Source organism: Brevibacillus laterosporus DSM 25, assembly GCF_002706795.1.
In the GTDB taxonomy this organism is placed as follows: domain Bacteria; phylum Bacillota; class Bacilli; order Brevibacillales; family Brevibacillaceae; genus Brevibacillus_B; species Brevibacillus_B laterosporus.
This window is the reverse complement of the sequence record NZ_CP017705.1, coordinates 3,543,282-3,658,624: the sequence shown is the minus strand read 5'-3', so window position 1 is coordinate 3,658,624 and position 115,343 is coordinate 3,543,282. Positions and strand designations below refer to the sequence as shown.

Below are 115,343 nucleotides of genomic sequence, written 5' to 3'. Positions count from 1 at the left end.
TTAATGGGTTGTAATGTTGTAAGGTAGCTCCTAAGCCTTCCATTTCAAGTGCGGTCCAGATAACAAACTGATGCATACCAGAAGATTGTTGGGACCAAATAGGGAAATTGTCTTTATACAGCGCAAAATCCTTTTGTAGTTGCTCTACAACTTGTTGGTCTTCAAAAAAGAGTACTGTTCCGTATCCATTACGGAAAGATTTCATTTTTTCTTCTGTTGGAGCAAAGTTGTTGTCGCCAACTACCTTACGCAAAGCTGCCTCCGTCAAATTCCATAATTTATCATGTTGTTCTCCTAATAGAAGCACGATGCGAGCTGTTTGCGAATTAAATGAAGACGGCGTATGTTTTAGAGCAAATTCAATTACTTCTTTGATTTTATCATCCGAAATGCTTACTTCTTTACTGATACCATAAATGGAACGTCTTCCTTCGACTGCTGCGTAAAAATCTTTTGCCATGATACTAGCCTCCCTGTTGTTAGAAAAAATATTGCTACTCAAAACTTTGCCCTACTGGGGTCAACTTATACCGATGCAACAGTAAAACGTTTGTTAACAAAATGCGGATTTTCAAGCTCATCAAGTACTGCAATCGCATAATCATCCATGCTAATTGAGCTTTCACCTTTTGCATTTACTAGTAAATTTTCCTCACCTTTTTGATAACGTCCTGTACGTTCACCTGGTTCAAACATAGCTGAAGGACTTAAGAAGGTCCATTGAGGTAGATTAGATTGCTTTAGAATCTCCAAATTTTTACCTTGGTTCGTTGCTGTAGCCAAATATTCTTTAGGGAATTCTGGGGTTTCATATAGTCGAACCGTTTTCGCTTCATCTACAAACAAGCTACCCGCTCCTCCAACTACAAATAGCTTTGTTTGCGGAGCATTTTTTAGCGCCTCAATCAAAATATTTCCTGCATCTACATGTAAATGTTCTTCTCCTGGTTTTGCACCAAAGGAATTTACAACAACATCAAATTTATTTAAATCCTGAGTAGTTAGGTCAAATACGTCTTTTTGTAGCACAGCTACCTTTTGATTTTGATCAAGCTTGGATGCATCGCGAACGATAGCTGTTACTTCATGCCCTCTTTGCACCGCTTCTTGCATGATCAATTTTCCTGCTCTTCCTGTTGCTCCAATAATAGCGATTTTCATATGAAAGGCCTCCTTAATTAGGAATCAATTGTAAAACACGGTAGCTCATTTGAATAAATCAGATCAGATCAAGTCATTGGACAACCGCTCTTCTTGTAACTATTTTAGTTACAACTTTCTTTTTTGTCAAATGTTTTTTTATAGATTGCCCAAAACTTGGTCAATTGTGCATCCAACCTAAAACACCGCTATCTTATGTTTAGGATTGTACGTAACAAAAAGGCGTGTAGACAAAGGAACCTCCTTGCTTACACGCCACGGTTTTATTTATCATTCTCTTTGCTGTTTTACTAGCTGTACAAACTCCTTGCATATCCCAAGCATCTGTTCGTCATGCATCCACATACGTTCAGGATGCCATTGGACTGCAATAGTAAGACCATCTTCGCTTTCGAATCCTTCTATGACACCATCAGGAGCCACAGCAGTCACATTATAACCAGTGGGTAATGTTTTAACAGCCTGATGATGAGAGCTATTCACCAAGACTGTTTCGGCATGTAATGCCCTCTTTAAAAAACCATCTGACACCTGAATGTAATGAGAGCCATATTGCTTAGAACCGATTTGCTGATGCTGCAACGCGTTCGGATACACACTCTCAATATCTTGTACTAAGGTACCTCCGATTGTTATTGCTATCATTTGAGCCCCTCGGCATACCCCAAGCATCGGCTTACGATTATCTAATAGAGTACGGATTAGCCGAAGCTCAGCTTGATCACGTTCATAGTCTACTTCTCCAAGCCGCTGATGAGGCGTTTCTCCATATAGATGAGGGGCAGGATCAACACCACCGGTCAATAGTACGGCGTCAACAGCCTCAAGTACCTCATCGATTGGATAGAAACCCTCGTGTAATAACGGCAAAAGAAGCGGTATTCCTCCGCTTCTAATAATACCTTCCACGTAACAATGACTAGCGTAGAAGAAATGATCCACTCGATTGTCTGAAACGTACATTTTGGAACTAGCGATTCCGATCACCGGACGCAAGCCTCTCGCTCCCTTTCTACTCGCGGCGGGCGTATTTGTAATCAACGAAGCCTAATGCGTCGATTACCACGCCTTTCACATCATCCTTTTGTAACCATTTATATGTGTAATAGTAGATCGGAGTGACTGGCATTTCATTCATGAGCATTGTGTCAGCCTGTTTTAATAACTCTTTACGTTTCTCCTGATTACCTTCTGCTGAAGATTTAGCTAGGAGCTCAGTATATGTTGGATTCGACCAACCAGATTTGTTGCTACCACCTTCTGCTTTAAACACTTCTAAGAAGTTAATTGGATCATTAAAATCACCAATCCAACTAGCACGTGCAATCTGGAAGGCACCTTCCTTCATTGCTTCACGCACTACCTTTAACTCCATATTTTTCAGTTTCACTTCTACATTCAAGGTTTTGCGCCATTGATCCTGAATAGCTTGAGCAAGTTTTGCATGCAACTCATCTGTATTATACAAAAGCTCTATTTCCGGCAATTTTGTCAGTTTCTCTTCTTTTAAGCCTTCTGCCAGCAATTGTTTAGCTTTTGAGATATTATTATCTGTAAAATAGCCACTTGGGTTCAACGACATCGATGGAGGTAAAATACCAAGTGCCGCTGTTCCACCTGTTTGCACAATATTATCAATCAGTTCTTGACGATTCATCGCGTAGGCAAATGCTTGACGTATTTTTTTATTGTTGAACGGAGCCTTTTTTGTGTTAAATACATACCAGTACGTTCCCGCTGTCGCTTGGGTATGCAATTTATCTTTCAATGCACCAATCGCATCAGATGGAATGTCTCCTAGTGGAGAACCAGACCAATCTAACTCGTTGTTATCATACATGCTCAATTCTGTCGTAGAGTCCTCAATCATGTTAAACTCTAACTTCTCCAATTTTACATTCTCTTTGTCCCAATAAGTAGGATTTTTTTCAAACGTAATCTTGGATTTATGTTGCCATTCTTTCATAATAAATGGACCGTTACCAACTAATGTGGACGCATCGTTTGCCCATTTTTCATTAGCTTCTACTACCTTCTGATTTACAGGATAGTAGGTCACAGAGGACAGTAACTCTAGGAAGAATGGTGTTGGATTTTCTAGCTTTACCTCCAGAGTTTTATCATCAAGTGCTTTTACTCCTACTTGATCTAGAGTTACCTCTTTAGCATTGGCTTTTTGTCCATTCTTAATATAATAAAGCTGGTAGGCATACTCAGAACCCGTTTTTGGATCTAAGACACGTTTCCAAGCGTATTCAAAATCCCTAGCAGTTACTGCATCACCATTTGACCATGTAGAGTTGCGCAACTTGAACGTGTAGGTTTTTAAATCGTCTGAGATAACGTAGCTCTCTGCAACTGATTCATGCAGCTTGCCATCCTCGCCCAAGCGAATCAGACCATCAAAAGCAGAACGAGCAACAGCCATAGAAATTGCGTCTTGTGCTAGACCTGGGTCAGCAGTTGGTGGTTCTGTCTTAATATTGAGGCGTAATTTCTGTTCCTTCGTCCCAGCATTTGCTGTCTTTTCAGGTTTAGAAGTTGAATCTGGACTGTTTGTACTAACTACACCACACCCAGTTAGTACAGAAGTTAGAAGTAGGATAGTACAGAGGGAACGGATGGGAAATCGCTTCATCGGCTTACACTCCTCATTTTTCAAAATAACAAAAAAACATTACGTTTCTTTCTTCACGGGGGTTCATGAGGAACAGCATCTTTACACTGGATAAGAAATTGATTTTTTGTATAATCATTCATATCATAAGAGTAATAATTTCTTGTCCTAATGCGCTTTATAGGCATTCCCCTCGATGAAAACTTTTTTCTATTATAGTGGATTCATTTATTCATGTATATACAAATGTAATCAAAGGGTGGTGTTATTTCAATGATAAAATCACTAGGAGCACAGATGCTGGAAGCGACGGAAACGGCTGGTGGCGAATGGGCAATATATATAGGATCTTTCTACAGGTGAATCTTTTATGCATAAAGAAAACCAACCTTTTTACGCTGCAAAACAAACCATTGCCAAGCTAGGAAAAATGGTCTTTGACCGATACAACGTGTAAAAGGTTCATCTTATTTCTACACAAAAAGACGACCGTATCAACACGGACGCCTTTTTTCTGTTCAGGATTTTTTTATACTTATGCTTGATGCTTCTACGGCTCCGCTATAAGTTTTTGTACTTCCTCTAGCAAATCTTCTACGCCTGGTCTGTCAAACTGAGAACTACCGATGTAGGCATAGCGGATCACATGTTCCTTGTCCAATAAATACGTACTAGGAACAGCAATTCGAAAAGAATCCCACTTAAAAGGAGTAAACACCTCATACGCTTTCATTACTTCACGAGTCGAGTCTGAAAGCAAGGGAAACGGCATATTGGTGCTATCTGCATACGGTATGAGATTTTGTAATTTTTGACCCGCAATAATAACGATAGGTACACCTAGTTTGTCAAAACGAGAACAGGCAGGCTGTAAGGCTTCCAACTGTTTACGACAATTTGGACACCAGGTTCCTCGAATAAACAAGAGTAACAAAGGCTTACCCGTATATTGATCTAACCGGATTATTCCCTTTGTTGATTCCAATTCAAAATCTGGAGCTCTATGCCCGATAGACAGTCCCTTTTTTCCCATATGATCTCCCCCCTCTACTCTCTTGAGCGGTTAGTCATTTGTTGCCACACTGTCCCACTTGCTTCTTCTCCACCCTCAATTCGCTCAATAGCTAACTTAATTTGCAAGCTAATTTCGAACTCGCTATCCTCTTCAGCCTGATGTAGCGCTGGCAAGGCTGATTCATCCCCCACCTCATATAAAAAACGAGCGGCACGCCAGCGAACCAACTTATTTGAATCACGCAAAGCTTCGATCATGGCTGGAATCGCTTTAGGATTTCCTAGGTCAGATAAGGTGTCACCAGATGTTCTCCTAACGGAAGCTGAAGCATCCCGCAAAGCTAGATACAATAAAGGGAGAACCTCTTCTGTTCCAATCATCCCCAAATAAACAACAGCCAAGCGACGTATAGAAGCTTTCTCATCCTCCAGCGCTTTGTTCATCAGTGGGAGGTCCTCTTCCGTTGGCTCCATTCGCTCTAAAACAGCATAACGTTTACGCCAATCAGGATCAGTAAGCATTTCTATTGTTACCTTTTGCGGTGGTTGCGGTTTTGGCGGCTCCTGCTGTCCTCCTTGAGCTAATGCTACTTGCAGCAGCGATTGTAATCGTGCTTCATCATAAGCAGCATCCAATTCCTGAGCCACTTCCTCACCGACTTCTTTCGCATTTCCATATCGTGCGCCCTGTTCAACCCACTGACGCTCTGTAATTAAGTTAGGGGAAGTAACTCCAGCCTGCATTGCCATTTTTGCAAACCGTTCAGGAAGTCCCGTGCGGGTTTCTTCTCCATTTGCAACAATTTTTACTTGCATAGGAATATCTCTAAACATTTGCACATATACTTGTAATTCTCCAAATGCAGGTGCTTCTTCCTGATTATCCGCCCAATCACTGCCGCTCATTTCTTCTGCACCCAATATCTCCTTAGCTTCCGCTAGTATTGGTTGCCAGGCTGCATTTGGCAATCGTTCCAACGCAATAAAGTCTACAACCTGAAAGACCCCTTTAACTCCTTCTATCCCTAACAGCTTTTGGATATACTGCGGGGCATGTCCTTTTGTCTTTTGAGTAAAATTATGTTGAACTCCATTCGGAAGCTGTTCATCTAACGTCAGCTTCATCGTATTGGGACTTGGTGTAGGTTCAATGGAGCGTATTTTCATTAGCTCAACTCCTTTTCGTAATAAGTAGCCTATCTCAAGTAAGCTTTGTATCCAGCGTTACCAGTATGCTTTTCGCTAGTATAGCATATGATAATCGAGCCAATAAAACTTCACTGACAGTTTAGAGCATCCCCGTTGCTTTCGAGTTTTCTTTTATGTAAAACAAAAATGGGTCACTTTCTCACCCATTTTTACTGTGGTTATTTTCCCTATTTAACTAGCAATTCGTATGTTACTTCTGTTACATATGATTCTGGCGTATCAGGAAGTGTCATTTTTCCACGTAACTGTAACTGATGAACTCCAATTCCTAATGGTTTTAGCATCAGCCAAAAACCATCGGTAGCTGCATTAGCCTTTTTACATGTACCAACAGGAACCTCTATGTCAAGAAGATTATCATAAGGTAGCTGGATAGGAAAAATTGGGGACGAAACACGATACACTTCTGTTTTGATTGGATACCCATCCAAAACAACATTTGCCTCTACAATATGGTCTGCTAAATATTTTGCACCACCGGATAAATCTAGAGGCATACCTGTTATTTTGGGTAAAAAAATGTCATTACTCACTGCACTACATACAGGGAAAAAGATCGGCTTTTTATGAGGAATCGTACATGTACGAACCGCTGGACGTCCACTGTAACTTCCAGCCAAAAACCAAACGGGTCTTTCGTGTTGTTTTATTTGATGCACTTCTGAATAGTCGCCAGTTAGGTCCAATAATGGATGAATAGCCTTTGGAATGGAAAAAGCCCATTGCCACCATTCTATCGCCCAATCACTATAGCTTTTATAAGCCGGCTGCGAAGTTGGAGGAAAGACCCGCGGGTCAACAATAAGTTCATGACTCATTGATTTCACCTCCTGTTTTATCTTATTTCAATGTACATGAAGCGAAACGGCTGATGGTCAGGTTCGATTGTCTTTTTTGCCTTTTTTCAAAAAACAAGTCGTATGTGGTATCCTTTTTCTTTTTTTAGAATAGAATAGTTCGTGCTGTTTTTAATCTCACATTTGAATATCTCTCTTTTATCATTCGTGTTATTTTTTCTAAATGTTCAAAAATAATTAACAATTACACCCTACCTTTTTCCTTATTTTGGATCATAATAGTAAGTAGAATACCTCTTGTATTTCCAAACTTTTTGAAACTTATTTGTTTCTGCATCGTATAAACAAGTAAGAATATAAATAGGAGTTGAAAGAGTGATGAGGACGTACACATTTTTGTTCGAAACAAAAACGAACAGATGGGAAGAACGAGTAGAAGCGAACAGCATGTTGGACGCCGCTCGCAAAGCAAAAGAATTGGCTATTGAAAAATCAAAAGCCCTGGCGACCAAAATTATGTTCTCTTTTTACCACGTTCGAGCAGTATAAGAAGCTATCTTCTTTGCAATAGATATGGCAGGTGATCCACAACATGTTGTCAACAGCATATGTCCAATGAAACGCTCCCTTTCATTTAGCAAGGGAGCATTTTGTTATATAAAAAGCAGGCATACCTCTCCAATCCTTAAAACACTTGTTCTAAGAGAACTCATTTTTTCATAGACTTTTCTATTTTGCCTTCTGATGGTATACTTTTAATAATTAGAAATTTATCTAAATATCAAATTATAGAGAGGGTGCCAGCTAAGAAATGGGATTAAACGTAACTTTTAAAGCCTTATCAGACCCAACTAGGCGCCAAATTCTTGATCTACTTCGGGAAAAAGACTTAACAGCCGGAGAGATAGCTGAGCATTTTAACATGACAAAACCAAGTATCTCACATCATCTCAATCTTTTAAAACAAGCGGATTTGATTCGGGATGAACGAATGGGTCAACACATCATGTATTCACTTCACACAACCGTTTTTCAAGATGTAATGAAATGGATATTACGTTTTTCAGAGGAGGAGCGTTAGGATGAAAAAACATTGGTTTTTTATATTGATTTTTAGCATCACCATTCTCATTAGCATCTGTAGTCTCCCTTATCTGCCCAACGAAGTAGCGATGCACTGGAACGCAAGCGGAGAAATAGACCGCTATAATTCTAAATGGTATGCTGTTGGTTTCGCACCGTTTTTAATGCTCCTACTCTATGTCATGATGAACGTGCTTCCCAAATTTGATCCACGTCAGGAAACATACACTAAGACAAAGAGTACATATCTAACCACTAGATATTTATTCATTGTATTTATGCTGGTCATGCATTGTATCGTTATCTTAACTGGTCTTGGATACAACTTAAACATCGGTCTGATTGTTAACATGCTGGTAGGCTTGTTGTTTGTCCTGATTGGCAATGTAATGCCTCGTATGCAACCATCGTATTTTGTTGGGATTAAGACTCCCTGGACGTTAGCTAGTGATGAAGTCTGGCGTAAAACACATTTTATCGGTGGTAGATTATTTGTTCTGGGAGGCATTCTTGTCATTGTAAGTATCTTTTTACCTCCCTTTATTCAAAGCTGGGCACTCTTAGTGATTCTAGTAGGAACGGTAGTCATCACATATTTCTTATCCTACCTGTACTACCGTCAGATCAAGCCATAGACACCTTATCACCTCAAACATAATTCCTCTCATTTTATGTATGTAAAAACCACCGTCCAGCTAGTAGACGGTGGTTTTTACATGGGAAATGATTTGTTTTTGCCCATTCCTTATTCATATAGTTTGTACCCACATTCTCCATCTTATCTATTTAAACAAACACTAAATGAAGCAAATCACCATAGGGAAATAACGCAACCTTTCTTAGCTAATCAAACTACACAGGATTGTAAATCAGAAATCGTTGTAATAGAGAATGCCACACTAATTCATGAATCTGCTTTCTCAAATATACTCAAGCTGGCAAGAGTTTGGAACAAGCTTTCTGATAGGAAGACAATTCTGGTGGGCACAGACAACTAGTGAGAGTGCTGAGAAAATGGCACGTTTTGTACGGAATTTGATCCTGCATCCAAACAGCCTATGGAATCGATTAGATTGGAATCTATCATTGACTAGCTAGGAACATCTCCACAATCTATCATAACCTCCCTCTCAAAAAGAAGAACTCTTTACAGTTGCGAAATAGACTACTTTTCTCTGATTAGAGATTTTAGGAAGTCTATTTCTTTTTTTGACTAACTGAGACTATTGTCAGGTTGTCCTGAACTTCAATATCGTTCTTTACCCTTTAGAATGTACAAAAAACCCGATGAATTTCTTCATCGGGTTTTTTATAAAGTATGGCGGAGGGAGAGGGATTCGAACCCCCGTGACGTTGCCGCCTAACGGTTTTCAAGACCGCCCCGTTATGACCACTTCGGTATCCCTCCGTGTAGTAAATGTTGGTAACAACCTCTCAACAAAAATTATTATACCTGATGTAAATTTATTTAGCAAGAGTGAAATAAAAATTTTTTTATTTTTTTTAAAGCCCTTGAAAAATCGATTATACACTTGATAATCACTCTCATTGAATGATGGTTCATTATATGATACCATCTACATTATACCAATCATCCAATATTTGGATGTGTTCTGTTGTTAGGTGGTAATACTCGCTATAAAATTAAATCAACCGACACGTCTTACACCTGCTCAACAAGTAACCGTTCCATTTGAACAACTACATTGAAGCAATTAAACAACAAGATGCAGATACCACGGAAGTAATTGCCTGCTCATATATGATTACGCTAAAGCAGGTCCTACAAGATGCTTGGGGAGGAGATGAGAAAAAATGAATACGCAACAATATAACCCGAATACCAGCCATACACATGAGTCCAAAATTCGCACAATCCTTACCGTGCTTGGAATTATTTTAATTGCTGCCAATCTCCGTGCTGCAATAACATCAGTTGGACCTCTGATTGGTGATATCCGCAATACCACAGGTCTTACTGGCACAGTTGCGGGAATGTTAACAACCCTACCTTTGATTGCTTTTGCAATATTATCTCCTGTTACACCAAAACTAGCACGTCGATTTGGTATGGAAAAAACTTTATTTATTGGTCTACTTGTACTTAGCCTGGGTATTATCTTACGTTATCTGCCTTCGACTATTTTGCTATTTGTTGGTACAGCATTGATTGGGTTAGCAATTGCAGTCGGCAACGTTTTGTTACCGAGCTTGATCAAACGTGATTTTGCTTATAACGTAGGAATTATGACCGGTGCCTATTCTCTATCAATGGGTATCTTTGCGGCACTAGCGTCCGGACTAAGTGTTCCGATTGCACATGGATTACAACTTGGGTGGAGGGGCTCTCTATTAAGTGTTGCCTCTCTGAGCCTTGTCGCTGCATTAATATGGATTCCTCAGCTTCAACACCCTCACCTTCCAAAAGAATCATCAATAAATAAGGTTACTGAAAAAAGCATTTGGCGTTGCCCTCTTGCCTGGCAAGTCACACTCTTTATGGGTCTGCAATCGTTAGCTTTTTATGTAAGCATTTCATGGTTACCAGCTATCTTATCTGATCGCGGTTATAGTGCGGAATCAGCAGGGTGGATTTTGTCTCTCATGCAATTTGTTAGTTTGCCGGTCAGCTTTCTTGTTCCAATGATTGCTGGTCGAAGTAAAAATCAAAGTGGACTTGCTGTTCTCATTTCTCTGTTTGGTATGATTGGCTTTGCTGGGCTCCTTATAGGCAATAACGCTTTGTTGTTTCTATGGATTATCTTTATTGGATTAGGTCAAGGGGGGAGTATCAGTCTGGCCCTCACCATGTTTGCTCTGCGTGCTCCTAATGTTATGGTATCAGCAGAGTTATCTGGTATGGCCCAGTCAATAGGTTATGCACTGGCAGCTTGTGGGCCTATTTTGTTTGGATTTTTACACGATGTCACGGATGATTGGAGTCTTCCTCTCATTGGGATTGTTGTGGTTATCTTACTACAGCTACTCGTGGGCCTAGGTGCAGGTAGAGCTGCTTATGTAACACAGCTAGATAAATCGGAGAAAACCAATCATTCCTCATAAATAGTCTCTGATATAGGGCAAACTTTCATTAGGCTTGCCCTATATCAAATTCAAATTACGTATTTAAACGAACCTCGATAGGTGCTTTTCTCCACTCTTTTTCCCTGTACGAGTCACTGTATTGATATAAAACAGTTATTTGTTACCATTTCACTTCTCACGCATAAAATGTATGACGCTTGATTAGAGGGTGATTTCTTTGTCTTATCACATTCGTGTTTCCATATCTAAGCTAACGTTATATTTATTCAATGGAAACCAACCCATTCGATCATTCCCCGTAGCTTTAGGTAAAATAGTTACCGCGACACCGTACGGGAATTTTACCATTGTTAGCAAAGTTCCCTATCCGAATTCTTACCCAGGCGGACCTTTAAGTGTGTTTGGCACATATTGGTTAGGCCTCAGCAAACCTCACTATGGAATTCACGGTACCAACAATCCAGCCTCCATCGGTAAATATGTATCACACGGTTGTATTCGTATGTATAATCGTGACGTAGAGGCTCTTGCTAAACTAGTGTCAATTGGAACACCCGTCAGTATTCGCAGAGTGTGATAATAAAGGCTATTTTGTTAAAAAAATGGAGCAAGGAGCCAGATTGTGCAATAGATACTTTTCGATTTTTCTGTTCCATCTATCCGCAAGGTGTGAAACAGAGTCTCTTCATTCTTCTTTCTTATCATAAGATTATGCTATCTAAAGTTTTTTTCTTTGCGGATATCTTGCTCTCTTTCCATAAATGTGTACGTTTTCCTTCGATATGAACATGCCTCATGAACCTTGTCCCATACTTTAGTCAGACAATTCGGACATCTGTACCTTTGACGTTTTACCTCTATTTTTCTTGGCTCTCCGTCTACAATATCGTCGAACACCTGAATGCGGGTTTCGGTTTTATGAAACTTTTGGTTCCTACAAACTGAGCATTTTTTAGGGGGTTCGGTGTAAACATTCATTAGTAACCACGCTCCTCATCGAAGTATATAATTGAAAGAAATTATATCCTATTTTATTTTAATCTACTACCTAAAGTAAATCTAACTGTAATTTCCATTGCGACATGGGAAATAACTTCATACGATCCAAATGTCTATTAAACTAAGTTATGAATCTGCTTACTCTATTTTTGATGTACTATACAAATGAAAAAGCACCCTGTAAGAGGTGCGATTACAATCATTAGTATCATTTGTGTATCTATGGATTATGTTTCAATAATAATTCCGTTTAATTTGAGATTCACTGGATTAGCAATTGTGTCTCCAACTGGGCAGGTCTGCTCCAAAAATTCTACGAATGATTCTACCCGTTCTTTTGGAGCATCCGTTTTGATATGAAATGTGTATCGGATCTCCGAATACCCACGCCGGACATCAGATTTATTCATGAAGCCATCCGTATCGAGATCCCCTTCTACCTCTACCCAAAAATCGTCAAGACGAATATTAAATTTTTTGGCATATACTCTAGCTACGATAGATTGGCAGGCACCTAATGCGGAAAGTACCACTTCTACAGGATTCATCCCGGTATCTGTCCCACCCAAGTTTTTCGGTTCATCAATCGTCATCTCAAAATTTCTGGAGCGGGCCTTGACGACCATTCCATCCTGCAAATGTGAAGTTGCTTTGAATGTTTGAACAGGCATTCTGAACACTTCCTTTTGTTAGATAAATGACTGAATAACTCAAATCATATCACTTTTCTCCAATTATCATAAGATGAAAATGTTGCGCTACTTCCCTGTTATTTACCCATCAGAATAAAGGGTATTACCAGCTGACAAAGCTTATCACAAATGTAATATTCGCAGATCCCCCTCTCGTACGATTTTATTATCTAGTGAGCCATGATTATTACTACTTTATCTATTTTTCTAATAATGTAATAAAAACATTAGGTGCAACTTCGATGTCTTTTACTTCTAAAAATCCAAACTTAGAATAGAGTTTTTTTGCTGGAATATTCTTTGCACCAGTACTAACAGTTACTTTCTTTCCTTTGACTACATTCTCAATTACATAGCCAACCAAGCTTCCGGCTACACCTTTTCGGAAATGATTGGGGTGAACAACTAGTCGACAGATATCTATATGATTTTGATCAGCCGTATAAGAAATAGCCCCCACCAATTCTTCCTCAATCATATAGCCTAGAAAGATTTCGTTACATGTACGAATGGTTTCAACTGTATCTTTTAACTGTGGAATTCCGTAAAAATTAATAATGTCTGCCTCTATTTCATATGCAGGAATTTGTACGTTAAGAATTTTTTGGGCTATTACCTCGTCACCTACATGAAGATTAGTAATCATATTACCACATCCCTTACCTTCTCTTACCTTTAAGTAAACCATCAATAAAAAAAGTTTCAATACTTGAACTTTTCTATGTATTCGTTCTAGGGATACAGGTAACAAAAATACGGAGCAATGATTCAATATTGGGGGAGTGTTCGATTGACGTCTTTCTTGTACTCCCCCACGATCAAATCATCTCCCGCCCTGCGTCTGTTTCGTTCGATAAAACTCATGAAACAGCTTCATCAGTGCTCGTTTTTCGATACGCGATACATATGAACGCGAAATCCCCAATTCGCGGGCAATTTCCCGCTGTGTTTTTTCCTTGTCTTGATCTAGGCCAAAACGCCCGATGATGACCTCTTTCTCACGTTCATCTAAAATATGAATATGCTGATAAATCTTGTTACTTTCCAGCTTTAATTGCACGGCATCTACTACCTCATCTGTTTCTGTACCCAGAACATCTATCAAGGTAATTTCATTCACCCTATGAGGTTATCTGTATGATCAAACTCCTTCTGTAGTATGCAGAACATTCGAATTATATGTATATTTCGATCACATATGATCTTCTACAGATATCCACTAAAATCCTCATTCGTTAGTATGAGTGTTCCTCTATTAATCAAGTTTTCTAATCAATCCTTCGATTACTCCACTTTATTCTTACAATTCCGCCTTGATTTTGGATTATTTACATATTTCTAGACATTCAAAATTTGTATTTTCATCTAATGGTACGAACCCTTTCAAAAATAGAAGACTCAACATATACTACATTAGCGCCAATAAACCCTATTATGGAAGTGGTGATTTATTTGCCCTTTAGTAACAAAGTTGTAAATGGCGATTTTGAAACGGGAACCCTGTTCCCGTGGAGTTTTACAAATGTATCCATTACTAATCTGCAGAGTCATACCGGTTTTTTTAGTGCAATATTATTTGGAGATACAGCTAATAGTTTATTGTTTCAAGCAATTCCTGTAACACCTGGAGATAGTTTTGAATTGTTTTTATCCATTGCAAAATTAGGGAATTTAGTAAGTCCTCAAGTAAATATTGCACTTCTCTATTTAGATGTAGCAACTATCCCTGTTGGTATTGGACTAAATCTCACAATTCCCGTAGGTCACCTTCCGGATAACACAGCTAATATTTGGACTACCATCTATGAAACAACTTCTGTTGTACCAGCGACGGCTACTCAAGCTTTACTTATAATTAATAAAATTTCTGCTCTATCTACTGCAGATATAGTTGTTGATGACATCGGAATATTACAGACTAGTGGAGGGGCGACGGGCGCTACCGGCGCTACTGGTGATACTGGTCCTACCGGGGCCACTGGCTCTACTGGTCCTACCGCCGACACTGGTCCTACCGGCGCTACTGGTGACACCGGCGCTACTGGTGATACTGGTCCTACCGGCGCTACTGGTGATACTGGTCCTACCGGGGCCACTGGTGACACTGGCGCTACTGGCGCTACTGGTGATACTGGTCCTACCGGCGACACTGGTCCTACCGGCGCTACTGGTGACACCGGCGCTACCGGCGACACTGGCGCTACTGGTGATACTGGTCCTACCGGGGCCACTGGTGACACTGGCGCTACTGGTGATACTGGTCCTACCGGCGACACTGGTCCTACCGGCGCTACCGGCGACACTGGTCCTACCGGCGCTACCGGCGACACTGGTCCTACCGGCGCTACCGGCGACACTGGTCCTACTGGGGCCACTGGTGACACTGGCGCTACTGGTGACACTGGCCCTACTGGCGCTACTGGTCCTACCGGGGCCACTGGTGACACTGGCGCTACTGGTGATACTGGTCCTACCGGCGCTACTGGTGACACTGGCGCTACTGGTCCTACCGGCGCTATCGGCGACACTGGTCCTACCGGCGCTACTGGTGATACGGGCGCTACTGGTCCTACCGGAAGCTTTTCAAATTTCCAGGTTTCTGAAAATACCCCCAACACTAGTGGTAGTTCCTCAATTGTATTAAGTAGCATCCCAACCACATTAAAAACAATCACTATAACGGGAAGTTCCGCTTCAAATCGTATCTGGTTAAATGGAGCTATTGGTTGGCAAAACGGACCAAGTAATCCAGTAGTCCAATTTCAAATACTGCGTGGTACAACGGTCATTTATAGTACTGGTGATCAAAGAACCGGAACAAACACGTTGGGTACCACGAGTATAAGTCATGTTGATTTGACCCCTGGTACCGGAAATGTTACGTACTCATTGACTGCCCATATTGTTGGTGGTGGTACTGCAACAATTATTGGGGGAATCACCTTTACTGGAGCTTTATTATAGTTACGTGTGCTTCCTAACAGCCACTCACTTATGGGGTGGCTGTTTCATTATCTAGTCATTTTCACAATTAAAATCACTGATTTAGTATGATTGAGTTTGGTACATCATGAGATGAGGTAATAAAAGAAATAAATTATAGCAATCAAATTATTTAATTTCTAAATTATTTTCCATACTTTTATAATGGGATGTACAAAGATGAACAGGGGGTTAAAATTTGAAACAACTAAAAGCAATTTTAGATAAGCATAAAATTGAGATGCTAGATGATTTAATCAAATGTATCCAAATACCAAGTATAAGTACCACTGGGTCATATGAAGAAGAGGTTCATTCTTGCGCTCAACATTTAACCCAGCATCTATGCCAAATTGGGTTTGAAAATGTACAGTTATTACAAAAGAATGGTCATCCAACAGTTTATGCTGATTGGCTTCATGCAAAAGGAAAGCCTATTGTACTCATTTATGGACATTACGATGTTCAACCGGTTGATCCCTTAGAAGAATGGCACTCCCATCCTTTTCAACCGGAAATAAGAGATAATTATCTTTATGGCAGAGGAGCTACAGATAATAAAGGACAGCTATTTATGCAACTAAAAGCATTAGAAGCACTTTTCCGTACTAACCAAACATTACCTATTAATGTAAAACTTTTAATTGAGGGTGAAGAAGAGATTGGGAGTACTACTATGCCGGAAATTCTTCAAGATTATTCTGAATTATTGGTAGCTGATCTAATTGTCATCTCAGATACTGCTATGTTAGAAGAGCAAGTTCCAGCAATTTGCTACGGTCTAAGAGGCATACTAGGTTTTGAACTAAGTGTGCAAGGTCCAAACAGAGATTTACATTCTGGTAGTATTTATGGAGGAACTGTACAGAATCCTATTCATGCTATAACTCAGCTATTAGGCTCTATGAGAGATGAAACAGGCTTTATTACAATCGAAGGCTTCTATGATCATATAGTGGAACTTTCTAAAGAGGAGCGGAGAAATTTTCAATCCCTTCCTTTTTCATCTGAACAACTCAAAGCAGACCTTCATGTATCAAATTTATTTGGTGAAGAAGGATTTACACCTTTAGAAAGAGTATGGGTAAGACCCACTCTAGAAGTCAACGGAATTAGTGGAGGCTATCAAGGAGAAGGCATAAAAACAATTATTCCAGCAAAAGCAACAGCAAAAATAACTTGTCGCATAGTCCCCAATCAGAATCCTCATGATTTAAAAGCATGCATCCAAAAACATATTGAGGCTAACACCCCGCCTGGAGTAAATATAGAAATCTACTGGGATAGTCATTCGAATCCTTACTTTATCTCACCCGACCACCCTTTGATCTTACAAGCCGCTCAATCATTAGAATATGTATTTCAAAAACCTGTACAGTTTATTCGTGCGGGAGGATCAATTCCAGCGGTAGAAATGCTGCACAATCAATTTCAAATACCTATTATCCTAGTTGGATTTAGTCATTCGTCTGCTAATGTCCATTCAGCAAATGAAAACTTGTCCCTACAGAGATTTGAGGATGGTATTCTAGCACTTTGCCATTACTACCTACAATTAGGCAATGACATCGGGGACTAATCTATGACATGCTCAGGTTGACTCTCCACCTTCCTCCCCAAAAAAATGCAGTAATGATTCAATATACGTAGCTACATACATAAGAGCCGAATCCTTCATTTGGGAAAGTTCGGCTCTTTACCTTGTAACCAATGATATTCGCATTGTCTTCATAACCATACACTTTCAATTGTTTTCCTTTCCTTATTTTACATCCGTCCCCGAAATGTAAGGTCTATGTAAGATAAATGAATGCTAAATCAATTTTTGTTTTTTCAGCAATGGATATTATTATTGGTTTCTGTTTCATATTATCCTCTTCAAGACATTCTGTTTTTTCCAGACCTAATAATACTTGAAAACATAAGCCTTCTATCTGCTGCTAACCTTCCCCTCTAGCCGTAAAAAAAAGAACGATCCCCACATCGTAAGGAATCGCCCCCTATAAGTTTACGTATGATTCTTCCCAAACAATTGGCGTTTATCTCAGCCTACCTTAGAAGTGATACTTTTAAGAGTTAAAAACTCCTATAAATCTTGTGATAGACGCACCATATCTACACACTGTATGCCATTTTCAAAAATCGGTTCGTCATAATGTCTTATAAAAAAATCTCTATCAATATGAGTCATTCTAAAACCACATTTTTGATAAAGCGCTAATTGAACAACGCTTGAATTACCAGTTCCAATTTCAATTGTTTTATATTTATTCTGTTTTGCACTTTCAATGGCATGTCGTACAAGTTGTTTTCCATATCCTTTTCCATGCTGTTCTTCTTCAACTGCTACATTTACCAGTTCTACTGTTTCTGGACGAGTAGGAATAAGCACATAAGTACCTATAACTCGTCCATCTTGTTCCATAACATAGCATTGACCTCTCGATACGTATTCCATCACAAGCATCTCAGATGGATCTGCTAACAACAGTAAATCCATCGGTAAATCCTCAGATTCATGTATCATTCTAATATTCATTTCTTCACCTATTTCCGAAAATTTTATATATTATCAAAAATTGCTTCTAAAAAATATTTTACATAGATTTCGTTACAAGTGAATCAAGAATTTTGCTAGCCATCAAAACATCCTCTTAAACAAGAATATGTGTTCCTATTTTTTGATTATAAGAAGATTATGCAACGAAAAATAACGACAAGAATACAAAAGCAAAAATGTATGATGACAATTTGATGGAAAAGTCTAGAAAAAAACCGACAAGTAGTCTATTGTTATACTGTTAATTGGATTTTTTTCTAAATCAAGCATTTGTTTGCAAGTGTTTTCCAAATGAACTAGGAGGACTATTATACTAAAAAAATAACAAGTTTAATGATGGTTTTTGCGCTAATTTGTAGCGTTTTTTCGGCAAGTAATTTAGTTTATAATGAAAAAAATTCGATAAGCTTTTCCTAAAGTTAACGATTTATTAGAAGAGCCTAGCGGTAAAGAGCTCTTAATGATGCGTATGACCTACTAAAAAATAAAATTACACCATACTAAGGATTAACTATGTTAGATATTATTATCTGCTTACTTATACTAGCCTCATGTATATATGCTTTATTTAAGGTGTGGGGAAATAAAAAAGCAAGAGGAATAGCAGTGATATTGTTGGCTATAACCATTCACATGGTTTATAAAGCAATAAAAACTTATCTTAGCCAATAAAATCTTTACTCTGAATTGCCTGATTAGAAAAAACTCAAGGGTTTTGTTATCTCCTCTATTTTTAAGGTTATGGTTACTTATTTATTCTGTACGACTTGACCACTAGCAACCCTAAGCTCATCTGCCAATTGCCCAATCCTAATAGCCTTATCCTTCATCCCCATCTGATTGTAAAAAGCCCATTGCCCTTGTAAATGGCTAATAATTTCGTTTGCTATTTCTGGTTTCACTATTAATTCCTCCTCGTCATATTTAGTTAGATCATATTTCTCAATCAAACCAATAAGCTTACCTGGATAACCTGGATCAGTGGCATATCCTCCTTTGTGGATTGCATGGCAAGCAGTCTTATAGTCAGCACCTAACACGCCATGATACCGTGTAGGCTTGTCCCTCGTACCGTTACGTATTAGTTTAGAATGATCTGCAATAGACTCTCCCCAGTTGTTGTAAGCTCGGAAATTAGCTGTGATGGTTGTCCATTGACCGTTATAATTCTCCTTTGTAGGCATGGCACAGACGCCTGCTGGACCTATTCCTTTTATACCAAACAAGTTATTCCCTTGCTTAGTTAGTTCACTCTCTCCCCAAGCCGATTCAAGGATTGCTTGAGCGATGGTAAGGGAAGCAGGTATCCTTGTTTTCTTCATGTCAGCTACTGCACTAGGTGCAATCTTATCTATAAAATCTTGTGGTTTCATTACTCCACATCTCCCTTCTGAAACTAATTTTTTACCCCTGAATAAATCCCCAATAGCAGCCGTTGCCCCAATATAAGCAATCTTGTAGCTTTCAAGTATATCTCCCCATACAGTAAAGCGTTGATTGTATTATAAGTTACTCCCATCACAACAATAGCGAGAGGAATGTAATCATCGGGTACCAATTCCGCGGTTTCAGCCATGCCCCTGACACCATTACTAGCAATCACTTCCGCAAACACTAAACCAATCTCGTAGCTCTGCAATTTTAATGAAGAAAATAGGAATAACCAAAATCTTTTTGAACATCACCTTTAAATAGGCGAAAGCATATCTTACCGTAGGTTTATTTATTTCAAAAAGAAGGTAGGTTTTTACATGGCTATTTCTTATATGGACTATACCTCACCATCGACTCAATTTACCTATGACTTGAACAACAATCCTATATTCAGAAAAGATTCCCGAAACTACATCAATGAGCTATCTATCATGCAATTAAATACATTAGGAAATGCCTCTTTACTGGACATCTTTCTTAGTATCAGCAATATTGTTGAACCACACTACCATCAAAATGCTTCAGAGCTTGTCTATTGCATTTCTGGTTCTGCTGTGGTGTCCTTAATTAATCCATTCACAAATGAACTCCTAAACTTTTCCATTACACCTGGTCAAGTAGCTAACGTACCTCAGGGATGGTGGCATTATGAAATAGCAACTGTGGATAATACTCATTTACTAGCTATCTTTGATGCCCCTATTCCAGAAACAATTTTTGGATCTGACATTTTAAGATTGACCCCGCCAAGTATACTTGCCCACACCTATTGTCTTAACGAAGCTAAAGTCAAAGATACACTTGCACCAATTCAAAGTACTGTTGTAATCGGCCCCCCTAAAAACTGTAACTTACGTCAGGCTCAAGGAAAAATGCAACAACAACAATACCAAAATCCCACCTATGCTTATCCTTATCAAGGTTATTATGCAGACTATGGACAACAACAGTCATATATCACAGAGCTTCCTCCCAAAGAAACATTATAAAAAGTTTCAACAGCTTCATGAACAATTAAGTCCTTATTAATTTCCGTTGGGAGGTCACTAAGGGCTATTCCTATTATCACTTCTCTTTTTAATAGGGAACCGTAGCCTACCATGAAAAAACACCTCTCCTATTGGAAAAGGCGCTACTTGGTTATTCTTCAGATCCAGTACAGTACGTTGTCGCTTTACTCCAGGTTGTATTTTACTTGGTACCTGAGTATAGGTTTTGTCACTTTCCAAGATCAAATATATATAAATAGTCGTAATAGCCATGATTGTTGATTCACACCCTTTCCTAAGGACTAACAGACAAAAGAAAAACGCCTCTAAAGCTCTTTTAATCAGCTTCATTGGCGTTCAATTGACTTTCAACTTTATCTCTAATTTGCTTAGACACCTGCTCCATTGTTTTATCACCGGATTTGATTAAGGAGCAGTAAATCTGAACCTTTGAATCCATCACGCATTACCTCTTGATTGTAATTGTAAAAATTGTTCATATAAGATCTGTTACGGCAATCTTGGTATCTGTATTCCTTTGTCAAACTTCAAGTTTTTTTGTACATGTCTGTGACTTTGAGTATTATATCCCGCTTTTCTTATTCAAGCTGGTCGACCTGGCCTCGAAATTTTTTCTTTCTCCAACTTGCAACACGCAGTTTTTCCAAATCAGTAGACTTTACGACGTCCAAACCAGCTAAATCCTTCTTACCTTAAGTACCACTATTAGTATGATTACATTCTTCTACTGGTTTAACTGCACTTCCTTCTTCATCTGTGCACCAGGACTGCGATTGAAAAGCCAAGAAAATAGCAATCCATCTATTTTCTTCTTCAAAATGAATTAATACTCCCCCATCTTGCCAAATACCATTCTCTTGAGAAAACTCGCCAACACTTCCTTGATTCATATGAATGTTATGCATCCCATTCCCTGGTCTGAAATGGAAGTATTCATCCTCTTCGTTTTCAGGACCAAATCGTTCTCCATAAACATAAATAATTGTCTGCTTCCTTTTTGCCTCCGAGAAATAGTGATCAACTTTTTCAAACAGATCATTATCTGGACCTGGTTCTACTGCACTAAGGGGAATCATATTTTTTGAAATTAGTATATTTCCTCTAATATAGTCAAGTGCAATATCATCACGATTATCCTGTGTGATAGGTGTATAACCAAATCTCAAATTAGGAAGTTTAGTAATTTCATGTGATTTAAAATCTTCACCTACATAATACAACACTTCTGATGGTCTCTTTTTTGATTTAATATTAATTGCAAGTCGATATTTTGTTCCTTCCTCATCATTAACAAGAACCTCAATGTGCCCTTTCCTTTTACCTAACTGAGACTCAACATTTTCAACAGCTTTACACTTCAGAACACCATAACCATGATCCAAAGGCATATTATTCATCTCCTCTATAGGTTCGATATTACATAAGTAATTATTTGATAATAAAACTATTTTATTCATAAACATTCCACTTAAAACAGGCTACTCGATAGATTAAGTAGGCTGTTTATTATTTATTTGTTAGTAGTCTAATATCCACGTACCTATCTTTCCTTGTTGATCAAAGAAAAAAGCACCAACGTGGGTGCTTTTGTCCAATCTATTATTTCTTTTTCACGTTACTACTATTTATTAATGTAACCCCTGTTGGTAAATCAACCGTAAAATCTTTTTCACTAAATGTAGGGTTGAAATCGACTTTGGTTACTATATACTCATTGGTTTGTTTGTTATTGTTCCAGTTACCAGTTGACTTTAGCTCGAAACCTGTTTCTTTATCAATCCACCAGTCTTTAAATGATACATTAGGTTTCTCATTTCCTACTCTTTCTATTTTTAAAGAAATATGATATACCGATCGATTGAGTAATGACTCTTCCACAACCTGAACGGTCTTTTTCGTACCAGGAGAAGTATACTTTTTTATTTATAATCCGAAAATCCAAATCTTTTTTAACTTTATTGATATTGGCTTATTTTGGTTTATTTCGGCAATCACCTGATCAATATGTAAGGTTTGTTTTTCCTTACTAGCCGCCGTATTATTCACTGTTTCTGCTAACACTGTGGAAAATGGAGATGTTGCTGATAGCATTAAAGCCATCATACCTACTACTGCTATTGCTTGCTTTTTCATAGGAAATGTCATCCTCTCTTTTATTATTCATTTATTTGATCCAGCATAAGAGATTTTGTGACAATAAATCTTTCATTTCTACCTCAATCAGACAAATGAATAAGCTACCCTATTGTCTACCCTATTGTCTACTCTTTTATCCCTCTACTTATAGGTGGCTTTTCCATCACAAAAAAGCCTATCCTTCAGAGTAGGTTCTTCATTCACTTTCTAAAATAAACCTTAGAGGCAATGAGACGTATCTGTTTACTAGTGTATCCTCTGCTCGCTATTCCTAGAGAAACCTTTGTAAGCTTGTACACCACGCCCAGAGTGGGCGATCATACCGAAACACCTTTGGCATGAAGGGATTTGATAATTGCCCATCCTGCATTGTGATAATCACGCAGCACTTTCTGCTTCTCCTCCTCAGTCATTGGAGGGGGAGCTACGATATACACAGTTGTTTGGCCATCTTGAATTGACATATCGTATTTCATTAGGTCATCACCCCTTGATCTATCTATATGAGGTGAAGTGGGTAGGACTACCCTATATGGTACTTATTGCTAAAACCATAGTTAAGGTTGTTTACTTAAAAACTCCATGAAAGAATTGAGGAAATCCCCAGAAAGGTCAGTTCCATTTGGTACTTTTATTTTGTCTGAAATAGAAACTATGCTTAAATTCAGTCCTTTTCCCGTGAAATTATAGGTATTAACCTCGGTATTGGGATACACATCACTATAATGATCTAAGATCCCATAATCTTCTTTTTGAGAGTTATAAAAATTTGGTGCATATCTAATTGCGTTTTTCCACTCATAAGCTTCGGTATTACTAGGCGTTAATCCCATTTGGATAATAATTCCTTCTTTTTCGTTTTTATAAACTAAGGTTTTATTATTTTCTTGAAACACATCATGCTGTTCGTCAGATTCCCCTACTAGAGTTGGAACCATAGTGGAAATTTTCCAATCTCCTGTAATTTCAACATAGCCTTCTGGTTTAAAATTATTTTTAATGTTCTCATACATATTGTTGAATTTATTACGATCAACAACCACTGAATTTTTTTTATCGTTACACGAAATTAATATCAATGAAAATGCAAGCATATAACAAGCTAAAAAAAAGTAATATACCCCTTTTTTTGCAAACATCTAATCACCTTCTAATATTTGTAATTTTTATATCCACTAAATATTACCATAATGTAATCAAGAGTCAAACTTAACTAATTTTATAAAACACTCCTTAATAAAAGAAAATTATACCGTTAGGGAATGCTCCATGATCTAAAAAAAGGGCTTCGTGGAACCGTCGCCAGTATCTACGTAAATCACTTACTTATTTAAGACTGGATACCCGGAATGAGATATCTATAGTAATAAACGGATAACTCAAATGACAAAATGTACCTTAGAAAGTCTAATTGACTAATAGTTACCATAGCTAAGAGAAATAAAGTAATAAAAAACTTTTTAACTCTTATCACATTACGTTATTTATAAACACCTATAATATGGGTATTATAAGAGTTAAGCTTGCATATAATTAAAAAAACCGCAGGTGCGGGAACACCTACGTTTTGTACAATAGGCTGGCTCAGGTCACGAAGTAAGATCGTCAAGCTTTTTCAGGCTCAATGGCGACCTTACTTTTTTGTCATTTTGACAAATAGTCCAATTAAAGCAATGCTGAATGTTCCGAATGCAAACATTATCATAGGTGCTTCGTATACGGACATGAGCATCCCCAGTTGCTACCGTGACATGGGGATGAGCCAAGATCGCCATTGAGAGAGCCGATTCTATTGTACCTAATCATTATAGCCTGAATATTTTTCCTATTCTCTGATTATTTGTTTGGGGGTATTGTATGGAACGCGTTGCTATATACCTACGCAAATCCCGAGCAGACCTAGAAGCAGAATCCCGAGGTGAAGGGGAAACCCTCGCAAAACACAAAAAAGCATTACTGAAGGTTGCAAAGCATTTGAATCTAAACATCATCAGAATACGAGAGGAAATCGTCTCTGGGGAAAGTCTCCTCTACCGCCCAGAAATGCAAGAGCTTTTAAAAGAAGTTGAAGCTCATCAATACGATGCTGTACTGGTGATGGATATGGATCGTCTGGGACGTGGTAATATGCAAGAGCAAGGACTGATTCTTGAGACATTCCGTCAATCTAAAACCAAAATCATTACCCCCCGAAAAACCTATGACCTAGAGGATGAATGGGACGAAGAATATAGCGAATTTGAAGCGTTTATGGCTCGAAAAGAGCTTAAAATCATTAATCGTCGGCTACAAGGTGGACGCATTCGCTCTATTGAAGATGGTAACTATATAGGCACACGCCCACCATATGGATATCTGATTGAAAAGAAGGGGAAAGAACGATACCTCATCCCTCATCCTGAGCAAGCACCTGTTGTGAAAATGATCTTCGAATGGTATGCACACGACGACTACCAACAACGACTGGGAACAAGTAATATCGCTAATCACCTAAACGAGCTTGGCTACCGAACCTATACAGAAAAACTTTGGACGGCTGCTTCAATTCTGGTAATTATAAAAAACGCTGTCTACATAGGTCGTGTACAATGGAAAAAAACAAGCTACAGAAAATCCACAGATGTAACTAAAAAAAGTGAAAAGAAACTCCGACCGCCAGAAGAATGGATTGATGCAAAGGGCAAGCATGAGCCTTTGGTTTCGGAAGAGTTATTTCATAAAGCCCAGGAAATTTTAAAGAAGAAATACCATGTCCCCTATCAATTAGTAAACGGTATTACGAACCCATTTGCTGGTGTTATCAAATGTGCTCTGTGCGGGTCATCTATGGTTTACCGTCCATATGGTGATAATGCGGCACATTTGAAATGCTATAACCAGCTTTGCAAAAATAAAAGTAGTCGTTTTGATTATGTGGAAAACGCCATAATAAAAAATTTGAAGAAATGGCTAAAACAATACAAAGCGAACTGGGATGCATATAAAGAGCCTGAAACAAGTACTAACTCCATCGAACTGAAGGAATTTGCACTAAAAAGCCTGACACGTGAAATAGAAGAATTAGAAAATCAAAAATCTAAGTTACATGACTTTTTGGAGCGCGGCATCTATGACGAAAAAACATATCAGGACAGATCACAAAACGTAGCAACACGCATAGATGCAACAAAAGCAGCTATTATAAAAGTAAAAGAAGAATTACGTGTGGAAATACAAAGAGACCAAGCACAGCATGACATAATTCCAAAGGTTGAAACTGTAATAGATCTGTATGAAAAAACAGATGACTCTGCCGAAAAGAATCATCTGATAAAATCAATCCTTGATAAAGTGATATATCGGAAGGAAAAGTATCAACGAAACGACCAGTTTGAAATAACCCTTCACCCTAAATTACCCCATTGACACTCCCCATGCCTAAAGGCAGGGGATTCTTGGGTAGTCACTCCTAACGGAGTGAAATTTACCAAGCTATCCCTGTGTGTCCCACAGTTCAGTTGGTTATGCCAACAATCGAAGTCCTTCTTGCTCGATATTGATGGCAGCGTTTTTGTCACGATCATGTTGTACGCCGCAGTTCGGGCATGTCCAATTACGCAAATTGAGATTCTTTACCTCTTTATTTTGGTATCCACAACCAGAACACAACTGCGAAGACGGAAATTGTTTCCCCACAACAGAAATTGTTCTTCCATACCAAGCTGCTTTGTATTCCAGCATGGTTCTGAATGCCGACCATGACGCATCTGCAATGCTTTTCGCAAGCTTGTGGTTCTTGATCATGTTTTCCACACGTAAGTCTTCCAAGCAGATCGTTTGATTTTCACGAATCAGTTGAGTTGACAGTTTATGTAGAAAATCGTTTCGTGTGTTCGAGATTCTTTCATGTAGACGAGCTACTTGTTTTCGTGATTTTTCTCGGTTTTGACCACCTTTTTTACGTCTGGACAGTTTCTGTTGCCAAGTAGCAAGCTTCTTTTCGTAGTAGCGAAGAGCCTTGGGATTGGCTATTTTCTCACCTGTCGAAAGAATGGCAAAGTCTTTGATGCCAAGATCAACTCCAACAGTCTTTTCTGCTTGTAATAGGGGCTGAATCTCTGTTTCGCACAAAACAGATACAAAGTATTTGCCAGAAGGATTTTTTCTAACTGTAGCCGAGAGAATGCGTCCTTCGACTTCTCTTGACTTCGCAAATGTAACCCATCCAAGTTTAGGTAGTTTGATGCGATCCCCTTCCACTTTGATGTTCATCTTGCATGTGTAGGATTGCTTTGGATTCTTCTTGCTCTTGAATTTAGGATATCCTTTCTTTTCCTTGTAAAACTTTTTATACGAAGAATCCAAATCTTTCAAAGTGGATTGCAGGGCAGTGGAATCTACTTCTTTCAGCCACTCTATCTCTTTTTTGAGTTGTGTGAGCAGGGCAGAGCAATCGTTGTAGTTGAGTGTTTTCTGTTCTTGTTCGTAAGCATCCTTTCGCTTCGCAAGAAAGTGATTGAATACAAAGCGAGTGCATCCGATAGTTTTGTTGATGAGTGTCGCTTGTTCTCTGTTTGGATACAAACGAAATTTGTAAGCTCTGTGCATGCTCAATCACTCCTTTCTTTTTGTGACTCAATGTATTGTTTAATCACATCCAGTTGAACAGTCCCAACTGTGGCAACAAAGTAAGAGTTTGTCCAAAGTGAGGGGAGTCTACTTTTGAGATGTCTAAATTCCATCCGCAAAACTCTGGATGTATAGCCCTTCAAATGTTTCACTATTCGGTGGATTCCGAATTGAGGATCGCATGTGATGAGCAAATGAACGTGATCGGGCATGATTTCCATCTCAACCACTTCAGCACGCAATTCCTGTGCTTTTTCAAGAAACAATTCCTTTAATCGAACATCTACTGGTTCAATCAAAACCTTTTTGCGATACTTTGGACAAAAGACAACGTGGTATTTACAATCAAATACGATATTGTGGTTACTTTCCACTGATCTACTCAAAGCCATCACCATGGCTAATTATACCACATGTCGTTAGATACATTTAGCATATCTAACGGCAATCAGTGAAAAAAGAACTCTTTTTTGTTTGCTCTTAGCACCCTCTTCTAAGGATGCAGAGCAAAGTGCCTTATATCCCCATAGCCTAAAGCAAGGGGTTTTACGGCACGGTTGATAAAAAAATGACACTTAGATGGATAACGTCTAAGTGTCATTTCATTTCCCTCTTTATCCATTCCAATCGGATCGTGCAGAGATACATCTTTTTTGGTTTTCTTCAGACTACGTAGGTGCATCAGGATTTCGATTTCAAAGTCATTAGTAATGCGTGGTTAGAATGTATAAATTTCTACGCTGTCATCGAATACCCTTACTTCACGAACGATGTGACGAATAATTTTCTGTTTGTCTTCAAAGGTAAGCTTCTCTCGTCTTTTATTCAGATAATATTCGACCGCTTCTCGAAATTGGCTCTGGCTGTACTTGGTTCTTTCCTGATGCTGAACAGATTCTTTTAGAACTGTTAGTTTCTTTGTTAATTCCTCTTCTCTTTCCCTCAGCTCACGAATAGATTGTCGAATCTCTTCCTGGGATATACACAGGTCTTGGGAAAATAAAGTAAGCAATCGTTTTTTTCCATACCTAGCCTTTACGATTTCCGTTTCGATTCTAGATATTTCAACTTCTTCCAATGAAATACTTCTATCCTCCTGCACCGCTTCACTTGCTGCTGCAATTTCATTTGGTTGGTCCAGCCAGGTCATAATTGTTCTCCATACCTCGTTCTCCAGATTCTCAGCTTTTATTTTTCTACCACAACCAGAATTTTTCGCACCTGAAAAGTTTTTTAGATCTGTATATTCAAGTATGGACTTCCCCCAGTTTTTTGCTCTTCTACCTGTCATCGTATTCTCGCAAATTCCGCAGCGTACTAACCCACTTAAAAGATACCGATTATTACTCTCCTTCGCCCATCTACGCCGTGATTCTTTCATTAATCGTTGTGCGTGTTCATACGTTTCTTTCTTTATAATCGCTGGGCAGGCGACTTGTATCCATTCCTCTTTCGGGCGTTCTCTCATTGGGACACGTTCCTCTGGAGCCTTATGCTTATTACCGAGCATTCCCTCCGTATTCCAACGATTTTGATAAAACTCACCGATATACGCTCGATTTTGAAGGATCTGTCGCACTACTTGCCGATGCCAGACATCAGCCCCACGTTTCGTCGGTATGTTTTTTTTTGTAAGGTAATGAGCAATTCCATTAATCCCCTTCACGAGATCGTTCGGTTTAGTAAACAAATCGAATATAAATCTCACAATTTGCGCTTCGTTTTCATTGACAATCATCTGTTCATGTTCTTTATCAAAGGCGTATCCATATACTTGAAAATCTCGCAATACTTTACCCTGCCGAGCTTTTTGTCTACGACCTCGGCTCATGCGTTCTGTTATTTTTGCTTTCTCAAATTCCGCGATTGCACCGCGCATGCTGTAAAACAGATTACCCTCGGGAGTTTTAGCATATTCACCATTAACAAAGACCAATTCCACACCGAGCTTATCTAGCTCATCTGTAATAATAAGTTGGTTCATAAGTTTACGCGAAAGTCGATCCGGGTCTAAGCATACGATTTTTTTAATGAGTCCAGTTCGCGCATCCTGACGCATTTTCATCAATGCAGGCCGATCGAGGAATTCACCTGAAATTCCTTCGTCCACATATTCTAAAACTTCATCCGTTTTTGCCTTTCTTCGGCATTCGGCTATCTGGTCTTTCAAGCTGAACCCCTTCCTTGCTTGCTCCTCCGTACTCACCCTCGCATATACTCCGACCATCTAACCTCTCCTTCCTGTATTTTTCTTCCAGATAAGCATAGCAGGATAGTCGTATCTCGATAGTAGATTCACCTTCAATCAATTTGATATGCATCTATGCATCCCCCCCATAGAGGTTATGCGGGTTCTGCTTGTCTGCTTTCGAAAAAATGATTTTTTGCCAGCAAACGGTTTCGTCATTCGGATATTTGAATATTAGAATTTAGAAAGGAAAGAATCATTATGTTTGTTTTAATGAAAAACGATATAACGAAAATAGATATAGAAAAAGAGATTATGAATTCTAATATTGAATATAATGTCATTGCTCATGATAAAGAGCTATTAGAAAGTAAGGATATTTTCGAAGAACACCTTGAGGCTCAAAAGCTACATCTTGAGCGATACCTGGAGTGTATTCAAATAGCTGTTCATACTACTAACAAAAAAGCATTACATTTCTGGACCTCTCTAGGCTATAGACATTATGATGAAAGAACTTACAAGGATAAAGTGTTTTATAGCTTGGAAAAAAATTTGGACTAGCCACTAGTATATAAGTGGAGGGATAGATGACTGTAAGCTCAATTAGGATACTCCCTCTAACTTTTTGCTCTTCTTCAATACTTTTCAATCCTAGCAGGTTTTTTATACTCTTTTACCTGTCGATACTTCTCATAATCACATAAACAAGCGCATTTCCATGAAGGTTCGTCCAATCACTTTTCACTATTTTTGCTTAGTATAGAGTATAAACGGATGGAGGTGGAGTGCATGTGTTGTTTCCGTAGACGTCGCTGTGGGTGCTTTAGACGCCGCCGTCGTTGTTGTCGTCGTCGCTTCTTCTGTTAGATCTAATCCGATACCGTCCAATATGCTACACGGGCGGTATCCTTTTTCATGATTCAAATGGAACACTAGGGTAATTTCGGTAGGTCATTAATTTGTTACATAAAGGGTGATTCACTGCTTTTTATGGAGGGAATTAAAGGAAAGGTTGTCAATATGAGAAGACTATGGCAGTATATAAGGATATAAGAAACTCCCTATATTTTTTGTGAAATTTCAAGTTCGTTACTATTTCTTCGGAGTTGTAAAACGGAAATTGAACATAATTCTTATATATTCAATTAGCATGAAACGGATGGAGGAAATGAATAATGTTAGATTTGCCAAATTGCCCAAAGTGTAATTCAGAATACACGTATCAAGATGGAAGTCTTTTTATTTGCCCTGAGTGTGCTCACGAGTGGTCTTTAGAATTAGAATCTGATAATAATGAGGATAAAAGAATTATCAAAGATGCAAATGGAAATGTCTTAAACGATGGAGATACTGTAACAGTAATCAAAGACCTTAAAGTAACAGGAAGCTCTTCAGTCGTAAAAATAGGTACAAAAGTAAAAAATATACGCTTGGTTGATGGCGATCATGATATTGATTGTAAAATTGATGGTTTTGGAGCTATGAAATTAAAATCTCAATTTGTTAAAAAGGCATAACGATCGTTTACTACAATTGCCGAATCGTTACCCCATACCTTATAAAAGCCGTGGGTGCTTTTGGCACCTACAACCGATACATAGCCTCTTCCACAAAGGAGAGCTCATTATTTTGGAAAGAAGTGACCGTAAGAGCTAGGAAGCTCAAAGACGGTTGCTTCTTTTTAGTAAACACAGTTTTAGCACATTAGCGCGATCAGCAGTGTCCATGCATGTAATACTGTTCTATTCTCACCCTTCATTCCTAATTGACTAATGACATTAGAATATCATTTTCAATGCATCTTGCTGCATAGGTAGCAAGTTTCGTACCTTTATTCACCTGGTAACTTTCAATGGCTTTAATTAGTCCGATGGTACCAATAGAGATCAAATCCTCGCTGTCCTCGCCGGTGTTTTCGAATTTTTTGACGATGTGCGCCACCAATCGCAAATTATGCTCAATTAATTTATTTCGAGCGATGGGGTCTCCCGTTGCCATTAATTTAAGATACTTCTCTTCTTCTACCTCAGGCAGCGGTTGTGGAAACGCATTGTTTTTCACGTACGCCACAAACATAACCAATTCCTTAAACAGTAGCGAAAGCGCCACGAAGACACTTGACAAGTCTGCCACCTCCCCTTCAGTCTGCTCCTCTCCCTATCCATATGTAGGCAATTGCCTATACGTGCCTGTACAGAGCGAAAACCAATAAAATCCTAAAATAAAATTAACAGCTCTTAAAATAGTAAGCTAAAGGCACGCTCATAACAAAAAATACCCGACTGTATCTTTATTATATGAATGTAAACTTAGCAATAAAAAAACCAGCTAATAAGCTGGCGAATACGAATGTAATCTATATGTTAGGAAAATCTAACAATTCCTAATGTATTTAAGAACACAAGAATAATTAAGAAAGGTAGCACATATCTCACCAGTATAAACCAAATCCCAAAGAAGCTTGTTGCCAGCTTGGAACCTCTAACGAATTCAGCTTGTAACAGCTCTCGTTTCATTTTCATAGAAACAAACAGAGAGATAAGCAGGGCTCCTAATGGTAACAACATATTACTAACTAGATAATCTGCTGCCTCGAAAATGCTTTTGCCAAAAATAAGTTTATCTGACCAAATCCCAAATGACAAACAGGATGGTATTCCTAGCACAAAGACTCCCATTCCTGCTATCCAAGAATAACGTCGACGTTTGCTTGGATCTTTTCGCGTAAGCGAAGCTACAGTAATCTCTAAAAGAGAAAAAGCAGATGTAATTGTGGCAAAAAAGAAGAGTGCCAAAAAACAAGCTAGAAAGAATCCCCCTAAAGGTATTTGGCTAAATACAGCAGGTAACACATGAAAAAGTAATCCCGGTCCTTGTGTTGGTGTAAATCCAAGTGCGAATACAGCTGGAAAAATCGCTAACCCTGCCAGCAAAGATATGAGCAAATTCAAACTTACGATCGAAACCGCTGATCGTGTCAAGCTTACCGATTTATCCAGATAGGACGTATAGGTAGCCATGGCAGATGCCCCAAGACTTAGTGCAAAAAATGATTGTCCCATCGCAGCCAAAATGGTGGAGGATTCAATTTTGCTCACATCTGGTTTTAAAAAGAAAACGATTCCTTCCCATGCGCCAGGTAACGTTAAAGCTCGCCCCATAAGTACGATAAACAAAACAAATAAAGCAGGAAACATATATTTATTGGCTTTTTCAATACCATTTTGGACGCCACGAGCAATGATGATGATAGTTAATACGATAAAAATAAATTGGGCGATCAACGCTATATAAGGCTCTGAAATGACTTGCCCAAATAACTGCTCGTAATTCATATTTGGATGGCTTAGATTTCCAGTCACCGCCATACCCAAATAAAGTAATATCCAGCCACCTACTACACTATAAAAGGAGAATAATAAAAAGCAGGTGATGACACCCATGATACCTAAGAAGTACCATTTCGTTCCTGGAGCTAATTCCCGATAAGCAGACACCGCTTCCTTGCCTGTACTACGACCAATAACAAATTCACAAAGTAACAGTGGTAAACCAATCAGTAGAGTAAAGAAGAGAAATAGTAAAAAGAAGATTCCTCCCCCACTTGTTCCTGCTACATATGGAAATTTCCAAATTGCTCCTAATCCGATAGCCGATCCTGCTGCTGCTAAAATAAATCCAATTCGCGATGTCCATTGTTCCGACTGATGACTCATACTATACTCCGCTCCTGACTTTTCTCTGCTACATTCTTTGGGACCTCTCTAAAATCCCCCTAAACTTTATATTATACCTGATTTTCTTCCAAATCCAAAGTACTTTACGAGTATACTTTCGTTTTTGAAAAGGAGATCATAATTATTATTTGTAAAAAAAAGACGACAGGATACTTCTCTGTCGTCTGTCGTCTTCCTCATGATTTCCAAACCATATTTACCTATCTGACTACTATGATTAGTTATCTAAAATCCTCTAGTCTTTTCCTGTTTAGAATTCTTCCCTATTTGTAAAAGTATAATAGGCTATATCCTTCTGACTGTTCCTATCCTTTTCTCACTTTAAAATGTTCAACTGCTGTCTGTAAATCTTTTGCGGTTCGATTCACTTCACTTGCAGAAGTAGCAACCTCTTCAATGGCAGCTAATTGTTGCTGAGAGGAAGATGCCACATTTTGTGTATATTGCGTAGCTCCCTGAGCAATTTGTGATAACTGCTCGATGGTTGCCGTGACCTCCTCTGTACTAGCTGACATCTCTTCAGAGGAAGCGGACACTTCTTCAATTTGGCCCGTAATGTTTTGAATGGAAGAAACAATTCTTTCAAAAGCTTGTCCGGCCTGTTCAACAGCTCCCACCGTTTCTACTACTTCTCTTTCTCCTTTCGTCATGGAATCCATTGCTTGTTGCGTACCTTCCTGAATACCTTGTACCAGCAATCTAATTTGATCCGATGATTCTTTTGATTGCTCAGCTAGTTTACGCACTTCATTGGCTACGACAGCAAAGCCTTTTCCATTTTCACCTGCACGTGCCGCTTCAATCGCTGCATTTAATGCAAGTAGATTGGTTTGATTAGAGATCGTAGTAATAGCACCCGTAATATGTCCAATTTCAGTAGAAACTTCATTTAAAATATTAATAACCACTACAGCTTCATTTACGGTCTGACTTAACGCTCTGATTTGTCCGATCGTATTTTGAATCACTATATTCCCTTGCTCAGCTTCTTTTGTTGCTTCTCCAGCTACCTCTGCTACTTGAGAAGCAGATTCCGCAATACGCTGAATTCCTGTTGCCATTTCTTCCATTGAACGTACACTTTCCAGAGCCCCTTGCATCTGGGTTTCTGAACCCGCTGCTACCTGTTGAATGTCTGCAGAAATTTGCGTCGTGGCTTGCGTTGTCTGTTCAGCGTGGACAAAGAGATTTTCTGAAGAATCAACCATACTTGCTGTTGTTCGATCAATCCCCTTCACAACCTCTTCAATGCTACATAACATCGTATTAAAGTTCTCTGCTAATACCCCTATCTCATCCTTAGAAGTTACTGGTACACGAACAGTGAGATCTCCTTGTGCAGTCTGTAAAGATAGGTCAGATACAGCTTTAATGCGTTTCAATGTGTGCCGAATGGCATAGATACTACCACCAAGTAAAAGACCGCCCATACATAAACTTATCAATACAGGAAATTGTAAGCTTTGCAAAAGATCTTTTTGCATCAGATCATAATCAAAGTTAATGGCTAGTACAGCTGAAACTTGATCGGAACGATTCTTAATTGTGGTAAATACCGTTAAAATCTCTCTGTCTTCAGTAATAAAGGTTTTTGAAATACTTTCTCCCTTGTCCAATGCTGTTTGATACGCAATAAGCTGTGATGGATTTAGGTCGATAACAGTATTAGGCTTAACGCCCGCCTCTACAAGCTTATCACTTGCTAAAATAACTTTAAGCTGACTCTTTTGATCTGTTTCAATAAGGTCTGGAGCAAATAGATATCCATCTGTTATATATTCCGCTTTTAGTGAATTATCCAACTTATTGGACAGACTTATAAAGACGTTGGTGTAACCCGAATAGGTGTTTGAATCGTCAGCAAGCAGACGTTTAACAGCATCTATTTCTGAAGATAATGTCTCAAGCTGGGTATCGACTGTTTTTGAAATCGCTGCAATTACTTGAATAAACATCTGTTTCTGACGATCGTACGACAAGACAATTGAAACCGAGGCAAATAAAAGAATGATGACGGAGATGAAAGCTATCGCACGAAACGAAAGGCTTCTGTGATTCAAATGGTATCGCCCCCCACAGTTTTCAGTGATTTGAACAGACTTATGCATTATCTATATCGTCAATATACACCAAAAAATTTAGGCCTAATTACTTACTAACTGTAAAAAAAACGGGATTATACCTTTTCACATAAAAGAACAGTGTATTTTTTCCTGTTATTCTTCTCTTTTTTTGTTTTTCAGCTATAGTCACTTGACCAATACACGTCCTCCCATCTTCTCACATATACTGGCAAGATAGTTAACACTTCCGTCATTTTTGGAAAGGAGGTCTTGGGATGTCAACCTTATATCTTACAGAAACCGCATGGTCCCAGATTCAAAGAGCGGTTGGAGAATATCCTGATTTGGAAACAGGTGGGGTTCTTTTAGGTTATCAGCAAGATGCTACTAGTTGGATTATTACATTTGCTAGTGAGCCTGGTCCTAATGCATTACGGATGGAACATTCCATTTTATTTGATGATCCTTATCTTCGCCGTATCATTAGGCGTAAAACACGACCAAATAGTAAAATACAGTACATTGGCGATTGGCACAGTCATACAATGCCGCGTCTTACGCCTAGTCGAACCGACAAAAATACGTTCGTTCAAAAAAGCAATAAAAATGAATATCGTTCCAATTCCCCTATCATGTTGATCGTCGGATATAACCGACAGGAACAGCTAATGGCTCGCGCTTACTTCTTAGACAGAGGAATTCGTTCTTTTTCTAAGATCGAAGTTCAAACGTCGCAAGCCGCTCGATAGCTAATTTAAATGCTTGAGTCGCTTTGCTCGCCGCTGATATCTGTTGGTTTTTAGCTACCACTACAATAGCGTATCGAGGACTATTAGCAGGAGCAAATCCAGCAAACCACTGATGCACCTTAGGCTCTCCTTTATATAAGACCTGTGCGGTTCCGCTTTTACCAGCGACAGATAACGGCAGGTCTTTCAAGGAGCTGCCCGTACCTTCTCGGACAACCTCTTGTAGAAAACGCGAAAGCTTTTGAGAAGTAACCTTGTCCACTCCTACCCCAGCTAGCTCATTCTCCGGAAACTCATAAAATCGACTTCCATTCCGGTATTCAATTTCTGAGACGAGGCGAGCTTCCTTTGCTTTACCACCTCTAGCAATCATAGCCATCATATTTGCTGTCTGTAGAGGAGAAACCTGTACATCGCGCTGACCAATCGCTGTCTGAATGAGAACACCCTCATCATTTGGCGATACTCCTTTAGCAAAAACTTGACCTTTCTCTTCTCCATCTAGCTGCTTAAAATTTTCCATTTTATACAATTGGTCAACCTGCCACCCAACTTGGTTGGTTAGCCCCATTTTCTCCGCTTGTTTCAAAATTCGTTCTCCACCTAAACGCTTGGCGATCTCAGCAAAAGTAATATTACATGACTCCGCAAAGGCTTCCAGCATAGTTAAGTGTCCATGACCTTCTTTTTTCCAGCAGGAGAATCCATATTTTCCATAGCTGCCTTCACAGGTAAAGGTTTCTCTAGGAGATACAACCCCATCCTCTAGTGCAGCGGCAGCTACGACTGTTTTATAAACCGATCCTGGTGAAATCTGAATTAATGCTTGATTTTTCCATTTTCCTTCTTCCACATTCACCTTCGTTGGGTCAAATTTTGGACGAGAAGCCATTGCCAGGATATCACTATTTTTCACATCAAGCACCACGACCGCCCCATCTTCTATTCCCGCCATATCCATTGCTTGTTCCATATATGATTGGATTTGGCGATCCACTGTTGTTTTCACGGTCAATGGATAAAAGGCATTATCCTCTATAGAAAATCTTGTATCCAATCCACTTAAGGGATTTCCTTGACCATCTACATAATAAGAGAGGATAGATGGTTGCATTCCTTGCAAAAAACGATCAAACGTTCGTTCTAGTCCAGAAGATCCAATCGGGGTATCGGCCATCATTTTTCCACTTCGTAAATCATCTGCATATAATTGCGCAATTCGCTCAGGATTTTGACTTACATACCCGATCACTTGTTTAGCAATACCTGTTGGAGCATAACGTTCCGTCATTGCTACGGATAAGATGCCTGGGATTTTTAAATCATTAATTTGCTTCATCTGTTTTTCATTTAATTCAATGATATTTCCAGCGAAGTCACGCAAAGGTGCCGGGTTTTTTCCTTTCTGAATCATTTTCATGATTTCAGACTCCCTACTTTGCACAATCTCCGCTACTTTTCTGATCTTCTCATTTACCTCTGTATTACCACGAGCCAATGGAAAAAGAATGAGTGCACTTTTTTCTACTCCCGTAAGCGGTTCTCCATGACGATCTGTGATTTCACCTCGTCCACTATTTAATGTAATGGCCTGCTGTCTTTGTTTAACCGCCGCTTTAACCAAATCAATATTATGAGGGGAAAAAGAATGGGCTGCTGCTACCTGAATCCACCAAAGCCTCACTAATAATCCCCCGAACAGTAAACTGATAATTAGTAGGATAAGGAAGCTTCTCCGCTTATTAAGCGCTTGCAGATCCATTTTCTTTCTCACCTCCTTCACTTTTTCTCCCCAGTATTTCCCTCCAGCCACCTTTTCAAACCAAAAAGACCCACACCATGTAAGCTGGTATGAGTCTTTTGTAATCATTTATTAGCTATGTCTATTCAAAAAAACATTGGTTCTTATCATGTAAGATGTTGTGTATTTTTGTGGAGAGCAGATCAAGTGCTACCTTGTTATAGCCACCCTCTGGAATAATGATATTTGCATAGCGCTTTGTGGGTTCGATAAATTGCAAATGCATGGGACGAACAACATTTAAGTACTGTTGAACAACACTGTCTAAACTGCGTCCGCGCTCCTCAATATCACGCTGAATACGCCTCACGATACGAACGTCGGCGTCTGTATCAACAAACACCTTAATATCCATCATGTCGCGAATACGTTGGTCTTCTAAGATCAACATACCTTCAAGGATAATAACATCGGCTGGCTGGACATTAACCGTCATTGCCGCTCTAGTATGCTCCTTAAAATCATATTGCGGTTTTTCGATTGCTCGATAGTTGAGTAGCTCATGGAGGTGTGTTAGCAATAGATCATTATCAAAAGCAAAAGGATGGTCGTAATTTGTTTTTACACGCTCATCCATTGTCATGTAGCTTTGATCCTTATAATAAGAATCCTGCTCAATCATCAAGACACTCTCGTCTTTAAACTGGCGGTATAATTCTCTTGCAACGGTGGTTTTACCGGACCCGCTTCCCCCGGCTACCCCAATCAGTACGGGGCGACCCATTCTATAGCTCCTTCCTCATCATGTCATAAGGTTTCACCGGTTGGTTTACCTTCATTTTGACCAATGACATTGGATGACGTGCTGCATCTAATGTTTCATCAGTGACATGGTGCCAAATTTGTTCTACTTGTTGTGCAAAGAATGTATCTGGTCCAAAGAATTCTACCTTCGAGCCCACTTTAAAGTGGTTGCGCACTTGAACAGTTGCAATACTTGTAGCAGGATCATAGTCCATAACCAATCCGGCAAAATCGTAAGGGATCGGATGATCTGGTTCACCAAAGATTTGTTCTTGTGTGCTTGGGCTTCCGTAAAAGAATCCAGTAGACAGCGTACGTGGCGCAGCCTTGTACACTTCGTCGATCCATTCTTGTTTGATCTTGAAGTTTTTCGGATTTTCAAAGTAAGAATCAATCGCCATGCGATAAGCACGAGAAACGGTTGCTACATAATGGATAGACTTCATCCGGCCTTCCACTTTTAGGGAATCGACACCAGCGTCAATCATATCTGCAATATATGGTAACATGCTTAAATCCTTAGGAGACATCGTATATTGCTCGTCTCCTTCAGCAAACAATGTCTTGGCACCGTTTTTCTCTGCCTCTTCGAAGTTAAATCCATCTTCAAATAGATCATATTTCCAACGACAGGATTGTGCACAACCTCCACGGTTAGAATCACGCATCGCCATATGATTAGACAATACACATCGACCGGAATAAGCAATACACATCGCGCCGTGAATAAACGCTTCAATTTCTACATCAACATGAGATTTTATATCATAAATTTCTTTCATGGAAACTTCACGTGCTAGAACGACACGAGAAATTCCTTCATCTTTCCAAAACTGAACGGAGCGCCAGTTCGTTGTAGAAGCCTGAGTGCTCAAATGCACTTCAATTTTTGGAGCCGCCTTCTTACATGCCTGAATCAATGCAGGGTCCGCTACAATAACAGCATCAATGCCAATATTTTGTAGTTCCTGATAATACTCCGCCATGCCACCTAAATCTTCGTTGTGGGCAATAATATTGGTCGCTACAAACACTTTAGCTCCGTGAGCATGGGCAAATTTAACCCCTTCACGCATTTCATCATAGGAGAAGTTATCAGCATTGGCACGCAAGCTGTATACTTGACCACCGATATATACGGCGTCTGCTCCATAACGAATTGCAAACTGTAATTTTTCTAGGTTACCTGCTGGAGCTAGTAACTCAGGCTTAGCAATCACCGATTTTAATCCTGTTTGATTTGGGGTTATAATCGTGCTCAAGATGATTCACCTCTCATTTCAATTTACGCAAGTCTTCTTTACCCGTTTATGCATGGTAAGGAATTGGTGGTTTATAATAAAATCCAGTGTTCAAAGGTCGATTTTTTGGTTGCAGGGCTTCGATTTTCTCAAGAAACTCAGCTGCTTTATCACGATATTGTTCTACATCAGATACGCACAAATCTAGAGCTTCACGATATAGCTTGGTCACTTCAATTAAATACTCAGAGGTATGCAGCAATCCTTCAATTTTCAAACTGTCCAATTCACCATTCACAAAATCCTCAAGACCATCAATCATACAGATATCTTCCGCACTGATAATATGAGTTCCATGGAGATCTTCATATACAGGATAGCTAATATTGCGGCGTTTTTCTTCCTTCACGTACATGCCGCGATCCATACTGGTATCTTCCTGTTCCATATCACGTCCCTGATGACCAAAATAAGCCGATACAAGATCACGTTTGGATTGGAAAATGCAAGTTGGACCATGTACTTGCGTTTGAATCTCGCATTTTGCTTCTTGTTGATTTTCAAGGGTCTCATCTATGGTCAATTCACGTGCCAATACAGCACGGCTTGCCCCTTTTTCTGCCCAATAATTAATTGTATCGTAACTTGTGGATAGCATTTCCATACTCCAGTGTAGCTTTAGCTTGGAAGCCACTTGTTTAGCAGCTACCAAAACAGCCGGATCACCAAATACTACAGCATCTGCTCCCACTGTTTCCAAACGAATGAGAAAATCGTCTAATCCATCTAATTCTTCATTGTGCAATAACGAATTTATATTGATGTACACCTTAGCACCCTTACTATGTGCCAAGCGAATCGCTTCGTCTATTTCTTCAACGGTAAAATCTCCTGCATTGCGTAGTCCATAGCGTGCTTCTCCAATGCTTAGAGCATCCGCACCAGCCTCAATTAACGGCAGAACATCAGCTAATTTTTTTACCGCAACCAATAGTTCAGGCTTTTTCACGCACTGCCCTCTCCTCTCGTCTGCTTTACACTAATCGCAATCCCATCCCCTATAGGTACAATGGATGTTTCTAGCTGGGGGTGTCCCATTAGATGCTTGTTAAATCCATCAATCTTCTCGACCATTTTCTTTTGACGTTTTCCTGCCGCTTGCGGATCAGTAACAAGACCACGGTATAAGACATTGTCCGTAATTACTAGACCCCCTTCTTTTAACAAAGGGAGGTATAATTGTAAAAAGGTGAGATATTGTCCCTTAGCAGCGTCAATAAACAAACAATCAAACTCATATGAATCTGCTAAACCCTTTGTCGCGTCGCCCTCTATCAGTTCAATTCGATCTTCTAGGCCAGCTTCTTTAAACGTAGCACGTGCGCGGGTGATTCGCTCTTCGTCTAGTTCCATTGTTACTATTTTTGCCGTAGGAGCAGCCTCAGCCAACCAGGTTGTTGAGTAACCAATGGCTGTACCTACTTCCAAGATGCTTTTGGGTCTTTTGATTAACAGTAAGGTACGTAAGAATTGTGCCCCAGTCAACTGAATGATAGGGATATTCTCTTCATGTGCCTCCTGCTCTAGTCGCGTTAATAGCGGGGAGCGCTGTGGAATAAGATCTTTTAAATAATTATCTATCGCAGGGTTCGTAATCATGTGGAAGGTCCCCCGTTCTCTTTCAACCAGATAGTATACATTTTGGTATAGAATCTGTCATAAGCTAATTCACAACCGTTCTATTATAACACATTTCACCAAAACAGCCACTATCGTTTTGTTACCAACTTCCTTGACTTTGAGCATTTTTAGAAACATGCTCTGCAAATGTCTTGGAGAAGTAATGCTCCTGTGTCCCGTCCTTTTTCGTCACAAAGAAGAAGTATTCGTTTTTTTGTGGATTCACGACCGACTCAAGCGACGCTCTACCAGGACTCGCAATCGGTCCAGGAGGCAGTCCCTCATGAATATAGGTGTTATATGGACTAGCTATCTTTAAATCTTCAAATGTAATGCGATCACGTTGCTTGCCTAAGACGAACTGTACAGTGGCACATGATTGTAATTTCCAGCTATCACGCATTCGATTATAAAAAATTCCAGCTACAATTGACCGTTCGTGGTCCACCACCACTTCACGTTCTACAATCGCAGCCAAATTAACCGCTTCATCTATTGTTAACTTGTGCTTCTTTATTTGTTCGGTCCATTCTGGCTTCCACTCTTTTTGAAACTGTCCCAGCATTTTGGCGATAATCTCATGCTCACTTGCTCCCTTACGAACCTCATAGGTTTCTGGAAACAAATATCCCTCTAACCGATATTTTCGCCCTTCTTTCTTGGGAATAGACGAGACAAACGGAAATTCAGAGAAATCTCCCTCGTTTATTTCATGTATAAAAATATCTTTCTCAATTAACCCTTTTTTAGCAAGCGCATCTGCAATCTGGCTTACGTTCCAGCCCTCTGGTATGGTAAAGCGAGCCACTTCTGCTTGAGTTCCTTCGCTCAACATATTGATCAATTGTTCGATGGTTACTTGTTGATCAATTTGATAGGTTCCTGCTTTCAGATCACCAGCTACTCCTTGATAGCGAACATAATACGAGAATAAATTGGCATTTTTAATAATACCATTCTTCTCTAGCAGTGTAGCTATTTGCTTGACGCTAGAACCTGGAGGGATATCTACTTCGGTAGTAGCTGTAATGGCATTTGGTTGCAACTGTTGATATACATAAGAGGTCCCCACGCCGCCTACTATTAGGACAAGCAATGTGAACCATAGCAAGCCTTTTACTATAAACCCACCGCTTCGTTTCTTTCGCGATCGGGATTGATTCCTTAGCAAATCCTGTCTTTCTTCACTATCTTTTGCCAAGCTCACACACTCCTCCTCACATTACATCGCCATTCATTATACAAAAAGATCGTATATCTTGCACGTTTTGATAACGATTCTTGTTGTTTGTCTATCCGTTTTTTCCATTATTTTTTATATCTTCAAAAACTCGCCTTACTAAATGGGCATGACAAAGAGTGTCATCATCCAACTGCTCAATCTCTGTTAAACGAAACCATCTTGCTTCTATGATTTTTGTTCCGTCTATCTGAATGCTACCTCCACTCACAGTCGCTGTAAAAACATTGCACACCACTTGTTCTCTCGTTGCATCTACAAATTGATAGATACCTGCTAGACCGATTAAATCTACTTGTAGAGCCGTTTTTTCAGATACTTCGCGCACAGCAGCATCCATAATTTTTTCTCCTGCTTGTACTACTCCTGATGGGATATTCCATAAACCTCCGCATTCTTTGCTTTCTTCTCGAATCAGTAAAAATTGATCTTCTTGTACTATTACCGTACTTACCATTTTCGTCGCCATAAGCTCCCTCTTCCATCCTTGATTTAAAAAAAGCATGAGCTACTGAAGAAAAGTCATCATCCTTGTGATGCCCTTTTCTCCAGTTGACCCATGCTCTGTTCTTCCTACGTGATCAAATACTAGCTCTCTTCGCTTTCCAATTCGTCGATCAATGTTTCAAAGGTAGCTTCTACAGCGTCCCATTCAGCATCGTCTTCAATAGGCTCAAGAATGTCGCTTCCATCATAACGCAAGAAGTGAACTTCATACTCTTCGTTATCTTCTTGATCAACTGGAACTAAAACTAGATAATTGCGATCTTCCACTTCTAGGATGTACATGATGCGGAAATCACGGGTAGCCGAATCGTCTTCCCCTTCCTCCACCAATGCGATCACGTCGCCTACTTCATAGTCATTTTTCATGTCTTCACTCATTGTTTTCACCTCGAATTAGCATCCAAATACCCCTGAAGGATGAGTACGGCTGCCATTTTATCAATCACTTTCTTTCGCTTTTGGCGACTCACATCAGCCGAGATTAACATTTTCTCCGCTGCCATCGTCGTCAATCGCTCATCCCAGAGATGAACGGGTAATCCTGTCCGCTCCTTCAGTTGCTCAGCAAAAGCTTGACAGTATTCACCCTTGGGGCCAATCGTGCCGTTCATATTCTTCGGCAGACCAACCACCAGTGCTTGTACTTGGTACGTCGCAATCCATTCTTCGATACGCCCAAAATCATTTTCTTTGGACGAGCGTCTAATCGTTTCGATTCCTTGAGCGGTCCAACCTAGCTCGTCGCTTACTGCGACGCCTATGGTCTTTTCACCCACATCCAATCCAAGTATTCGCATAATTATCTCCTATGAAGTTATGAACCTTTTGGTGACAAGTAAGCTTTCACCATTTCTTCAATTAGCTTGTCGCGTTCAATTTTACCAATTAAACTGCGAGCATTGTTATGGCGAGGAATAAATGCAGGATCTCCTGATAATAGATATCCTACAATCTGCGTAATTGGATTATAGCCTTTTTCTTGTAGAGCGCTATATACTTCTTCCAAAGTAGCACGTACTTCAGCTTCACTTGCTTCCTTTGGAGCGCTAAACTTCATGGTATTGTCCATAGACATAGCCTAACACCTCGCTTTATTTAAAAATGAGCCTATTATAAGCATAATGAGTAACTCATTTTTAGGGTTTATCCGAAAGGCAAAGGATTCACCCGCACAGCGAATGAATCCAGTTCACCTTGTTACTCTATATTGTAGACGTTTTACCTATTGATTTGCAACCGCTTGTCCTTCTACTACACTTGCAACAATAGAAAGTGCTTCGCCTAATTTAGCAGGTTCCTTCCCACCAGCCTGTGCCATATCAGGGCGACCACCACCGCCACCGCCACAACGGGTAGCGACTTCCTTGACAATTTTACCAGCATGGAATCCTTGGCCCATCAGGTCTTTGGTTACACCAGCTACAATGTTTACCTTATCGCCTTCTACAGAACCAAGTACAATAATTGCAGAGCCTAATTTATTTTTCAGCTCATCCACCATACCACGTAGGTTATCCATATCCGTTGCGGATACTTGAGTAGCCAAGAGTTTTACACCATTGATTTCTTGCACCTGATCCGTGAGAGTCCCTGCCTCAATATTACCCAATTTCGTACGTAGTGATTCAGCTTCGCGTTGTGTCTCTTTTAATTGAGCCAACACGCCCTCTACACGAGTAGGAGTCTCATGCAACTGTGGCGATTTGACCGCTTGTGCCACTTCTTTAAGTGTAGTTAACTGTTGATTTAAATATTGATAAGCACCGCGACCTGTCACTGCTTCAATACGGCGTGTACCGGCACCGATACCGCTCTCGCTCAAAATTTTAAATAGACCGATCTCAGCTGTGTTCCCTACATGGCAACCACCGCACAGCTCGATGCTATAGCCTTCAACATTAACTACACGCACAACGTCCCCATACTTCTCGCCGAATAGTGCCATCGCGCCCATTTCTTTTGCCTCAGCAATCTTCATGTTCGTAATGTTAACAGGTAAATTATTCCAAATTTGTTCATTCACGATTTGTTCGATACGTTCAAGCTCTTCTGCTGTAATGGAACTAATATGTGTAAAGTCAAAGCGAAGTCGCTCAGGAGATACCAAAGAACCTGCTTGATTTACATGTGTTCCTAGAACGTCTTTTAGAGCTTGATGCAACAAGTGCGTGGCTGTATGGTTTTTAATCGTAGCGTTACGTCCTTGTTGGTCTACCTCAGCCGCAACCTGAGCACCTACATGCAATGTACCCGCTTCAATTAGTACTTGATGTACATTTTGACCATGAGGCCCTTTTTGTACATCTAATACGCGTGCTTTCACAGTATCTGCAGTCAAAGTACCCTCGTCATTAATCTGCCCGCCACTCTCAGCGTAGAAAGGTGTGCGATCTAGGACCACTTGGCAGGTAACACCCTCTTGAGCTTCTTTTACAAGTTGATTATTAACAATAATGGCTTCTACCTTAGCATCCGCAAACAATGTTGTATAACCGATAAATTCACTTGCTACTGTTAATTCCGACAATGCTCCACCTTGCGTCTGCATGCTGTCTACATCTTGACGAGCAGCACGAGCGCGTTCACGTTGCTCTTCCATTGCTTGTTCGAAACCATCACGGTCAACAGAAAGACCATGCTCCATAGCAAAATCCTCTGTCAAGTCAATCGGGAAGCCATATGTGTCATACAACTTGAAGGTATCCGGACCACTTAGCTGGTTGCCACCAGATGCCTTTGTTGCTTTTACCATACCTTCTAAAATGGACAGACCTTCTTCCAATGTTTCATGGAAACGTTCTTCCTCAGCACGAATTACACGTTCGATAAAGTCACGTTTTTGTACCACTTCTGGGTAAAACACTCCCATCATATCGCCAACTGTTTTGGTCAGTGTGTACAAGAACGGCTTCTGAATGCCTAGCATTTTACCCATACGTACAGCACGGCGAAGCAGACGACGTAATACATAACCACGACCTTCATTAGATGGTAGGGCCCCATCGCCAATAGCAAAAGTAACCGTACGCACATGATCTGCAATTACTTTTAGCGCTACATCCAACTCATCATTGGTTTTATAAGACACACCTGAAATTTTGCTAGTCTGTTCGATTAGCGGGAACAACAGGTCTGTTTCATAGTTGTTATCTACATTTTGGATGACAGAAACCATGCGCTCCAAGCCCATACCTGTATCAATATTTTTCTTAGGTAATGGAGTATACGTACCATCAGGATTATGATTAAATTGGGAGAATACTAGATTCCATACTTCCAAATAACGTTCATTCTCTCCACCCGGATACAATTCTGGATCGCTTGGGTCATTACCAAATGATTCACCGCGATCATAGAAAATCTCAGTGTTCGGACCGCTCGGACCTTCTCCGATATCCCAGAAGTTACCCTCTAAACGAATGATACGCTCTTCTGGTACACCAATTTCTTTATTCCAAATCTCAAATGCTTCATCATCTTCAGGATGGATTGTAACAGACAATTTCTCTGGGTCAAAACCAATCCATTCAGGACTTGTCAAGAACTCCCACGCCCAATGAATGGATTCAACTTTGAAATAATCCCCAATGGAGAAATTTCCTAGCATTTCAAAGAAGGTATGATGACGCGCTGTACGTCCTACGTTTTCAATGTCGTTTGTACGAATGGATTTTTGTGCATTTGTTATGCGTGGGTTATCAGGAATAATTCGACCATCAAAATATTTCTTTAGCGTAGCTACCCCACTGTTAATCCACAACAAAGATGGGTCATCCACCGGTACCAAAGATGCACTTGGTTCAATACAATGTCCTTTACTCACAAAGAAATCCAAATACATTTGACGAACCTGATTACCTGTCAACTTCTTCATGCTGTTTGCCTCCTTTATTTTTCAACACGAGGTAATGACCTACTTCTGTTTATTTACTCGGCCCACCATCGTTTTTGTATGCAATTGCTGACTTCAGACAAATAAAAAAAGCCCTCATCCCCTCAGGGACGAGAGCTATTGTCTCGCGGTACCACCCTGCTTACAGAACTCTCATTCTTCACACACAAGAACCGTGCTTGACTACGAGAGAAACTGTCGCTTTCATGACCATAACGGGGTCCTGCCGCCGGTTTTTTCCGGTCTTCGGAGTAGCCTTCGGTTGTCCTTCTTTTGGAAGCTCTTTCAGCCGGGGAGCGTCCTCTCTTTGAAAAGGGTGCAACCTACTCGTTCCATCAACGATCTAGTCGCTATATAATTGGTTACATTGAATAACGTTTCAACGTCATTATAGTGTTTTTTTCTAAGTAATGTCAACTTTGAGTTCGAATCAAAATAATACGCTGAATAATCACTTTCAGTACTGCAAGTACAGGTATCGCCAGGATCATCCCGACCACTCCAGCTATCGCTTCTCCGGCAAGCAAAGCAAAAATAATCGTGAGGGGATGGAGATGGAGTGTTTTTCCTACAATATTTGGCGAAATGATATTACCCTCAATGATTTGTATTGCTAAGTTTATCCCTATAACAAACAAGGCTTGTTTTGTAGAAATCGTAAGGGCAATCAACAACGCCGGAACAGCCCCAATCAAGGGTCCAATAAAAGGAATAATGTTGGTCAAAGCCACAAAGCAAGCTAATACAAAAGGATAGGGCATCTTAATTGCCCAATATCCAATAAAAATCAGCACTCCTACTATAAGAGACACAACCATTTGTCCGTGAATATATTTTCCCAACGAATCATTAATATCTCGCAACGCTACTTGTGTTTGGCGGCGGAACTTACGAGGTACCCATAAAATAAGACCTCGATGAATTTCTTTCATATCTTTTAGTAGATAAAAAGCAATAAAAGGAACAACCGCATATCCCAACACCTTTCCAAGCGTTTTTTTTGCACCATCAACAAACGAAGAAATATCCCGCGACATTTTTTCCTGCGATTGAATGATAGCTCGATCTACACCATGCTGAACGCTATCTGGCAAAAAGTATTTATGAGCCTCCCACTCTTGCATCCATGTCTCGTACCAGTTTGTTAAACGTGGCAGATCGTCTGAGAGTTCTATCAGTTGTTTAGTAAAAACAGGAATAGCATTCATCACAGTAATGACCACTAGTAGTACAAACCCCAAATAAATCAAAAGGAGAGCGGTCAAGCGCGGTACCTTCCTTTTTTCTAAACTTGTAACAACAGGATGAAGTAGATAGGCAATAATTAGTCCCGCAATAAATGGAATGGTCACCTCTTCAATCAAAAAATATAGAGGTTTCAATGCAGGTCGAAGTAACACGAATAGATTGGCTATAATAAGCAATAAGATAATAGATACAGCAATATGATAAAAACGATAACGTTTTTGTTGTGGTGTTGGTTGTTTTGTCAGTTGCTCCATGGCATATCCCCCATATCTAAAAACTCCTTTTGGTAGGATGTGCGAAAAAGAGAGGAAAGATGCGGAAAAGCTAGTTATTTGAATCAAAAAAACAAAGCAACCTGTTCCACGAAGGGGAAACAGGTTGCTTTGTTTTTTCTATGGGTAAAAAAGTCTACCGCCACTTATCAAATGTGATTTCCAGATTGAATAGAAGATTAGCGTGCAAACGAACGCTTCAGAACACGACCTAGCCTTTGAATATCTCGCTGGGAAAATTTCATTTTTCCCCACCCACTAAAGAATTTTTGACTCCGCTTAGACCTCATCAAATATCCAATAGCAGCTACGATCCCACTCATGATCAAAGTTCGAAAAATTCCGCGTCTCATTAAGCAGCCTCCTTCAGATTCTCATGGGGTAAGATTGAAGTGTTACGCTTGTGCTCTTAGTTCTTGGTCATCCAGGAACAAGTCATTTAACGATTCCAAGGAACCGTCTTCTTCCACCTGATAAATAGAAGAAATCTGATCTCCAGACATGCTCATCTCAACATAGCAATTCCAGCAGTAGTACTGATTCGTTCCAATTTTACCAATATCTTTTGATGAACAATTGGGGCAAGTCATCATGCATAATAACCTCCTAAACGCTAATGCGCCTTAAATCCGGTGTGCATGGGGATAATAAGGTGTTCGTTTCCGATTGATACAGGCGACGTTGCAATAATCCGCTTGCGCCCTTCGGTAATATCGGCAATCCAACCGTCCGATAACTCGTACCCTACCATCCTTTCCCAGTCAACAGAAAAATAAACATCTTCCACTTTTCCCAGCCAAGCACCGGTCTTTGTTACAACTTGTTTTCCTTTTAGTGCATGTTCACCTGTAAATAGGCAGAACATTTGATTCGTATCTAGATGGCGCATTGAGGTCACAACATGCTTGTCCTCTACAATGATGAAATCGTCCCCGATTGTACCGATATGGTTGGAATTAATGTAGCGTCCCTGCTGGAACCAGCCTGCTTCTTGCAAAACCAGACCAATGACTTGCAAGTGAAGATCACAGAGGATATCTCGGACAATCCCAATTTCTTCGCCGCTGTTCATGGCCAAAACTGGTAAGCCTACTACGTCCAATGCTCTCTTCATGGGCATCTCCTCCCGTTATGTTAGTATTACAGTTGAGATGCCCTTGTATCCTACCTAAACTGTTCCACCTAAACCATACCTTCCTTTATCCGTACAAACGTAGCCGATCTTGTAAGTAGCTATAACGAATCCCTTCCTCGTCATTTTGCACCGCAATGCGAAAAGCATCTGGATCACCACACATTAGCAAAAATGACTTGCTACGTGTTACACCCGTGTAAATTAATTTTCTGCGTAACATTCGATAATAGTTACGTACTAAAGGTAAAATAACAATTGGAAATTCACTACCCTGTGATTTATGCACCGAGCAACAGTACGCCAGAGTAAGTTGGTGATATTGTGAACGGCGGTATACAACCTCTCGTCCTTCAAAGGACACCACCAATTGCTCTTCATTCTCCTCATTTTCTGTAGGACGAAAAATGGCAACAACTTCTCCCATGTCTCCGTTGAATACCTGTTCTTCTGCATTATTTACCAATTGAAGTACTTTGTCTTTTACCCGAAAAACCGTTTCACCAAATGTTACCTCTCGCTTCTGTTCCGAAGGCGGGTTGAACAAAAGCTGTAGCTCTTCATTGATGTGGTTAACACCGGCTACTCCTTTGTACACGGGGGCAAGAACCTGTATATCTTTTGCTGTATATCCTTTATTTACGGAACTGGAGCAGATTTGTTTCACAACATCAACAACATTTTGTGGCGAAGTTGTGAAAAATCTGCGATCTTGGGTTGGAGTAAGTAAATCTTGTGGTACTTTTCCCACTCGAATGTCATGAGCCAGTTGAATAATAGAAGATTCTTCTGCCTGCCGATAAATATCTGTCAACTGGACAACCGGGATCACATTTGACTCCAGCATATCAAACAAAACATTGCCTGGGCCTACAGAAGGCAATTGATCAGGGTCGCCTACCATTACAACATTTATGTCCTTAGGGAGACAGCGGAATAATTGGTTAGCTAACCAAACATCCACCATTGACATCTCATCAATAATAATCATTTTGCCCCGAACGGGATTATCTTGATCATGCTCAAAGCTCTCTCCCTTCCACCCAAGAAGACGATGGATCGTCATAGCTGGTAATCCTGTCGTCTCAGACATACGCTTTGCTGCCCTACCAGTAGGAGCTACCAATAAAATGGGAAAGGGATTATCTTGTGTGTCATATTTCTTCATGTCCAAACTAATTCCCTGCAAATTTGCAAAAACATGGCAAATTCCCCTAATGACTGTTGTTTTTCCCGTACCAGGCCCCCCAGTCAGTAGCATTAATCCTGAATCCATTGCTTTTTCTACTGCTTCTCGTTGTTTAGAAGCATAGCTAATCCCTAATTCTTCTTCCACTTTTCCGATAGCTTGGTAAAACTCAGAAGCAGGATAGCTATCAGGATTCTCTCTTGAAGCAAAATAATGAAGTCGTTTGGCCAGTCCAATCTCTGCAAAAAATAAGGATGGAAGGTAAACGCGCTCCTCTTCCCAATGCACTTTGTTATCCATTACTAATTGTTCAATAGATCTCTGCACATCTTCTACCTCAAAAACGTGCCCACCACATTCTGTTAATAGCGAAATAGCCCGCTCCATTAATTCTTCATGAGGAAAATAAACATGTCCCTCACTATAACCTGTTTCCTGCAAAACATACAGACACGCTGCCATCACTCGTTCCGGGGAAGATGCGGCAATTCCTGTCGACAGAGCGATTTCGTCTGCACGTTTAAAACCAATGCCCTGCACATCTTCAATGAGCTTATATGGAGTTTCTGTCAATACCGTCATTGTATTATGCTTATACGCTTGATAAATACGTAAAGCTAAATGGACACCAATCCCAAACTCGTATAAGAAGACCATGGTACGCTCTAATGATTGATGCTCTAGAACTGATTCATAGATCTGCTTAGCTCGTTTGGGAGAGATACCTGGAATGGCGGCCAGATCGTCAGGGTTTTCAGCAATGATGGTAAGTGCATCGACCCCTAAATGTTCCACTATCCGCTTTGCCAGCTTCTTACCAATTCCACTAAAAAGTCCACTTGCTAAATACTTTTCAATACCTGATTTTGTTTTTGGTGTTTCACGTTCGTAGCGTTCGGCTACATACTGCTTTCCATATTTCGGGTGATCTTTCCACTCACCATAAAATGTATAAGTTTCATCCTCGTGAGGACGCGGAAAATGCCCTACAACAATGACATCTTTATCTTTAATCGGTTCCGTTGTCTCTTCCACTTTAAAACGAATGATGGCATACCAGTTCTCTTCGTTATAAAATATTTCGTGTTTTACTTGTCCTCGAATGTAGGTCTCACGAAACAACGGGAGGGCCTGTTGTTGCACGGTAGTACGCCTCCTTTTCTAAAAAACCTTGACTTTGGAAAGACTTCTGGAGCCAACCAAAGCCTTAGTTGAACTTTTTTCAGATAAATTTTCTGTAAGTAACATCCATCGTAAAAAAAATTCCACTATCCGGTGTGATAGTGGATGTGTGCTACTTTTATTGTACTTTGAGGAAAAGGGTTTTGACAACTTGATTCGAACAAGCGTTCCAAACCTTTCACAACTAACTAAGACTTTAACAACAAGCACATTTATACTTTATTTTACTAAGCGCTTTACAATCTGCACAATTTTTTGAGCTGCTGCTATCACTTCTTCTTTTGTGTTGGTCATGCCAAAACTAAAGCGAATAGCTGAATCTGATCGCTCCTTGGACAAATTCATCGCTGTCAGCACATGAGATACCTCTAACGAGCCTGATGTACATGCAGAACCACTAGCTGCTGCAATACCCGCCAAATCTAGATTAAACAGCATCGTCTCAGTATTTACTCCTAGAAAGCTAACATTTAAAATATGGGGCAAAAATTGTTCATCATGACCATTTACCTCAAATGCAATACCTGCTTCACTAAAAGCCTGTAGCATAGCTTGGCGCATATCTAAGTATTTTTGGCGACGCTCTTCACGGTCGGAGCGTATGAGCTCGATTGCTTGAGCAAATCCAACAATACCAGCTAGATTTTCTGTTCCTGCCCGTCGCTTACGTTCTTGTGCTCCCCCGTGTAAGTATGGAGTAATTGTGATTTTACGTCCCATGCACAAAGCACCTACACCTTTTGGTCCATTGATTTTATGGGCAGATAAAGAAATCAGATCCACAGGTAGCTCATTTGCCTTGATGCGCAATAATCCAAAAGCTTGTACACAATCTGAATGGAACAGAATCCCTTGATCCTGCAAAAAGCTACCTATTTCTTGGATAGGTTGAATTGTCCCTACCTCATTGTTTCCATACATAATGGAGACTAAAATGGTATCAGGTCGTATTGCTTTTTTTATATCATCTAAGCTGACCATCCCCAATTCATCCACTGGTAAATAGGTTACTTCAAATCCCATTCGTTCGAGATGCTCACAAGCATGTAATACCGCATGATGCTCAATCTGAGTTGTAATGATATGCTTACCTTTTTGTTCATTAGCAAGCGCTCCACCGATCAATGCCATATTATCAGCTTCCGTACCACCGCTGGTAAAAATGATTTGACTGGGATCAGCCCCCAGAAAATCAGCAATTGTTTCCCGTGCTTTTTCCATTGCTTTGCGTGCTTCACGACCAAACCCATGAATACTGGATGGATTTCCATAAATCTCAGAGAAATATGGTTGCATGGCCAGTATCACTTGTGGATGAACAGGAGTCGTTGCTGCATTATCCAAATATACGTATGAGTTCATGTTCTAATCCCCTACTTTGTAATCTAACACTAAATGTAGAACATATAATTATCAGTGCGTCCGTCATCTTGATAATTGATGAGGTCCCGCAGCGTAGTGGAGTCAATTACAGACGTTATACTATCTCGAATGCGCAGCCATAGATAACGCTTTGCTGGGTCCTCTTCTTCTGCAAACTCTACAGGACTAATTGGACCTTCTAGCACTCGCAAAATATCTCCCGACGTAATATCGTCAGGTGATTTGGAGAGTACATAGCCACCATAAGCTCCTCGAATGCTTTTTACCAACCCTGCATTCCGCAGGGGAGCAATTAACTGCTCTAAATAATGCTCAGATAATTCATGGCGCTGAGCAATGCTTTTCAATGAAATAGGCCCGTCCCCATGACGGGTGGCTAGCTCCATCATAATAGTTAAGCCGTAGCGTCCCTTAGTCGAAATTTTCAACGTTAACAACTCTCCTCTATGTTTCACTGTACGTCTCTGACAAACTTCCCTGAAATTGTAGCACATGAGTCGCTTTCTTTTGGTCAAAATATGGTCAGGGAGGTGAGCTTATATGGCAACCAATAAGCGTTCCGAACGTGGACGAAACCATCCATCTGACGTTCTTTATGAAGTACCAGCAGGAACCATTGCTCACAAAGCAAGATTTGGTGCAAGCAAAACTAGCAAGCAACCAAATGAGAACGGAGATTTACCGAATAAACCGGGCGGAAATGTACGGACGTAAAAGCAACAAGAATGAACCGGTCTTCTATTGCCTTACTAAATACTAAAGCTTTGTACTTTCCCGACAAGATTCCTTTTATCATTATTTTTTTAAAAAATATTCATTCCTACAAGTACATGTTGCATGTAGAAACAAGAGTCACATGTATACTCTGTAAGAAACCCTTCTCGCATGCTATTACTTCGATCTCTCTTGTTCAGAGGGTCGAAGTTCTTCTTTTTATCCAAAACAAAGAAATTGATCACTACGCTCTAGTTGTTTTTTATTACGATAAATATAAACTTTTCCCAAAAGAATGTAAAGGCATCGGAATAATAGGGGTTAATTTCGAGATGCTTGACGCTTTTGAATTTCTGCCTCATATCCTATCTGTTTAGGTTGATAAAATTTCTCTTCTACACCTTCAGGCAAATACTGCTGTTTCACATAGCCTTCGGGATAATTATGGGGATATAGATACCCTTCCCCGTGACCTAATTTCGCAGCCCCTTTATAATGCCGATCCCGTAAGTGAACAGGTACAGGCTTATGCCCTTCTTTTTGTACATGCATAAGTGCTTGATTAATTCCCATATACGCTGCATTACTTTTCGGTGCAGTCGCAAGATACGTGGTGGCTTGCCCTAAGGAAATGCGCCCTTCCGGCATACCAATCAATTCCAACGCTTGAAAGCAAGCTACAGCTACGGATAACGCTTGAGGATCAGCATTACCGATATCTTCTGATGCGGAAATTATTAAGCGACGCGCTATAAATCGTGGATCTTCACCTGCATCAATCATCCGAGCTAACCAGTAAAGAGCACCATCTGGATCAGACCCTCTAATCGACTTTATAAAAGCAGAGATGGTATCGTAATGATTATCACCACTTTTATCGTAGCGAACAGCTCTACGCTGAATAGATTCTACTGCCACATCCAGTGTAATAACGATCTCTCCTGCTTCATTTAATGGTGTGGTCGTAGCTGCTAATTCCAGTGCATTTAATAAGCGACGAGCGTCCCCTTCTGCGTAGTGAATCAAATGTTCTCTCGCTTCTGGTTTGATTTGAACCCGTAATTCTCCAAGTCCTTCAAGCTCATCAGTTAATGCTCTATCAATAACTTGCCCTAAATCCTCATCTGTTAGGGATTGTAAGGAAAAAATTTGAGAACGTGAGAGCAAGGCTGCATTCACTTCGAAAAAGGGATTCTCCGTTGTTGCCCCAATCAAAATGACTGTTCCCTCTTCTACATAAGGTAGGAGCGCATCCTGTTGAGATTTATTAAAACGGTGGATCTCATCAATAAATAACGTAGTACGCTGATTATTCATTACCAAGCGATCTTTCGCTTCCTCAACGATCCGCCGAATGTCTGCTACCCCCGCAGTAACCGCATTTAATTCACTGAAATGGGATTTGGTTGTACGGGCTATGACTTTTGCTAAGGTTGTTTTTCCCGTGCCCGGAGGTCCGTAGAAAATTAAAGAAGAGATTTGGTCCGCTTCAATAGCTCTCCGAAGCAACGATCCTTTGGCTAGTATATGTTGTTGGCCAACTACTTCATCTAGGTTTTTTGGTCTCATTCGTGCCGCAAGCGGCTTGGTACGCCCTTTAGAATCTTCCTGTTCATGGGCGAAAGAAAATAAATCCATCCTTCTCAACCCCCAATCTGGTTTCTTCAACTATTTGCAACTATAATCTGTCTTTTGTTACCATAACCTTGAGATGTAATCATTCCTGTTCATTTTACTTAGAAAAACAAGTTACGCCAAGTTTTGGATGACAAACAATTTCGCTGGCTGATTGTTAGTAGAATCAAGTCATTATCTTGAATCCTATACAGCATGTATAGATCACAATTGAATACTAGCCATACCACGTTAACTTCCATTCCGTAAAGAAAGTAGCGCAGAAAAGCCCGTGGGCCTCTGCGCTATCCATTACATCATTGTTAGTCACTTTTTTGTAAAACACATCCTACTGTATAGGAATCCTATTTACTATCCTTTTTTCGGTACCCAACCAATTAAATCCTGGACCACCACACTAGCTAAAATCAAACCTGCCACAGATGGCACAAAGGCGTTACTTGCCGGCGGTTGTTTTACTTTGCGAATAGGGGAATCAGGATTTTGAACAATCTGTTCCCGTACATCCGTACGAATTGTTACAGGGATCTCTTTAGAATATACTACTTTAACACCCTTATAAATGCGTTGCTTCTTCAGCTCACGACGAATTACCTTGGCAATAGGATCATAACTGGTTTTAGAGATGTCCTCCACTTGAAAACGTGTTGGGTCCATCTTGTTAGCTGCCCCCATACTTGAGATGATCGGGATATTACGTTTCTTTGCTTCTAGAATCACATGAATTTTTGCAGACACTGTATCCATCGCATCAACAATATAATCTAGCTTATGCTCAAATAGACGTGGAGCTGTTTCATCGTCATAAAACATCTGGAGTGTCACTACCTCACACTCTGGATTAATAGAGTGGATACGCTCTTTCATTAGTTCCGTTTTTTGTTGACCAACCGTGTGTAGAGTAGCATGAATCTGTCTATTAATGTTTGTAATGTCTACGTCATCTTTATCAATCAGGATCAGTTTTCCTACACCAGTACGTGCTAGAGCTTCTACTGTAAAAGACCCTACCCCACCGACACCAAGCACAGCAACGGTACTGTTTCTCATTTTCTCCAAGCCCTCTGGACCAAATGCCAGTTCACAACGCGAGAATTGATGCAACATTTCACTAACAACCTTTCCTACATTCATCTATTTTGGTAAGTAACATTCTATCCATAAATTACATACTTTCCTGTCATAGATATATGACCTAGTAATCTTCTCAGATTTATACTTTTTATACAATCATAAAAATAGTGACATTCCGATTATACCTATCAATAGGCTTATATTCAATTCCTATTATTCCACTAGGACTCTAAGTAGATCGCGATCAGACATATGCTAGCATATTGAATTCTACAAAGCAAACAAAAAAACAGGTCCAACCAAAAGACGTTTTGCCTTGGTTGGACCCATTTACCCAAGTAATTTTACTTGTTGGTTACTTCTTCTTTTTTCTCTTCTTCAATAGTAGCGATAAATAGCTGTTTTAATTGATTCACATCTACTTCACTCGGTGCATTAACCATTAGGTCACTTGCGCTTGCTGTTTTAGGGAAAGCAATTACTTCACGTAAATTTGTACGTCCAGCAAGTAGCATTACCAAACGGTCTAGACCTAGAGCGATACCACCATGTGGAGGTGTACCATATTCAAACGCATCCATCAAGAAACCAAACTGCTCTTTTGCTTCTTCTTGACTAAATCCAAGGGCAGTAAACATTTTCTCTTGTACGTCGCGCTTGTAGATACGCATGGAGCCGCCGCCTAGTTCATAACCATTTAGAACCAAGTCGTAAGCTTGTGCGCGAATCGCACCTGGGTCTGTTTCAAATAGATGCAAATCTTCGTCTTTTGGACGAGTGAATGGATGGTGCAAAGCTACATAACGTTTAGCTTCTTCATCCCACTCCACTAATGGGAAATCTACTACCCATAAGAAAGCAAACTTACTGTGGTCAATTAAGCCTAATTCTGCACCTAGCTTGCTACGAAGAGCACCTAGAGAATCTGCTACTACTTTCGGTTTATCAGCTACGAACAACAAAAGATCGCCTTCTTCTACTAGCAAGCGTTCTTTTATTGCTGTTATTTCTTCTTCAGAGAAGAATTTAGCGATTGGCCCTTTAACTTCGCCATCTTTAAATGCAATCCACGCTAGACCTTTAGCTCCATAACGAGAAGCGAACTTGCCTAGATCATCAACATCTTTACGGGAATAATGTCCGCAGCCTTTTGCATTGATTGCTTTTACTTGCCCACCAGTCTCAACTGTGCTTGCAAACACTTTAAAACCGCTATCTTTTACAAGATCTGATACGTTGGTCAACTCCATACCAAAACGAATATCTGGTTTGTCAGAGCCAAAACGATCCATCGCTTCTGCATACGTTAAGCGTGGGAATGATGTCCCTACGTCTGTACCAACTGTTTGTTCAAATACATATTGAACCATTTCCTCCATCATCGGCAATAGCTGTTCCATTGGTATGAAGGATGTTTCAATGTCGATTTGAGTGAATTCTGGTTGACGGTCAGCGCGCAAGTCTTCGTCACGGAAACAACGTACGATTTGATAGTAACGCTCGAATCCTGAAACCATTAATAACTGTTTAAAAAGCTGAGGAGACTGCGGCAATGCATAGAATTCACCTGGGTGTACACGGGATGGTACCAGATAATCACGCGCTCCCTCTGGCGTGCTCTTCGTAAGCATTGGCGTTTCAATATCTAAGAAACCCTTTTGATCCAAGAAATCACGGAACGCTTTTGTCGCTTTTGAACGTAAGTAGAATGCTTTCTGCATTTCGGGACGACGAAGGTCCAAATAGCGATATTTTAGACGAACCTGCTCATCTACTTCAATCTCATCTTCAATTAAGAACGGAGGGGTTTTAGCGTCATTTAGGATGGTAATCTCCGTTGCAAGCATTTCGTATTCACCAGTTTTGATTTTCGGATTAACGGCTTCGGGTCCACGATGTACCAATTTACCTTTTACAGATAAAACATACTCGCTACGCACACGATCTGCTTTTTGCCATGCCTCTTTATTCACTTCTGGGTTAAACACCACTTGGCAAATTCCTGTACGATCACGCAGATCAATAAAGATAACGCCACCTAGGTCACGGCGCTTTTGAACCCAACCATTTAAAATAATCTCTTGCTCTACATGTTCTTTGGTTACTTCGCCACAATAGACAGTGCGCACATCAAATTTCATCGATGGTCCCTCCAATAGGTAAATGTTTCGTTCAATTGTTTTTCTTTATCCTTAACGTTTAGCCAAGAGCCAATCGCTTGCTTCTGCAAAACTAACTTCTTGCTGTTCTCCAGTCGCTAGTTCTTTTAGCATGACTACGCCTTTTTCCAGCTCTGATTCACCAATGATAGCAGCATACTTTGCTTCTACACGATCCGCTGCTTTTAATTGGCCCTTCATTTTACGACCTAAATAATCCATCTCTGCTTTAACACCTTTATTACGCAGATCATCTAGTAACTGGAATGCCTTCGTTTTCGCTGTTTCGGATTGCATGACGATGTAGGCATCTAGCCCTTTTTCTATTGGTAATTGAATATTTTGCGATTCTAGAGCCATTATCAAGCGCTCAATACTCATCGCAAAACCAATACCTGGCATATCTTCGCCGCCGATCTCTGCAACTAGCCCATTATAGCGCCCACCACCACACAATGTTTCAACCGCACCGATCTCTGCCATTTTAATTTCGAAAGCAGTCAGCGTGTAATAATCAAGACCACGTACCATACGCGGATTAATGTGGAATGGAATATGAATTGCGGTAAGGTATGCCTGTACCTCTTCAAAATGCTGTTTAGATTCATCGCTTAGATAATCTAAAATAGAAGGGGCATCTTTTGTAAGGGTTTGACATTTTTTATTTTTGCAATCCAGAACGCGTAAAGGATTCCGATCAATTCGGGATTGACAATCTTCACAAAGCTCATCTCGTACACCATTTAGAACCTCAAGCAATGCTCCACGGTGACGAGCACGATCTTCTAGAGTTCCTACACTGTTTATCTCTACGGACAAACCTGTAAGCCCTAATTCTTGATAGATACGCATCGCTACAGCAATTACTTCAGCATCAATTGCAGGATCTGCTGAGCCGATTGCTTCAACTCCGAATTGAACAAATTGGCGGAATCGACCTGCCTGTGGACGTTCATGCCGGAACATTGGTCCTAAGTAATATAACTTAGTAGGTTGATTAGGTACACCATACAGCTTTTTCTCCACGTAAGAGCGTACTACCCCTGCCGTACCTTCCGGACGTAAGGTGAAATCTCCTTCTCCACGGGATTCAACACTGTACATCTCTTTTTCCACTACATCCGTAGTCTCACCTACGCCTCGTCGGAACAGTTCTGTCTGCTCAAATATTGGCGTTCGAATTTCTTGGTAATTGTAGCGTGTGCAAAGGTCTCGCATCTTCCCTTCGATGTGCTGCCAAAGCTCCACCGTGCCCGGCATAATGTCTTGTGTACCACGTGGAATTTGGATTTTCGCCATGTGAGTCTCTCCTTTTTTGTTTTTTACGTGCTATATAAAAAATCCGTACAGGGGCAAGTCAGGAAAAATAATTGTTAGAAAACACAAAAAATCTCCCGTCCTTGACATGCCCAACTTACGTACATGTCAGGGACGAGAGATTATATTCTCCCGTGGTGCCACCCTGCTTGGATATATATGTAATCATATCCCACTTCATTCTCATCGTAACGCCGATGCCGCGCCTTACAGTTACTCGTAGCAACGCTATCTTTCACTGGGGTCTTCAGGGAGGTCATTCACCTAATCGTAATAGAGAAGCACTTTCAGCCACGATGCTTCCTCTCTAGCTATTCGTCTAAAGGTTACTTGGTCCCGTCATCAGATCAAAATATATTACAGATCATAGCAAAATCGAGAGTGAGCGTCAACTATACAATCACCTAATTATTTATCAGAGTAAAGCGTATCTAAATCTTGCAGTTTTTTCTCGATTAACTGCTGATACGTATCATTATATGTTTTAGGATCTTTTGGATTTGGCCAACGCGACAATATTCCGCTACCAGGCCTCATCAATTTGGAGACGGCTCCACAGCCTAAGCCAAGAACCGTTTGTACCTCCTCCATCATAACGATGTTATAGATAGAATCTTGATCTCGTAGCGCATAGCCAACATTTTCAAGATTACCTAAAATATTTTTTTGTCGGTAGAGATAGTATGGTACATACCCTTGTTTCTTCGCCCATTCTTCGGTCTCTTGCATCATGTTTAGTATCTCTTCACGACTGGCTACCTGATATTTATCTTTATTTTGCGTCATTTCCGATGCACGTTTAAACGAGAGAGTATGAACGGTTAGAGAAGTAGGCATAAGCTTTTCTACTTCCTGAAGTGAATGCTTCATTTCCTGCATCCCTTCATTTGGCAAACCTATGATCAAATCCATATTAATGTTGGTTACACCCATCTCCATGGCCAAATTATATTTATCCACTGTTTCCTCGACTGTATGGTGTCGACCAATCGCTTGCAAGGTTTCTTGCGTAAACGACTGCGGATTGATGCTGATGCGGTCAACCTTCCACTTTTTCATGATCTCAATTTTATCAGGAGTGATGGTATCTGGTCTTCCAGCTTCTACCGTTAGTTCACGTACTTTGTCCATATGAGGAAAATGCTTATAAAGTGTAACAAAAAGTGCGTCTAACTCGTCAGCAGTAATACTGGTAGGTGTACCTCCGCCAAAGTAAATGGAGGTGATTACCAAGTTCTGGCGGGTCAACCAATCACCTATTGAGCGAATCTCTTCATGTAAACCTGCCAAAAATGGATTTACATTCTGACGATGCACACCAATCGCATAAGCTGGAAACGTACAATATGCACATTTTGTTGGGCAGAATGGAATTCCAATGTAGACAGAGACTTCCCGATCTATTTGATATAAATCAGGAACAACATGTAGCTGACGATCCACTATCTCTTGTAAGAGCTGTAGTTTGTGAGGGCGAACCATGTAGTCTTCTCGTAATTGACGATGAGTCTCCTCGCGACTCAACCCAGATTGTAGCATCTTGTGCAATAATTTAGTCGGTCGAATACCGGTTAAAATGCCCCACCCCTGTTCCATTCCGGTATGACGCTCCAGTAAAGTTAATAGCGTATAGCTAATTGCTTGCTTCGCTGTTTTGCGCATACCTTTTTCGGAAAGCTCCTTATAGGGACGATCGTACTCAAATGTATGCTTTTGATCGGCAAACAAAAGATGTCCGGTAGCATGGACTCCATCGTCTTGCGACTCACAACAAAGCTCTATCTTACTATCACGATGGGAGCAATTTTCCCAGTCTTGTACATAATGAATTGCGGGATCTTCATAGAACAGTGCGGCAATAAAGCCGATTTCACGTTCGAACTGATGACCCACGCATTTAATTTGCAACATGTTCTTCACCTGCTTCTTTCGCAATCCTTCTCATCTTACCTTACCAACATAAGGTGGTCAATTTCAGAGAAGGAACCAACTGTTCTCATTAAAGGTGGACGGATTTAGAAAGCCGTTCGTTGCATAAGAACGATTTTGGCACGATACATGCGAAAAAGGGAGTACATGAGATTATTGGATCATTGGTTTTTGCTACATGAAGCTCTCAACCTAAACTAGCCTGATTCCTGAACACTTGAACAGCTTTTCGCCACTTTCTAGTGTTTAGCACGCCGACGTAGCTCTTGTACCTCGCGGATGCTGATATGAAACTCCTGTGACATTTCTACATCGTTTAAAATGGCTTCTTTTTGCAAGAAATCATGAAAATCAACAGAAAAAATTTGACGGTTTAATTCTTGAGCGAAACGTTCTTTATTGGATTGGCGCATGCTTAATCCCTCCTTGCACTATTGTTTCCGCATGGGAAGATTTGCATGCATCTCAAAAAAAATGTCGAAAGTTGCAGGAAAGTATACGACCTATGAAGAAGATTATTGTTTTATGGAAAAATTGATTTTCCGCACGTCGGAATAAATGAAAAACAGAAAGGATGGGACAAACGTGTTTTCTCGCAAGAAGATGATTATCGGGCTTGCAACGTGTCTCACTAGCTTGGTCGCCCCCTTCCAAATGGTCTGGGCAGCAAGCCAGGTGCAGGTAACAGCCGATAATTTAAACATTCGCTCTGGTCCAGGAACCAACTATCAACTCGTAAGTTCCGTGCCTAAGTCGACAAAACTAACCGTTATATCAAAAAAAGATAAATGGATACAGGTAAAATTACCGAATGGTAAGCAAGGCTGGGGAATAAATACATACCTTCAGGAGATTAAAGCAGCTCCTCAACCACCAAAGGTGATTTATTTAAAGAGTACGGTCGATATGTTGAACATTCGGACTGCACCCAATTCAGATGCTCAAATCATCCAAGTAATGGACAAGACAAAAAGCTACAAAATGATTAAAAAGGAAGGCATCTGGGCACAAATTCAGGTGTCTGACAAAGTAACCGGCTGGATTAACGCCAAGTTTGTGCAACATGCTACTCCGCCCGCTACGTCAGCACCCCTACCGGGAACAACAGCACCAGCAGTCACTACACCAGATCAGAGCAATCAGCCTGCTAATGTATTGCCACCTGTAGAGCCTACTGTGCAGCCTCCATCTACCAGTAGTATTAAAATCTCTGTAGTAACTAACGTGTATGCAGAACCTAATGTCGCAGCCATGATTATCGGGCAGTTAAGCGCAGGGGATCAGGTAAGTAAATATTCGGAGTCAAATGGGTGGGATCAAATCTTATACAATGGGACAACAGCTTGGATCGCCAATCCAACAGCTCCTAAAACTGGACAGATAACACCTCCTCCGACACAGCCGAATCCTGCTTCATCAAGCTCTACGGTGAAGGTAACTGCAAATAATGTAAACATTCGAAGTCAAGCTAATACAACAAGCCAAGTCCTTACCCAAGTAAATAACGGAGTGGTACTACCGGTATTGTCTCAAAGCAACAACTGGTTTCAGGTAAAAACGCCGGATGGGAAAACAGGCTGGATTGCCAGCTGGTTGGTTACTAAATCAACTGTTGCTCCTCCCACGCTTGGAGTAGTTGACCCAAATGAACATAAGAACCAAAACTCCCTTCAGCCCTCAGTACCTAGTAATCAATCAGAACTGAAAATCAAGGTATTAAACGAAGGCACAAATGTTCGTTCTGGCCCAGGCACCGAATACGAGCCCGTAGGTAATGTACAACCAGGAGAAAGCTATTCGGTAATCAAAACAGAAGGCGATTGGTATCAAATTCGCCTAAAAGATAATTCAACAGCCTATATTGCTAGCTGGGTTGTTCAAAAGGAATCAACAGATATAGCCAATCTGCCTCCTTTAACCGGTAATGAAGCACGAGGCAAATTGATTGTAGTAGATCCTGGACACGGTGGAACAGACAGTGGGGCTGTAGGGACGACATACAAGACGTTTGAAAAAGAAATTAACCTACAGGTTGCTCTAAAGCTAAAACAACGCCTAGAAGCTTCTGGAGCACGTGTAATTATGACTCGTTCCGATGATACAACTCTCACGTTGGAACAACGTGTTCAAGTTGCTGTACAAAACAATGCGGATATGTTTGTAAGTGTCCATCACAATACACATCCTAATGCAGCCACCAATGGGACCATCATTTTTTACTATCACAAAGGAAACTCGATGGAATTAGCCCAATTGACTCAAAAAGAGATCGTTTCAACGACTCAATATAAAGATTTAACATCCAGATTCGGCGATTTTCATGTCATTCGGGAAAATCCAAAACCCGCTATTCTTGCTGAAGTCGGCTTTATGACAAATCCACAAGAAGAAGCTAACTTACGTGATGATCAACATCAGCAAAATGCAGCTGAAGGGTTGTTCCGAGGCGTACTGCGTTACTTCCAGGTTTATCCAAATTAGTTTTTTCACACAAAAAAGCAGCTGGTCCGCCATGGACTAGCTGCTTTCTTTCTATGTGTGTAGCTTAATTAATCGGCTAGACCCTTTGTTTCATCTATCATTAACTTTCAACAATTAACGTTACAGGTCCATGATTATGAATCTGCACATCCATCATTGCACCAAAACGCCCCGTCTCTACTTGAAGCCCTTTACTTCGTAGCACCTCATTAAATTGGTCGTATAATGGTTCAGCAACTTCTGGACGGGCAGCCGCCATGAAGTTAGGGCGACGACCTTTTCGGCAATCCCCGTATAAAGTAAATTGGGAAATTGATAAAATTTGCCCTCCTGTTTCCTGGACAGAGTAATTCATTTTACCTTCCTCGTCTTCAAAAATCCGCAAATTCGCTACCTTATCTGCTACAAACTCCACGTCTTTTATTGTGTCCTCATGCGTAATACCAACTAGTAAAACCAGTCCTTGCTCAATTTTACCGACTACATCTCCATTTACGGACACACTTGATGCTTTTGCTTTTTGGACAACGACTCGCACTACTTATCACTCCGGTTCTATTGTTTTAAATTTATGTATGCATTCCTTGTTTATGAAAGAAAAGACAGCGTCCCCAAGGAACCACTGTCTGTCATTTAAAAATAAGGATATGTTAGGTATTTAGAATTCGACGAACAGAATAAATGTCTTTGATACGCTTGATTCGTTCTACCACTCGGTGTAGATGATCTATATTGTTAATACAGATTGTCATGTTGATAGTAGCCACCCGATTGCGATCCGCTTTGCCACTCACGGCAGCAATATTGGTTTTCGTCTCCCCAACTACATGTAACACGTCGTTTAACAAGCCTGTGCGATCATGGCCAGTAATTTCAATGTCTACATTGTAGTTTTGTCTCTGGTCACCTTCCCATTGTACAGGAATGAGTCGATCGCTTTCTTCTACCGTCACATTCGGGCAATCCTTGCGATGAATGGAGACTCCCCGTCCTCTCGTAATGAAGCCAATAATGTCATCCCCTGGAACCGGCGAACAACATCGGGAAATACGAGTCAACAAATTATCCACGCCTTCTACGCGGATGCCTGTGTCGCTTCGGGTTTGCTTCTGAGTAGGTGCATGAGACTTAAATTCTTGAATAGCTTGTTGTTGCTGTTGTTGTTGCTCTTCTCGATCTCTACGTATTTTTTCCGTCAGTCGATTTGCAACCTGTGCAGAAGTAAGCCCGCCATAACCGACAGCTGAGTACATATCTTCGTCAGATTGAAAATTAAACTTAGCTGCTGCCTCTTTTACATTCTCAGCAGTCATAGTCTCTTTTAAATCAAAGCCACGTGCTTTTACCTCAGCTTCAATCATTGATAGCCCTTTAGCAACGTTTTCTTCGCGCTTTTCTTTTTTAAACCATTGCTTGATCTTATTACGAGCATGGGCTGACTTCGCTATTTTCAGCCAATCTTGACTTGGGCCATATGAGTGCTTGGAAGTCAAGATTTCCATAATGTCACCTGTACGCAACGCAAAATCAAGCGGAACGATCTTTCCGTTCACTTTAGCTCCAATGGTTCGATTGCCGACAGCTGAATGTATGCGATAGGCAAAGTCCAAAGGAACCGAGCCTTTAGGAAGCTCCACCACATCACCCTTTGGTGTAAAGACAAACACCGTATCAGAAAACAGATCCTGCTTGAGCGATTCCATGAATTCTTGGGCATTCGGTGTCTCTTCTTGTCCACCTTGAATAATCTCACGGAGATTACCAATCTTCTCTTCAAAAGAGCCCTGCACTTCTCCTTTGCCCTCTTTATAGGCCCAGTGAGCAGCGATACCAATCTCAGCTGTACGATGCATCTCCCATGTACGAATTTGCACTTCCAATGGTTCACCCTTAGGACCGATTACAGTGGTATGCAGCGATTGATACATGTTGGCTTTTGGCATAGCAATATAATCTTTGAATCGTCCTGGCATAGGCTTCCACAAAGTGTGCACAATTCCAAGGACAGCGTAACAATCACGAATATCATTCACAATGATACGTAAAGCAAGCAGGTCATAGATTTCGTTAAACTGCTTATTTTGTGACACCATCTTTTTGTAGATGCTATAGATATGCTTAGGTCTACCAGCAATCTCTGCTTCAATATGCAGCTCATCTAACTTATCCGTAATCATTGCTTTTGCTTCTGAAATGTATTCCTCGCGCTCCGTCCGTTTCTTCTGCATGAGATTTACAATCCGATAATATTGCTGTGGATTCAAATAGCGAAGAGCCGTATCCTCTAGCTCCCACTTTACAAAAGCAATACCAAGGCGATGAGCCAGTGGTGCAAAGATTTCTAGCGTTTCATCCGATATTTCACGCTGCTTTTCTTCGGACATATGACGTAACGTACGCATATTATGCAAACGGTCCGCCAATTTAATTAAAATGACCCGAATATCTTGTGCCATGGCTACAAGCATTTTTCGATGGTTCTCTGCTAACTGCTCTTCTTTGGATTTGTATTTAATTTTTTCTAGCTTTGTGACTCCGTCTACCAGATGTGCTACCTCTGACCCGAATTCCTTACGTAAGTTGTCTAGCGTAATTTCGGTATCTTCCACAACATCATGGAGAAAACCGGCAGCAACAGTTACTGCATCCATGTGCATATCCGTCAAAATGCCTGCAACTGCAATCGGATGCATAATATAAGGCACCCCAGATTTACGCACTTGGCCCTCGTGAGCTTTGCGCGCTAAATCATAGGCACGCTCCAGCATAGTAACGTCCTCGTTTGACATATAGCTATTCGCTTTGCTTAAAATTTCCTCGATGCCCGTAGTCATATTTCCCTTCCTTAATCTTCACTCTGAAGATGAAAACCGTCTATCTTTCCCTTAAACGTATTACCTTTTATTATCTGGTATGAAAGGGAGAATGTAAAGGTAATAATCTTCCATTCTCTACTTAAAACTCACAAAATAGACACTTTCTTTTCGAGTTTCTCAGGCAAATCCACAAAAAACCTCTGCAAGCGAAAGGCTCACAGAGGTTTTTATACAAAATTTTAGTATGTGATTAAAGAAGAAACTGGGATGTCACCTAGTTTTTCACGACCATCGAGATAGCTCAATTCAATTAAGAATACAGCCCCTACTACGATTCCGCCTAATTGTTCAACAAGGTTGATTGATGTCTCGATCGTACCGCCTGTTGCAAGTAAGTCGTCAGCAATCAATACACGGTCACCAGGCTTGATTGCATCTTCATGCATTGCTAATGCATCACTGCCGTACTCTAGGCTATAATCAGCTTGAATAGCCTTGTAAGGTAATTTGTTTGCCTTGCGAATCGGAATAAATCCAACATTCATCGCATATGACAGCGGTGCTCCTACAACAAAACCACGCGCTTCCGGTCCTGCGATTACATCCACATTTAGGGTATCAGCAAATGTTTTTAGTTCATTGATTGCCGCTTTATATACAGGGCCATCTTTTAATAGGGTAGTAATATCTTTGAAACGAATCCCTGGTTGTGGGTAATCTGGAATCACGCGAATATAATCTTTAAAGTTCATTAAGGAATGCCTCCTACAAAAGAATAAAAACAAAGTAAGTTGGGTGCTCTTCTTCTAAGGCTGATGAAGCATATCCAAATATTTTCCAAGTCCATCATGATTAGAAAGGAGCAGTTCGGCGTGTAGCTCGGCTTCCTCGCGCCAGTCTTGGTATCGCGAAGAAGTATCTAAAGGCGCTTTAGCCGGTTCTGGATGCAATAGATACGCTTGCTCGCTATCTTCAATAAAACGGAGCTCTATAAAAATAGTAAGCATTCGCTCCACAATGGAACGCTTTAACTTCAATTTTTTAGCTAATGCATCAAGATGAGCCTTGTTGATTTTACCATATTGTCGAAAAATTTGATACAGCGCTTTAAAATCTTCTCGGCTCGGTACATGCAGCAATTCAAAAGCCTCATCCGCTTCTCCAAATAAGCAGTACACTGAATCCATTTCATGTAACGTAGCCATAGCTTGTCCCAAAGCAGATTTAGAAGAAGGAAGATCATATAAAACGATCGAGCGACATCCTTCTTTCCAGTCACCTTGTATCTCTCCCGCATTCGTTACATAAAGGAGTGACCTTTGTAGCAACTGTTGACTCGCAAGTAAAGAGTACAAACGTTGATGATTAGCTTCTTGGAATGTAATTGTAATCAATTCATCCGTAGCTATCTTATCCAGCCATTTTTTCTCTTTATCACGCGAGCCCCGCCAGTCAAAAATCTGTTTATGCTTTACCGCTACATCACGAAGCAAGAATTGAGGCTTTCGTAACCCATTCCATTCATTAATCTGCAATTCACCAAGCACTGAAAGCTTTGATGTTGGGGCTACGCGTTCCATAATTTGGGCAAAACCAAAGCCGATAGCATCTAGTTGCGATTTCTCCTGCGATAATACACATTTAAGATGTGTCTCATCCTTGCCAATTTTACGCATACCTTGATGCCCGACTTCTTCACAGACAAGCATTGGAGTAGGGTTACCCATGCCGAATGGAGCTAAAGCTTCCAGTTCTATAGCAAGATCTAGACTCATTTCATCAAAGGCCACTTCAAGATCTACTCTTGTTTTCGGAATGAAGTCTTCTGGTTGTAACCATTCTTGTGATATACGATGCAACGCCTTGCGAAGCAAATCTACATTCTCTACAGGCAATGTCATACCTGCTGCCATTGTGTGCCCACCATAATGTGGTAGAAGTTCCTTGCACGCTGTCAATGCCTCATACATGTCAAAGCCAGCAATGCTTCGAGCCGAGCCTTTAGCTGTGCCTTTTTCAGAATCGATACCAAGGACGATAGCAGGTCGATAGAATTTCTCTACTAAGCGAGAAGCGACAATACCAACAACTCCAACGTTCCATCCCTCTTTGGCTACGACCAGCACTCCATTTTGATCAGCAGGATATAACTGTTCTACCATTTCAATTGCTTCTTCTGCCATTGCTTGAACTAGCTCTTGGCGTTCACGGTTCAACTCATCGAGTACTTCCGCTTGCTCCTTCGCTTCCTGTACATCCTCTGACACGAGCAATTTGACCGCTGCTTCTGCTGTTTCTAGTCGTCCACCTGCATTGATACGCGGACCAATAGCAAAGCCTACATGTCCCGCAGTAATCTCTTTCTCCTGAAGGCCGCACACATCAAGTAAAGCTTGGATGCCTACATTGTGTGTTCGGTTTAATCGTTGCAATCCTAAGCTTGCTAATACCCTATTTTCATCGACTAAGGGTACAAGGTCAGCAATCGTTCCTATTGCTGCCAAATCGATTAAATCCATCGGAGGTTCTTTTAACAGGGCATGTGCCAGCTTAAAGGCAACACCAACCCCAGCCAGCATGTCAAATGGGTAGGAACAGCCCGGTTTTTTAGGATTCATTACCGCAAACGCATCAGGTAGAAGCTCAGGTGGTTCATGGTGATCCGTCACGATGATATCAAGCCCCAGCTGATTTCCATGCGCTACCTGCTCTACCGCACTAATACCAGTATCTACAGTCACGACAAGCCGAAAACCGCTGTAATAAATGTATGACAACGCTGTTTGGTTTAATCCGTATCCTTCTTTAAAACGATTCGGTATATAATAATCAAATGTGGCTCCCAATTTTCGTAACAAATGCACCATCAAAGCAGTGGAGCTAACTCCATCCGCATCATAGTCTCCATATATACAAATCGGTTCCTGGCGCTCAATCGCCTGTTGGATTCGATGCACGCTTTTGTCCATGCCATCCAATAAAAATGGATCATGTAGCTGTTCTGGACTCACATGCAAAAAGTCACGTGCCTTTTGTGACGTATCCATCCCTCTTTGAACGAGCAAACGTGCCAGCAGAGGTGATATCCCACACGCTTGGGCAATCTCTGCACTTATTGCTTCGTCATATGGGGTGAGTTGCCATCGCGATTTCGCTTGTAGCATGAGGCAGCCCTCCAATCCTCATCCATTATATAAAGAAATAGAGGGCATGCCAAGCATTCTTATAAACGCAAAACAGCGTATGTTTTAAGAAAATCATTTCACCAAGAAGTTTGGCTTGTGAAAAAAACCAATAATAACTGCATTATCTACGAGTCTGAGCGGATTCCTCATCCCATGACTTTCCTTTTTCATCATATGGATTAATGTGAACAAACACATTTCGAATATCCTGATGTTTCTCCATTAAGTCTCGTTTTACATTTTTCCCGATTCGATGCCCATCCTCTACAGTTATGTACGGGTCAACTGAAATCTTAATATCAACAATTTGATAGTGACCAGTTTCTCTAGCCCACAACTCATCAATTCGTAACACTCCCTCAACCTCCATAACTGTTTCACGCAACGGCAAGGCATCTTCTTCATGCAACACATGATCCATCGTTGAATGAATCGATTCCTTTAAAATATGGTAGGCCGTTTGTAATACAAGGAAGGATACAAAAATCCCAGCAATTGGATCAAGATACACGGTCCAAGCTACCCCCATTTTTTCCCCCAGGATAGCTCCACCAACACCAATTAACGCAGCAAACGAAGAATATACATCAGAGCGATGCTCCCAAGCATTCGCAATTAATGATTGGCTATTCAATTTCTTTCCTAAATGATACTTATATCGAAACATCCATTCTTTTATAGCCATCGAGCCTAATGCCGTCCATACCGCTAACATTCCGGGAGGCTCAAGCGGTTCATAAAGCGATTTATACGATGAATAAGCAATTTCAAAGCCCACAATAGCAAGTAAGATAGATACGATAATAGCTGAAATAGATTCTGCTTTTCCGTGCCCATACGGATGATCCTGATCAGGAGGTGCCTCCGCTGCGCGAAGCCCTATTAAAACAGCAACTGATCCAATTATATCAGATGCAGAATGAACAGCATCAGCTACCATCGCTCTCGAATCAGCTACCATGCCAACAAGTAATTTGACTAGTGCGAGCAACAGATTGCCAACAATACCTATCCATGCAGCAAACTGAGCCTTTGCCAAACGATTTTCCATCTGGTTTCCTCCTCTTGTATATATTGTATGTACTTTGAGAATGAAAAAAACCGCAGGGGACATCCCCCACGGTTTATTCTATCCAATTTAGTTCTCATTAGGAGTAGCTTTCAATGCTTTTTTCTTCATTTCACGTTCTTTCATGGATACCCAAATCTGTGCAGCGATAAAGATTGAGGAATACGTACCACTGATCAAACCGAAAATAAGAGCCAAGGAGAAGTTACGAATGCCTTCGCTACCAAAAATAGCAATCGCAGCAGCCGTAATGAACACGGTCAAAACAGTAAAGATAGAGCGGCGCATACTTTGCCACAAGCTCACGTTTACCATGTGCTCTAAGTCCTCAATGGTTTTTGTTTTCATTGTACGCATATTCTCACGGATACGGTCAAAGATAACAATCGTATCATTGATAGAATAACCCACGATCGTTAAAATCGCCGCAATAAACGTTAAATCAACTTCCAAACGGAACAAGGAGAACAACGCAATCGGGATAAAAGCATCATGTAAAATGGAGATAACGCAAGCAATCCCAAATAAGAATTGGAATCGAATGGCAATATAGACAACAATCCCGGCAGAAGCAACTAAAACAGCGATAATGGCTTTATTTACTAGCTCATTAGCAATCACAGGGTCAACCGTAGATTCCTGCTTCGTTACCTGATCACCGTATTTTGCTTTTACAGCGGCCTCAATCTCTTTTAATTTTTCTGGAGTGATGGTTTCTGTAAACGTTGTTGTTGCAAATTCTTTATTATTACCATACTTCGTTACATCTTTAAAATGAACATCAGGCATTACTTTTGTAATAATTTGTTGAACATCTGCTTCATTAAACTGTTTGTTAATAAATAGGTCCAAACGAGTACCTGCTGTGAAATCAACGCCTTTATTTAGACCAAACATTAGCATCGAAGCTAAACCTAGGACTAATAAGATACCTGAAAACCAATAGAATTTGTGTCGGTTTTTAACAATATCAAATTTAACAATATCTTTTTCCTTAGAGTTCACCGATTTCACTCTCCTTTACACCAAACCAGCGAGGCTTCTTAAACGCATTGGAACGAAGAAGCAACCATAGCAAAAAGCGAGAGCCAAACACGTTGGTAATCAAGCTTACAATAAGAGTCATTGCTAGGATAATCGCGAAACCTTGAATGGAGCTCGTCCCAAAGTAAAAGAGCACGACACACGCAATCAAGGTAGTAACATGTGAATCAATGATCGTAATCAATGAGCGACGTTCACCTGCACGGAAAGAAGACAGAATCGTTTTACCTGTCATAATTTCCTCTCGAATACGTTCATAGGTAATAATGTTAGCATCTACCGCCATACCTACGGCCAAAATAAAGCCGGCAATACCTGGTAACGTAAGCGTAGCATGCATCCATTGTAAAACTACTAAACATACGTAAATAAACGCTGTTAAAGTGATATTTGCAATCATACCAGGAACACGGTATACAAAAAGCATAAAGATAAAAATTAGTGCTCCACCGATATAGCCTGCGTTAATCGTCTTTTTCAAAGCAAGATCACCGAGGCTTGCTCCTACTGCCGTTACTTGCTTTTCAATTAATTTAGCTGGTAGTGAACCGGCATTTAACGTTTCTGCTAATTCACGTGCTTCTTCTTTTGTGTATTTACCCGTTATTTGCGCACTACCACCAGTAATAACCTGTTGAATCGTAGGATTTGTTAACAGGTTTTCATCTAAAAAGATGGCAACTGGTTTTCCTACATTGTTACGAGTTACTTCAGCAAACTTTTCCGGATTGGCAAACTTTAGAGTAACAAGCGGTTCGTTTAGCTCACCGTAGCCAACAGCTGCTCCACCAGGTGCTAGGTCTTGTCCACGCATCACAACTTCACCTGTCATGTCACGGAACGTCAATACGGCTGGTTTCCCGATCAATGTACGTAGCTTCTCAGGATCGGTAACCCCTGCTAATTTCACGCGTACGCGGTTAGGTTTCTCAATTGTTACCTCTGGTTCAGAAACCCCACCAATATTTACACGTTTTTCAATCATCTGAGCTGTTGCTGCAAGTAGTTCAGTGTTTGTTTTGTGTGTTGCATCAAGAGGTTCTACTTCATACAAAATTTCAAATCCGCCTCTTAAGTCAAGACCAAGTACGATATTACCCGCTACTTTTGTGGTAGTAGTGGCCATGAGCGTACCTAAGAGTCCGATCACCAGTAGGAAGAGAACAAATCTACTCCACTTTATCATCTAACATAATGCCCCTTTCCCAATGGATACCAAGCGTTCATACGCAAATATCCCAATTCAAAGAATCAATATGCCCATTATAGACTTGTAGAAAAATGCATGTCAAATTACCCCGTTATTTTTATACATATTAATCATTACATAGTTCATATATTTGCTAATTTTTAAGGAAAGGATATCGTTAACGAGACGATGTAGGGTGGGCCGTTCCTCTCCTTTGTAGGTTGATATGACACAATCCCATACCTCTTCAGGAGTAATGTTATCGTAGCCGAGAATCAAAAATTCCTCTGCTTTACTTTTACATAAAACTAACATTTCCTGATATTTTTCAACCTCGATAAAGCTCACCATATTCTCTCTATTTTCCATATTTCTACACCTCTTTACGTGACCTTAGTTGTTTTAAAATCTTTCTCCCACACATAAAATCTAGTCATGCCCTAGGTGGCACGTCCATATGGTAATAGTGTAGTCATTAAAGCTTACAGGTAAATGTTAAAGAGAAGGGGCTATCCCTATGAAAAAATCCTTTTTTTACGGTACCATGGTACTCATCGTAGCAGGCGCCATTACTAAGGTTCTCGGTTTCGCCCATCGCATTATTCTTTCCCGCTTGATTGGTGCAGAAGGTATGGGTCTGTATCAAATGATCGTCCCACTTCTCTACTTTCTGATTACCATTACTACATTTGGTCTGCCTGTTGCCATCGCTAAACAGGTTGCAGAAGCGGAAGCAGCCAAAGATCGCCAGCAGTCTAGAAGATTTTTATACTTGGCATTAGCTATTACAACTGGACTTAGCACGCTAGTCTCATTATTGTTAGCTGTTGGTGCTCGTTTTTTCACAGAATTGTTCTTTACGGACTCACGAACCCATTTGTTATTGCTGACAGCTTTACCTATCTTACCAATCGCTAGTATCTCGGCTGTCCTACGTGGTTATTTCCAGGGAAAACAAAATATGGTGCCAACAGCCCTCTCTCAATTAATTGAACAAGTAGTCCGTATTCTGATAGTGATAGGTATGACTATCACGCTTGCCCCTTACGGAATTCTTTTTGCTACCATTGGCGCAGTTGGTAGCATCTTATTGGGCGAGCTAGCTGGGCTTTTATACATGGTATGGAATTATAAAAAAAACAGGCGTGAACTGGGAGATCTGCTAAAGAGACCTGGATCACGAAGAGCATTGTTTCAAAAAAGCTCTCCAGCTATCAAGCAACTCTTACATGTATCCCTACCGGTCACGATGAGCCGCGTAGTAGGTTCTATTGCTTATGTGATGGAACCAATGCTTGTCCCCTATGCTCTCATACTAGCAGGGTATAAAACCATTCAGGCGACCTCCTTATATGGTCAATTTTCTGGAATGGCTGTTCCCCTGTTACTTTTCCCTACTTTTCTTACCTATTCGTTATCCATTTCAATGGTTCCTGCTGTAGCAGAAGCTGCTTTTGAGAAGAACAGCAGGCTAGTTCATCGCCGCATTTATCAAGCAATGCGGATCACGCTAGTCATTGGAGCTCCCTGTGCTGTTTTATTATATGTATTTGCCGAGCCTCTCTGTCAACTATTATACAAGCAAGCTGAGGTAGGATTATTATTAAAGCAATTAGCACCATTTTCCGTATTTTTGTTTTTCCAAGCTCCATTAGCTGCCGCTCTTCAGGGTTTAGATCAAGCACATGTTGTGTTCCGTAATACCCTGATTGGAACAATCGTCAAAATTGCATCGATGTTTCTACTGACATCTCGTCCTGAATTTGGAATTAATGGAGCGATCATTGCGCTAAATTTAAACATTACGTTAGTTACAATGCTCCATTTTGCTAGCCTTGTCAAAGGTATTGGTTTTACTATTCAGGTTGCCGAATTCGTAAAAATTGGCTTAGCTATGCTAGCTATCGGATATTGCAGTACGTATATGTCTGAGCACTGGTTCAAAGATACTGGTTTACTCCAAATGTTAATGATATGCTCTTCTGCTTCTATGTTTCTCTATATGATATTACTTGTTAGCATGAAGGTACTTGGTAAGCAAGATGTAGCACGCATTCCTTGGATTGGCGAGCAATTAAGCATGTTTTTCCCCCGCAGGTAATTATTTGCGGGGGTTTTGGGTTTTATTTACAAACAGCTTACCTTGTTCATCAATGCTACAAAACATAATCTCGTTCGCATGACGAATGCCTAGCTTTTTTAATTCCTGTTTGAGCCAAAACATATTTTTACCTATTTTATCCACAGCATCAACCTGCACTTCACCATCCATGATTAAGGGAATAGGAAAAACAACATTCAGGCCACGTGAGGATTTTTGAGGTTTCTTTTCTTGTAGACCTAAATCCTGCAAGGTAACAGGCGGCTTTTCTGGTTTCGTGAATACACTGACCTTTCCTGTCGTTTCCAATATGGCAAATTCAACATCAGCTAGGTTTTTTATATTTTCTTGACGTAAATGAATCAATAGGTCATCTAAGTTGAGTCGGTTTTTTTTCATCGCTTCTTCTCTTATTTCACCATTTGCAATCAAAACATCTGCTTCTCCGTTAACGAAATTCCTGATCTTTTTACTTTTCATAAACAAATACGCCATTCCAATTTCCAACAGCATAATAAGGATCATGGGCGAAAACATGTGCAGAAGTGGTTTATTAACCTGATCAATGGCAAGTACTGCCATTTCTGCCAGCATGATAGAAATAACAACATCAAACAAAGACATTTGCCCCAGTTCTCTTTTGCCCATCAGCCTCATGATGAGTAGGAGGAAAAAATAACTAAAGAGGGTACGCATAAGTATGGTTACTAGCTCCACGGTATAAGACCTCCCACATGTTCATCTACCTTATCTAGTAGTGTCCACGGGTACATCCTACCTTATGCGTCCCTCTCTTTTCCTTTCTGTTATAGCCATTTTTTCTTTTTAAAGACATAGAGCATCCATGACGTCAATAAAATCATTGAACCGAATGCGATGACAAACATGACAGGCTCTGCCTTATCCCCCATCCACCCAAAGGTGTTCATCCCAAAAATGCCTGTGATAAAGGTTAGTGGCAGAATCACAGTAGAAATAATGGTTAGGATACGTACTGTTTCGTTACTTCTGCCCGTAATAATCGTGTAATAAGTATCAAGTGCACCGTTTACTAAATCTCGAAATGTTTCTGTTGAGTCAACAATTCGTTCCAAGTGATCGGTTAAGTCAACATAGAACGGAACATTTTCCTCTGAGATGTCGAAGGAGTATCGACCGTTTACATTGGCAAAAATCCGCTTTTGTGGCAAGATCACTCGACGAATTAAAATCAATGTACGTTTTAACGCTAAGAATTCCTCCGTAATTTCTTCTGTTTGGTGCTCGTACATTTCATCCTCCAAATCATCAATACGAACACTTATACGGTCCATGATTGGAAAATATTCATCGGTAATCCCGTCAACAATTGCATACAACAAATAATCTGGTCCTCGATTTAAGAAGTAATTGCTTCGATGACATTGAGCTGCGATACGCCCAATCGTAATCATTGGTGATTTATGAATAGTAACAATGTAATTAGGACCAAGAAAAACATTAAGCTCTACTGTCGTAATCTCGGTGTCGCTTTCCTCATTATAACGTAATGCGTGAAAAACGAAAAAATAGTAGTCATCATATTTATCCACTTTCGCACGTGGGCTGACGTGCAAACAGTCCTCAATGGCCAATGGATGGAACTCAAAAATTTTCGCAATATAATGCAGTTCCTGATTCCCCACATCATACAGATCAATCCACAATAAATCCTCTGGAGATTTCAGCCATTTATCCTTAGTTGTTAAATCTACATCATGGATCATCTTTTGTTCGGAATGATTATAAAAATAGGTTTTTATCATCGGTATCCTCACCCCCGTCTTTTTCCCTTATCCATCATACGAAAATTCGCGACGATGTTCAATCAAGAGATGAATAAGCCTGTCAAGCCTCTCATATAGATGGTAGTAAGAAAGTGAATCATAAAGAGAGGATGGGATCGTGTTATGCGCAGTCATTCCGCCTCGGTGATGACGGGATTATTTCTAACGCTTGGCCTTGTCTTACTTGGTTCTATTTTTGCTGCATTACTTCTTTCCTTTACCAATGTAAAGGAAAGCTCACTACCCTACTTTAGCTATGTCATTAACATTTGTAGCTTGTTGATTGGCGGCTTTGTAACGGGGCGAAGATGCGGAGCAAGCGGCTGGTATTATGGAGGATTAACCGGTTTAGGCTATTTCTTTCTCGTCTTACTGATAGGGTTTTTAGGCTTTAATGCACCAATTAATCTTTCAACCTTATTGTATACTCTTTTTGCCTTTCTTATCGCAGGGATTGGTGGTGTTTTTGGTGTTAATACGTCCAATCGGCGATAACTTCGATCTGGTGAATTGCACAGGCTTGTTCTTTTGCAAAGGAAAAAGCTGTTAGCAATACGCTAACAGCTTTTTTGTGTTTATGATTTATTTCGTATCTTCTGCAGGTGCTTCCAATTCCTCTTTTTTCGTTTCCGCTACTTCTTTAGTAGGGTTAGAAACGGTAACAGAGTTTACTGCACCGCGGTCGAACGTCATGTGTACATTGTGTGAAACCTTCAAAATAAGTGTATCGTCAGTAATGTCTTGGATAGTGCCATGCAGTCCTCCAATTGTTACAACGCGATCCCCTTTTTTCATAGCTACCAACATAGCATTGCGCTCTTTATTACGTTTTTGTTGAGGGCGAATCAACAAAAAGTAAAAGATCACAAACATAATAATAATCGGCAACAATCCACCTAAACCTTGCATGGTTCATCCTCCTTAGTTCTTAGAAAGATCTATTTTCACCCAAACCATATTGGGCAAAAAACTGGTCCCTGAAATCTCCCAAACGATCTTCACGGATCGCTTGGCGCACTTTTTCCATCAATTTAATGAGGAAGTGCAGGTTGTGATGCGTAGTTAAACGTATACCAAAGGTCTCTTCAGCTTTGATCAAATGACGAATGTAAGCACGCGTATAATTTTTGCACGTGTAGCAATCGCAATTAGGGTCAAGTGGAGTAAAATCACGCGCAAATTTAGCATTGCGAACGACTAATCTTCCTTGGCTCGTCATGCATGTCCCATTTCGCGCTATACGAGTTGGTAACACACAGTCAAACATATCAATTCCACGAAGTGCACCCTCAATGAGAGCATCTGGAGAACCTACCCCCATTAAATAGCGAGGTTTATTATCCGGTAACAATGGAACTGTGTAATCTAGCACTTCATACATCAGCGGGAATGGTTCTCCTACGCTAAGTCCACCGATGGCATACCCTGGAAAATCCATCTGTACAAGATCACGTGCGCTTTGTTCCCGTAAATCCTGGAACATACCACCTTGTACAATCCCGAATAAAGCTTGATCGTCCTTACGCTCATGCGCATTCAAACAACGCTCTGCCCAACGGGTTGTTCTCTCCATCGATTTTTTCACATAATCGTACTCAGCTGGATACGGGGCACACTCATCAAAAGCCATCATGATATCGGCACCAAGTGCATTTTGAATTTGCATTGCCTCTTCAGGTCCAATAAACAGCTTTTCCCCATTTAAGTGAGAGCGAAAGGATACTCCCTCTTCTGTAATCTTACGTAAGTTGCTTAAACTAAATACCTGAAATCCACCACTATCTGTTAAAATAGCTCCGTTCCAGTTCATAAATTTATGCAAGCCACCTGCTTCTTTAACGATCTGGTGACCCGGACGCAAGAATAGATGATACGTATTACTCAAAATAATGTTAGCGCCCATCCCGCTGACTTCTTCTGGGGACATGGTTTTAACTGTGGCTTGAGTCCCAACCGGCATGAATGCTGGGGTTTCAAAAGTACCATGCGGGGTATGAACTCGTCCCAGTCGTGCGCCCGTCTGTTTGCACGTTTTAATTAATTCGTAGCGTACTGCCAAAGTATCTGCACTCCTCAATAACCAGATGTGAACACCATCTGTTTCTTAGCATGTTTTTCCTACGTCTTATCTATTATAAAAGGTCTTATCATGAATCACAAGAAAACGCATAAAAATTCTTTTATTTAATTAACATCGCATCTCCAAAGCTAAAGAAACGATACTTACGGACAATCGCATCCTGATAAGCACGAAGAACATTTTCACGTCCAGCCAAGGCACTAATAAGCATGACCAGGGTTGATTTAGGTAAATGGAAATTAGTAAGGAGCCCGTCAATAATCGCAAACTCATAACCAGGATACATAAAAATATCTGTCCAACCAGACTGAGCAACCAGCTTTCCACCATGTTCTTTTGCAATAGTCTCTAACGTTCTACAAGATGTAGTTCCAACAGCAATGACTCGCTTACCTGCTTCTTTTGCACTATTGATCAAATCAGCCATTTCCTGTGTTAATTGATAATGCTCCGCATGCATAACGTGCTCTTCAATTACATCTGCTTCTACAGGACGGAATGTTCCTAATCCAACGTGTAAAGTAACATAGGCTACTTTAATTCCTTTTTCCTGAAGCTGTTTCAAATAATCTTGCGTAAAATGTAAGCCCGCTGTCGGTGCTGCAGCAGATCCTAACTCTTTAGAGTAAACAGTCTGATACCGTTCTCGATCGTCTAATTGTTCATGAATATATGGTGGCAAAGGCATTGAACCTAATCGATCTAAAATCTCATAGAAAATTCCCTCGTAAGAAAATCGAACAATGCGGCCTCCTGTTGGTGTAATCTCCTCACAGACACAGCGAAGCATACCATCACCAAACTCTATCTCAGCTCCTACTTTAAATCGCTTCCCTGGACGTGCCAAGGTTTCCCAACGATCATCACCTAGCGATTTAAGTAACAGAATCTCAATTTTAGCCCCTGTCTCACTTTTTACGCCAATCAAACGGGCGGGCAACACGCGACTGTCGTTTACAACCAGCACGTCCCCCGCTTCTAAATACGTAATTAAATCCGTAAACTGCTGATGAGTTACTTCACCTGTTTGTTTATCAAGAACAAGCAAGCGAGACCCTGTGCGATCCTCTAGTGGATGCTGGGCAATCAACTCTTCTGGCAGATCAAAATCAAATAAAGTTACATCCACGTTTCTCTAATCTCCTTTTTCGCAATTCATTGCTGTTAGATATCCTACTAAGACTCCGAGGGCATTGGGAGTTGAAAATGCGTGTAACAAGCTGGTGTCGCAATACGTCCACGCGGTGTTCGCTGAATGAACCCAATTTGTAGCAAATAAGGCTCACATACATCTTCAATCGTTTGAGATTCTTCTCCAATGGTAGCTGCAATAGTATCCAATCCTACTGGTCCGCCTGCAAATTTTTCAATGATGGCAAGAAGTAATTTATGATCAATATGATCTAATCCGCAAGCATCCACTTGAAGCCTTACTAAAGCTTCATGTGCAATTTCTTGTGTAATAATCCCTTCACCCTGAACTTGAGCAAAATCCCGGACACGTTTTAATAAACGATTGGCGATACGCGGTGTACCTCGCGAACGTTTGGAAATTTCCAGGGCTCCACCTTCTTGCATACCGATCTGTAGTATGTCTGCTGCACGCGAAACAATGAAAGCTAATTCTTCAATTGTATAGAATTCTAAACGATTAACGACCCCAAATCGATCACGTAGTGGAGATGAAAGTAGTCCCGCACGCGTCGTAGCTCCTATCAATGTGAAGGGAGGTAGATCAAGGCGGACATTGCGAGCACTTGGCCCTTTTCCGATGATGATATCTAGAGCAAAATCCTCCATCGCTGGATACAAGACTTCTTCTACACTGCGATTGAGTCTATGTATCTCGTCAATAAACAGTACATCCCCTTCTTGTAGATTCGTAAGGATGGCAGCTAAATCACCTGGTCGTTCAATGGCTGGTCCAGAGGTTGTTTTTAAGTTAACACCTAGTTCATTAGCTATAATCTGGGATAAAGTTGTCTTTCCTAAACCTGGAGGTCCATATAATAGTACATGGTCCAACGCCTCTTTGCGCATTTTAGCAGCTTCGATAAAGACCTTTAAATTCTCCTTTACCTGCTTTTGCCCGATGTATTCGGATAAGAAGCGAGGACGCAAACTAAATTCGTTAGCATCTTCTTCCCACTGCATGTGGGTCGTAATAATCCGATTATCGTCCATCTTTTATCCCCTCATAAAGAGCGCAAGCCCCTGTTTAATCAATTGTTCTACACTGGCCCCAGCCTTCGCTGATTCCAACAATTTAGGACGAATCCCTTGAGTTTCGTTGTCTGAATAACCTAAAGCCATCAATGCCTGCATGGCTTCTTCTAACGCAGCCATGTCGGAATTTCCCTTCACCAATAAAGATTCTGGTGCAGACGTAACCAGCATAGATGGTGTAAATCCCTTCAACTTATCTTTCAAATCTAAGATCATGCGCTGAGCTGTCTTTTTCCCAATACCAGGAAACTTCGTTAAGTAGGTCACATTCTCTTGTTGAACAGCGGAGACAATTTGGTCAGGTGTAGCCCCAGCTAATATAGCCAAGGCTCCTTTTGGTCCGATGCCATTCACATCAAGTAATCGGCGATATAAATCACGTTCGTCTCTAGTTGCAAATCCATACAAATGAATCGCATCTTCACGTACATGGTAATGAGTAAATAAGCGGCAAGATTTCCCTTCATCTTTCACAAAATAATAAGGATTAGGACAAAAAACACGGTAACCTAGCCCACCTGCTTGCACTACAACGTATTCCGTATCTATATAAGAGACAATTCCCTCTACAAAATCAATCATTTCTTTGCACCTTCCGATATATCATAATACGTGCGGCTTTGAGCATGAGTAATCGCTACACCCAATGCGTCCGCTACGTCATCCGGTTTTGGTACTTCCTTTAACTTCAATAACATCCGTACCATTTCTTGAATTTGTTTTTTCTCAGCTCCACCGTAGCCAGTTACCGCTTGCTTGATTTGCATCGGTGTGTATTCAAAAACCGGGACTCCTTTTTGCTCAGCAGCTAAAATAATGACACCACGAGCCTGCCCTACAGTAAAAGCAGTAGTCACATTTCGATTAAAAAATAATTTTTCTATGCCCATTTCATCAGGCTGATACGTATCTAAAAGCTCGATGGTAGCATCATACACTTGGCGCAAGCGTAGGGGCACAGGTGTATGAGCTTCTGTCTGTATGCTACCATACTGCACAGGCTTTAAGGAACTTCCTTCTTTATCTATAAATCCAAACCCGACAATTGCAATCCCCGGGTCAATTCCAACTATCCGCATTACATTCTCTCCGCTTCTTCCTGTCTTCCTCTAACTGTAACACAAACCAGACAGATTGCGAACATGCATTTCCGTTGAAAGTTTGATAACCCAATCCGAAAAAACAATCGAACCCTAACATTTTTAAAACCATTTCTTCATCATTTTACGATTATTTTTCTCAAGTTTAATCTGTTGATTGATAAGGCCAACGCAAAGGCCAACACAGAAAAAGCCTGCTGAGATTTTCTCAACAGGCTTTCCTGCCTCGTTCAAAAACGTGGGACGGCCAATTAATGTTTGTTCATACCAAGTTCATCTGCTGCGTCATGTAGCATGTGAGCGTAATCGTCCACTTCATTCTGCATTTGCTTTTCGATATTATTTATTCTTCGATAATCCAATTTGTTATGACCTTGGTTAAGCTGAACATACAAGCGTTGGTGGAACTGGTCTTTGTAGCTTCCTCCAGGCATTGAAGACATACAAGAACTCCTCCTTCACATGGCCGTCCCCTACAGTATGCGATGTTAATGATTGTGGTATGTATCCCGATTTTACCTATTCCGTTCATTCGTAAAGGACGACAAGCTTTGAATGAAATGGATAACTGGAAGCATCCTATGGCTATAATCATTTGATTTGTTATCTCAAAGGGGGCTATGTTATGAAAAAGAAATCCTTTTCAAGTCTCTATTTTCTGCTAATCTGCTTTTGTTTGCTATTCTCCCCCTCCACTGTTTTTGGAAAACATCATGCGTACGTAAGAGAAACAGATAAACTCGCTCCCTTTGCTCCGGGTTCCTTGCCTCAGGGGGGTTGACCATCATTGTCAAAACTTCTGTAGATGCTACTTTCCAATCCAAACTGACAGTAACAGGTCGGGAAAAATGGGGACAACTAATTGAAGCTAGGCCACGCATTTCAAGCTCTGAACCGGAATTTATTCGAGCCATAATCTATACGGAGAAAAATCGTTATCTATATAGTGACGAGCAACGTCTATTTGAACAGGCTTCATTTCAAGAAGTACTATTAACGAACCCGTTACGTAAACACCTTGAAAAATGGGTTTCTTTAACAGAACAGAAGCATTATGGTACCTTATCTGGGTGGAATGAGGTGCAACGAAACTTTAAGCGTATGTCATACGGAACTGTCACAGATATTGAATCAGGTGAACAATTCCGTGTACAACGTCGTGCTGGTAGTGATCATGCCGACGTACAACCTTTAACGAAACAAGATACTTTCATTATGAAGAGGATATATCAAGGAAAATGGAGCTGGAAAAGGCGCGCCATTTTACTAACTATCAACGGACAGCATTACGCAGCTTCTATGCACGGGATGCCTCACGGTGGTGATGGAATTGCTGGAAATCAATTTAACGGGCATTTTTGTATTCATTTCCTAGGTAGCTCTACTCATAAGCGTCCCGAACCGGATGCTGGCCACCAATTTATGATTCGAAAAGCGGCTGGAACACTCTATTCTGCCTTGCGGGAGGCTAGTCCTCTCCAAATTATTGATTACTATCTCACTTGCTTGCGAGAAGAAGAGCCTCTTGCTTCTTTTTTGGTTGCTGGATCACCAAGCTCTCTGGCATCCATGAATGATCCAGTGTATGTTCGTGAACCGTTGCACCCACTTTTAGATAAGATGACAACAGAAGAGCAAACCAGCGATATGTTCTCGGTCACCATCCCTGTGCAACTCTCCTATACAGAAAAAGGGAAGAACTATCAAAGAGTCTGTTATTTTACGTTAGTTAGAGGCTCTCAATGGGATCGTTGGAGAATTGCTGAAATGGAGCTTGTTGGAGAGTAACAGGAAAACGGCCATTAAAAAGGATGTTCCAAAGCAAGCTTGCTTTTCGGAACATCCCTTTTTATCTTCTAAACCTGCAATTGTCGATTCACTTACGCAGACACTGTTTCTGAGGTTGTCTGAGAAGAGCTTTTAACTACCTTGTCATTTCGAGACAAGCAGATATTTAATACAATCGCAGTTAGCGAGCCTGTAACGATCCCGTTTTGCATAATCATCTTCGCCATACCTGGTAGCTGATCAAACATTTGTGGTACCACTGCGGAACCTAAACCTACCGCTATACTACAAGCTGCAATTAACAGATTTTCATTTTTGGATAGATCAACACTAGATAAAATATTAATACCTGATGCCACTACCATACCGAACATAGCGATCATAGCCCCACCTAGTACAGCATCAGGAATAACTGTTGTAAGTGCAGCCAATTTTGGTAGCATTCCCAATGCAACTAGGATTACACCGGCACCCATAATGGCTTCCCGCCCTTTGATACCCGTCAGGGAAAGCAAACCCACATTTTGTGAGAAAGCAGTATACGGAAAGGCGTTAAAAACGCCACCCATTGTAATGGCAAGACCTTCTGCACGTAAGCCCTTTACCACTGTTTTGGATTCAATCTTGGTGTCAGTTACTTTACCGACTGCAAAATAGACACCGGTAGATTCCACCATACTGATCATATTTACTATTATCATAGTTAGGATTGCCATTATATCAAAGCGAGGCGTACCGAAATAGAATGGTTGTACAATGCTAATCCAGGAAGCAGTCCACACATGTGAGAAATCAACCATGCCCAAGAAAAAGGCAATCATTGTGCCGGTCACAAGTCCAACCAATACGGCAATCGATCGGATAAATCCAGTAAAAAAGCGATTAAACAACAAGATTAATAGCAAGGTTACAAGAGCTAGAAGTAAATTAGTAGGTGAACCAAAAGAAGCATTCCCTTCCCCACCAGCCGCATTCTTCATCGCAACAGGAATTAAGGATAAACCAATGATAGTGACAACTGAGCCTGTAACCACCGTTGGAAAAAAGCGTAGCATTTTACCAAATAAAGGCGCAAACAAAAATACAAAAATACCAGATACAATAATAGCTCCATATGCGGTTGTTAAGCTGTTACCAGCTGAAAGTGACACGGCAATAATGGGTCCTACCGCTGTAAATGTACATCCCAGCATGACGGGAAGCCCCGATCCAATGTACCTCCCCCCATACACTTGAAGCAAGGTAGCAAGTCCACTAGTGAAGAGGTCCGCCGCGATTAGATATGCCATCTGTTGTGGCGTTAATCCTAATTCTTTACCGATAATGAGCGGAACAATAACAGCTCCCGCATACATCGCTAGAACCTGTTGAAAGCCCAAGGTAAAAATCTTTTGCTTGCTTAACATTGTGCTCTACCTCTCCCTTTTTGCCTTACGATTTGCATGCACCGATTTCCTCGATGAATTCAATACCTGTTTCAGGCGACATCGATTTGATTCGAGCTAACGAATGAATAGCAATCCCTCTGTCTTCCAGCAAACCTCGGCCTTCTTGGAAGCTTTTTTCTATGACAGCACCTACGCCTACTAACTCGGCACCAGCTTCTTTTACAATGTCGCATAACCCTACTAGAGCAGCTCCCGTAGCCAAGAAATCATCTACGATTAGTACACGCTCACCAGGCTTTAAATAGGCTTTAGCCACACTAATTTGGTATGTTTCTTTGCGTGTGAAAGAATGCACAGATGCCGTATACACATCATCCGATTGCGTAATTGCTTTTTTCTTTTTCGCATACACAAAAGGGACTTGTAGCGCAAAGCCCGTTGCCATTGCAAATTGGATCCCACTCGCCTCGATTGTTAAAACCTTCGTAATCTTTTCTTTAGCAAAGCGCTTTGCAAATTCTTCTCCGATCAGCATGGCTAATTTTGAATCCACCTGATGATTTAAAAAAGCATCTACCTTTAATACCGTATCAGACAATACGTTTCCATCCTGACAAATTCTTTCCTGTAATACCTTCATGAGTAGCTAAAAGCCCCTTTCCACATTTCAACAGAGTTAATTTAAAAAACAAAAAAACCCAAAAGGACAAGGCACTTGAATAACAACGTTCAAGTGAAACCTGTCCTTCTGGGTTTTTATCCCTTAGGTGTAGCTTTGTAATACATAACAAAGCTTGCATCGCTTGGACCAGTCCTTTTGTCAAAAAACGAGCGACAAAAACGGAACCCTAGATGCACTTTCACTCGTAGTCAGATGAGATTATCGGTCATCTGGTAGAAACTTATGGGCCATATCCCCAAGAATTATACGAGTCATTTGAAATTGAATAGGTACACTGTAACATACCCACTATTTTTCGACAAGCAGTAAACACATCTAGCTCTTCAACATATTTTCCCATTATAAAATAGGAAGCGATTTCATAGAATAGAATCGTTCACCTGCTCTTATCCTCGTAACATTCGAACAAATTGATATTCAACAAAAACAACCCGCTCTTCTGATATACCTGCATACAGAGAAGCTGGTTGTTTTTTGTTGATAGATAATTAGCGATCTTTTGATTACTGAGGTTCAATCTGTCGTTGAAATTCGCTAAAAGTAGATAAAATACTGTTATATTCAGCAAGATCATGTACACGAATACCTTTATATAAGTGTCCAATCTCTTCTTTAGAAAGGCTCGCTTTCATACTGTCCGTATTAATTCGATAGAAGGTTTGAATCACTTTCTGATAGTCTGGTAAACCTTCAAAAAAAGTTAAAAAACCGTCGGGAGACAAGCCAAAGTAACCATTTTCTTTACAAATAGGAGCAAGATCATTCTCTTCTTTATGCAACACAATATAATCTGGATGAACCGAGACCAGCTCCCATCCGGCATACGGTTTCAATATTTGCTCTAACGTATTTTCTCTTACTTCTTTTTTCTCCTCACCTTTTACTCCACATACGTACGTACGAGTTAAGACGACCTGTCTTGGCATGGAGAATACAGGGACGCTTTCTTCCCCTTTAATCTGAGATGATATCCTACTTTTATCTACTTGATTGGTAAGCTTCATTTCAAGACGTGAAGCCCAGAACCCCAGTACTAACCCTACTGTTAACATAAGAAACAACATTAGCCATTTCCACTTCAGTTTTGCTGGGCGCAATGATTTGAGCATAGCAGAAAAACCCCTTCAGATGGCGTTTTCTCCTATTATTCTCCATCTCTAACGAGTTTTATACAATTATAGATTACTGAATAAATACCGAACATTAGTACAAGATAGAAGATCATAATTCGTTATTTTTGTTAATGTAAGCGTTTTTTATGTTGTCCACTTCGCATTTTACTCGTGAAATCTTCGTAAATTTTGTGTTACTCCCCCCAAATTGTCTGTCGAAATTTAAAAACTTGTGATATGATCGAACTTGTCCAATTCTCAACATTTATAATATTTTAAGGGGGCTTTTCACTTGAAGAAGACACATCTAAACAGTGTGCTAGCTACCTCAATGGTGCTAAGTATGTTTGCTCTTCCTACAGCTCATGTAGGCGCAGAAGGAGAAAGCATTATTAAATTACGTTTAATGGAAACAACAGATATCCATACAAACGTAGTGAACTATGACTACTATAAGGATGCTCCAACTGACCAATTTGGTCTAGCTAAAACAGCTACCTTGATCAAAAACGCACGTGGTGAAGTTACGAACAGTGTTTTGTTTGACAATGGTGACTTGATTCAAGGAAATCCACTTGGCGATTTCATTCATGAAAAAGGATTGAAAGACGGAGAGGTTCATCCAATTTACAAAGCGATGAATCTACTTGATTATGAAGTAGGTAACATCGGTAACCATGAATTCAACTTTGGCCTTGACTATCTACAAGCTTCACTTAAAGGCGCAAAATTTCCATATGTAAATGCTAATATCTATATCGACGACAAAGATAACAATCCTGATAACGATAAAAACTACTTCACTCCTTACCACATCTTTGAAAAGAAGGTAAAAGATGAGAGCGGGAAAGAAGTTACAATTAAAATCGGTGCAATCGGATTTACTCCTCCACAAGTAACTGCTTGGGACAAGGGTCACTTAGAAGGTAAAGTAATTGCTAAAGATATCATTGAAACTGCAAAAAAATTCGTTCCACAAATGAAAAAAGAAGGCGCAGACATCATTGTTGCAATTCCTCACTCTGGATTTGAAAAGGCTCCAGCAAAAGGAAATGACGAAAATGCCGTTTACTACCTAAGTAAAGTAGAGGGCATTGATGCTATCCTGTTTGGTCATGCTCATAAGCTGTTCCCTAGCAAAGATTTTGATGGGATTGAAGGCGTTGACACAACAAAAGGTACTATCAATGGTGTTCCATCTGTTATGCCAGGCTTCTGGGGCGATCATCTAGGTGTTATCGACCTAACTCTTAAGCAAGTAGATGGAAAATGGCAAGTGATTGATTCTACAACCGAAGCACGTCCAATTTATGATGTTGCTACCAAAAAAGCTCTTGTAGAAGCTGACAAAGATATTCTTAATGCTGTAAAAGAAGACCATGAAGACACTTTGGGCTATGTTCGTGGACCGGTTGGGGAAACCAAAGCTTCCATCAACAGTTTCTTTGCATTAGTTAATGACGATCCATCTGTCCAAATCGTTTCAAATGCGCAAAGATGGTGGGCAGAAAAAGCAACACAAGGCACAGAATTCGAAGGAACTCCAATCTTGTCTGCAGCTGCACCATTTAAAGCAGGTGGACGTAACGGTGCTGAATACTATACAGACATCCAGTCTGGTACTATTGCTGTTAAAAACGTCTCAGATCTATATATCTATCCAAATACAATTAAAGCTGTTTTAATCGACGGTAGCCAAGTAAAAGAATGGTTGGAGCGTTCTGCTGGACAATTTAATCAGATCGATCCAAACAAAAAAGAAGAGCAAGCATTAGTTAATGATGCTTTCCCAACTTATAACTTTGATACGTTGGATGGAGTAGAGTATCAATTCGATCTGACTCAGCCTTCCCGTTACGATATCAAAGGTACTTTGGTTAATGAAAAGGCTAATCGCGTAATTAACCTACAATATAACGGTAAACCTATCGATCCTAAGCAAAAATTCATCGTGGTAACAAACAACTATCGTGCTTTCGGTGGTGGTAATTTCCCTGGCATCGACGGTTCTAATGTAATTATCGATTCCCCAGATGAAAATCGTGAAGTATTAATTAACTACATTAAAGCTCAAAAATCCTTTAATCCAACAGCTGATGGAAACTGGGGTTTTGCACCAATCAAAGGCGACGTAAAAGTAACGCTAACATCTTCTCCTAAAGCAAAAGAAGTTGCTGAAAAGCTTGGATACATCAAACATATTGGTGAAGGTGAAAACGGTTTTGCTAACTACAGCATTGACCTTTCTACAACAACTCAAAAAGTAGCTGAATCTGCGGATACTTCTAAAGAAGACGTGAAAAAAGAAGAGCCTAAGAAAGAAGATGCTTCTAAAGAAGAAGAAGTGAAGAAAGAAGAGCCTAAGAAGGAAGACGCTTCTAAAGAAGAAGAAGTGAAGAAAGAAGAGCCTAAGAAAGAAGACGCTTCTAAAGAAGAAGTGAAAAAAGAAGAACCTAAGAAGGAAGACGCTTCTAAAGAAGAAGAAGTGAAAAAAGAAGAACCTAAGAAGGAAGACGCTTCTAAAGAAGAAGTGAAAAAAGAAGAACCTAAGAAGGAAGACGCTTCTAAAGAAGAAGTGAAAAAAGAAGAACCTAAGAAGGAAGACGCTTCTAAAGAAGAAGTGAAAAAAGAAGAACCTAAGAAAAACTCAAATAAGCTGGTTGCTGTTCGCGCAACGGCTGAAGGCCTAGGCATTCAAGTAGCCTACGATAATAAAACAAGAAGCGTTACTTTGACTAAAGGTGATGCCAAACTTGTTTATGTACTTGGTGCTTCAGAAGTAATTGTTAATGGTAAAGCCGTAGAAACAAATTCTGACATCGTGAAAAACCGCCTATTCCTACCAGTTGGTCTTTTGGAGGAAACTTTCGGGGTAACAATTAAATAATTAGATTAAAAAAGAGAAAGGGACTCCCTTTCTCTTTTTTAATAAAGCCAAAAACGTCTATATTAGATCAAAAATAAAAGGAGAGAAAGATCCTCTCCTCCTACTCTATACGTATAAATTTCTCAAACATTGACTCCATCGTCTCAGTTGCCACTCTGAATGGACCGTATTGTTTATGTTCCTGAGTAATCTGCCAAATTGCTTCATGAACATATTCAGGATAATCGGTAATAACCCCATCAACCCCCATTTTTAAGAAGGTATAAATGGATTCATAGCTATTGGCAGTCCATACATAAACCGCTTTATTTAATGACTTGGCTTCTTTCAATACAGACTTGTTCAGCATGTATTCCTCCATTACGAAAAAATCACCTGGTAAGTCTTTTAACCCTGTTCGATTAGCAAATAATACAAACCCTACTTGTAAATTCGGATTGGTTCTCTTTACGTTATACACCACTGTATCATGCAAGGACTGAATAACACATTCCGTTTCAAATTTATTTTCTTTCAATATGCGTAGCAGGCTAGTGATAACATCCTTTTCCTGCTCGTACCCATGTAGTTTTACTTCTATGTTTAATTTTATTTTATTCTTAGCAAATTTGATGACTTCGTCTAATGTACTAATCTTTCCACTATATCTTCCTTGTTGCAGTGTGACTTCTCTTAATTCAGCTAATGTCATCTCATAAACATGTTTATTTATGCCTGCAAGCCGAGACAAATTAATATCATGTATAACAACGAGTTGTTTATCTTTCGTCTGTAAAATATCAATCTCTGCATAGTCAGCATGCGCGTCAATAGCTCCTTGTATGGCTTCCAGTGTATTTTCTACCCCTTTTTCCGTAGCACCTCGATGTGCCATGGTTATTGGTTTATGCTCGAAAGCAGGAAACACATACAAAAAGTTAACGACAGCTATAATAACCACACTCACGATAGCCATGTAGCTAATGAGTAATTTGTACTTATGTCTTTTTACAAATGTAGGATGTTTATCTGGGCAGACATGAGGATCATCCATTACTCGAATTTCTTCCTCACCAGCTTTACGAATATAAAACCAAGTCATAATGGATAGCATTAATGGTGTCAAAAAAATGGCAAAGATATAGATGAGATGTGTATATGCTATCGCTCCTAAAGCAGCCAAGTAGCTATTGCTTGTTGATGTAGAAAGTCGGTACAATAGTTCAGAAACCCCATCTACAGATAAAAACAATAAGAAAAGCCCCGCAATGGTAAAAAGGGCTACAATAACAATACGCCCTAAATTCTTTTTGACAATTTCCCCACTCTTTTTAGCCGCTCTCCAAAAGCTTTTCTCCTCAAGCACTATAATCGGTAAAGCAAACATCCAACGAATGTTAATACAAAATACTAATAAAAGCACACCGATATACAGATAAACACCATATTCCATTTTAAATAATTCGCCTGTGATAAAATTAGGGATAGCTAATGTCGGAAGTAAAGTGCTACTGACCCCTAACTTCATTAAAGGACGCAATAACAATAGATAGAGGGCAAAAACAGGCAAAGAAAAAGTAAAAAGTGCTTGCAATGGTGACAACGCCTTACGTAACACAAAACGTAAATGCACTTTCTGTTCTTTACCCGCGTAATAGATCAGTAGGATTAATACAGCAAATTCATAAAAAATGATCAAAACAGAAAATATCATCAACAGCACACTGGCTAATATTCCATACTCAGTAAGAAAAAAGTACAAGAGATTCTCATTTGCAGCATAGGTATACCCACTCTGTTGAATTAAGTTTTTCAAAACTACTGATAAGAATGGAATTACAATTATGATAGTAAATAAACGGTACATAATTTCAAACAACAAGATATTCCAAAAAGAATACTTCAACGTCTTCCAAGCGTATTTAAATAAATTCATCCAGTCTTCTCCTTACAACTCACCATCTTTATCTTTTATGTTAACCTCTATGATTGATCATTTCGATATGAAATCATGCTTATAATTATAGGATAAAATTTATTTATAAGTAAAGTTTTACTAGAATTGATAACTGCTTTAATGAAAACTACATGTTTTTCTTTCAGTGAAATCAGTAATTTTAGACTGCTAGAGCTATTTTCGTTCATAAATGATCATGAAGTGCCATTTTGAACAAAAAAGAGCGACCTGTGTCGCCCCTTTATTAAAAATAGCTTTCTTTAAAGAACCTTCTACGTTCACGTTTTAATTTTCGCTCCAGTTGCAATAGGTGCGTGACACTTTTTATTCGGTAGCCTGGGAGCTTATTATAGATACCTGTAATCTCACGCAAGGGATTATCTGGGTAACGGAGTAAATGATGAATAATTTGAATTTCATCATCAGATAGATGCTTAATCTTGTGATAAGATTCGATTGCCTGATGATAAACACGCTTATCGTACTCATGCAAAAACAGCATGCGACTTGCTATCTGAACTATATCTACAATCTGCATATCAGGAGCTACGGTATCTAGATCAATTAAGTAACAACTGCCCGATTCCTTAATTAAAAAGTTGTGACTAGCTACATCTCGATGGGCTAAGGTGCCATAATAATGGGCCTGCTCCATCTGTTGGCTAATTGGCATTTGATAAGCTACCTGTATTACTTCCTGACCTTCTCTCTTAATCTCTTTAGCCATGCTTTGAACCATAACTTCAAAACGATTTTGTGGACCACGTAAAGAAATTCGTTTTGAGATACGCTGAAATTGTTCCAGTCTCCTCTCCCATTTCTCTAAAAGAGGCGGTTTCCTAATTTCCATCTCGGACAAAAAAGGGGAAGTGGGAAATCCCTCCGCAGTTAGATGAAACCTCGCCAATGCAGTCGCTGATTTTTTAATATCTCCTACATTCGTATAAGTAGCATCTCTACCATTTATTTCCTTCATCACAGTGTAGAATCGTTCTCCAATCGGTTGCACTTTTTGTCCATAGGAGTTCGCTACGTATTTCACGGTATTATAAAAACCTTGTTCTTGTAGTACGTCAGCTAAATGTGTAACCCATAAGGCCTTCTCTTCTTCCACATACCCTTTGACAATCCATGCCCCTCGATCGGTGCGAACAGAAAAAACGCTCCGTTGTGGTTTAATTCCATATATTTGGCAGCGAAACGCTTTTTCTAACGCTTTCAAAAAGTTGGCATCCATTTCTACTGTTTACCTTCAGCAGGACGTAAACGAAGATTCTTCATGACCTTTATCCCATTTAGGCCACATTTCGGGACGCGGTAAACTGGGATTGGCAGGCATGTGATGGGTGTGATGTCCATACATATGTGAAGAAGAATGTGGGTATGGCTGGACTTGCGGGCATGGTTCGACCTGCGGGTACGGCTTCATTTGTGGGTATGGCGTAGCCTCCGGATACGGCTTCATTTGCGGATATGGTCGCATTTTGGGTGCCGGATATGGCCGGGGCATTGGAGTCACTGGATAAACAGGTGGATAAGGATGAATCGGTTGATGGTACCCTGGGTAAGGATGAGCAGGCTTATGTTCTGAAGTACAATCATACTCTCCCCATTTATAAGTATTGGAAGCACTACTTTCATGACATGAGTAGCTATCTTCTCCTTTTGGTCGATGATGCGGCTGACCGCTATGCTCCGTGCAGCTAGTGCTAGAAGGACTTGGACTCGTAGTCTGATCTGGGCAATGTGGGCTAGAAGTAGTTGAAGAATAGTCTGGATAACTTGGTTGAACATAAGGTGGGCAAGGTGGGCAAGCTGGGCAAGGTGGGCAAGGTGGGCAAGGTATTACAACTGGTGGATACATTGGAATGCATGTTGGTGGTGAAATAGGTACTTGATACATAGGTGGATGTGGTAATGGCATCGGTCTTTGTATTGGCGGCTGTATCGGTGGCAGTGGCTGTGGTTGTAACGGTGGCTGCGGCATCCTTCTTGGCATTTCTTTCTTTGGTGGGAACGGCATAGGCTTTGGTACAGGAACTGGTTTTGGTACAGGAATTGGTTTTGGTACAGGGATTGGCTTTGGTACAGGGACTGGTTTTGGTACAGGGATTGGTATTGGAATTGGAATTGGTCGCTTTGGCATCTCTTTTAAAGGTGGGATCGGTAATCTTCTCGGTCTTTCCTTAGGAGGAACTGGCATTACTGGTGGCTGTTCTTGTTTCGGTGCAGGTACAGGTGCAACAGGAGGTGGCACAATTTCTTCTGGCTGTGGTATAACTGGAGACTCCATCATCTCTGGTGATTCATAGGCTGGAGGTATCGGCATCTCCTTTCTTGGCACATGGGGTACTGGTCTTTCTTTCATCGGTCTTTCCTTTTCAGGTCTCTGTTCCATTCCTGGTCTTCTAGGCATACCAGTTGGAATTTTTACTTTCATACCAGGCATAATTTTATCCGGATTTTTTATTGTTGATTTATTTAGGTTCAATAGTTCCTGAAAGTCGACACCATATTTCTTAGCGATTTTCCACATGGTGTCCCCTTTTTGTACGATATGGATCTTCACAATTGCCTCTCCTCTCATACTTGAGTCCCTACCATGTTATGCGCCTCTAGGCGTTTTGCTCCTGTGCAATTTACCTCATAAAAAAACAGAGCCACGACAATATTCTGGCTCTGTCTCATTTATTTTTTGATTTTTCCCTTATTCGTATACTTTAACACCGTCTTCTTGGACATAACGACGGAATTCTTCCAATAATTGTTTCGTAACAGGACCCGGTTTTCCATCACGAATGATCCGTGCATCCACCTCAGATACTGAGATCACCTCTGCTGCTGTTCCTGTCAGGAATACTTCATCAGCGATATAGACATCATGACGAGTGAAAGGTTCTTCTTTAATCACATAACCTAGTTCCCTAGCGATATCCATAATCGCTTGACGTGTAATTCCATCCAATGCCCCTAAGTATGTAGGAGGAGTATAAATGACACCTTTTTTTACAAGAAAAATATTATCACCGGAACCTTCTGTTACATAGCCTTCACTATTAAGCATTAACGCTTCACTAACACCAGCCATGCTAGCTTCCATACGAACCATCACGTTGTTCAAATAGTTCAAGGATTTGATCTTTGGATTCAATGCGTCTGGTTTGTTTCGTCGTGTTGGAACTGTCACAATTTTTAATCCAGTCTCATATAATTCTTGCGGAAAGAGTCGCAGTTGTTCAACAATAATAACAATATTTGCCTTCTTACAGCTCCGAGGATCAAGACCTAAATCCCCATCGCCGCGCGAGATCACAAGACGTATATAGGCATCACGCAGTTCATTTTTTCTAACGGTTTCGACTACGGCATCCATCATTTCTTCAATCTTCATTGGAATAACGAGCATGATGGATAGTGCGGATTCATATAAACGTTCGATATGCTCTTGCAGGCGGAATACATTACCATTATAAACACGAATGCCTTCAAAAATTCCATCGCCATACAAGAAGCCATGATCATAGACAGAAATTTTCGCATTTTCTTTTTCTACAAATTTACCGTTTAAGTAGATCAACTGCTGCGTCATGCTACCTTCACCCTTTTTTCTAACGTTTTTGAATAGTATAAATCTACAAACAGCATAGCGTCAATTCTTTTCACCTATACCCCTATAGGCAAACACGGGATAGCTACCCAGCACACGAACCTGACACCCTAATGCTTCTATCTCCGCAAAAGCACCCGGCATTAAAACTGAATCCATACTCTGTACAATATCCAATACAAAATGATAGCTACCCAGACCTTTTTTCGTAGGCCGTGACTCAATGCGAGACAAATTCAATTTACGCCAGGCGAATGCTGCCAATACCTGATATAGTGCACCTGAATAATCTTCTGGTAATGTGACCAAAATAGTTGTTTTGTACTTATCAGATACAGGTAAATCTAACTGACTTTTTCCCAGTAACACAAATCTTGTAAAATTGTTAGCATAATCCTGAATGCTCTCTTGAGCGAAAGAAAGCGGATATATCTCAGTATTTAATCTCGTTCCTATAGCTGCCCATGGTTGGTCTGGTTGTTCACTTACCAGTTTAGCGGCCAAAGCCGTACTGTTGGTATATTCAATCTCTACGTGTGGCAAATATTTTTGTAGGAACAAGCGGCACTGAGCGATGGCATGCGAATGAGATAAAACCTTTGTAATCTGTTGTAGGGGTAGAGGTTCCGGCCTAATTGCCATTAACAAATGCTGTGTGATCGGCATAGCTAATTCCGCTAAAATAGGTAAGTTCTCCCCATGTATCAAGCCATCCATTGTTAAATTAACCGTTCCTTCAATAGAATTCTCAATGGGTACCACACCAAAATCGGTCTGATTAGTATAAACTGCTTCTAGCACATCAAGAATGCTTACGTATGGCTTAGTTGAAAGCTCCTCTTGAATTGGCAAATGACGTACTGCCTCCTCTGTAAATGTGCCAGATGGTCCTAAAAAAGCTAGCATTCTCCCCATTATACTCCATGCTCCCATCTGATGTTTTTCTAAGCATTATGCTGTATATACAGGGCTTGTGTCAATAATTACACCATTATCATCAGGAAGGAGCACCATGGTAGAATAGCTTAATTGATTCTTCAGCATGACTTGTTCAATAAACTGTACCAGTTTCTGCTCCACTTGATCATTTTCAAAAAAGCAGAGAATGGTTGGTCCTGCTCCTGACAAGGCCGCTCCTAGGGCACCATAATCTTTAGCTTTTTCCACAATCTCAGATAGACCAGGAACTAAAGCTGTACGATAAGGTTGATGTAAGCGATCCTGCATAGCAGTAGCTAATAAATCTAACCGGTCTTGAGCAAACGCAGCAATCAATAAACTTGCGCGTGAAATATTATAAACAGCATCTTCACGGGAATATTGATCAGGCAATGCTTTCCTTGCTTGATGAGTAGGTAATTCAAAATCAGGAATAACTACCAGTGTCTTCAACCGCTCAGGAACCGAAAATTTAGCATAGGGGACTTGCTCATCTTCATTATCTGGTAAAGCTGAAACGATTAGACCACCAAATTGCGAGGCACCTACATTATCTGGATGCCCTTCCCAACGGCTAGCTATCGTAAATAGCTGTTCATCCGTATACGGCTTACCTGCAAGGGTGTTTGCTGCTACCAAAGCTCCTACAACTGCTGCGGCACTACTGCCAAGCCCTCTAGTCAAGGGGACTTCCGTCTCTACTTCAATAGATAATTCAGGTGCAGGAAGCGAGGCCTTCTCAAATAAGAAGGCCGCCACTTTGTAAAGTAGATTGGTTTTATCTTGGGGCAAGCTAGCTAGTTCTGATCCCACTAATCGAATCGTAGTCTGGTCGGCAATGCTCATGGTTATGGTTGTGTAAAGTTGGAAAGCAAGACCGATTGTATCAAAACCAGCCCCCAGATTGGCTGTGCTAGCTGGTACTCTCACTGTTACTCTCTGCTTAGACATGTTGTTAGACACCTACTTTACTTTTTGATCAGTTCCATGACAGCTTCTCTTGTCGCAGGTACTTTCACTGGCTCATTAGCAATTGTCTTAATCGCAATGCTCGGATCTTTTAACCCGTGACCAGTTAAGACGCAAACAATACGGACTCCTTGTTCCAACTGTCCCATCCGACGTAACTTAATGATACCTGCAAAGGAAGCTGCGGAGGCTGGCTCACAGAAGATTCCCTCCTTTTTAGCTAAAAGCTGGTACGCTTCTAAAATTTCCTCGTCTGTCACGCTCTCTATGCGTCCATCTGATTCCTTCAATGCCTGTAAGGCTCCTTCTTTACTAGCAGGATTACCAATACGAATTGCTGTTGCAATCGTTTCAGGCTGTTCTACAGGATGACCTAAGACAAGTGGTGCTGATCCTGCTGCTTGAAAACCATACATTTTTGGCAGGGAGGTAATGTTTCCAGCACCTTTATATTCTTTAAATCCCTTCCAATAAGCTGTGATATTACCTGCATTTCCAACTGGGATTGCTAAAATATCGGGAGCTTCTCCTAAGCGATCACAAATTTCAAATGAAGCTGTTTTTTGCCCTTCAATTCTGTATGGATTTACCGAATTAACTAACGTAATTGGTTCTTCTTTTGTAATTTGTTGGACAATACGTAAAGCCTCATCAAAATTTCCATTAATTGAAATCACTTCTGCTCCATAAGCAATTGCTTGAGCCAATTTTCCAAGTGCAATGTTACCATCTGGAATTAATACAATACAACGTAATCCTGCACGAGCTGCATAAGCAGCAGCAGCAGCAGATGTATTACCGGTCGAGGCGCACATAATGGTACTGCTTCCCTCTTCCACTGCTTTGGCAACTGCCATCACCATGCCTCGGTCTTTAAAAGACCCGGTTGGATTTAACCCCTCATATTTAAAGTAGAGTTCAACTCCCCATTCTTCAGACAAGCGGGCTGCATGGACCAATGGTGTATTTCCTTCATGCAAGGTCAAAAGAGGTGTATTTTCTGATACGGGCAAAAATTCTTTATACTGTGCAATAATCCCTAGTCTATGCTTACTCATTATGAACAGCACCTGCTTCCTTATCTATGCCTTCCACTTGATAGTAACTTTTAATTTCGTTAATCACATCCATGCCCTCTAATGTTTGTAGTACGGATGCAACATTAAATTTGGAGGCAGTATGTGTAACCATTACAATTTCGGATTGGCCGCTATCTTGATACGGCTGCTGAATCACCTGATCTAAACTAACATCTTTCTCTGCTAAAAGGTTTGTAATTTGAGCAAGTACTCCGCGCTTATCTGCAACGATTAGACGCATAAAGTATTTCGAGAATTTCTTATCATCAGTCTTTAGTTTTTTCTCTTTATAGGGGGCCACTGTTCCACGTCCATTAACACCTAATTTCATATTTTTTACAACGGTGATCAGATCAGAAACAACTGCTGTCGCTGTTGGCATCTCACCAGCTCCAGGACCATAGAACATCGTTTCTCCCACCGCTTCACCATGTACATACACCGCATTAAACACGCCATTCACAGAAGCTAATGGGTGAGACTTATGAACCATTGTAGGTTGTACACTCACTTCAATCTCGTCATCATCGCGACGCGCAATACCAAGTAGCTTTACTTCGTAGCCTAATTTTTTACCGTAAGCAATATCCTCTTTACTAACTTTGCTAATTCCTCTTACCTGTACATCTTCTAAATTCATCGGAACACGGAAGCCTAGTGTAGAGAGGATGGCCATCTTTCTAGCAGCATCAAATCCTTCTACATCGGCAGTCGGATCAGACTCTGCATATCCAAGGGCTTGAGCTTCAGCCAAAACTTCCCGATACTCAGCCCCTTCTTTGCTCATTTTAGTCATGATATAGTTAGTCGTACCATTCACAATCCCCATCATTTTAGTGATTCTATCAGAGGAAAAACCTTCCACCAAAGCACGAAGAATAGGGATTCCTCCAGCAACACTCGCTTCATATAAAACATCGCATTTTTTTTCTTGTGCTTTATGCAGTAGCTCTGCTCCGTGCAACGCCATTAAGTCCTTATTTGCCGTTACTACATTTTTTCCTTGTGCAAGGGCCTTTAGCAGATAATCCTTTGTAGGCTGTATGCCACCAATCACCTCAACAATGACATCGATATCCGGGTCTGCTAATAGATCATCCGCATTGGTGGTAATTTTCGACTGATCGACTGCTACAGTTCGGGCTTTTTCTTTGTCTTGTACCAGAATCTTATGGATTTCAATACTCAGACCCGTTTGGTTAAACAAATCCTCCTGATGTGCATCCACAATCCGAACCACACCTGTTCCCACTGTTCCAAGTCCCATCAAACCTACTTTTACCTGCTTTTTATCCATGTTTACGCCTCCTTAGTTGTCCTCGATCTTATCCTCTACCCACGATCATCGCCTTGCGCACCCCATGTAACTTTTCAAGTAAATCTAAAAACTCCGTTGTTGGCATATGTAGCTGTGCCATATCCACTGACATCGCCACATTGGCAATCCCTTGTAATGGAATGGTTTGATTGATTGTCAGTACATTCCCGCCCTTTTCTGCCACGAATTGCAATACTTTCGATAAAATTCCAGAACGATGCTCGAGAGTAAGACTGACGGTCATAATTTTTTCACTCATCATAGCGTTGAAAGGGAAAATCGCATCTTTGTATTTATAAAAAGCGCTACGACTAAGCCCAACCCGTTCGACCGCTTCATTTACCGTATCGATTTCACCTGATTCCAACAATTTTTTAACTTCAATCGTCTTCGCGATCGATTCTGGGAGGATGTCCGCTCTAATTAAATAGAATTTTTCATCTCGTTTACTCATGTGTCCTCCTGAAAAATACAAGTGTTTTCTTATAAAGGACATTATACGCTGACTACGATACTCTGACAACCCCAAAAAGCGGATTACATGAAAGCTACTATCGACGCACACACTAGGCTGTGACAGCAAAATAGGCAAAAAGCCTATACTGTCCATGTTTTTCCAATCATATAGCATGTACCCCATCTTACTTTTAATGAAGGAGGTGTAACGAATGGGTGGACGCGGAAAGTCTGATAAATCTCAACGACGTAACCACAATGGTGTAGGAAAACCAGGATCTCTGGATCAATTCGGAAAAAAATTAGATGAGAAGCGCATGGCAGTCTCTCCAAATTATCAGATAGACAACGAGCGCGGGGGTTGATTGACGCTCACAAAACAAAAAGGCACCTCGTTTTAACATAACGAGGTGCCTTTATTAAGGTTTAAGATAACATCGTCTTGTGATAGGCGACTAACTCAGCATGCTGAGCAGGATCGACATCTGTGATAGAGAGCATAACAATTGTGATATTATTATCAAACCGTTTTTGAATTACTTTCGTCATGGCTACTACTTCCGTTTTCGTACGTGGAATTACAAACGAGAGATTAACAAAATCCCCCTTTGCCAAATAACCATCTGTTCCTACATGAAGCTCCTTTTCTGAGAAGCTTAGGAGTACTCCCTCTCCCAGCTCTTCATTTGGTTTAGCTCCCATTCGCTTGTAGGGAACATTAATAATAAAGTCAGGCTTAACCAATTGTTGTGCCTGATTTTCTCGATCACCAGACTGGTTATTCGTGAGAGCGGATGCTTCTTGCTTACTTCCCTTTAATTTCGCTAGGATAGCTTGACGATTAGCATCATGAGAACTTACAACAGAGGAAGAGGTTTGCCCTTTCTGCTGCTTCGATCCCTCAACTACTGATTCTATGCGTACAGGCAGTAGTCCCATAATAACAACCGGCCATGCGATTTTTTCTGTATATACCTCGTAGGCTCGATACTCCTGACCTTCATTGAAACGCACATGAAGAATACAACCCAAAAAAGTAGGATTCGCCTGATCTAAAATACAAGAGAGTAACAAATAGTCTCCCTTCTGATACTCTATCATAGCATCCTTTAGAGCAACGGATTCATTTTCACGTGATACGTGTACAATGGTACCGCGTACAAGCTGTTTGTCTTCCCCCATAGTCCCCATCTCATCACACTCACTTTTAACGAAAGTTTACTCTTGGAACTCAAATTCGAATTTACCAATCTGAACGGTATCTCCGTCTTTCGCACCACGCTCACGTAGGGCCTGATCAATTCCCATCGTGCGCATTAAACGTGAAAAACGCTGGATGGAGTCATAGCTGTTCAAGTTAGTCATCTTCGTTAATTTTTCAAGCTTGTCACCACTTACCACAAATATGTCATTCTCTCTTGTAATGACAAACGGTATGTCTTCAGGCTCTGCTTTAAACACAACTCTTTCTTCTACTTCTACTACTTCTTCTACTTCAAAACGGTCTGGAATCGTCTCAAGTAAATCACTAATAGCATACATGAGCTCTTGTACACCCTGACGAGTCGCGCCAGAAATCGGATATATTTTCGCATCTGGACATTTTTCACGGAAAGCCTGCAAATGCACTTCTGCATCTGGCAAATCCATTTTATTAGCCACAATAATTTGTGGTCTGTCTTCCATGCGGGCATTGTAATGTTTAAGTTCTTCGTTAATTTGAAGGTAATCCTCGTAAGGGTCACGTCCCTCAGTCGCTGCCATATCGATCACATGTACAATCAGCCTTGTACGCTCAACATGACGTAAAAACTGATGACCAAGCCCAATACCTTCATGAGCACCTTCAATAAGGCCCGGTAAATCAGCCATAACAAAGCTTTTTTCACCTAGGTCTACTACTCCTAGATTTGGAGCGATTGTTGTGAAATGATACGCAGCAATCTTAGGCTTTGCTGCTGTAACGGAAGATAGAAGCGTTGATTTTCCTACACTCGGATAACCAACTAAGCCTACATCCGCAATCAGCTTTAATTCCATACGAATATAGCGTTCTTGACCTGGTTCACCGTTCTCCGCAATCTCTGGAGCCGGATTAGAAGACGTGGCAAAACGAATATTACCTCGTCCGCCGCGGCCACCTTTGGCAATGATTGCACGTTGACCATGTTCAATAAGGTCAGCAATCACTTCTTGTGTATCATCATCGTACACAGTAGTACCTGGAGGAACACGAACAATCATATCCTCTGATCCAGCACCATGCATCCCTTTTGTTCTTCCGTGTTCACCACGTTTTGCTTTAAAATGTCGTTGGTAACGGAAATCAATAAGCGTACGTAAGCCTTCGTCCACGACAAAAACAACGTTCGCTCCCTTACCACCATCTCCACCCGCAGGACCTCCGAGTGCTACATACTTTTCGCGACGGAATGAAACTGCTCCATTACCGCCGTCTCCACCTTTTACATAAACTTTTACTTGATCGACGAACACGAAATTGCCACCTCTCTACATTTTGCAAGGAAAGCTCATTTCAGCAATCCAGCCTGTATCGGTATGTATTTGTTCACTTACGAGCTTGGCCATACCCTTGTGATCATGAATAAGCTTTTCCACTTCCCCTGCAACTAATGCAGAGACCTGACCTTCCAAGTCAAAGTTGGCAAATACCTCATTATCTGCGTGAAACAATGTCACCGCTAAGTGAGGATGCTCCACTTGTTCCGTATGCAAGTGATGCTGTAATAGCCCGATGCAAGTTGAAATCAAATAAAAAAAGCTATCGCTTTGCATCTCTAGCTTGGTCACATCTACCTGTGTTTTAACCTCTACTTCTACTATTATGTCTCTATTTAACGCATTAAACGTCAAAAAGAAAGCAGACAAACGCGAACAGTTTATGCGAGCAATCATACTTTCACGGTGAGCTTCCTCCGTCACTTTTTGTAGGTAAGCCTCCCCATCTTGGTAGCGTCCCAACTTCAAATAAGCATGGAGAACCTGGAGATGATTGAGCCAATCATGACGGTCCTGGTTTAAAATCCTCAATAACGTGTCCGCATGATCCGTTATAAACTTTTGTTCGTCCTTCATGTTTTCCCACCTGTCACTATATGGATTCCATCTTTTATTTTAACATAAGTACGAGTAGAGTAAAGGAGGATAGTGAGTAAAAAGAAAAACCCAGCGATTGGCTGGGTTTTAGCTTCTTGTCGTTATTACGCTTCAGCAACAACTGGTTCGATCACAACTTGTTTGCGATCGCGTCCCAGACGTTTGAAACGAACGATTCCGTCAGCTTTCGCGAACAAAGTATCGTCGCCGCCGATGCCTACGTTAGCACCTGGATAAATTTTTGTTCCGCGTTGGCGAACAAGAATGTTACCAGCTTTTACGAATTGGCCGTCGCCACGCTTTGTACCAAGGCGCTTAGCGATGGAGTCACGACCGTTCTTTGTAGAACCTACCCCTTTTTTGGATGCGAAGAATTGCAGGTCCATAGTGAATAGCATGTTCATCATGAGTGAGCACCCCCTTGCCATTTTGAATCTTGTACAGAAATATATGTTCCGTAGTTTTGGGAAATACCCAGTAGAGCAACCACTGTGCTTTCCGCCAGTAGTTGTTGCTTCTCTTCAAGAGTTGGATCATCCAAAGATGAAACCCGCCACTTTAAAAATCCGCCCTCTTCTGTGTTCATTTCCACATCCGGCTTCAAACCGAGCAAAAGATGTACCGCATTCAGGTTGCCTAAAATAATGGCCGATACAGCAGAACAAACAATGTCCTCCCCGTATTTACCAGCATTGGCATGCCCTGTCATAGCAATCTCTGCAATGCCCGTCTGAGATCGAATCACCTCGACCTTAACCATTACGCGTTGATCTTTTCGATAACAACTTTAGAGAATGGTTGACGGTGACCTTGCTTACGACGATAGTTTTTCTTTGCTTTGTACTTGTACACGATAACTTTCTCACCTTTACCGTGCTTTTCAACTTTCGCTGTTACAGTTGCACCAGCTACAGTTGGAGTACCCGCAGTTACTTTACCATCTTTGCTTACGAACAATACTTGATCAAAAGTAACTGTTTCGCCTTCAGAAGCAGTTAGTTTTTCGATGTAAAGGGTAGCACCCTCTTCAACTTTGTATTGTTTACCACCTGTTACGATAATTGCGTACATTCTATTGCACCTCCTATACTCAGACTCGCCTTATGCAGGTGTGGCTTTAAAAACCAACTTACTAAAACCTGATTCGCGCGGTTACAGTATGCTTCAAGGTACAAGCATAGCTGCATAACAATCAGAGAATATCATACCCAGCAGAAAAGGTCAAGAAAAACGTTTAGAATCAGCCTTTTTGCCAACATGTAAAATCTGATATTCACTTGGGTGCATGGTTTCACGTGAAATAAATTGAACCATGACACCCCATTCCTCCGCAAATTTCTCACGCCTTCCTTCCGCTTGAACATACTGATAAACATGAGGATGAAAAGCGGCTACAATAGCCTCTGCTTCCTGTGCTCGGATCAATGCCTTAGCCTCTCGAATAAAGCGTCCAGCTACTTCCTGTTCCGTTAAGATTCTCCCCTTACCACTACAAGTGATGCATGCTTTGGTTAGAATGGAGGATAGATTGTTTCTTACCTTTTTCCTTGTCATTTCCAATAGGCCTAATTGCGTAAAACCCATGACATAACTATTGGTTACGTCTTTTTCTAATTCTCTCTGTAAGGCTTCTTGTACAATCTGTTGGTTTTTCGCCTGCTTCATATCAATGAAATCAATAATGATAATGCCACCAATATCGCGAAGTCGTAGTTGTCTAGCAATCTCTTGGGCTGCTTCCACATTGGTTGCGGTGACGGTATCTTCTAGCTGCTGACCACTCTTACCCGTAAATTTCCCTGTATTAACATCGATAACGGTCATAGCTTCTGTCTGATCGATTACCAAGAAACCACCACTTTTCAGCCATACCTGCCTATACAGGGCTTTTTCAATTTCTTTATCGACACCATAGGAGTCTAACACAGAGGTTTTCCCTTGATAAAATTGAATTTTATTAAACATGGCTGGGTGAATAGCCTTTGCCTGTACTCTAAGCTCATGATACAACTCTGCGTCATCCACTACTATTTCTACCATCTGATCTTCAGAGCGATCTAATAAAATACGGCTCACTGCATTATCTGCTGATAAAAGAAGGGACGGCGTTTTTTTCTTTCCTGTTTCCTGAAGCGCCGTCTTCCACTTTGCACGCAGGAAATCAAGTTCTATTTGCAAATGCTCCAGGGAAGCCTCCTCGGCCATCGTTCTTACAATGATTCCTTCCCCCTCAGCCAAATTATCGGTTGCCCACACTCTTAGTCGTTCACGTTTTTTGGCATCTACAATTTTACGTGACAAAGAGATAAGCCCTGCAGATGGCAAATAAACCAGCATGCGCCCCGGCAAGCTGATTTCGGATGTAAGTCTTGGAGATTTACTCCCTATCGCTTCTTTGCTAATTTGGACAATTTTTTCTTCGCCTACTTGCACTAAAGTCCGAATATTAGGTTTGGCTGCCCCTCGGTTCTGTACTTTCCAGCCTGGGGGCAACGCCTCGTCAATATATAAAAACGCTTCCTGTTCTTCTCCGATATCTATAAAGGCAGCTTGCATGGCTGGTAAGACTTTTTTTACTCGCCCTCTATAAATACTGCCAACCGCTGCCATTTGTTTGTCTTGTTCCATTGTCAACTCAGCAAGTCGACCTGCTTCCATGACAGCAATACGTGTTTCTTCTATGTCACGGCTCACGATTATTTGTTGGAGAGCACGTTGTTGTTTTTTGTTCAACTAATTTTCCTCCTGGAGGTCTGTCCTATCACTCATTGTAGCGCATTTCTACTCGATTTGAAAAATAGTAGAACTGCTTGTAACATAACCCAAAACCGTCACAAGCTACAACAAGCTACTGATCCAGTCTCGCTGGCGCCGTTCAACTAGACAAGCATAGAGTACATTCTCCTCAGGTAGTACACCACCTTGTTTACCTGTTATATAAAACAAATGGTATTTACCTTTTTGTAGCTTATGGGTAGCTTCCCAAACAGATAGAGAAGATGGAACACGAACAGGCTCTATCCTGTCTAGTCTGGGTGCTCCCTGATATCTTTTATGTAAAAAACGAACAAACTGATAAGGAAAGCGCTTGTATGCTTGCCCATTGGTAAGAGCCAAATAGATCGCAACAGCAGTTAGATTAGCATGAAAGAACCAAACTCCGGCTCCCAGCAGTAAAATAGCAAATCCACAACTACTACTAAATGATAAGATCGCCGCTTTCCGATAAGAAATGAACGATGTTAATACCGCTTGCACAATGCGCCCACCATCTAAGGGCCACATCGGTAATAAATTAAACAAAGCAATCATCATATTACTTTTCATAAAAAAATGGGCCCAATGCTCCGACCAAATACCTAACCACCAAAATAGAAGAGAAAAAAAAATCATAACGATATTCATAAAAGGGCCCGCTAATGCTACTACAATCTCGTCTATAGCATCTGCTGAGGGGGATTCCTCCATAACTGCAACCCCACCAAAGGGTAACAATTGAATCTCTTTTACTTCCCATCCGAGTTCACGAGCCGCCGCTATATGACCAAGCTCATGAATAAGTACAATGATGAAAAGCGCAATCGTTTCTATAAAATAGCCAGCCATTACAGCTAGACCAATGACCAGCCAAAATAAAAGATGGATGCGGACACGAATACCGCCTGGCCAAAAGTCATTCAAATGAAATCACGTCCAATGGATTAATAAATTTCCCGTTTTGTTTCATCGCCATAAATAGGTAACGCGTGTTAATCTCTTGATCGGTAAAAGGTTTAGCAACTCCAACAAGGTCCTTTGTATTCACCCAGTCGTTTACAGATACATTTACCTTTTCAAGATTTCCATACCAAATCTCTCGACCATCGGTATACTGGATGATTACAGTGGTTCCATAGCCAGGTTTTTCCCCAACAGAAGTTACCCAGCCGGTATCCATATTGAGGACTTCTCCTTTATTCCCTAAATCAACAACTAATTTGGCACTTTTGGAATCATACTCCTTTGCTATTTTCCACTCCTTTGGCAAACTCCACTTACTTAGCTGATAGGCATTTGCTGGCACACTCTCCTTTTCTTTTTTATCAAAAAGAACCGGTAGCGCACTTGGTGAGTGACCTGTAACTTGTTCATACCATACCGCCACACCCTCAAAATTGAAATCGCGTGTCATCACTTCTCTTGATAAATCTCGCCATGTATTTGGAACACCAAATGGACTTTTTAATAAAACATACGCTATTCCAATAACCGCCAAAGAAAGATATATTTGCCTTTTAAAGTGATAACCCACCGGTTTGCTAGGGGGAGTCTCGTTTGTGAAATCAGTGCTTCTTGAATATTGATCCGGGATAAACACTCTTTCCAGCGGATCATGTAGATCATCAATGTGTGGCGGCATACTGTCGCGCGATTGTAAGAGAAGCTGTTCTTTTCTTTCCTGCCTTCTATCCTTTACCCGTTCTCTCTCATGAAACATGCATCCCACCCCCTTTTCAGGAGTATATGACTTGTCTACGTGGGATATGACAATGTAAAACAAAGCTGTACATCGATAACATAAATGTAAAAAAACAGCCCCTCAAAAGAGAGACTGCTTCTTTTTATACATATTTGATCTTACAGACGATTAACGTTAGCAGCTTGTGGTCCACGGCTACCTTGAACGATTTCAAACTCAACTTTTTGACCTTCTTCAAGAGTTTTGAAACCTTCAGTTTGGATAGCGCTGTAGTGTACGAATACATCTTCTCCGCCTTCAACTTGAATGAAACCAAAACCTTTTTCTGCGTTAAACCATTTTACAGTACCTTGTTGCATGGAAAAAACCTCCTAGAAATGGACTGACCCAGGTTAATGAGACATTGAAAAAACACCTATGCTACCTGTTTTCCATACTCGTATGGGGACAGGTAGCATAGGTGTTTTTTCAATGTCTCATTAACCTGGGTCAGTCCATTGTTTAATACGATTCAGGAGGTGCTTTTTCCTTGTCTCAATTTACTGGGTCACTTCAAAATGTTCGCCTTTTCAGACGATTAAAATATCTGTTAACCATCACTTAAAGCTTGTTTCAAGGAAAAAAGCCGTGCCCAACAGAGACTTGATCACATGGTGACGCTATCTCTGAAAAGCACGGCATATCATCCAATCCATCAAATCACTAGGTAAGTAAAATGGTTAACTTACCTTGAATATATCACACATTTATTGGTTTGTCACGATTTTTAACTTAATCGAAACTAAGTTTCTGCTTCCTCATCCCAATATTCAGCACTACACCTATTGTTAAGAAGTTGGTTAGAAGAGAACTTCCACCATAACTAATAAATGGTAAAGGCAAACCAGTAATTGGCATTAACTGAATGGTCATTCCAATATTTTCAAAGATTTGAAACGTGAGCATTCCAACCACACCTGATACCACATAAGCACCAAATGGATCATTACACTCCATAGCAATCCGAATCATTCGATAAACCAATACGAAAAACAAGATCATCATAATTCCTGCACCAATAAAACCCAGACGTTCTGCAATGACAGTAAAAATGAAATCACTCTCACCAACTGGTACCCACAACAAGCTAGCCTGTGTAGCTGTGTGTAAGCCTTTGCCCGTTAACTGTCCAGAGCCAATAGCAATAAGGGATTGTAAAAGCTGAAATCCTTGCCCTACTGGATCATGATATGGGTTTAACCAAGATTCAATACGAGCCCATTGGTAAGGTTTAATCAATTTAAAAAAGATATCTTCTTTATGATAAATATAAACATAGGAAACCAATCCTACTGCAAAAGCAGCAATCCCACTAAAGCTAATCATGTGCCGTACACGAATACCACCGACGATCAACATAGTTGCTAGTATGGAACAAAAGACTAAAGCTGTCCCCAGGTCTGGTTGTTTAAAAATCATGAGAAGCGGTACCCCTATGATCAAAAACACAGGCCACCATTCATAGAGATAATACGGCTTACCTAATTTTTCTTCACGCTTGGACATATAATGTGCTGTAGCTATTATCGTAAAAATTTTCATTGGTTCAGATGGTTGAAACAGAACGACACCCAGATTATACCAACTAGTAGCATTGTTAATCGCCTTCGTAAAAAATACACCGAAAAGTAAAACTAACCCTCCAGCGTACACGATATATGATAGTTGCCGAAACACACGATAGTCGATAATCAGTGTACAAAACAATACGCCAAAACCAATACCATACCACATAAGCTGCCGATTTGCTGTCGCCACTCCTGGGGCAGAGCCACTAATACCGAGATAACTAAACAAGCCGAGACCTAGGAGGATTAACAGAATCAACCAATCCAACTGTTTTATATATCGTTTTTCAAAATCCATCTTTTTCCCCCGTGCATGATAAGGTCTAGTATCTGTAAGTCTTATATTATTCTGAAATGCAAAGAAAAACTTGAAAACCAAACCTTTGGCACTAAGAACCTTCGTTGCACTTTGTTAAGATAAAATTTCCATAAGTTCGGATCAGTAAAAAAGAAACAGGAGTATACCCCTGTTCTCTGTTTCTCGACTAGTTTTCCTTATTTTAAGCCAAAAAACTTACGGAACTTATGAAAAACTCCTGGTTTATCCTGAAGTGGAAGTAAGGGAACTGATTCCCCTAACAAACGCCTTGCTACATTTCGATAAGCTAAGGAAGCGCGAGATTCATGATTCATAACTGCCGGCTCACCTGCATTTGCAGATTTAATGATATATTCATCATCAGGAATCACACCTAGTAAATCAATGGCAAGCAAATCCAGAATGTCTTCCACATCTAGCATATCACCATTTTTAACCATATGAGACCGTACCCGATTTATTACTAATTTAGGCATTCCTACATTTTCACGTTCGAGCAGACCTATGATGCGATCTGCGTCACGCACCGCTGCCTTTTCCGGAGTTGTCACAACAATAGCCTGATCAGCTCCCGCTACGGCGTTGCGGAAACCTTGTTCAATACCTGCTGGACAATCAATAATGACATAGTCAAAATCACGCTTCAATTGAGTGACGATATCTTCCATCTGGTCTGTTGTAATCGCCGATTTATCCTTGGTCTGTGCTGCTGGTAATAGCGACAACGTCTCAAAGCGCTTATCTTTAATTAAAGCCTGTTGCAAGCGACAACTACCTTCCGCTACATCAATCAGGTCGTAAATGATACGATTCTCCAGTCCCATGACTACATCCAGATTGCGCAAGCCAATATCTGTATCTACCATACACACCTTCTGGCCATTGAGAGCCAATGCGGTTCCTATATTAGCAGATGAGGTGGTTTTACCCACTCCACCTTTCCCTGAAGTAACAACTATTGCAATACCCACGTATGCTCCCTCTCCTTCATTCCGTACCGTTATGCTTTCTTCTCACCCAAATCTGAGCGTAAGCGATGCAAAAAGTTCATTTTAGCGACTACCATCCGATCCTCTTCCAAATAAGCAAACTCGGTAGTACCACTATAGTCCGACCATTCATCTCCCGGACGGCTGATTACTTCCGCAATTCTCAGCTGGGTAGGGTGTAAGCAAGCGGAGGCGATTACAGCATCTTTGTCGCCATTCGTTCCCGCTTGCGCTACGCCACGAAGATTACCTAACACGAAGATACTCCCCGTACTTCTAATTGTACCACCAGGATTAACATCACCCAGTAGCAAAATATCTCCGTCGTACTCTAATACCTGACCGGAACGAACCGTATTTGTTTGTACAATCAATCCGGGAGCTTTGGCTTCTTTGCATGCTTCTTCTTTAAGAATCACATCCGAGTCGATCATATGAATAACCAGATTACCCTTCAACCGAATAATCTGCGTTAACTCTTCCTGTTGCTCTGGAGTGCAATAACGTTTCCCAAGTTTTAACGTAATCCTGATGAGAGGACCACTGAAAAATTGTTGATGGCTGTGCTCGATTTTTTCACGTAAATCATCTAAAAGCTCCGAGAATGAGCACGTATCGTCCATAAAAAAGACAAGCCCATCTTTGGTTCCTTTGATGATTACTTTACTTTTGGCCGTATTCATGGAGATGTTTCACCTCGACCGTTACCATTCGCCATTTACACAACAAACTCCTGCCTCGCTGATAAAAAACTCAGCGAATTTATCTTAGAAAGCCTACTCTGTCGGCGTTACCGTGCTACTAAGTGGATACAAGGCATGATAGGCTTCCAGCAATTCACGTGCAATCTTATCTGAACCATGTCCTCCAGAATGAGGAACCACTACCACGAAGGAAATTTTAGGTTTTTCGTAAGGTGCATACCCAAGGATCAATGAGTTATCAGAAGTTGTTCCACCTGTTTGAGCAGTACCTGTTTTAGCAGCTACACTAAATGGTAAACCTGCCATTGCTGTCGCAGCGGTACCTCCAGGCTGAGTAACACGACGCATCCCTTCTTGAACCACCTTGAGGTAGCTTGGATTAATATTAATTTTATTTAAGACCTGTGGCTCTATAGTTGTAATTACATCGCCTGGCTTCTTAGGATCAATAGATCCTTTTCGAATTTCTTTAACCATATGCGGACGAATTCGATAACCGCCATTTGCAACTGTAGAGACATATTGAGCTAATTGGATAGGAGTAAAACTATCATACTGTCCAATTAGAGCATCGGCAATACGACCCATCTCAAATGTTGGAGCTGGCCAACCGGCTTTTTCACTTGGTAAATCAATTCCAGTTTTAACCCCTAGACCAAATTGCTGATTGTAAAAATTAATAACCTTAAAGGATTCACGATAGCTATTTCCTTTTGCTATTTCACGTTCCTTTAATCTCCATCCCATAGTATACATGTAGGTGTTATTAGATACAGCTATTGCTCGTCTGGCGTCAACTTGACCATGGCCACCTAGTTTCCAGTTCCGTTTCTTAACATCCCCAAATTGGAAATAACCAGGGTCAAAAATCGACTCATTGGGTGTTGTTAATTTTTCTTGTAAAGCCATCATAACCGAAATTGGTTTAACTGTAGAGGCTGGTGGATATACCCCTCTTGTAACGTTGTTAAGCTGTGCAGGGGCAACTACCTTTTCATAATTCTCATTGAATTGCTTTCGATTATAGTGGAGGTTTAAATCGTAATCAGGGTAGTTAGCCATGGCCAAAACCTCACCCGTATTAGGATTCATCACGACAGCAGAAGCAGCGTTCACTTTTCCTTTAGCAGAGCGTCTCATGTCATTGACATTCCGTTTGAGAATTTCTTCTAATTTACTTTGAAAGCGATAATCCAAGGAAAGGATCAAATCATTTCCAGGTATTGCTTCACGGGTTCTTCCTTTCACTACCGTCTCTGCATCCTTGTTTACCTGCACATCCATAATGCCATCTTTTCCACGCAAATCTTTCTCATAATATCTTTCTAATCCCTCGACTCCAATACGATCTGTCTTGGAATAACCCATCGCGAGATACTCATTGACCTGACTTGCATTGATTGGACTGATATAGCCAAGAATATGTGTGGCAAAGGCTCCATCCTCATCTTGTCTAATTTGACGAACAGGTTCAACAATTACATTAATACCAGGTAATTCACTTAAATTTTCATTGATTTTGGCTACTTCAATTTCAGTAGCGTTTTCCTTGATGCGACGAGGAATAAATTTAGGCATGCTATAATCTCGCATACTATTTAAGATGCTAATGCGATGCCACTGATATTGACGTTGTTCAGGGGTTAATGGTAATGCCACCTCCAAATCAAATCTAGCAGCATACTGAAGTAATTCCGCATCCGTTTTACTGCTCAGCTGACTAACAGAAGGCATCTTATTTAAGAGTGATTTTACTTCCTTTTGCAAAGATTCCTTTACTTTGTCTTCAAGAGCAATTGGATACGGTACGTTAGCTGTGATGATGTATTTTAATAATTGACTGTCATAAGCTGTCTTCGTATCCACGTTTTTGCCATCTACCTGAATCGTTGCTGGCAATTTTTTTTGTAAAGCCTCACGATCATTTTCATCGAAAGGGGAACGCACTGTAAGTCCTAAAGCAAAAGCTGTTTTTACTAAATCATAGTCCTTTATACCCTTTAATTGATCCGAATTAGGCAGAGCATTTATTTTTGGTGTTAATTGCTGAATGACCTTCTGAGATTGCTCAGGCTTTAGAGTGACTGGTAATGTTGTCTGTAATTCAGTTGCTTTTTTTATCAGCTCTTTATCAGTCCCTATCTTTTCATCCATTTGCAACAAGCCCGTCAGCTTTTCAGCTACTGCTTCTTCATTAATTTCCCGTTTTTGCTCAGAGGTATAAGTAACCGTAAAAACAGGCTTATTCGAGACCAAAACATTATGGTTCACATCTAAGATACGACCACGTGGTGCAGGTATTGGCAATTGTCTAATACTATACTTTTCTAAATCGTGTTGATATTGTTCTCCTTCTACGATTTGTACATAAGCAAGTCGTAAAATGACAGCTGCAAAAAATATAAACACGAAAAAAAACAAAACGTTTAATCTAGTGGCAATATGGGATTTAGGTTGTTGTTGGT

113 protein-coding genes, 1 tRNA gene, 2 pseudogenes, 1 riboswitch and 1 other annotated feature (2 of these 118 cut by a window edge) are annotated in these 115,343 nt (G+C 40.6%); of the genes and pseudogenes, 22 read left to right on the top strand and 94 right to left on the bottom strand.

What is annotated here, in order from left to right; all coding sequences use genetic code 11:
* The 7 genes from BrL25_RS17380 to BrL25_RS17350 form a co-directional block, all read right to left on the bottom strand.
* Window positions 1-460, bottom strand: partial view of a nitroreductase family protein gene (locus BrL25_RS17380; protein ID WP_018672955.1) — the 5' portion only. The gene continues 140 nt to the left of window position 1, outside the view; only the first 460 of its 600 coding nucleotides appear in the window; it begins with the start codon at window positions 458-460; the stop codon falls past the left edge of the window.
* A 65-nt stretch (window positions 461-525) separates the two neighbouring features.
* Window positions 526-1,161 (bottom strand): NAD(P)-dependent oxidoreductase, encoded by a 636-nt coding sequence (locus tag BrL25_RS17375; RefSeq protein WP_018672956.1) that lies wholly within the window; start codon window positions 1,159-1,161, stop codon window positions 526-528.
* A gap of 270 nt (window positions 1,162-1,431) precedes the next feature.
* Window positions 1,432-2,157 (bottom strand): gamma-glutamyl-gamma-aminobutyrate hydrolase family protein, encoded by a 726-nt coding sequence (locus BrL25_RS17370; protein WP_018672957.1) that lies wholly within the window; start codon window positions 2,155-2,157, stop codon window positions 1,432-1,434.
* Between the two features lie 16 nt (window positions 2,158-2,173).
* Window positions 2,174-3,799 (bottom strand): peptide ABC transporter substrate-binding protein, encoded by a 1,626-nt coding sequence (locus BrL25_RS17365; protein WP_018672958.1) that lies wholly within the window; start codon window positions 3,797-3,799, stop codon window positions 2,174-2,176.
* A gap of 529 nt (window positions 3,800-4,328) precedes the next feature.
* The gene (locus BrL25_RS17360) at window positions 4,329-4,811 is read right to left on the bottom strand and encodes a peroxiredoxin family protein (protein WP_018672960.1); all 483 of its coding nucleotides are present in this window, start codon (window positions 4,809-4,811) and stop codon (window positions 4,329-4,331) included.
* Window positions 4,812-4,825: 14 nt separating this feature from the next.
* Window positions 4,826-5,959: a conserved virulence factor C family protein gene (locus tag BrL25_RS17355; RefSeq protein ID WP_018672961.1), complete on the bottom strand. Its 1,134-nt coding sequence runs from the start codon at window positions 5,957-5,959 to the stop codon at window positions 4,826-4,828.
* Window positions 5,960-6,168: 209 nt separating this feature from the next.
* Window positions 6,169-6,819, bottom strand: a complete 651-nt coding sequence (locus BrL25_RS17350) for a hypothetical protein (RefSeq protein ID WP_018672962.1) — start codon at window positions 6,817-6,819, stop codon at window positions 6,169-6,171.
* A gap of 357 nt (window positions 6,820-7,176) precedes the next feature.
* Between BrL25_RS17350 and BrL25_RS25255 the strand changes: the two genes are divergently transcribed.
* The 5 genes from BrL25_RS25255 to BrL25_RS17335 all read left to right on the top strand — a co-directional run bounded on the left by BrL25_RS25255 (window position 7,177) and on the right by BrL25_RS17335 (window position 8,979).
* Complete coding sequence (locus tag BrL25_RS25255; RefSeq protein WP_018672963.1) at window positions 7,177-7,347, top strand: hypothetical protein; 171 nt, start codon at window positions 7,177-7,179, stop codon at window positions 7,345-7,347.
* A 262-nt stretch (window positions 7,348-7,609) separates the two neighbouring features.
* The gene (locus BrL25_RS17345; RefSeq protein WP_018672964.1) at window positions 7,610-7,879 is read left to right on the top strand and encodes an autorepressor SdpR family transcription factor; all 270 of its coding nucleotides are present in this window, start codon (window positions 7,610-7,612) and stop codon (window positions 7,877-7,879) included.
* A gap of 1 nt (window position 7,880) precedes the next feature.
* Entirely contained in the window at window positions 7,881-8,516 is a 636-nt protein-coding gene (locus BrL25_RS17340; RefSeq protein WP_018672965.1) for an SdpI family protein, read from the top strand.
* Window positions 8,517-8,597: 81 nt separating this feature from the next.
* Window positions 8,598-8,879 (top strand): hypothetical protein, encoded by a 282-nt coding sequence (locus tag BrL25_RS25250; protein ID WP_018672966.1) that lies wholly within the window; start codon window positions 8,598-8,600, stop codon window positions 8,877-8,879.
* Window positions 8,788-8,979 carry a DUF1266 domain-containing protein gene (locus BrL25_RS17335; protein WP_236847630.1) on the top strand — a complete coding sequence of 64 codons (192 nt, stop codon included), beginning with the start codon at window positions 8,788-8,790 and terminating at the stop codon, window positions 8,977-8,979. Before BrL25_RS25250 ends, BrL25_RS17335 begins: the two co-directional genes overlap by 92 nt.
* A gap of 221 nt (window positions 8,980-9,200) precedes the next feature.
* Here BrL25_RS17335 and BrL25_RS17330 read toward each other — a convergent pair.
* Window positions 9,201-9,289: transfer RNA gene (locus BrL25_RS17330), tRNA-Ser, on the bottom strand.
* Window positions 9,290-9,574: 285 nt separating this feature from the next.
* On the opposite strand from BrL25_RS17330, the gene BrL25_RS26275 reads away from it, so the two are divergent.
* The 3 genes from BrL25_RS26275 to BrL25_RS17320 all read left to right on the top strand — a co-directional run bounded on the left by BrL25_RS26275 (window position 9,575) and on the right by BrL25_RS17320 (window position 11,503).
* Entirely contained in the window at window positions 9,575-9,700 is a 126-nt protein-coding gene (locus BrL25_RS26275; protein WP_018672967.1) for a hypothetical protein, read from the top strand.
* Entirely contained in the window at window positions 9,697-10,944 is a 1,248-nt protein-coding gene (locus BrL25_RS17325) for a CynX/NimT family MFS transporter (protein WP_018672968.1), read from the top strand. Before BrL25_RS26275 ends, BrL25_RS17325 begins: the two co-directional genes overlap by 4 nt.
* Before the next feature lie 199 nt (window positions 10,945-11,143).
* Complete coding sequence (locus BrL25_RS17320) at window positions 11,144-11,503, top strand: L,D-transpeptidase (RefSeq protein WP_018672969.1); 360 nt, start codon at window positions 11,144-11,146, stop codon at window positions 11,501-11,503.
* Between the two features lie 649 nt (window positions 11,504-12,152).
* On the opposite strand, the gene BrL25_RS17310 is transcribed toward BrL25_RS17320, so the two are convergent.
* From BrL25_RS17310 to BrL25_RS17300, 3 genes and pseudogenes are all read right to left on the bottom strand, one after another.
* Window positions 12,153-12,596: an OsmC family protein gene (locus tag BrL25_RS17310; RefSeq protein WP_018672971.1), complete on the bottom strand. Its 444-nt coding sequence runs from the start codon at window positions 12,594-12,596 to the stop codon at window positions 12,153-12,155.
* Between the two features lie 220 nt (window positions 12,597-12,816).
* The gene (locus BrL25_RS17305) at window positions 12,817-13,263 is read right to left on the bottom strand and encodes a GNAT family N-acetyltransferase (RefSeq protein ID WP_018672972.1); all 447 of its coding nucleotides are present in this window, start codon (window positions 13,261-13,263) and stop codon (window positions 12,817-12,819) included.
* Between the two features lie 177 nt (window positions 13,264-13,440).
* Window positions 13,441-13,734 (bottom strand): annotated as a pseudogene (locus BrL25_RS17300) (sigma-70 family RNA polymerase sigma factor); the annotation flags it as partial.
* 335 nt (window positions 13,735-14,069) lie between these two features.
* Between BrL25_RS17300 and BrL25_RS24875 the strand changes: the two are divergent.
* The gene (locus tag BrL25_RS24875) at window positions 14,070-15,581 is read left to right on the top strand and encodes an NTTRR-F1 domain (RefSeq protein WP_018672974.1); all 1,512 of its coding nucleotides are present in this window, start codon (window positions 14,070-14,072) and stop codon (window positions 15,579-15,581) included.
* Between the two features lie 217 nt (window positions 15,582-15,798).
* The gene (locus BrL25_RS17290; RefSeq protein ID WP_018672975.1) at window positions 15,799-17,178 is read left to right on the top strand and encodes a dipeptidase; all 1,380 of its coding nucleotides are present in this window, start codon (window positions 15,799-15,801) and stop codon (window positions 17,176-17,178) included.
* A gap of 507 nt (window positions 17,179-17,685) precedes the next feature.
* On the opposite strand, the gene BrL25_RS17285 is transcribed toward BrL25_RS17290, so the two are convergent.
* Together BrL25_RS17285 and BrL25_RS17280 are read right to left on the bottom strand one after the other, a co-directional pair.
* Entirely contained in the window at window positions 17,686-18,138 is a 453-nt protein-coding gene (locus BrL25_RS17285) for a GNAT family N-acetyltransferase (protein WP_018672976.1), read from the bottom strand.
* A gap of 770 nt (window positions 18,139-18,908) precedes the next feature.
* Window positions 18,909-19,532, bottom strand: a complete 624-nt coding sequence (locus BrL25_RS17280) for a glycoside hydrolase family 73 protein (RefSeq protein ID WP_018672977.1) — start codon at window positions 19,530-19,532, stop codon at window positions 18,909-18,911.
* Between the two features lie 378 nt (window positions 19,533-19,910).
* Here BrL25_RS17280 and BrL25_RS17270 point away from each other — a divergent pair, with 378 nt between their 5' ends.
* Entirely contained in the window at window positions 19,911-20,582 is a 672-nt protein-coding gene (locus BrL25_RS17270; RefSeq protein ID WP_018672979.1) for a cupin domain-containing protein, read from the top strand.
* Window positions 20,583-20,919: 337 nt separating this feature from the next.
* Here BrL25_RS17270 and BrL25_RS26190 read toward each other — a convergent pair whose 3' ends face one another.
* The 7 genes from BrL25_RS26190 to BrL25_RS26550 form a co-directional block, all read right to left on the bottom strand.
* On the bottom strand, window positions 20,920-21,042 hold the full coding sequence (locus BrL25_RS26190) for a CD1375 family protein (RefSeq protein WP_018672981.1): 123 nt from the start codon (window positions 21,040-21,042) through the stop codon (window positions 20,920-20,922).
* Between the two features lie 253 nt (window positions 21,043-21,295).
* A complete protein-coding gene (locus BrL25_RS17260) occupies window positions 21,296-21,991 on the bottom strand; it encodes a YukJ family protein (protein ID WP_018672982.1) in 696 nt (231 codons plus the stop codon).
* A 211-nt stretch (window positions 21,992-22,202) separates the two neighbouring features.
* Entirely contained in the window at window positions 22,203-22,481 is a 279-nt protein-coding gene (locus tag BrL25_RS25765; protein ID WP_018672983.1) for a hypothetical protein, read from the bottom strand.
* A gap of 45 nt (window positions 22,482-22,526) precedes the next feature.
* Complete coding sequence (locus tag BrL25_RS25760) at window positions 22,527-22,736, bottom strand: hypothetical protein (protein WP_018672984.1); 210 nt, start codon at window positions 22,734-22,736, stop codon at window positions 22,527-22,529.
* Window positions 22,737-23,056: 320 nt separating this feature from the next.
* The gene (locus BrL25_RS25245) at window positions 23,057-23,215 is read right to left on the bottom strand and encodes a hypothetical protein (protein ID WP_018672985.1); all 159 of its coding nucleotides are present in this window, start codon (window positions 23,213-23,215) and stop codon (window positions 23,057-23,059) included.
* Window positions 23,216-23,296: 81 nt separating this feature from the next.
* The gene (locus BrL25_RS17250) at window positions 23,297-23,878 is read right to left on the bottom strand and encodes a hypothetical protein (RefSeq protein ID WP_018672986.1); all 582 of its coding nucleotides are present in this window, start codon (window positions 23,876-23,878) and stop codon (window positions 23,297-23,299) included.
* A gap of 494 nt (window positions 23,879-24,372) precedes the next feature.
* Window positions 24,373-24,438 (bottom strand): hypothetical protein, encoded by a 66-nt coding sequence (locus tag BrL25_RS26550; RefSeq protein WP_412679213.1) that lies wholly within the window; start codon window positions 24,436-24,438, stop codon window positions 24,373-24,375.
* A gap of 158 nt (window positions 24,439-24,596) precedes the next feature.
* Between BrL25_RS26550 and BrL25_RS17240 the strand changes: the two genes are divergently transcribed.
* Window positions 24,597-26,144, top strand: coding sequence for a recombinase family protein (locus BrL25_RS17240; protein WP_018672987.1), 1,548 nt, complete (start codon window positions 24,597-24,599; stop codon window positions 26,142-26,144).
* 96 nt (window positions 26,145-26,240) lie between these two features.
* On the opposite strand, the gene tnpB is transcribed toward BrL25_RS17240, so the two are convergent.
* The 4 genes from tnpB to BrL25_RS25755 all read right to left on the bottom strand — a co-directional run bounded on the left by tnpB (window position 26,241) and on the right by BrL25_RS25755 (window position 29,668).
* On the bottom strand, window positions 26,241-27,326 hold the full coding sequence (gene tnpB / locus BrL25_RS17235; protein ID WP_099327272.1) for an IS200/IS605 family element RNA-guided endonuclease TnpB: 1,086 nt from the start codon (window positions 27,324-27,326) through the stop codon (window positions 26,241-26,243).
* Between the two features lie 2 nt (window positions 27,327-27,328).
* Complete coding sequence (gene tnpA / locus BrL25_RS17230) at window positions 27,329-27,733, bottom strand: IS200/IS605 family transposase (RefSeq protein WP_157775854.1); 405 nt, start codon at window positions 27,731-27,733, stop codon at window positions 27,329-27,331.
* Between the two features lie 332 nt (window positions 27,734-28,065).
* On the bottom strand, window positions 28,066-29,517 hold the full coding sequence (locus BrL25_RS17220; RefSeq protein ID WP_236847791.1) for a recombinase family protein: 1,452 nt from the start codon (window positions 29,515-29,517) through the stop codon (window positions 28,066-28,068).
* Entirely contained in the window at window positions 29,471-29,668 is a 198-nt protein-coding gene (locus BrL25_RS25755; RefSeq protein ID WP_236847790.1) for a hypothetical protein, read from the bottom strand. The genes BrL25_RS17220 and BrL25_RS25755 overlap by 47 nt, the downstream gene beginning before the upstream one ends.
* 128 nt (window positions 29,669-29,796) lie before the next feature.
* On the opposite strand from BrL25_RS25755, the gene BrL25_RS17215 reads away from it, so the two are divergent.
* Window positions 29,797-30,099 (top strand): N-acetyltransferase, encoded by a 303-nt coding sequence (locus BrL25_RS17215; protein WP_018672179.1) that lies wholly within the window; start codon window positions 29,797-29,799, stop codon window positions 30,097-30,099.
* A gap of 614 nt (window positions 30,100-30,713) precedes the next feature.
* A complete protein-coding gene (locus BrL25_RS17210) occupies window positions 30,714-31,055 on the top strand; it encodes a zinc ribbon domain-containing protein YjdM (RefSeq protein WP_018672180.1) in 342 nt (113 codons plus the stop codon).
* Between the two features lie 253 nt (window positions 31,056-31,308).
* Here the strand turns inward: BrL25_RS17210 and BrL25_RS17205 are convergent.
* The 3 genes and pseudogenes from BrL25_RS17205 to BrL25_RS17195 form a co-directional block, all read right to left on the bottom strand.
* A pseudogene (locus BrL25_RS17205) lies at window positions 31,309-31,662 on the bottom strand (sigma-70 family RNA polymerase sigma factor); the annotation flags it as partial.
* Window positions 31,663-31,901: 239 nt separating this feature from the next.
* The gene (locus tag BrL25_RS17200; RefSeq protein ID WP_018672182.1) at window positions 31,902-33,254 is read right to left on the bottom strand and encodes a sodium-dependent transporter; all 1,353 of its coding nucleotides are present in this window, start codon (window positions 33,252-33,254) and stop codon (window positions 31,902-31,904) included.
* Between the two features lie 326 nt (window positions 33,255-33,580).
* Window positions 33,581-35,335 carry a methyl-accepting chemotaxis protein gene (locus BrL25_RS17195; RefSeq protein WP_018672183.1) on the bottom strand — a complete coding sequence of 585 codons (1,755 nt, stop codon included), beginning with the start codon at window positions 35,333-35,335 and terminating at the stop codon, window positions 33,581-33,583.
* A 278-nt stretch (window positions 35,336-35,613) separates the two neighbouring features.
* Here BrL25_RS17195 and BrL25_RS17190 point away from each other — a divergent pair, with 278 nt between their 5' ends.
* Entirely contained in the window at window positions 35,614-36,087 is a 474-nt protein-coding gene (locus tag BrL25_RS17190) for a Mov34/MPN/PAD-1 family protein (protein WP_018672184.1), read from the top strand.
* Here the strand turns inward: BrL25_RS17190 and BrL25_RS17185 are convergent.
* From BrL25_RS17185 to cymR, 18 genes are all read right to left on the bottom strand, one after another.
* Entirely contained in the window at window positions 36,050-37,849 is a 1,800-nt protein-coding gene (locus BrL25_RS17185; protein WP_018672185.1) for a peptidoglycan D,D-transpeptidase FtsI family protein, read from the bottom strand. The genes BrL25_RS17190 and BrL25_RS17185 overlap by 38 nt on opposite strands.
* Window positions 37,850-37,970: 121 nt before the next feature.
* The gene (gene udk / locus BrL25_RS17180; RefSeq protein WP_018672186.1) at window positions 37,971-38,612 is read right to left on the bottom strand and encodes a uridine kinase; all 642 of its coding nucleotides are present in this window, start codon (window positions 38,610-38,612) and stop codon (window positions 37,971-37,973) included.
* Between the two features lies 1 nt (window position 38,613).
* Window positions 38,614-39,894 carry a peptidase U32 family protein gene (locus BrL25_RS17175; RefSeq protein ID WP_018672187.1) on the bottom strand — a complete coding sequence of 427 codons (1,281 nt, stop codon included), beginning with the start codon at window positions 39,892-39,894 and terminating at the stop codon, window positions 38,614-38,616.
* Window positions 39,895-39,940: 46 nt separating this feature from the next.
* Window positions 39,941-40,882, bottom strand: coding sequence for a peptidase U32 family protein (locus BrL25_RS17170; protein ID WP_018672188.1), 942 nt, complete (start codon window positions 40,880-40,882; stop codon window positions 39,941-39,943).
* Entirely contained in the window at window positions 40,879-41,532 is a 654-nt protein-coding gene (locus tag BrL25_RS17165) for an O-methyltransferase (RefSeq protein ID WP_018672189.1), read from the bottom strand. The genes BrL25_RS17170 and BrL25_RS17165 overlap by 4 nt, the downstream gene beginning before the upstream one ends.
* 121 nt (window positions 41,533-41,653) lie before the next feature.
* On the bottom strand, window positions 41,654-42,760 hold the full coding sequence (mltG, locus tag BrL25_RS17160; protein WP_018672190.1) for an endolytic transglycosylase MltG: 1,107 nt from the start codon (window positions 42,758-42,760) through the stop codon (window positions 41,654-41,656).
* Window positions 42,761-42,845: 85 nt separating this feature from the next.
* Window positions 42,846-43,262 carry an NUDIX hydrolase gene (locus tag BrL25_RS17155; protein ID WP_018672191.1) on the bottom strand — a complete coding sequence of 139 codons (417 nt, stop codon included), beginning with the start codon at window positions 43,260-43,262 and terminating at the stop codon, window positions 42,846-42,848.
* Window positions 43,263-43,381: 119 nt separating this feature from the next.
* Window positions 43,382-43,678 (bottom strand): DUF1292 domain-containing protein, encoded by a 297-nt coding sequence (locus tag BrL25_RS17150; RefSeq protein ID WP_018672192.1) that lies wholly within the window; start codon window positions 43,676-43,678, stop codon window positions 43,382-43,384.
* A gap of 5 nt (window positions 43,679-43,683) precedes the next feature.
* Window positions 43,684-44,097, bottom strand: coding sequence for a Holliday junction resolvase RuvX (ruvX, locus tag BrL25_RS17145; protein WP_018672193.1), 414 nt, complete (start codon window positions 44,095-44,097; stop codon window positions 43,684-43,686).
* 17 nt (window positions 44,098-44,114) lie between these two features.
* Complete coding sequence (locus BrL25_RS17140; RefSeq protein ID WP_003338316.1) at window positions 44,115-44,375, bottom strand: IreB family regulatory phosphoprotein; 261 nt, start codon at window positions 44,373-44,375, stop codon at window positions 44,115-44,117.
* A gap of 147 nt (window positions 44,376-44,522) precedes the next feature.
* Complete coding sequence (alaS, locus tag BrL25_RS17135) at window positions 44,523-47,174, bottom strand: alanine--tRNA ligase (protein ID WP_018672194.1); 2,652 nt, start codon at window positions 47,172-47,174, stop codon at window positions 44,523-44,525.
* Between the two features lie 431 nt (window positions 47,175-47,605).
* Complete coding sequence (locus tag BrL25_RS17130) at window positions 47,606-48,694, bottom strand: AI-2E family transporter (RefSeq protein WP_018672195.1); 1,089 nt, start codon at window positions 48,692-48,694, stop codon at window positions 47,606-47,608.
* Window positions 48,695-48,891: 197 nt separating this feature from the next.
* The gene (locus tag BrL25_RS25240; RefSeq protein ID WP_018672196.1) at window positions 48,892-49,065 is read right to left on the bottom strand and encodes a hypothetical protein; all 174 of its coding nucleotides are present in this window, start codon (window positions 49,063-49,065) and stop codon (window positions 48,892-48,894) included.
* 42 nt (window positions 49,066-49,107) lie between these two features.
* Window positions 49,108-49,305 (bottom strand): hypothetical protein, encoded by a 198-nt coding sequence (locus BrL25_RS17125; RefSeq protein ID WP_003345362.1) that lies wholly within the window; start codon window positions 49,303-49,305, stop codon window positions 49,108-49,110.
* 20 nt (window positions 49,306-49,325) lie between these two features.
* The gene (locus BrL25_RS17120) at window positions 49,326-49,826 is read right to left on the bottom strand and encodes a PRC-barrel domain-containing protein (RefSeq protein WP_018672197.1); all 501 of its coding nucleotides are present in this window, start codon (window positions 49,824-49,826) and stop codon (window positions 49,326-49,328) included.
* Between the two features lie 85 nt (window positions 49,827-49,911).
* Entirely contained in the window at window positions 49,912-52,176 is a 2,265-nt protein-coding gene (gene recD2, locus BrL25_RS17115; protein WP_018672198.1) for an SF1B family DNA helicase RecD2, read from the bottom strand.
* Between the two features lie 258 nt (window positions 52,177-52,434).
* Complete coding sequence (locus BrL25_RS17110; protein ID WP_018672199.1) at window positions 52,435-53,577, bottom strand: cysteine desulfurase family protein; 1,143 nt, start codon at window positions 53,575-53,577, stop codon at window positions 52,435-52,437.
* A 29-nt stretch (window positions 53,578-53,606) separates the two neighbouring features.
* Window positions 53,607-54,026 carry a cysteine metabolism transcriptional regulator CymR gene (gene cymR / locus BrL25_RS17105; RefSeq protein WP_003338326.1) on the bottom strand — a complete coding sequence of 140 codons (420 nt, stop codon included), beginning with the start codon at window positions 54,024-54,026 and terminating at the stop codon, window positions 53,607-53,609.
* 112 nt (window positions 54,027-54,138) lie between these two features.
* On the opposite strand from cymR, the gene BrL25_RS25235 reads away from it, so the two are divergent.
* Window positions 54,139-54,312 (top strand): hypothetical protein, encoded by a 174-nt coding sequence (locus BrL25_RS25235; RefSeq protein ID WP_018672200.1) that lies wholly within the window; start codon window positions 54,139-54,141, stop codon window positions 54,310-54,312.
* 321 nt (window positions 54,313-54,633) lie between these two features.
* On the opposite strand, the gene BrL25_RS17100 is transcribed toward BrL25_RS25235, so the two are convergent.
* The 6 genes from BrL25_RS17100 to BrL25_RS25230 form a co-directional block, all read right to left on the bottom strand.
* Window positions 54,634-55,950 (bottom strand): AAA family ATPase, encoded by a 1,317-nt coding sequence (locus BrL25_RS17100; RefSeq protein WP_018672201.1) that lies wholly within the window; start codon window positions 55,948-55,950, stop codon window positions 54,634-54,636.
* Between the two features lie 348 nt (window positions 55,951-56,298).
* On the bottom strand, window positions 56,299-57,054 hold the full coding sequence (locus BrL25_RS17095; RefSeq protein ID WP_018672202.1) for a tRNA threonylcarbamoyladenosine dehydratase: 756 nt from the start codon (window positions 57,052-57,054) through the stop codon (window positions 56,299-56,301).
* 311 nt (window positions 57,055-57,365) lie between these two features.
* On the bottom strand, window positions 57,366-59,162 hold the full coding sequence (aspS, locus tag BrL25_RS17090) for an aspartate--tRNA ligase (protein WP_018672203.1): 1,797 nt from the start codon (window positions 59,160-59,162) through the stop codon (window positions 57,366-57,368).
* Between the two features lie 51 nt (window positions 59,163-59,213).
* The gene (gene hisS, locus BrL25_RS17085) at window positions 59,214-60,479 is read right to left on the bottom strand and encodes a histidine--tRNA ligase (protein ID WP_018672204.1); all 1,266 of its coding nucleotides are present in this window, start codon (window positions 60,477-60,479) and stop codon (window positions 59,214-59,216) included.
* A gap of 426 nt (window positions 60,480-60,905) precedes the next feature.
* Window positions 60,906-62,408: a coproporphyrinogen III oxidase gene (locus tag BrL25_RS17080; RefSeq protein ID WP_018672205.1), complete on the bottom strand. Its 1,503-nt coding sequence runs from the start codon at window positions 62,406-62,408 to the stop codon at window positions 60,906-60,908.
* 257 nt (window positions 62,409-62,665) lie between these two features.
* Window positions 62,666-62,839 (bottom strand): hypothetical protein, encoded by a 174-nt coding sequence (locus tag BrL25_RS25230; RefSeq protein ID WP_018672206.1) that lies wholly within the window; start codon window positions 62,837-62,839, stop codon window positions 62,666-62,668.
* Window positions 62,840-63,011: 172 nt separating this feature from the next.
* On the opposite strand from BrL25_RS25230, the gene BrL25_RS17075 reads away from it, so the two are divergent.
* Window positions 63,012-64,907 (top strand): N-acetylmuramoyl-L-alanine amidase family protein, encoded by a 1,896-nt coding sequence (locus tag BrL25_RS17075; protein ID WP_018672207.1) that lies wholly within the window; start codon window positions 63,012-63,014, stop codon window positions 64,905-64,907.
* A gap of 100 nt (window positions 64,908-65,007) precedes the next feature.
* On the opposite strand, the gene dtd is transcribed toward BrL25_RS17075, so the two are convergent.
* The 8 genes from dtd to BrL25_RS17035 all read right to left on the bottom strand — a co-directional run bounded on the left by dtd (window position 65,008) and on the right by BrL25_RS17035 (window position 74,579).
* Window positions 65,008-65,445 (bottom strand): D-aminoacyl-tRNA deacylase, encoded by a 438-nt coding sequence (gene dtd, locus BrL25_RS17070; RefSeq protein ID WP_018672208.1) that lies wholly within the window; start codon window positions 65,443-65,445, stop codon window positions 65,008-65,010.
* Window positions 65,446-65,557: 112 nt separating this feature from the next.
* The gene (locus tag BrL25_RS17065; RefSeq protein ID WP_018672209.1) at window positions 65,558-67,741 is read right to left on the bottom strand and encodes a RelA/SpoT family protein; all 2,184 of its coding nucleotides are present in this window, start codon (window positions 67,739-67,741) and stop codon (window positions 65,558-65,560) included.
* 221 nt (window positions 67,742-67,962) lie between these two features.
* Window positions 67,963-68,475: an adenine phosphoribosyltransferase gene (locus tag BrL25_RS17060; protein ID WP_003338338.1), complete on the bottom strand. Its 513-nt coding sequence runs from the start codon at window positions 68,473-68,475 to the stop codon at window positions 67,963-67,965.
* A 54-nt stretch (window positions 68,476-68,529) separates the two neighbouring features.
* Entirely contained in the window at window positions 68,530-70,887 is a 2,358-nt protein-coding gene (gene recJ / locus BrL25_RS17055; RefSeq protein ID WP_018672210.1) for a single-stranded-DNA-specific exonuclease RecJ, read from the bottom strand.
* 142 nt (window positions 70,888-71,029) lie between these two features.
* Window positions 71,030-71,959 (bottom strand): cation diffusion facilitator family transporter, encoded by a 930-nt coding sequence (locus BrL25_RS17050; RefSeq protein ID WP_018672211.1) that lies wholly within the window; start codon window positions 71,957-71,959, stop codon window positions 71,030-71,032.
* Between the two features lie 87 nt (window positions 71,960-72,046).
* On the bottom strand, window positions 72,047-72,982 hold the full coding sequence (gene secF / locus BrL25_RS17045) for a protein translocase subunit SecF (RefSeq protein WP_018672212.1): 936 nt from the start codon (window positions 72,980-72,982) through the stop codon (window positions 72,047-72,049).
* A complete protein-coding gene (gene secD, locus BrL25_RS17040; protein WP_018672213.1) occupies window positions 72,972-74,207 on the bottom strand; it encodes a protein translocase subunit SecD in 1,236 nt (411 codons plus the stop codon). The genes secF and secD overlap by 11 nt, the downstream gene beginning before the upstream one ends.
* Before the next feature lie 102 nt (window positions 74,208-74,309).
* A complete protein-coding gene (locus BrL25_RS17035) occupies window positions 74,310-74,579 on the bottom strand; it encodes a post-transcriptional regulator (protein WP_018672214.1) in 270 nt (89 codons plus the stop codon).
* 148 nt (window positions 74,580-74,727) lie between these two features.
* On the opposite strand from BrL25_RS17035, the gene spoVB reads away from it, so the two are divergent.
* Window positions 74,728-76,311, top strand: coding sequence for a stage V sporulation protein B (gene spoVB, locus BrL25_RS17030; protein ID WP_018672215.1), 1,584 nt, complete (start codon window positions 74,728-74,730; stop codon window positions 76,309-76,311).
* Here the strand turns inward: spoVB and BrL25_RS17025 are convergent, their stop codons facing one another.
* Together BrL25_RS17025 and corA are read right to left on the bottom strand one after the other, a co-directional pair.
* Complete coding sequence (locus tag BrL25_RS17025) at window positions 76,312-77,028, bottom strand: DUF421 domain-containing protein (RefSeq protein WP_018672216.1); 717 nt, start codon at window positions 77,026-77,028, stop codon at window positions 76,312-76,314. It lies immediately after the preceding gene.
* Between the two features lie 89 nt (window positions 77,029-77,117).
* Entirely contained in the window at window positions 77,118-78,095 is a 978-nt protein-coding gene (corA, locus tag BrL25_RS17020; protein WP_018672217.1) for a magnesium/cobalt transporter CorA, read from the bottom strand.
* A gap of 144 nt (window positions 78,096-78,239) precedes the next feature.
* Here corA and BrL25_RS17015 point away from each other — a divergent pair, with 144 nt between their 5' ends.
* On the top strand, window positions 78,240-78,611 hold the full coding sequence (locus tag BrL25_RS17015; protein WP_018672218.1) for a TIGR04086 family membrane protein: 372 nt from the start codon (window positions 78,240-78,242) through the stop codon (window positions 78,609-78,611).
* A gap of 87 nt (window positions 78,612-78,698) precedes the next feature.
* Here BrL25_RS17015 and yajC read toward each other — a convergent pair whose 3' ends face one another.
* From yajC to BrL25_RS16980, 7 genes are all read right to left on the bottom strand, one after another.
* On the bottom strand, window positions 78,699-79,025 hold the full coding sequence (gene yajC / locus BrL25_RS17010; RefSeq protein WP_018672219.1) for a preprotein translocase subunit YajC: 327 nt from the start codon (window positions 79,023-79,025) through the stop codon (window positions 78,699-78,701).
* A gap of 19 nt (window positions 79,026-79,044) precedes the next feature.
* Window positions 79,045-80,175 (bottom strand): tRNA guanosine(34) transglycosylase Tgt, encoded by a 1,131-nt coding sequence (tgt, locus tag BrL25_RS17005; protein ID WP_018672220.1) that lies wholly within the window; start codon window positions 80,173-80,175, stop codon window positions 79,045-79,047.
* A 121-nt stretch (window positions 80,176-80,296) separates the two neighbouring features.
* Complete coding sequence (queA, locus tag BrL25_RS17000; RefSeq protein ID WP_018672221.1) at window positions 80,297-81,325, bottom strand: tRNA preQ1(34) S-adenosylmethionine ribosyltransferase-isomerase QueA; 1,029 nt, start codon at window positions 81,323-81,325, stop codon at window positions 80,297-80,299.
* Window positions 81,326-81,372: 47 nt separating this feature from the next.
* A complete protein-coding gene (gene ruvB / locus BrL25_RS16995; RefSeq protein WP_018672222.1) occupies window positions 81,373-82,380 on the bottom strand; it encodes a Holliday junction branch migration DNA helicase RuvB in 1,008 nt (335 codons plus the stop codon).
* 3 nt (window positions 82,381-82,383) lie between these two features.
* Window positions 82,384-83,004, bottom strand: a complete 621-nt coding sequence (gene ruvA, locus BrL25_RS16990; protein ID WP_018672223.1) for a Holliday junction branch migration protein RuvA — start codon at window positions 83,002-83,004, stop codon at window positions 82,384-82,386.
* Complete coding sequence (gene ruvC / locus BrL25_RS16985; protein ID WP_018672224.1) at window positions 83,001-83,501, bottom strand: crossover junction endodeoxyribonuclease RuvC; 501 nt, start codon at window positions 83,499-83,501, stop codon at window positions 83,001-83,003. The genes ruvA and ruvC overlap by 4 nt, the downstream gene beginning before the upstream one ends.
* Window positions 83,502-83,773: 272 nt before the next feature.
* Window positions 83,774-83,965, bottom strand: coding sequence for a hypothetical protein (locus BrL25_RS16980; protein WP_018672225.1), 192 nt, complete (start codon window positions 83,963-83,965; stop codon window positions 83,774-83,776).
* 334 nt (window positions 83,966-84,299) lie between these two features.
* Here BrL25_RS16980 and BrL25_RS16975 point away from each other — a divergent pair, with 334 nt between their 5' ends.
* A complete protein-coding gene (locus BrL25_RS16975; protein WP_236848049.1) occupies window positions 84,300-85,310 on the top strand; it encodes a hypothetical protein in 1,011 nt (336 codons plus the stop codon).
* Between the two features lie 92 nt (window positions 85,311-85,402).
* On the opposite strand, the gene BrL25_RS16970 is transcribed toward BrL25_RS16975, so the two are convergent.
* The 3 genes from BrL25_RS16970 to BrL25_RS16960 form a co-directional block, all read right to left on the bottom strand.
* Complete coding sequence (locus BrL25_RS16970; RefSeq protein WP_018672227.1) at window positions 85,403-86,716, bottom strand: nucleobase:cation symporter-2 family protein; 1,314 nt, start codon at window positions 86,714-86,716, stop codon at window positions 85,403-85,405.
* Between the two features lie 25 nt (window positions 86,717-86,741).
* Complete coding sequence (locus tag BrL25_RS16965; RefSeq protein ID WP_026315214.1) at window positions 86,742-87,338, bottom strand: xanthine phosphoribosyltransferase; 597 nt, start codon at window positions 87,336-87,338, stop codon at window positions 86,742-86,744.
* A 207-nt stretch (window positions 87,339-87,545) separates the two neighbouring features.
* Window positions 87,546-87,650, bottom strand: a riboswitch (purine riboswitch).
* Window positions 87,651-87,883: 233 nt separating this feature from the next.
* Window positions 87,884-88,489: a BofC C-terminal domain-containing protein gene (locus BrL25_RS16960; protein WP_018672230.1), complete on the bottom strand. Its 606-nt coding sequence runs from the start codon at window positions 88,487-88,489 to the stop codon at window positions 87,884-87,886.
* Between the two features lie 295 nt (window positions 88,490-88,784).
* Between BrL25_RS16960 and BrL25_RS16955 the strand changes: the two genes are divergently transcribed.
* Window positions 88,785-91,379, top strand: coding sequence for a bifunctional 2',3'-cyclic-nucleotide 2'-phosphodiesterase/3'-nucleotidase (locus BrL25_RS16955; RefSeq protein ID WP_099327271.1), 2,595 nt, complete (start codon window positions 88,785-88,787; stop codon window positions 91,377-91,379).
* Window positions 91,380-91,479: 100 nt separating this feature from the next.
* Here BrL25_RS16955 and BrL25_RS16950 read toward each other — a convergent pair whose 3' ends face one another.
* The 9 genes from BrL25_RS16950 to BrL25_RS16910 all read right to left on the bottom strand — a co-directional run bounded on the left by BrL25_RS16950 (window position 91,480) and on the right by BrL25_RS16910 (window position 101,681).
* On the bottom strand, window positions 91,480-93,294 hold the full coding sequence (locus BrL25_RS16950; protein ID WP_018672232.1) for a glycerophosphoryl diester phosphodiesterase membrane domain-containing protein: 1,815 nt from the start codon (window positions 93,292-93,294) through the stop codon (window positions 91,480-91,482).
* Between the two features lie 265 nt (window positions 93,295-93,559).
* Window positions 93,560-94,537, bottom strand: coding sequence for a phosphotransferase (locus tag BrL25_RS16945; protein WP_236847789.1), 978 nt, complete (start codon window positions 94,535-94,537; stop codon window positions 93,560-93,562).
* 30 nt (window positions 94,538-94,567) lie between these two features.
* Window positions 94,568-95,884 (bottom strand): SafA/ExsA family spore coat assembly protein, encoded by a 1,317-nt coding sequence (gene safA, locus BrL25_RS16940; protein ID WP_018672234.1) that lies wholly within the window; start codon window positions 95,882-95,884, stop codon window positions 94,568-94,570.
* A gap of 138 nt (window positions 95,885-96,022) precedes the next feature.
* The gene (gene ilvE, locus BrL25_RS16935; RefSeq protein WP_018672235.1) at window positions 96,023-96,904 is read right to left on the bottom strand and encodes a branched-chain-amino-acid transaminase; all 882 of its coding nucleotides are present in this window, start codon (window positions 96,902-96,904) and stop codon (window positions 96,023-96,025) included.
* A gap of 60 nt (window positions 96,905-96,964) precedes the next feature.
* Window positions 96,965-97,837: a prephenate dehydratase gene (pheA, locus tag BrL25_RS16930; RefSeq protein ID WP_018672236.1), complete on the bottom strand. Its 873-nt coding sequence runs from the start codon at window positions 97,835-97,837 to the stop codon at window positions 96,965-96,967.
* Window positions 97,838-97,873: 36 nt separating this feature from the next.
* Window positions 97,874-98,812, bottom strand: a complete 939-nt coding sequence (gene thrB, locus BrL25_RS16925) for a homoserine kinase (RefSeq protein ID WP_018672237.1) — start codon at window positions 98,810-98,812, stop codon at window positions 97,874-97,876.
* A 17-nt stretch (window positions 98,813-98,829) separates the two neighbouring features.
* The gene (gene thrC, locus BrL25_RS16920; RefSeq protein WP_018672238.1) at window positions 98,830-99,888 is read right to left on the bottom strand and encodes a threonine synthase; all 1,059 of its coding nucleotides are present in this window, start codon (window positions 99,886-99,888) and stop codon (window positions 98,830-98,832) included.
* Window positions 99,881-101,206 carry a homoserine dehydrogenase gene (locus BrL25_RS16915; protein ID WP_018672239.1) on the bottom strand — a complete coding sequence of 442 codons (1,326 nt, stop codon included), beginning with the start codon at window positions 101,204-101,206 and terminating at the stop codon, window positions 99,881-99,883. Before BrL25_RS16915 ends, thrC begins: the two co-directional genes overlap by 8 nt.
* Window positions 101,207-101,234: 28 nt before the next feature.
* Entirely contained in the window at window positions 101,235-101,681 is a 447-nt protein-coding gene (locus tag BrL25_RS16910; RefSeq protein WP_018672240.1) for an ACT domain-containing protein, read from the bottom strand.
* A 214-nt stretch (window positions 101,682-101,895) separates the two neighbouring features.
* On the opposite strand from BrL25_RS16910, the gene BrL25_RS25225 reads away from it, so the two are divergent.
* Window positions 101,896-102,048: a hypothetical protein gene (locus BrL25_RS25225; protein WP_003338374.1), complete on the top strand. Its 153-nt coding sequence runs from the start codon at window positions 101,896-101,898 to the stop codon at window positions 102,046-102,048.
* 61 nt (window positions 102,049-102,109) lie between these two features.
* Here the strand turns inward: BrL25_RS25225 and BrL25_RS16905 are convergent, their stop codons facing one another.
* The 14 genes from BrL25_RS16905 to BrL25_RS16840 form a co-directional block, all read right to left on the bottom strand.
* Window positions 102,110-102,865 carry a PilZ domain-containing protein gene (locus tag BrL25_RS16905; protein WP_018672241.1) on the bottom strand — a complete coding sequence of 252 codons (756 nt, stop codon included), beginning with the start codon at window positions 102,863-102,865 and terminating at the stop codon, window positions 102,110-102,112.
* Between the two features lie 36 nt (window positions 102,866-102,901).
* Entirely contained in the window at window positions 102,902-104,179 is a 1,278-nt protein-coding gene (gene obgE / locus BrL25_RS16900) for a GTPase ObgE (RefSeq protein ID WP_018672242.1), read from the bottom strand.
* 15 nt (window positions 104,180-104,194) lie between these two features.
* The gene (locus tag BrL25_RS16895) at window positions 104,195-104,779 is read right to left on the bottom strand and encodes a Spo0B domain-containing protein (protein WP_018672243.1); all 585 of its coding nucleotides are present in this window, start codon (window positions 104,777-104,779) and stop codon (window positions 104,195-104,197) included.
* 125 nt (window positions 104,780-104,904) lie between these two features.
* Window positions 104,905-105,198, bottom strand: a complete 294-nt coding sequence (gene rpmA / locus BrL25_RS16890) for a 50S ribosomal protein L27 (protein ID WP_026315215.1) — start codon at window positions 105,196-105,198, stop codon at window positions 104,905-104,907.
* 5 nt (window positions 105,199-105,203) lie between these two features.
* Window positions 105,204-105,560 carry a ribosomal-processing cysteine protease Prp gene (locus BrL25_RS16885; RefSeq protein ID WP_018672244.1) on the bottom strand — a complete coding sequence of 119 codons (357 nt, stop codon included), beginning with the start codon at window positions 105,558-105,560 and terminating at the stop codon, window positions 105,204-105,206.
* Window positions 105,560-105,871 (bottom strand): 50S ribosomal protein L21, encoded by a 312-nt coding sequence (gene rplU, locus BrL25_RS16880; RefSeq protein WP_018672245.1) that lies wholly within the window; start codon window positions 105,869-105,871, stop codon window positions 105,560-105,562. The genes BrL25_RS16885 and rplU overlap by 1 nt, the downstream gene beginning before the upstream one ends.
* A gap of 11 nt (window positions 105,872-105,882) precedes the next feature.
* Window positions 105,883-105,964, bottom strand: a sequence feature (ribosomal protein L21 leader region).
* A gap of 57 nt (window positions 105,965-106,021) precedes the next feature.
* Window positions 106,022-107,533, bottom strand: coding sequence for an Rne/Rng family ribonuclease (locus BrL25_RS16875; RefSeq protein WP_018672246.1), 1,512 nt, complete (start codon window positions 107,531-107,533; stop codon window positions 106,022-106,024).
* A gap of 105 nt (window positions 107,534-107,638) precedes the next feature.
* Window positions 107,639-108,481: a M50 family metallopeptidase gene (locus BrL25_RS16870; RefSeq protein ID WP_018672247.1), complete on the bottom strand. Its 843-nt coding sequence runs from the start codon at window positions 108,479-108,481 to the stop codon at window positions 107,639-107,641.
* A complete protein-coding gene (locus BrL25_RS16865; RefSeq protein WP_018672248.1) occupies window positions 108,474-109,277 on the bottom strand; it encodes a M23 family metallopeptidase in 804 nt (267 codons plus the stop codon). The genes BrL25_RS16870 and BrL25_RS16865 overlap by 8 nt, the downstream gene beginning before the upstream one ends.
* A 140-nt stretch (window positions 109,278-109,417) precedes the next feature.
* Window positions 109,418-109,618 carry a cold-shock protein gene (locus tag BrL25_RS16860; RefSeq protein WP_003338386.1) on the bottom strand — a complete coding sequence of 67 codons (201 nt, stop codon included), beginning with the start codon at window positions 109,616-109,618 and terminating at the stop codon, window positions 109,418-109,420.
* A 412-nt stretch (window positions 109,619-110,030) separates the two neighbouring features.
* Window positions 110,031-111,164, bottom strand: a complete 1,134-nt coding sequence (gene rodA, locus BrL25_RS16855; RefSeq protein ID WP_018672249.1) for a rod shape-determining protein RodA — start codon at window positions 111,162-111,164, stop codon at window positions 110,031-110,033.
* 197 nt (window positions 111,165-111,361) lie between these two features.
* Window positions 111,362-112,156, bottom strand: coding sequence for a septum site-determining protein MinD (minD, locus tag BrL25_RS16850; RefSeq protein ID WP_018672250.1), 795 nt, complete (start codon window positions 112,154-112,156; stop codon window positions 111,362-111,364).
* 29 nt (window positions 112,157-112,185) lie between these two features.
* Window positions 112,186-112,857, bottom strand: a complete 672-nt coding sequence (minC, locus tag BrL25_RS16845) for a septum site-determining protein MinC (RefSeq protein WP_018672251.1) — start codon at window positions 112,855-112,857, stop codon at window positions 112,186-112,188.
* Between the two features lie 93 nt (window positions 112,858-112,950).
* Window positions 112,951-115,343, bottom strand: the 3' portion of a protein-coding gene (locus BrL25_RS16840; protein WP_018672252.1) for a penicillin-binding transpeptidase domain-containing protein. The gene runs 10 nt beyond the window's last position; only the last 2,393 of its 2,403 coding nucleotides appear in the window; its start codon lies beyond the right edge, outside the window; the stop codon is at window positions 112,951-112,953.

Excerpts from the sequence above, each read along its gene's own strand:
- BrL25_RS17375 (WP_018672956.1), bottom strand. The coding sequence starts at position 1,161 with ATGAAAATCGCTATTATTGGAGCAACAGGAAGAGCAGGAAAATTGATC.
- BrL25_RS17365 (WP_018672958.1), bottom strand. The coding sequence starts at position 3,799 with ATGAAGCGATTTCCCATCCGTTCCCTCTGTACTATCCTACTTCTAACT.
- BrL25_RS17360 (WP_018672960.1), bottom strand. The coding sequence starts at position 4,811 with ATGGGAAAAAAGGGACTGTCTATCGGGCATAGAGCTCCAGATTTTGAA.
- BrL25_RS17355 (WP_018672961.1), bottom strand. The coding sequence starts at position 5,959 with ATGAAAATACGCTCCATTGAACCTACACCAAGTCCCAATACGATGAAG.
- BrL25_RS17350 (WP_018672962.1), bottom strand. The coding sequence starts at position 6,819 with ATGAGTCATGAACTTATTGTTGACCCGCGGGTCTTTCCTCCAACTTCG.
- BrL25_RS25255 (WP_018672963.1), top strand. The coding sequence starts at position 7,177 with ATGAGGACGTACACATTTTTGTTCGAAACAAAAACGAACAGATGGGAA.
- BrL25_RS17345 (WP_018672964.1), top strand. The coding sequence starts at position 7,610 with ATGGGATTAAACGTAACTTTTAAAGCCTTATCAGACCCAACTAGGCGC.
- BrL25_RS17340 (WP_018672965.1), top strand. The coding sequence starts at position 7,881 with ATGAAAAAACATTGGTTTTTTATATTGATTTTTAGCATCACCATTCTC.
- BrL25_RS25250 (WP_018672966.1), top strand. The coding sequence starts at position 8,598 with ATGGGAAATGATTTGTTTTTGCCCATTCCTTATTCATATAGTTTGTAC.
- BrL25_RS17335 (WP_236847630.1), top strand. The coding sequence starts at position 8,788 with ATGAATCTGCTTTCTCAAATATACTCAAGCTGGCAAGAGTTTGGAACA.
- BrL25_RS17325 (WP_018672968.1), top strand. The coding sequence starts at position 9,697 with ATGAATACGCAACAATATAACCCGAATACCAGCCATACACATGAGTCC.
- BrL25_RS17310 (WP_018672971.1), bottom strand. The coding sequence starts at position 12,596 with ATGCCTGTTCAAACATTCAAAGCAACTTCACATTTGCAGGATGGAATG.
- BrL25_RS17305 (WP_018672972.1), bottom strand. The coding sequence starts at position 13,263 with ATGATTACTAATCTTCATGTAGGTGACGAGGTAATAGCCCAAAAAATT.
- BrL25_RS17285 (WP_018672976.1), bottom strand. The coding sequence starts at position 18,138 with ATGAATATTAGAATGATACATGAATCTGAGGATTTACCGATGGATTTA.
- BrL25_RS17280 (WP_018672977.1), bottom strand. The coding sequence starts at position 19,532 with ATGAAACCACAAGATTTTATAGATAAGATTGCACCTAGTGCAGTAGCT.
- BrL25_RS17270 (WP_018672979.1), top strand. The coding sequence starts at position 19,911 with ATGGCTATTTCTTATATGGACTATACCTCACCATCGACTCAATTTACC.
- BrL25_RS26190 (WP_018672981.1), bottom strand. The coding sequence starts at position 21,042 with ATGGATTCAAAGGTTCAGATTTACTGCTCCTTAATCAAATCCGGTGAT.
- BrL25_RS17260 (WP_018672982.1), bottom strand. The coding sequence starts at position 21,991 with ATGCCTTTGGATCATGGTTATGGTGTTCTGAAGTGTAAAGCTGTTGAA.
- BrL25_RS25760 (WP_018672984.1), bottom strand. The coding sequence starts at position 22,736 with ATGAAAAAGCAAGCAATAGCAGTAGTAGGTATGATGGCTTTAATGCTA.
- BrL25_RS25245 (WP_018672985.1), bottom strand. The coding sequence starts at position 23,215 with ATGAAATACGATATGTCAATTCAAGATGGCCAAACAACTGTGTATATC.
- BrL25_RS17250 (WP_018672986.1), bottom strand. The coding sequence starts at position 23,878 with ATGTTTGCAAAAAAAGGGGTATATTACTTTTTTTTAGCTTGTTATATG.
- BrL25_RS17240 (WP_018672987.1), top strand. The coding sequence starts at position 24,597 with ATGGAACGCGTTGCTATATACCTACGCAAATCCCGAGCAGACCTAGAA.
- tnpB (WP_099327272.1), bottom strand. The coding sequence starts at position 27,326 with ATGCACAGAGCTTACAAATTTCGTTTGTATCCAAACAGAGAACAAGCG.
- BrL25_RS25755 (WP_236847790.1), bottom strand. The coding sequence starts at position 29,668 with ATGCATATCAAATTGATTGAAGGTGAATCTACTATCGAGATACGACTA.
- BrL25_RS17215 (WP_018672179.1), top strand. The coding sequence starts at position 29,797 with ATGTTTGTTTTAATGAAAAACGATATAACGAAAATAGATATAGAAAAA.
- BrL25_RS17210 (WP_018672180.1), top strand. The coding sequence starts at position 30,714 with ATGTTAGATTTGCCAAATTGCCCAAAGTGTAATTCAGAATACACGTAT.
- BrL25_RS17200 (WP_018672182.1), bottom strand. The coding sequence starts at position 33,254 with ATGAGTCATCAGTCGGAACAATGGACATCGCGAATTGGATTTATTTTA.
- BrL25_RS17190 (WP_018672184.1), top strand. The coding sequence starts at position 35,614 with ATGTCAACCTTATATCTTACAGAAACCGCATGGTCCCAGATTCAAAGA.
- BrL25_RS17185 (WP_018672185.1), bottom strand. The coding sequence starts at position 37,849 with ATGGATCTGCAAGCGCTTAATAAGCGGAGAAGCTTCCTTATCCTACTA.
- udk (WP_018672186.1), bottom strand. The coding sequence starts at position 38,612 with ATGGGTCGCCCCGTACTGATTGGGGTAGCCGGGGGAAGCGGGTCCGGT.
- BrL25_RS17165 (WP_018672189.1), bottom strand. The coding sequence starts at position 41,532 with ATGATTACGAACCCTGCGATAGATAATTATTTAAAAGATCTTATTCCA.
- BrL25_RS17155 (WP_018672191.1), bottom strand. The coding sequence starts at position 43,262 with ATGGCGACGAAAATGGTAAGTACGGTAATAGTACAAGAAGATCAATTT.
- BrL25_RS17150 (WP_018672192.1), bottom strand. The coding sequence starts at position 43,678 with ATGAGTGAAGACATGAAAAATGACTATGAAGTAGGCGACGTGATCGCA.
- ruvX (WP_018672193.1), bottom strand. The coding sequence starts at position 44,097 with ATGCGAATACTTGGATTGGATGTGGGTGAAAAGACCATAGGCGTCGCA.
- BrL25_RS17140 (WP_003338316.1), bottom strand. The coding sequence starts at position 44,375 with ATGTCTATGGACAATACCATGAAGTTTAGCGCTCCAAAGGAAGCAAGT.
- alaS (WP_018672194.1), bottom strand. The coding sequence starts at position 47,174 with ATGAAGAAGTTGACAGGTAATCAGGTTCGTCAAATGTATTTGGATTTC.
- BrL25_RS17130 (WP_018672195.1), bottom strand. The coding sequence starts at position 48,694 with ATGGAGCAACTGACAAAACAACCAACACCACAACAAAAACGTTATCGT.
- BrL25_RS25240 (WP_018672196.1), bottom strand. The coding sequence starts at position 49,065 with ATGAGACGCGGAATTTTTCGAACTTTGATCATGAGTGGGATCGTAGCT.
- BrL25_RS17125 (WP_003345362.1), bottom strand. The coding sequence starts at position 49,305 with ATGATGACTTGCCCCAATTGTTCATCAAAAGATATTGGTAAAATTGGA.
- BrL25_RS17120 (WP_018672197.1), bottom strand. The coding sequence starts at position 49,826 with ATGAAGAGAGCATTGGACGTAGTAGGCTTACCAGTTTTGGCCATGAAC.
- BrL25_RS17110 (WP_018672199.1), bottom strand. The coding sequence starts at position 53,577 with ATGAACTCATACGTATATTTGGATAATGCAGCAACGACTCCTGTTCAT.
- BrL25_RS25235 (WP_018672200.1), top strand. The coding sequence starts at position 54,139 with ATGGCAACCAATAAGCGTTCCGAACGTGGACGAAACCATCCATCTGAC.
- BrL25_RS17100 (WP_018672201.1), bottom strand. The coding sequence starts at position 55,950 with ATGGATTTATTTTCTTTCGCCCATGAACAGGAAGATTCTAAAGGGCGT.
- BrL25_RS17095 (WP_018672202.1), bottom strand. The coding sequence starts at position 57,054 with ATGTTGCATCAATTCTCGCGTTGTGAACTGGCATTTGGTCCAGAGGGC.
- aspS (WP_018672203.1), bottom strand. The coding sequence starts at position 59,162 with ATGAAATTTGATGTGCGCACTGTCTATTGTGGCGAAGTAACCAAAGAA.
- hisS (WP_018672204.1), bottom strand. The coding sequence starts at position 60,479 with ATGGCGAAAATCCAAATTCCACGTGGTACACAAGACATTATGCCGGGC.
- BrL25_RS17080 (WP_018672205.1), bottom strand. The coding sequence starts at position 62,408 with ATGTTGCAAATTAAATGCGTGGGTCATCAGTTCGAACGTGAAATCGGC.
- BrL25_RS25230 (WP_018672206.1), bottom strand. The coding sequence starts at position 62,839 with ATGCGCCAATCCAATAAAGAACGTTTCGCTCAAGAATTAAACCGTCAA.
- BrL25_RS17065 (WP_018672209.1), bottom strand. The coding sequence starts at position 67,741 with ATGACTACGGGCATCGAGGAAATTTTAAGCAAAGCGAATAGCTATATG.
- BrL25_RS17060 (WP_003338338.1), bottom strand. The coding sequence starts at position 68,475 with ATGAACTTTAAAGATTATATTCGCGTGATTCCAGATTACCCACAACCA.
- recJ (WP_018672210.1), bottom strand. The coding sequence starts at position 70,887 with ATGCTACAAGCGAAATCGCGATGGCAACTCACCCCATATGACGAAGCA.
- BrL25_RS17050 (WP_018672211.1), bottom strand. The coding sequence starts at position 71,959 with ATGGAAAATCGTTTGGCAAAGGCTCAGTTTGCTGCATGGATAGGTATT.
- secD (WP_018672213.1), bottom strand. The coding sequence starts at position 74,207 with ATGATAAAGTGGAGTAGATTTGTTCTCTTCCTACTGGTGATCGGACTC.
- BrL25_RS17035 (WP_018672214.1), bottom strand. The coding sequence starts at position 74,579 with ATGGAAAATAGAGAGAATATGGTGAGCTTTATCGAGGTTGAAAAATAT.
- spoVB (WP_018672215.1), top strand. The coding sequence starts at position 74,728 with ATGAAAAAATCCTTTTTTTACGGTACCATGGTACTCATCGTAGCAGGC.
- corA (WP_018672217.1), bottom strand. The coding sequence starts at position 78,095 with ATGATAAAAACCTATTTTTATAATCATTCCGAACAAAAGATGATCCAT.
- BrL25_RS17015 (WP_018672218.1), top strand. The coding sequence starts at position 78,240 with ATGCGCAGTCATTCCGCCTCGGTGATGACGGGATTATTTCTAACGCTT.
- yajC (WP_018672219.1), bottom strand. The coding sequence starts at position 79,025 with ATGCAAGGTTTAGGTGGATTGTTGCCGATTATTATTATGTTTGTGATC.
- ruvB (WP_018672222.1), bottom strand. The coding sequence starts at position 82,380 with ATGGACGATAATCGGATTATTACGACCCACATGCAGTGGGAAGAAGAT.
- ruvA (WP_018672223.1), bottom strand. The coding sequence starts at position 83,004 with ATGATTGATTTTGTAGAGGGAATTGTCTCTTATATAGATACGGAATAC.
- ruvC (WP_018672224.1), bottom strand. The coding sequence starts at position 83,501 with ATGCGGATAGTTGGAATTGACCCGGGGATTGCAATTGTCGGGTTTGGA.
- BrL25_RS16980 (WP_018672225.1), bottom strand. The coding sequence starts at position 83,965 with ATGTCTTCAATGCCTGGAGGAAGCTACAAAGACCAGTTCCACCAACGC.
- BrL25_RS16970 (WP_018672227.1), bottom strand. The coding sequence starts at position 86,716 with ATGTTAAGCAAGCAAAAGATTTTTACCTTGGGCTTTCAACAGGTTCTA.
- BrL25_RS16965 (WP_026315214.1), bottom strand. The coding sequence starts at position 87,338 with ATGAAGGTATTACAGGAAAGAATTTGTCAGGATGGAAACGTATTGTCT.
- BrL25_RS16960 (WP_018672230.1), bottom strand. The coding sequence starts at position 88,489 with ATGCTCAAATCATTGCGCCCAGCAAAACTGAAGTGGAAATGGCTAATG.
- BrL25_RS16950 (WP_018672232.1), bottom strand. The coding sequence starts at position 93,294 with ATGAATTTATTTAAATACGCTTGGAAGACGTTGAAGTATTCTTTTTGG.
- ilvE (WP_018672235.1), bottom strand. The coding sequence starts at position 96,904 with ATGACGCAGCAGTTGATCTACTTAAACGGTAAATTTGTAGAAAAAGAA.
- pheA (WP_018672236.1), bottom strand. The coding sequence starts at position 97,837 with ATGGGGAGAATGCTAGCTTTTTTAGGACCATCTGGCACATTTACAGAG.
- thrB (WP_018672237.1), bottom strand. The coding sequence starts at position 98,812 with ATGTCTAAGCAGAGAGTAACAGTGAGAGTACCAGCTAGCACAGCCAAT.
- thrC (WP_018672238.1), bottom strand. The coding sequence starts at position 99,888 with ATGAGTAAGCATAGACTAGGGATTATTGCACAGTATAAAGAATTTTTG.
- BrL25_RS16915 (WP_018672239.1), bottom strand. The coding sequence starts at position 101,206 with ATGGATAAAAAGCAGGTAAAAGTAGGTTTGATGGGACTTGGAACAGTG.
- BrL25_RS16910 (WP_018672240.1), bottom strand. The coding sequence starts at position 101,681 with ATGAGTAAACGAGATGAAAAATTCTATTTAATTAGAGCGGACATCCTC.
- BrL25_RS25225 (WP_003338374.1), top strand. The coding sequence starts at position 101,896 with ATGGGTGGACGCGGAAAGTCTGATAAATCTCAACGACGTAACCACAAT.
- BrL25_RS16905 (WP_018672241.1), bottom strand. The coding sequence starts at position 102,865 with ATGGGGGAAGACAAACAGCTTGTACGCGGTACCATTGTACACGTATCA.
- BrL25_RS16895 (WP_018672243.1), bottom strand. The coding sequence starts at position 104,779 with ATGAAGGACGAACAAAAGTTTATAACGGATCATGCGGACACGTTATTG.
- rpmA (WP_026315215.1), bottom strand. The coding sequence starts at position 105,198 with ATGCTATTCACTATGGACCTGCAATTCTTCGCATCCAAAAAAGGGGTA.
- BrL25_RS16885 (WP_018672244.1), bottom strand. The coding sequence starts at position 105,560 with ATGGTTAAGGTCGAGGTGATTCGATCTCAGACGGGCATTGCAGAGATT.
- rplU (WP_018672245.1), bottom strand. The coding sequence starts at position 105,871 with ATGTACGCAATTATCGTAACAGGTGGTAAACAATACAAAGTTGAAGAG.
- BrL25_RS16865 (WP_018672248.1), bottom strand. The coding sequence starts at position 109,277 with ATGTTTCATGAGAGAGAACGGGTAAAGGATAGAAGGCAGGAAAGAAAA.
- BrL25_RS16860 (WP_003338386.1), bottom strand. The coding sequence starts at position 109,618 with ATGCAACAAGGTACTGTAAAATGGTTTAACGCAGAAAAAGGTTTTGGT.
- rodA (WP_018672249.1), bottom strand. The coding sequence starts at position 111,164 with ATGGATTTTGAAAAACGATATATAAAACAGTTGGATTGGTTGATTCTG.
- minC (WP_018672251.1), bottom strand. The coding sequence starts at position 112,857 with ATGAATACGGCCAAAAGTAAAGTAATCATCAAAGGAACCAAAGATGGG.